Origin of the sequence: Lacinutrix sp. Hel_I_90, from assembly GCF_000934685.1 — a bacterium.
GTDB lineage: Bacteria > Bacteroidota > Bacteroidia > Flavobacteriales > Flavobacteriaceae > Lacinutrix.
Genome location: NZ_JYNQ01000001.1, coordinates 1,042,501 through 1,157,843, shown reverse-complemented (window position 1 = coordinate 1,157,843; position 115,343 = coordinate 1,042,501). Strand labels below are relative to the sequence as shown.

117 protein-coding genes, 4 tRNA genes and 2 rRNA genes (2 of these 123 only partly in view) are annotated in these 115,343 nt (G+C 33.8%); 78 read left to right on the top strand and 45 right to left on the bottom strand.

Translation table 11 applies throughout. The annotated features are described in order from the left end of the window. The 4 genes from lptB to GQ46_RS05165 all read right to left on the bottom strand — a co-directional run. Positions 1-227, bottom strand: partial view of an LPS export ABC transporter ATP-binding protein gene (gene lptB / locus GQ46_RS05180; protein ID WP_044398966.1) — the 5' end (the start) only. It extends 514 nt beyond the left edge of the window; 227 of the gene's 741 nt are visible here — the first part of the coding sequence; its start codon is at positions 225-227; its stop codon lies off the left edge, out of view. Between the two features lie 74 nt (positions 228-301). Then, a complete protein-coding gene (locus GQ46_RS05175; RefSeq protein ID WP_044398964.1) occupies positions 302-649 on the bottom strand; it encodes a carboxymuconolactone decarboxylase family protein in 348 nt (115 codons plus the stop codon). After that, on the bottom strand, positions 633-1,466 hold the full coding sequence (gene tatC / locus GQ46_RS05170) for a twin-arginine translocase subunit TatC (protein WP_044398962.1): 834 nt from the start codon (positions 1,464-1,466) through the stop codon (positions 633-635). Before tatC ends, GQ46_RS05175 begins: the two co-directional genes overlap by 17 nt. Then, positions 1,466-2,431 (bottom strand): SIS domain-containing protein, encoded by a 966-nt coding sequence (locus GQ46_RS05165; RefSeq protein ID WP_044398960.1) that lies wholly within the window; start codon positions 2,429-2,431, stop codon positions 1,466-1,468. The genes tatC and GQ46_RS05165 overlap by 1 nt, the downstream gene beginning before the upstream one ends. A gap of 207 nt (positions 2,432-2,638) precedes the next feature. Here GQ46_RS05165 and GQ46_RS05160 point away from each other — a divergent pair, with 207 nt between their 5' ends. Beyond that, complete coding sequence (locus tag GQ46_RS05160) at positions 2,639-4,828, top strand: ATP-dependent DNA helicase RecQ (RefSeq protein ID WP_044398958.1); 2,190 nt, start codon at positions 2,639-2,641, stop codon at positions 4,826-4,828. A gap of 3 nt (positions 4,829-4,831) precedes the next feature. Here GQ46_RS05160 and GQ46_RS05155 read toward each other — a convergent pair whose 3' ends face one another. After that, positions 4,832-5,266, bottom strand: coding sequence for a hypothetical protein (locus GQ46_RS05155; RefSeq protein ID WP_044398956.1), 435 nt, complete (start codon positions 5,264-5,266; stop codon positions 4,832-4,834). A gap of 141 nt (positions 5,267-5,407) precedes the next feature. Here GQ46_RS05155 and GQ46_RS05150 point away from each other — a divergent pair, with 141 nt between their 5' ends. The 5 genes from GQ46_RS05150 to GQ46_RS05120 all read left to right on the top strand — a co-directional run bounded on the left by GQ46_RS05150 (position 5,408) and on the right by GQ46_RS05120 (position 10,322). Beyond that, positions 5,408-6,340 (top strand): peptidylprolyl isomerase, encoded by a 933-nt coding sequence (locus tag GQ46_RS05150; protein WP_044398954.1) that lies wholly within the window; start codon positions 5,408-5,410, stop codon positions 6,338-6,340. A 915-nt stretch (positions 6,341-7,255) separates the two neighbouring features. Further along, positions 7,256-7,948, top strand: a complete 693-nt coding sequence (locus tag GQ46_RS05135; protein WP_044398948.1) for a lipopolysaccharide assembly protein LapB — start codon at positions 7,256-7,258, stop codon at positions 7,946-7,948. Between the two features lie 249 nt (positions 7,949-8,197). Continuing rightward, complete coding sequence (locus GQ46_RS17075) at positions 8,198-9,154, top strand: hypothetical protein (RefSeq protein WP_156133105.1); 957 nt, start codon at positions 8,198-8,200, stop codon at positions 9,152-9,154. Positions 9,155-9,308: 154 nt separating this feature from the next. After that, entirely contained in the window at positions 9,309-9,851 is a 543-nt protein-coding gene (locus GQ46_RS05125) for a YfiT family bacillithiol transferase (protein WP_044398946.1), read from the top strand. Positions 9,852-9,986: 135 nt separating this feature from the next. Next, positions 9,987-10,322 carry a tRNA-binding protein gene (locus GQ46_RS05120; RefSeq protein WP_044398945.1) on the top strand — a complete coding sequence of 112 codons (336 nt, stop codon included), beginning with the start codon at positions 9,987-9,989 and terminating at the stop codon, positions 10,320-10,322. A gap of 109 nt (positions 10,323-10,431) precedes the next feature. Here the strand turns inward: GQ46_RS05120 and GQ46_RS05115 are convergent, their stop codons facing one another. Then, positions 10,432-10,836: a PUR family DNA/RNA-binding protein gene (locus tag GQ46_RS05115; protein WP_044398944.1), complete on the bottom strand. Its 405-nt coding sequence runs from the start codon at positions 10,834-10,836 to the stop codon at positions 10,432-10,434. Between the two features lie 89 nt (positions 10,837-10,925). Then, positions 10,926-12,686, bottom strand: a complete 1,761-nt coding sequence (locus GQ46_RS05110; RefSeq protein WP_044398942.1) for an ABC transporter ATP-binding protein — start codon at positions 12,684-12,686, stop codon at positions 10,926-10,928. Between the two features lie 144 nt (positions 12,687-12,830). Here GQ46_RS05110 and GQ46_RS05105 point away from each other — a divergent pair, with 144 nt between their 5' ends. The 5 genes from GQ46_RS05105 to GQ46_RS05085 all read left to right on the top strand — a co-directional run bounded on the left by GQ46_RS05105 (position 12,831) and on the right by GQ46_RS05085 (position 17,308). Continuing rightward, positions 12,831-13,937, top strand: coding sequence for a Glu/Leu/Phe/Val dehydrogenase (locus GQ46_RS05105; protein WP_044398940.1), 1,107 nt, complete (start codon positions 12,831-12,833; stop codon positions 13,935-13,937). Between the two features lie 83 nt (positions 13,938-14,020). Next, positions 14,021-14,965 carry a transcription antitermination factor NusB gene (gene nusB, locus GQ46_RS05100; RefSeq protein ID WP_044398938.1) on the top strand — a complete coding sequence of 315 codons (945 nt, stop codon included), beginning with the start codon at positions 14,021-14,023 and terminating at the stop codon, positions 14,963-14,965. 53 nt (positions 14,966-15,018) lie between these two features. Further along, entirely contained in the window at positions 15,019-15,510 is a 492-nt protein-coding gene (locus GQ46_RS05095; RefSeq protein WP_044398936.1) for a DUF1573 domain-containing protein, read from the top strand. Continuing rightward, positions 15,510-15,797 carry a preprotein translocase subunit YajC gene (yajC, locus tag GQ46_RS05090; protein WP_044398934.1) on the top strand — a complete coding sequence of 96 codons (288 nt, stop codon included), beginning with the start codon at positions 15,510-15,512 and terminating at the stop codon, positions 15,795-15,797. Before GQ46_RS05095 ends, yajC begins: the two co-directional genes overlap by 1 nt. A gap of 503 nt (positions 15,798-16,300) precedes the next feature. After that, entirely contained in the window at positions 16,301-17,308 is a 1,008-nt protein-coding gene (locus GQ46_RS05085) for a LacI family DNA-binding transcriptional regulator (protein ID WP_044398933.1), read from the top strand. 8 nt (positions 17,309-17,316) lie between these two features. On the opposite strand, the gene GQ46_RS05080 is transcribed toward GQ46_RS05085, so the two are convergent. The 5 genes from GQ46_RS05080 to pepT all read right to left on the bottom strand — a co-directional run bounded on the left by GQ46_RS05080 (position 17,317) and on the right by pepT (position 23,752). Continuing rightward, a complete protein-coding gene (locus GQ46_RS05080; protein ID WP_044398930.1) occupies positions 17,317-17,913 on the bottom strand; it encodes a YdeI family protein in 597 nt (198 codons plus the stop codon). A gap of 258 nt (positions 17,914-18,171) precedes the next feature. Continuing rightward, positions 18,172-20,016, bottom strand: a complete 1,845-nt coding sequence (locus GQ46_RS05075; protein ID WP_044398928.1) for a PLP-dependent transferase — start codon at positions 20,014-20,016, stop codon at positions 18,172-18,174. A gap of 555 nt (positions 20,017-20,571) precedes the next feature. Then, positions 20,572-21,438: a phytanoyl-CoA dioxygenase family protein gene (locus GQ46_RS05070; RefSeq protein WP_044398926.1), complete on the bottom strand. Its 867-nt coding sequence runs from the start codon at positions 21,436-21,438 to the stop codon at positions 20,572-20,574. A gap of 256 nt (positions 21,439-21,694) precedes the next feature. Beyond that, positions 21,695-22,384 (bottom strand): hypothetical protein, encoded by a 690-nt coding sequence (locus GQ46_RS05065; protein WP_044398924.1) that lies wholly within the window; start codon positions 22,382-22,384, stop codon positions 21,695-21,697. 123 nt (positions 22,385-22,507) lie between these two features. After that, positions 22,508-23,752 (bottom strand): peptidase T, encoded by a 1,245-nt coding sequence (gene pepT, locus GQ46_RS05060; protein ID WP_044398922.1) that lies wholly within the window; start codon positions 23,750-23,752, stop codon positions 22,508-22,510. Positions 23,753-23,889: 137 nt separating this feature from the next. Between pepT and GQ46_RS05055 the strand changes: the two genes are divergently transcribed. From GQ46_RS05055 to guaB, 9 genes are all read left to right on the top strand, one after another. After that, on the top strand, positions 23,890-24,924 hold the full coding sequence (locus GQ46_RS05055; protein WP_044398920.1) for a quinone-dependent dihydroorotate dehydrogenase: 1,035 nt from the start codon (positions 23,890-23,892) through the stop codon (positions 24,922-24,924). Continuing rightward, on the top strand, positions 24,924-25,550 hold the full coding sequence (locus GQ46_RS05050) for a LysE family translocator (RefSeq protein ID WP_044398918.1): 627 nt from the start codon (positions 24,924-24,926) through the stop codon (positions 25,548-25,550). Before GQ46_RS05055 ends, GQ46_RS05050 begins: the two co-directional genes overlap by 1 nt. A 261-nt stretch (positions 25,551-25,811) precedes the next feature. Next, positions 25,812-26,678 (top strand): hydroxymethylglutaryl-CoA lyase, encoded by an 867-nt coding sequence (locus GQ46_RS05045; RefSeq protein ID WP_044398916.1) that lies wholly within the window; start codon positions 25,812-25,814, stop codon positions 26,676-26,678. A gap of 464 nt (positions 26,679-27,142) precedes the next feature. Next, positions 27,143-28,354, top strand: a complete 1,212-nt coding sequence (locus GQ46_RS05040) for a DUF4856 domain-containing protein (protein WP_044398914.1) — start codon at positions 27,143-27,145, stop codon at positions 28,352-28,354. A 93-nt stretch (positions 28,355-28,447) separates the two neighbouring features. Next, positions 28,448-29,551: an imelysin family protein gene (locus GQ46_RS05035; RefSeq protein ID WP_044398912.1), complete on the top strand. Its 1,104-nt coding sequence runs from the start codon at positions 28,448-28,450 to the stop codon at positions 29,549-29,551. A gap of 61 nt (positions 29,552-29,612) precedes the next feature. After that, entirely contained in the window at positions 29,613-30,974 is a 1,362-nt protein-coding gene (locus GQ46_RS05030; protein WP_044398910.1) for an HTTM domain-containing protein, read from the top strand. Further along, a complete protein-coding gene (locus GQ46_RS05025; protein ID WP_044398908.1) occupies positions 30,955-33,402 on the top strand; it encodes a TonB-dependent receptor domain-containing protein in 2,448 nt (815 codons plus the stop codon). Before GQ46_RS05030 ends, GQ46_RS05025 begins: the two co-directional genes overlap by 20 nt. Positions 33,403-33,413: 11 nt before the next feature. Then, a complete protein-coding gene (locus GQ46_RS05020) occupies positions 33,414-33,872 on the top strand; it encodes a heme-binding domain-containing protein (protein ID WP_044398907.1) in 459 nt (152 codons plus the stop codon). 131 nt (positions 33,873-34,003) lie between these two features. Beyond that, entirely contained in the window at positions 34,004-35,473 is a 1,470-nt protein-coding gene (guaB, locus tag GQ46_RS05015; protein ID WP_044398904.1) for an IMP dehydrogenase, read from the top strand. Here guaB and GQ46_RS05010 read toward each other — a convergent pair. Continuing rightward, complete coding sequence (locus GQ46_RS05010) at positions 35,457-36,536, bottom strand: endonuclease/exonuclease/phosphatase family protein (protein ID WP_044398902.1); 1,080 nt, start codon at positions 36,534-36,536, stop codon at positions 35,457-35,459. The two genes, guaB and GQ46_RS05010, sit on opposite strands and share 17 nt — an antisense overlap. Positions 36,537-36,636: 100 nt before the next feature. Between GQ46_RS05010 and GQ46_RS05005 the strand changes: the two genes are divergently transcribed. Then, positions 36,637-38,163, top strand: coding sequence for a GH3 auxin-responsive promoter family protein (locus GQ46_RS05005; protein WP_044398900.1), 1,527 nt, complete (start codon positions 36,637-36,639; stop codon positions 38,161-38,163). Here GQ46_RS05005 and GQ46_RS05000 read toward each other — a convergent pair. Next, positions 38,147-38,758 (bottom strand): hypothetical protein, encoded by a 612-nt coding sequence (locus tag GQ46_RS05000; RefSeq protein ID WP_044398898.1) that lies wholly within the window; start codon positions 38,756-38,758, stop codon positions 38,147-38,149. The genes GQ46_RS05005 and GQ46_RS05000 overlap by 17 nt on opposite strands. Positions 38,759-39,514: 756 nt before the next feature. Between GQ46_RS05000 and GQ46_RS04995 the strand changes: the two genes are divergently transcribed. Then, positions 39,515-41,734 carry an ATP-binding protein gene (locus tag GQ46_RS04995; RefSeq protein ID WP_082041708.1) on the top strand — a complete coding sequence of 740 codons (2,220 nt, stop codon included), beginning with the start codon at positions 39,515-39,517 and terminating at the stop codon, positions 41,732-41,734. Between the two features lie 221 nt (positions 41,735-41,955). Here GQ46_RS04995 and GQ46_RS17565 read toward each other — a convergent pair whose 3' ends face one another. From GQ46_RS17565 to GQ46_RS04980, 4 genes are all read right to left on the bottom strand, one after another. Then, positions 41,956-42,093, bottom strand: coding sequence for a hypothetical protein (locus tag GQ46_RS17565; RefSeq protein ID WP_156133104.1), 138 nt, complete (start codon positions 42,091-42,093; stop codon positions 41,956-41,958). Between the two features lie 417 nt (positions 42,094-42,510). Next, entirely contained in the window at positions 42,511-43,002 is a 492-nt protein-coding gene (locus GQ46_RS04990) for a hypothetical protein (protein WP_044398895.1), read from the bottom strand. Positions 43,003-43,155: 153 nt separating this feature from the next. After that, positions 43,156-43,395: a hypothetical protein gene (locus tag GQ46_RS04985; RefSeq protein WP_044398894.1), complete on the bottom strand. Its 240-nt coding sequence runs from the start codon at positions 43,393-43,395 to the stop codon at positions 43,156-43,158. Continuing rightward, a complete protein-coding gene (locus GQ46_RS04980) occupies positions 43,388-43,843 on the bottom strand; it encodes an SRPBCC family protein (protein ID WP_044398892.1) in 456 nt (151 codons plus the stop codon). Before GQ46_RS04980 ends, GQ46_RS04985 begins: the two co-directional genes overlap by 8 nt. 414 nt (positions 43,844-44,257) lie before the next feature. On the opposite strand from GQ46_RS04980, the gene GQ46_RS04975 reads away from it, so the two are divergent. The 6 genes from GQ46_RS04975 to GQ46_RS04950 all read left to right on the top strand — a co-directional run bounded on the left by GQ46_RS04975 (position 44,258) and on the right by GQ46_RS04950 (position 52,988). Then, positions 44,258-46,201, top strand: coding sequence for a peptidylprolyl isomerase (locus GQ46_RS04975; protein ID WP_044398890.1), 1,944 nt, complete (start codon positions 44,258-44,260; stop codon positions 46,199-46,201). Next, positions 46,201-47,055, top strand: a complete 855-nt coding sequence (locus GQ46_RS04970; protein ID WP_044398888.1) for a hypothetical protein — start codon at positions 46,201-46,203, stop codon at positions 47,053-47,055. The genes GQ46_RS04975 and GQ46_RS04970 overlap by 1 nt, the downstream gene beginning before the upstream one ends. After that, on the top strand, positions 47,018-48,463 hold the full coding sequence (locus tag GQ46_RS04965) for a peptidylprolyl isomerase (protein ID WP_044398886.1): 1,446 nt from the start codon (positions 47,018-47,020) through the stop codon (positions 48,461-48,463). Before GQ46_RS04970 ends, GQ46_RS04965 begins: the two co-directional genes overlap by 38 nt. A gap of 14 nt (positions 48,464-48,477) precedes the next feature. Further along, the gene (locus tag GQ46_RS04960) at positions 48,478-49,431 is read left to right on the top strand and encodes a MoxR family ATPase (RefSeq protein ID WP_044398884.1); all 954 of its coding nucleotides are present in this window, start codon (positions 48,478-48,480) and stop codon (positions 49,429-49,431) included. Positions 49,432-49,918: 487 nt separating this feature from the next. Next, positions 49,919-52,186 carry an aconitate hydratase gene (locus GQ46_RS04955; protein WP_044398882.1) on the top strand — a complete coding sequence of 756 codons (2,268 nt, stop codon included), beginning with the start codon at positions 49,919-49,921 and terminating at the stop codon, positions 52,184-52,186. A gap of 244 nt (positions 52,187-52,430) precedes the next feature. Next, the gene (locus GQ46_RS04950; RefSeq protein WP_052503524.1) at positions 52,431-52,988 is read left to right on the top strand and encodes a TlpA disulfide reductase family protein; all 558 of its coding nucleotides are present in this window, start codon (positions 52,431-52,433) and stop codon (positions 52,986-52,988) included. On the opposite strand, the gene GQ46_RS04945 is transcribed toward GQ46_RS04950, so the two are convergent. The 6 genes from GQ46_RS04945 to GQ46_RS04920 form a co-directional block, all read right to left on the bottom strand. Beyond that, positions 52,983-54,128 carry a lycopene cyclase family protein gene (locus GQ46_RS04945; protein WP_044404572.1) on the bottom strand — a complete coding sequence of 382 codons (1,146 nt, stop codon included), beginning with the start codon at positions 54,126-54,128 and terminating at the stop codon, positions 52,983-52,985. The two genes, GQ46_RS04950 and GQ46_RS04945, sit on opposite strands and share 6 nt — an antisense overlap. Positions 54,129-54,144: 16 nt before the next feature. Beyond that, positions 54,145-54,597, bottom strand: a complete 453-nt coding sequence (locus tag GQ46_RS04940; RefSeq protein ID WP_044398878.1) for a sterol desaturase family protein — start codon at positions 54,595-54,597, stop codon at positions 54,145-54,147. After that, positions 54,597-55,436: a phytoene/squalene synthase family protein gene (locus GQ46_RS04935; RefSeq protein WP_044398877.1), complete on the bottom strand. Its 840-nt coding sequence runs from the start codon at positions 55,434-55,436 to the stop codon at positions 54,597-54,599. The genes GQ46_RS04940 and GQ46_RS04935 overlap by 1 nt, the downstream gene beginning before the upstream one ends. Next, positions 55,436-56,905 (bottom strand): NAD(P)/FAD-dependent oxidoreductase, encoded by a 1,470-nt coding sequence (locus tag GQ46_RS04930; protein WP_044398876.1) that lies wholly within the window; start codon positions 56,903-56,905, stop codon positions 55,436-55,438. Before GQ46_RS04930 ends, GQ46_RS04935 begins: the two co-directional genes overlap by 1 nt. A 2-nt stretch (positions 56,906-56,907) precedes the next feature. After that, entirely contained in the window at positions 56,908-57,834 is a 927-nt protein-coding gene (locus tag GQ46_RS04925; protein ID WP_044398875.1) for a MerR family transcriptional regulator, read from the bottom strand. Between the two features lie 86 nt (positions 57,835-57,920). Beyond that, a tRNA-Leu gene (locus tag GQ46_RS04920) sits at positions 57,921-58,006 on the bottom strand. 872 nt (positions 58,007-58,878) lie between these two features. Between GQ46_RS04920 and GQ46_RS17560 the strand changes: the two genes are divergently transcribed. The 3 genes from GQ46_RS17560 to GQ46_RS04910 are packed head-to-tail and all read left to right on the top strand — an operon-like array spanning position 58,879 to position 59,919. Beyond that, positions 58,879-59,052, top strand: a complete 174-nt coding sequence (locus tag GQ46_RS17560) for a hypothetical protein (RefSeq protein ID WP_156133103.1) — start codon at positions 58,879-58,881, stop codon at positions 59,050-59,052. Positions 59,053-59,074: 22 nt separating this feature from the next. Beyond that, positions 59,075-59,719 (top strand): hypothetical protein, encoded by a 645-nt coding sequence (locus tag GQ46_RS04915; RefSeq protein WP_044398874.1) that lies wholly within the window; start codon positions 59,075-59,077, stop codon positions 59,717-59,719. 2 nt (positions 59,720-59,721) lie between these two features. Then, positions 59,722-59,919 (top strand): hypothetical protein, encoded by a 198-nt coding sequence (locus GQ46_RS04910; RefSeq protein WP_044398872.1) that lies wholly within the window; start codon positions 59,722-59,724, stop codon positions 59,917-59,919. Here the strand turns inward: GQ46_RS04910 and GQ46_RS17070 are convergent. Beyond that, positions 59,902-60,312 (bottom strand): hypothetical protein, encoded by a 411-nt coding sequence (locus GQ46_RS17070; RefSeq protein ID WP_052503407.1) that lies wholly within the window; start codon positions 60,310-60,312, stop codon positions 59,902-59,904. The genes GQ46_RS04910 and GQ46_RS17070 overlap by 18 nt on opposite strands. 84 nt (positions 60,313-60,396) lie before the next feature. Here GQ46_RS17070 and GQ46_RS04900 point away from each other — a divergent pair, with 84 nt between their 5' ends. The 11 genes from GQ46_RS04900 to GQ46_RS04850 all read left to right on the top strand — a co-directional run bounded on the left by GQ46_RS04900 (position 60,397) and on the right by GQ46_RS04850 (position 68,381). Continuing rightward, on the top strand, positions 60,397-60,657 hold the full coding sequence (locus GQ46_RS04900; protein WP_044398870.1) for a hypothetical protein: 261 nt from the start codon (positions 60,397-60,399) through the stop codon (positions 60,655-60,657). Between the two features lie 115 nt (positions 60,658-60,772). Then, positions 60,773-61,357 carry a hypothetical protein gene (locus GQ46_RS04895; RefSeq protein ID WP_044398868.1) on the top strand — a complete coding sequence of 195 codons (585 nt, stop codon included), beginning with the start codon at positions 60,773-60,775 and terminating at the stop codon, positions 61,355-61,357. An 11-nt stretch (positions 61,358-61,368) separates the two neighbouring features. Next, the gene (locus GQ46_RS04890; protein WP_044398866.1) at positions 61,369-64,221 is read left to right on the top strand and encodes a DUF5906 domain-containing protein; all 2,853 of its coding nucleotides are present in this window, start codon (positions 61,369-61,371) and stop codon (positions 64,219-64,221) included. Between the two features lie 2 nt (positions 64,222-64,223). After that, a complete protein-coding gene (locus GQ46_RS04885; protein ID WP_044398864.1) occupies positions 64,224-64,502 on the top strand; it encodes a hypothetical protein in 279 nt (92 codons plus the stop codon). An 11-nt stretch (positions 64,503-64,513) separates the two neighbouring features. After that, positions 64,514-64,702, top strand: a complete 189-nt coding sequence (locus tag GQ46_RS04880) for a hypothetical protein (protein WP_044398861.1) — start codon at positions 64,514-64,516, stop codon at positions 64,700-64,702. Between the two features lie 47 nt (positions 64,703-64,749). Beyond that, on the top strand, positions 64,750-64,974 hold the full coding sequence (locus tag GQ46_RS04875) for a hypothetical protein (RefSeq protein WP_044398859.1): 225 nt from the start codon (positions 64,750-64,752) through the stop codon (positions 64,972-64,974). 67 nt (positions 64,975-65,041) lie between these two features. After that, a complete protein-coding gene (locus GQ46_RS04870; RefSeq protein ID WP_044398857.1) occupies positions 65,042-65,515 on the top strand; it encodes a hypothetical protein in 474 nt (157 codons plus the stop codon). Between the two features lie 324 nt (positions 65,516-65,839). After that, a complete protein-coding gene (locus tag GQ46_RS04865; protein WP_044398855.1) occupies positions 65,840-66,910 on the top strand; it encodes a DNA cytosine methyltransferase in 1,071 nt (356 codons plus the stop codon). A gap of 11 nt (positions 66,911-66,921) precedes the next feature. Continuing rightward, positions 66,922-67,242, top strand: coding sequence for a hypothetical protein (locus tag GQ46_RS04860; protein ID WP_044398853.1), 321 nt, complete (start codon positions 66,922-66,924; stop codon positions 67,240-67,242). A gap of 174 nt (positions 67,243-67,416) precedes the next feature. Continuing rightward, entirely contained in the window at positions 67,417-67,926 is a 510-nt protein-coding gene (locus tag GQ46_RS04855) for a hypothetical protein (RefSeq protein ID WP_044398851.1), read from the top strand. Next, positions 67,926-68,381, top strand: a complete 456-nt coding sequence (locus GQ46_RS04850) for a hypothetical protein (protein ID WP_044398849.1) — start codon at positions 67,926-67,928, stop codon at positions 68,379-68,381. Before GQ46_RS04855 ends, GQ46_RS04850 begins: the two co-directional genes overlap by 1 nt. A 236-nt stretch (positions 68,382-68,617) precedes the next feature. On the opposite strand, the gene GQ46_RS04845 is transcribed toward GQ46_RS04850, so the two are convergent. Next, positions 68,618-69,571, bottom strand: a complete 954-nt coding sequence (locus GQ46_RS04845; RefSeq protein WP_156133101.1) for a hypothetical protein — start codon at positions 69,569-69,571, stop codon at positions 68,618-68,620. 174 nt (positions 69,572-69,745) lie between these two features. Continuing rightward, complete coding sequence (locus GQ46_RS18110) at positions 69,746-70,768, bottom strand: hypothetical protein (RefSeq protein ID WP_044398845.1); 1,023 nt, start codon at positions 70,766-70,768, stop codon at positions 69,746-69,748. Positions 70,769-71,194: 426 nt separating this feature from the next. On the opposite strand from GQ46_RS18110, the gene GQ46_RS04835 reads away from it, so the two are divergent. Then, positions 71,195-72,157 carry an IS110 family transposase gene (locus GQ46_RS04835; RefSeq protein ID WP_044398354.1) on the top strand — a complete coding sequence of 321 codons (963 nt, stop codon included), beginning with the start codon at positions 71,195-71,197 and terminating at the stop codon, positions 72,155-72,157. Between the two features lie 134 nt (positions 72,158-72,291). Here GQ46_RS04835 and GQ46_RS04830 read toward each other — a convergent pair whose 3' ends face one another. The 6 genes from GQ46_RS04830 to GQ46_RS04805 all read right to left on the bottom strand — a co-directional run bounded on the left by GQ46_RS04830 (position 72,292) and on the right by GQ46_RS04805 (position 76,283). After that, the gene (locus tag GQ46_RS04830) at positions 72,292-72,711 is read right to left on the bottom strand and encodes a hypothetical protein (protein ID WP_044398843.1); all 420 of its coding nucleotides are present in this window, start codon (positions 72,709-72,711) and stop codon (positions 72,292-72,294) included. Beyond that, complete coding sequence (locus GQ46_RS04825; protein WP_044398841.1) at positions 72,708-72,980, bottom strand: hypothetical protein; 273 nt, start codon at positions 72,978-72,980, stop codon at positions 72,708-72,710. Before GQ46_RS04825 ends, GQ46_RS04830 begins: the two co-directional genes overlap by 4 nt. A 334-nt stretch (positions 72,981-73,314) precedes the next feature. Continuing rightward, positions 73,315-73,899 (bottom strand): hypothetical protein, encoded by a 585-nt coding sequence (locus GQ46_RS04820; RefSeq protein ID WP_044398838.1) that lies wholly within the window; start codon positions 73,897-73,899, stop codon positions 73,315-73,317. 155 nt (positions 73,900-74,054) lie between these two features. Further along, complete coding sequence (locus tag GQ46_RS17065; protein ID WP_052503405.1) at positions 74,055-75,110, bottom strand: nucleotide-binding protein; 1,056 nt, start codon at positions 75,108-75,110, stop codon at positions 74,055-74,057. A gap of 182 nt (positions 75,111-75,292) precedes the next feature. Then, the gene (locus GQ46_RS04810; protein ID WP_044398836.1) at positions 75,293-75,994 is read right to left on the bottom strand and encodes a hypothetical protein; all 702 of its coding nucleotides are present in this window, start codon (positions 75,992-75,994) and stop codon (positions 75,293-75,295) included. 109 nt (positions 75,995-76,103) lie between these two features. After that, positions 76,104-76,283 (bottom strand): hypothetical protein, encoded by a 180-nt coding sequence (locus GQ46_RS04805; RefSeq protein ID WP_156133100.1) that lies wholly within the window; start codon positions 76,281-76,283, stop codon positions 76,104-76,106. Positions 76,284-76,448: 165 nt separating this feature from the next. On the opposite strand from GQ46_RS04805, the gene GQ46_RS04800 reads away from it, so the two are divergent. The 21 genes from GQ46_RS04800 to GQ46_RS17060 are packed head-to-tail and all read left to right on the top strand — an operon-like array spanning position 76,449 to position 90,952. After that, positions 76,449-78,125: a hypothetical protein gene (locus GQ46_RS04800; protein WP_044398832.1), complete on the top strand. Its 1,677-nt coding sequence runs from the start codon at positions 76,449-76,451 to the stop codon at positions 78,123-78,125. Continuing rightward, a complete protein-coding gene (locus GQ46_RS04795) occupies positions 78,125-78,982 on the top strand; it encodes a DUF456 domain-containing protein (protein ID WP_044398830.1) in 858 nt (285 codons plus the stop codon). Before GQ46_RS04800 ends, GQ46_RS04795 begins: the two co-directional genes overlap by 1 nt. 26 nt (positions 78,983-79,008) lie before the next feature. Continuing rightward, on the top strand, positions 79,009-79,491 hold the full coding sequence (locus tag GQ46_RS04790) for a hypothetical protein (RefSeq protein ID WP_044398828.1): 483 nt from the start codon (positions 79,009-79,011) through the stop codon (positions 79,489-79,491). Between the two features lie 25 nt (positions 79,492-79,516). Further along, positions 79,517-80,143: a hypothetical protein gene (locus GQ46_RS04785; RefSeq protein ID WP_044398826.1), complete on the top strand. Its 627-nt coding sequence runs from the start codon at positions 79,517-79,519 to the stop codon at positions 80,141-80,143. A 45-nt stretch (positions 80,144-80,188) separates the two neighbouring features. Then, positions 80,189-80,614, top strand: a complete 426-nt coding sequence (locus GQ46_RS04780; RefSeq protein WP_197077335.1) for a hypothetical protein — start codon at positions 80,189-80,191, stop codon at positions 80,612-80,614. Between the two features lie 11 nt (positions 80,615-80,625). Then, positions 80,626-80,901, top strand: a complete 276-nt coding sequence (locus GQ46_RS04775; RefSeq protein WP_156133099.1) for a hypothetical protein — start codon at positions 80,626-80,628, stop codon at positions 80,899-80,901. A 15-nt stretch (positions 80,902-80,916) separates the two neighbouring features. After that, positions 80,917-81,849 (top strand): hypothetical protein, encoded by a 933-nt coding sequence (locus GQ46_RS04770; RefSeq protein ID WP_044398819.1) that lies wholly within the window; start codon positions 80,917-80,919, stop codon positions 81,847-81,849. Between the two features lie 12 nt (positions 81,850-81,861). Next, the gene (locus GQ46_RS04765; RefSeq protein ID WP_044398817.1) at positions 81,862-82,059 is read left to right on the top strand and encodes a hypothetical protein; all 198 of its coding nucleotides are present in this window, start codon (positions 81,862-81,864) and stop codon (positions 82,057-82,059) included. A 3-nt stretch (positions 82,060-82,062) separates the two neighbouring features. After that, positions 82,063-82,812: a hypothetical protein gene (locus GQ46_RS04760; protein ID WP_044398815.1), complete on the top strand. Its 750-nt coding sequence runs from the start codon at positions 82,063-82,065 to the stop codon at positions 82,810-82,812. Positions 82,813-82,817: 5 nt separating this feature from the next. Next, a complete protein-coding gene (locus GQ46_RS04755; RefSeq protein WP_044398813.1) occupies positions 82,818-83,168 on the top strand; it encodes a hypothetical protein in 351 nt (116 codons plus the stop codon). Continuing rightward, positions 83,168-83,989, top strand: coding sequence for a hypothetical protein (locus GQ46_RS04750; protein ID WP_044398811.1), 822 nt, complete (start codon positions 83,168-83,170; stop codon positions 83,987-83,989). The genes GQ46_RS04755 and GQ46_RS04750 overlap by 1 nt, the downstream gene beginning before the upstream one ends. A 1-nt stretch (position 83,990) precedes the next feature. Continuing rightward, positions 83,991-84,983, top strand: coding sequence for a hypothetical protein (locus GQ46_RS04745; protein WP_044398809.1), 993 nt, complete (start codon positions 83,991-83,993; stop codon positions 84,981-84,983). An 11-nt stretch (positions 84,984-84,994) separates the two neighbouring features. Continuing rightward, positions 84,995-85,378, top strand: a complete 384-nt coding sequence (locus GQ46_RS04740) for a hypothetical protein (protein ID WP_044398806.1) — start codon at positions 84,995-84,997, stop codon at positions 85,376-85,378. A 5-nt stretch (positions 85,379-85,383) separates the two neighbouring features. Beyond that, positions 85,384-85,812 carry a hypothetical protein gene (locus GQ46_RS04735; protein ID WP_044398805.1) on the top strand — a complete coding sequence of 143 codons (429 nt, stop codon included), beginning with the start codon at positions 85,384-85,386 and terminating at the stop codon, positions 85,810-85,812. A gap of 49 nt (positions 85,813-85,861) precedes the next feature. Next, positions 85,862-86,314, top strand: a complete 453-nt coding sequence (locus GQ46_RS04730; protein ID WP_044398803.1) for a TIGR02594 family protein — start codon at positions 85,862-85,864, stop codon at positions 86,312-86,314. 2 nt (positions 86,315-86,316) lie between these two features. Beyond that, the gene (locus GQ46_RS17550) at positions 86,317-86,493 is read left to right on the top strand and encodes a hypothetical protein (RefSeq protein ID WP_156133098.1); all 177 of its coding nucleotides are present in this window, start codon (positions 86,317-86,319) and stop codon (positions 86,491-86,493) included. Positions 86,494-86,512: 19 nt separating this feature from the next. Continuing rightward, positions 86,513-87,124, top strand: coding sequence for a hypothetical protein (locus GQ46_RS04725; RefSeq protein WP_044398801.1), 612 nt, complete (start codon positions 86,513-86,515; stop codon positions 87,122-87,124). Between the two features lies 1 nt (position 87,125). Then, entirely contained in the window at positions 87,126-87,521 is a 396-nt protein-coding gene (locus GQ46_RS04720) for a hypothetical protein (protein WP_044398799.1), read from the top strand. Continuing rightward, positions 87,521-88,165 (top strand): glycoside hydrolase family 19 protein, encoded by a 645-nt coding sequence (locus GQ46_RS04715; RefSeq protein ID WP_052503404.1) that lies wholly within the window; start codon positions 87,521-87,523, stop codon positions 88,163-88,165. The genes GQ46_RS04720 and GQ46_RS04715 overlap by 1 nt, the downstream gene beginning before the upstream one ends. Before the next feature lie 3 nt (positions 88,166-88,168). Continuing rightward, positions 88,169-88,633, top strand: coding sequence for a hypothetical protein (locus GQ46_RS04710; protein WP_044398797.1), 465 nt, complete (start codon positions 88,169-88,171; stop codon positions 88,631-88,633). Positions 88,634-88,636: 3 nt separating this feature from the next. After that, positions 88,637-90,952, top strand: a complete 2,316-nt coding sequence (locus GQ46_RS17060) for a zincin-like metallopeptidase domain-containing protein (protein WP_052503403.1) — start codon at positions 88,637-88,639, stop codon at positions 90,950-90,952. Positions 90,953-91,360: 408 nt separating this feature from the next. Here GQ46_RS17060 and GQ46_RS04700 read toward each other — a convergent pair whose 3' ends face one another. Both GQ46_RS04700 and GQ46_RS04695 read right to left on the bottom strand, forming a co-directional pair. Further along, the gene (locus GQ46_RS04700; RefSeq protein ID WP_044398795.1) at positions 91,361-92,578 is read right to left on the bottom strand and encodes a site-specific integrase; all 1,218 of its coding nucleotides are present in this window, start codon (positions 92,576-92,578) and stop codon (positions 91,361-91,363) included. A gap of 99 nt (positions 92,579-92,677) precedes the next feature. Further along, positions 92,678-92,750: transfer RNA gene (locus tag GQ46_RS04695), tRNA-Lys, on the bottom strand. A 121-nt stretch (positions 92,751-92,871) separates the two neighbouring features. On the opposite strand from GQ46_RS04695, the gene GQ46_RS04690 reads away from it, so the two are divergent. Further along, positions 92,872-93,393: a shikimate kinase gene (locus GQ46_RS04690; protein ID WP_044398793.1), complete on the top strand. Its 522-nt coding sequence runs from the start codon at positions 92,872-92,874 to the stop codon at positions 93,391-93,393. On the opposite strand, the gene GQ46_RS04685 is transcribed toward GQ46_RS04690, so the two are convergent. Continuing rightward, positions 93,385-93,888: a phosphoribosyltransferase family protein gene (locus GQ46_RS04685; RefSeq protein WP_044398791.1), complete on the bottom strand. Its 504-nt coding sequence runs from the start codon at positions 93,886-93,888 to the stop codon at positions 93,385-93,387. The two genes, GQ46_RS04690 and GQ46_RS04685, sit on opposite strands and share 9 nt — an antisense overlap. A 3-nt stretch (positions 93,889-93,891) precedes the next feature. Next, complete coding sequence (locus GQ46_RS04680) at positions 93,892-94,266, bottom strand: RNA-binding S4 domain-containing protein (RefSeq protein ID WP_044398789.1); 375 nt, start codon at positions 94,264-94,266, stop codon at positions 93,892-93,894. 76 nt (positions 94,267-94,342) lie between these two features. Between GQ46_RS04680 and GQ46_RS04675 the strand changes: the two genes are divergently transcribed. Next, on the top strand, positions 94,343-95,428 hold the full coding sequence (locus tag GQ46_RS04675) for an FKBP-type peptidyl-prolyl cis-trans isomerase (protein ID WP_052503402.1): 1,086 nt from the start codon (positions 94,343-94,345) through the stop codon (positions 95,426-95,428). Positions 95,429-95,491: 63 nt separating this feature from the next. On the opposite strand, the gene GQ46_RS04670 is transcribed toward GQ46_RS04675, so the two are convergent. The 3 genes from GQ46_RS04670 to GQ46_RS04660 all read right to left on the bottom strand — a co-directional run bounded on the left by GQ46_RS04670 (position 95,492) and on the right by GQ46_RS04660 (position 98,137). Continuing rightward, complete coding sequence (locus tag GQ46_RS04670; RefSeq protein ID WP_369793426.1) at positions 95,492-96,136, bottom strand: outer membrane beta-barrel protein; 645 nt, start codon at positions 96,134-96,136, stop codon at positions 95,492-95,494. A 145-nt stretch (positions 96,137-96,281) separates the two neighbouring features. Next, a complete protein-coding gene (locus tag GQ46_RS04665) occupies positions 96,282-97,235 on the bottom strand; it encodes a transketolase family protein (RefSeq protein ID WP_044398787.1) in 954 nt (317 codons plus the stop codon). A 56-nt stretch (positions 97,236-97,291) separates the two neighbouring features. Continuing rightward, complete coding sequence (locus GQ46_RS04660) at positions 97,292-98,137, bottom strand: transketolase (protein ID WP_044398785.1); 846 nt, start codon at positions 98,135-98,137, stop codon at positions 97,292-97,294. 191 nt (positions 98,138-98,328) lie between these two features. Between GQ46_RS04660 and tgt the strand changes: the two genes are divergently transcribed. The 8 genes from tgt to GQ46_RS04620 all read left to right on the top strand — a co-directional run bounded on the left by tgt (position 98,329) and on the right by GQ46_RS04620 (position 107,973). Continuing rightward, positions 98,329-99,459, top strand: a complete 1,131-nt coding sequence (tgt, locus tag GQ46_RS04655) for a tRNA guanosine(34) transglycosylase Tgt (RefSeq protein WP_044398783.1) — start codon at positions 98,329-98,331, stop codon at positions 99,457-99,459. Positions 99,460-99,462: 3 nt separating this feature from the next. Further along, the gene (locus tag GQ46_RS04650; RefSeq protein ID WP_082041706.1) at positions 99,463-100,536 is read left to right on the top strand and encodes an LptF/LptG family permease; all 1,074 of its coding nucleotides are present in this window, start codon (positions 99,463-99,465) and stop codon (positions 100,534-100,536) included. Continuing rightward, on the top strand, positions 100,523-101,434 hold the full coding sequence (locus tag GQ46_RS04645; RefSeq protein ID WP_044398779.1) for a DMT family transporter: 912 nt from the start codon (positions 100,523-100,525) through the stop codon (positions 101,432-101,434). The genes GQ46_RS04650 and GQ46_RS04645 overlap by 14 nt, the downstream gene beginning before the upstream one ends. A gap of 88 nt (positions 101,435-101,522) precedes the next feature. After that, a complete protein-coding gene (locus tag GQ46_RS04640) occupies positions 101,523-102,476 on the top strand; it encodes an acetyl-CoA carboxylase carboxyltransferase subunit alpha (protein ID WP_044398777.1) in 954 nt (317 codons plus the stop codon). A gap of 167 nt (positions 102,477-102,643) precedes the next feature. Further along, positions 102,644-104,176: a replicative DNA helicase gene (gene dnaB / locus GQ46_RS04635; protein WP_044398775.1), complete on the top strand. Its 1,533-nt coding sequence runs from the start codon at positions 102,644-102,646 to the stop codon at positions 104,174-104,176. A 69-nt stretch (positions 104,177-104,245) separates the two neighbouring features. Then, a complete protein-coding gene (locus GQ46_RS04630) occupies positions 104,246-105,274 on the top strand; it encodes an AI-2E family transporter (protein ID WP_044398773.1) in 1,029 nt (342 codons plus the stop codon). A 147-nt stretch (positions 105,275-105,421) separates the two neighbouring features. Beyond that, positions 105,422-106,606 (top strand): hypothetical protein, encoded by a 1,185-nt coding sequence (locus GQ46_RS04625; protein WP_044398771.1) that lies wholly within the window; start codon positions 105,422-105,424, stop codon positions 106,604-106,606. Between the two features lie 299 nt (positions 106,607-106,905). Then, positions 106,906-107,973 (top strand): adenylate/guanylate cyclase domain-containing protein, encoded by a 1,068-nt coding sequence (locus GQ46_RS04620; RefSeq protein ID WP_044398768.1) that lies wholly within the window; start codon positions 106,906-106,908, stop codon positions 107,971-107,973. Between the two features lie 3 nt (positions 107,974-107,976). Here GQ46_RS04620 and GQ46_RS04615 read toward each other — a convergent pair whose 3' ends face one another. From GQ46_RS04615 to thrS, 5 genes are all read right to left on the bottom strand, one after another. Then, positions 107,977-108,777, bottom strand: coding sequence for an HAD family hydrolase (locus GQ46_RS04615; RefSeq protein WP_231567324.1), 801 nt, complete (start codon positions 108,775-108,777; stop codon positions 107,977-107,979). A 190-nt stretch (positions 108,778-108,967) separates the two neighbouring features. Continuing rightward, the gene (gene rplT, locus GQ46_RS04610) at positions 108,968-109,312 is read right to left on the bottom strand and encodes a 50S ribosomal protein L20 (RefSeq protein ID WP_044398766.1); all 345 of its coding nucleotides are present in this window, start codon (positions 109,310-109,312) and stop codon (positions 108,968-108,970) included. A gap of 106 nt (positions 109,313-109,418) precedes the next feature. Beyond that, positions 109,419-109,616, bottom strand: a complete 198-nt coding sequence (gene rpmI, locus GQ46_RS04605; RefSeq protein ID WP_044398764.1) for a 50S ribosomal protein L35 — start codon at positions 109,614-109,616, stop codon at positions 109,419-109,421. Positions 109,617-109,678: 62 nt separating this feature from the next. Continuing rightward, on the bottom strand, positions 109,679-110,188 hold the full coding sequence (gene infC, locus GQ46_RS04600) for a translation initiation factor IF-3 (protein ID WP_255350649.1): 510 nt from the start codon (positions 110,186-110,188) through the stop codon (positions 109,679-109,681). A 71-nt stretch (positions 110,189-110,259) separates the two neighbouring features. Further along, complete coding sequence (gene thrS / locus GQ46_RS04595) at positions 110,260-112,194, bottom strand: threonine--tRNA ligase (RefSeq protein WP_044398761.1); 1,935 nt, start codon at positions 112,192-112,194, stop codon at positions 110,260-110,262. Positions 112,195-113,040: 846 nt separating this feature from the next. On the opposite strand from thrS, the gene GQ46_RS04585 reads away from it, so the two are divergent. The 4 genes from GQ46_RS04585 to GQ46_RS04570 all read left to right on the top strand — a co-directional run. Continuing rightward, a 16S ribosomal RNA gene (locus tag GQ46_RS04585) occupies positions 113,041-114,558 on the top strand. An 84-nt stretch (positions 114,559-114,642) separates the two neighbouring features. Continuing rightward, positions 114,643-114,716 (top strand) — tRNA-Ile (locus GQ46_RS04580). Positions 114,717-114,837: 121 nt separating this feature from the next. Next, positions 114,838-114,914: transfer RNA gene (locus GQ46_RS04575), tRNA-Ala, on the top strand. 299 nt (positions 114,915-115,213) lie between these two features. Next, positions 115,214-115,343: ribosomal RNA gene (locus GQ46_RS04570) — 23S ribosomal RNA — on the top strand; it runs 2,693 nt beyond the window's last position. Together the 16S and 23S rRNA genes with 2 tRNA genes alongside form the textbook arrangement of a ribosomal RNA operon.

The window sequence follows — 115,343 nt, the reverse complement described above, 5'->3', positions numbered from 1 at the left end:
TGAGCCCGCTTATACATGGGGTATTTGGTAATATTAGTACCTTCTAAATGAATAGAACCCCCATTCGGTTTTATTAAGCCTACAATCATGTAAAACGAGGTGGTTTTACCCGCGCCATTTGGCCCAAGTAACCCAACAATTTCTCCGGTGTTTACTTCTAGAGAAACGTCTTTTACAACTTTTCGTCCGCTGTAGGACTTCATTAAATGTTCGGCTTTGAGTTTCATTGGCTTATTATAGAGCGACTAAAATAGTAAAATTGTAAGTACTTCTCGATTTAGGTCATTAATTTATATAAAGTTTAACTTTGAGCCTCTAAAGCATCCCAGTATTCATAAGCGCGTCTTAAGTGCGGGATCACAATGGTACCACCAATTAGAGTCGCTATGCCAAGCGTTTCAACAACTTGTTCCTTTGGAACTCCAGCTTTATAAGACGCTTCTAAATGGTATTTTACACAGTCATCACATCTTAAAACGGTAGAGGCTACTAAACCAAGTAATTCCTTTGTTTTTACATCCAGAGCACCTTCCGCGAAAGCGTTAGTATCTAAATTAAATATACGTTTGATGATTTTATTATTATCAGCTAATATTTTATCGTTCATTTTTGAACGGTAGTCATTAAATTCTTTAACGAGTTCTGACATCTTTTTTTATTTTACGTTCTTGATTTCTAATTACAATTTTTGAAATATAAATACTTATTTCATATAAGATGAGCACCGGAATAGCTACAATAATCTGACTTGCAACATCTGGAGGGGTAATAATGGCTGAAAGAATAAGCACAATAACTAAAGCGTATTTCCTGTACTTTCTAAGGAATAGCGGTGTAACCAGACCTATTTTGGTTAGAAAGTATATCACAATTGGTAGTTCAAAAATAAAACCTGAAGCTAAGGCTGTAGAGCGAACCAAGCCAATGTATGAACCAATATCAATTTGATTGTCGACAACTTCTGAGATGTTGTAGTTTGCTAAAAAGTTAATGGATAACGGACAAACAACATAATAACCAAAAAGAACGCCAATAAAGAATAGGAGTGACGAGGCGATAATGAATCCACGAGAATGTTTCCGTTCATCGTCATGTAAACCAGGACTAATAAATTTCCAGAATTGATAGATTACATAAGGAAAAGCGATAACAAAACCTGCTGTTATAGACGTCCAGATATCTGCAGAAAATTGCCCTGCCATCGTTCTACTTTGAATAATCATAGGTAACTCTTCTCCACAAAAGGTGCTTTCAATATTAAAAAACTGGGCGGTTTTGCACAACAAGCGGTACGTAGGAAAACTCATCTCTAGTGGGGCAAAAATAATGAGCCTAAATAGTGCTCTACTAAATATAAAAGCAACTGTGCCCACGATAACAATAGCGAGGGTTGAACGGATTAAATGCCATCTTAAATCTTCAAGATGATCTAAAAAAGACATCTCATTTATATTTTTTTTCGTCATTAAATAATACCTTCTTTAATTAAATCGTGTAAGTGTACAACGCCGGCGTAGTCCCCTTCTTTTTCAACCAATAGTTGAGAGATGCCAAATTTTTCCATAACTTCCATGGCATCAACAGCCATGGCCTCTTCAGCGATACTTTTAGGGTTGCTACTCATAATATCTTTCGCTTTTAATCCAGAAAAGTTATCCACTTTAGATAACATACGTCGTAAATCACCATCGGTAATAATACCTACAATTTTATTGTTTTCTACTACAGCTGTTACCCCTAGCATGCTTTCAGTAATTTCCATAATCACCTGTTTTACATCAGTTTCTAAGTGTACTTTTGGCTTTTTATTTACGGAAGACATATCCTGTACTCGTAAATATAATTTTTTACCCAAAGCGCCACCAGGATGGTATTTAGCAAAATCTTTACTCGAAAAACCACGTAAATCTAACAAACAAACCGCTAAAGCATCACCAATAACTAATTGCGCAGTAGTACTTGTTGTAGGCGCCAAATTATTTGGGCAGGCCTCTTTAGCAACATAGGTATTTAATATATAATCTGCTTGGGTTCCTAAAAAGGAGTCTTTGCTACCAGTAATGGCAATCATTTTATTTTTTGCGCTTTTAATTAAAGGGACAAGTACTTTAATTTCAGGCGTATTCCCGCTTTTAGAAATACAGATCACAATGTCATCTTGTAAAATTAAACCTAAATCACCATGAATGGCATCTGCGGCATGCATAAATACCGCTGGAGTTCCCGTAGAATTTAAAGTGGCAACGATTTTAGTTGCAATAATGGCGCTCTTACCAATACCCGTAATGATGACTCTCCCTTTAGAATGGTAGATGAGCTCCACGGCATCAGCAAAATCGGCATCAAGCAATGTCGCCAAATTCCCAATGGAAGCACTCTCTAGCGCTATGGTTTCTCTTGCAATATTTAAAATAGAATCTTTAGTATTCAAAATATATCATTTTTTAATTAGGATGCAATTAAAAGAATTTGTTATCTTTAAATATTGCACAACAATCCTTCTGTGTTATTATTGTTTGCATTGTTGCAAATTTAACTAAAAAATAAAACGGAAATAAGGATTACACATTTAAATATTGTTGATGATTTTAAACGTGCATTTAAAAGAAGATGTAAATAACTAATCCTTTATTGTAAAGTGAAAAGTAATATAAGTGCTGCCCTAAAAAAACATTTTGGATTTAGCGAATTCAAAGGCCTACAAGAACCTGTAATTGAAAGTATTTTAGCGAAACAAAACACCTTTGTTATTATGCCTACAGGTGGTGGGAAATCCATGTGCTACCAACTCCCTGCTTTAATGCAGGAAGGAACTGCTATTGTCGTTTCTCCCTTAATTGCATTGATGAAAAATCAAGTAGATGCCATTCGTGGGGTCTCTAATGAAAACGGCATTGCCCACGTGCTTAATTCTTCATTAAATAAAACAGAGATAAAACAGGTTAAAGAAGATATCACTAATGGTATTACTAAACTGTTGTATGTCGCACCAGAATCATTAACCAAAGAAGAAAATGTTGAGTTTTTAAGAACGGTAACTATTTCTTTTATGGCTGTAGATGAAGCGCATTGTATTAGCGAATGGGGGCACGATTTTAGACCAGAATATAGAAACTTAAGAACCATTATTAAGCGTATAGGTGACGATATCCCTATTATTGGTCTAACAGCAACTGCCACTCCAAAAGTACAGGAAGATATTCTTAAGAATCTTGGAATTACTGATGCAACAACATTTAAAGCCTCTTTTAATAGACCGAATTTGTACTATGAAATTCGTCCGAAAACGAAAGATGTCGATTCAGACATTATTCGTTTTATCAAACAAAATGAAGGTAAAACAGGTATTGTTTATTGTTTAAGCCGCAAGCGGGTACAAGAGCTCTCACAGGTTTTGCAGGTAAATGGTATAAAAGCAGTACCCTATCATGCAGGATTAGACTCGAAGACCAGAGCAAAACATCAGGACATGTTTTTGATGGAAGATATTGATGTTGTGGTTGCAACTATCGCTTTTGGAATGGGAATAGATAAACCAGATGTTCGTTTTGTCATTCACCATGATATTCCAAAAAGTATTGAGAGTTATTATCAGGAAACAGGACGTGCCGGCCGAGATGGCGGTGAAGGACATTGTTTGGCTTACTACGCCTATAAAGATATAGAAAAACTAGAAAAATTCATGTCTGGAAAGCCTGTGGCAGAGCAGGAAATCGGACAAGCTTTATTGCAAGAAGTGGTTGCTTTTTGTGAAACCTCAATGTCTCGTCGGAAATTTATTTTACATTACTTTGGTGAAGAGTTTGATAATGAAACGGGCGATGGCGGTGATATGGATGATAATATGCGTCATCCTAAAAAACAACACGAAGCTAAAGACGATGCGCATTTACTAATAGATATTGTTAATCTAACGCATGAAAAATATAAGTCTAAAGATTTAGTAAGTGTTATTACCGGGAATGTAAATGCAATGATTGGCTCGCACAAAACAGATGAGCAGCCTTTTTTTGGAAAAGGAAAAGCAAAAGATAAACGCTATTGGATGGCATTATTGCGCCAAATATTAGTTGCAGGTTATTTAAAGAAGGATATTGAAACCTATGGCGTCGTTAAGTTAACGGCAGAAGGAGAAGCTTACCTTAAAAAACCAACATCATTTATGATGACCGAAGATCATGCGTTCGACGGTGAACAAGATAATAGCATCGTTACGGCCTCCAAAGGAGGTGCTGTTGTGGATGAAACCTTAATGAAACTATTGAAAGACTTGCGCAAGGCTAATGCAAAGAAATTAGGGATACCACCATTTGTTATTTTTCAAGACCCATCATTAGAAGATATGGCCTTAAAATATCCGGTTTCTATTGAAGAACTTTCTAACGTTCATGGTGTGGGAGAAGGTAAAGCTAAAAAGTACGGAAAAGATTTTACGGCTTTAATTTCTAAGTATGTTGAGGAAAATGATATCATCAGGCCAGATGACTATATCGTTAAATCTACAGGAACTAATTCTGGTTTAAAATTATATATTATTCAGAATGTAGATAGAAAGCTACCACTGTCTGATATCGCTTCTTCTAAAGGCATGGAAATGCCACAGCTTATAAAAGAGATGGAAGCTATTGTTTTTTCTGGCACGAAACTTAATATCAACTATTCTGTAGATGAACTTTTAGATGAAGATCAGCAAGAAGAGCTGCATGACTACTTTATGGAAAGTCAAACAGATAAAATAGATGTGGCAATTGATGAGTTTGACGGTGATTACGATGACGAAGAGTTGCGTTTGTACCGTATCAAGTTTATTAGCGAAGTAGCTAATTAGTAATTAAGAATTATAAACAGAAAACACAATTTTCTTTTTCTTAGTCGTTAATGTGAGTTGTTTAAGTGTGGATTTTTTTATTTTTTCAACAGTTGCTTTTTCAATTTCAAAATCGATTTTCGTAACATGTCCTTTAAAAGTAGTAGCATCCTCGGATGCAAACTCTGGCATATCACAATTTAAATCAAAAGTATAATTATCACCTTCTATAAGCAGTTTAGCACCCTCTTTAGTTTTAATCTTAAATTCACCTACAATAAAGGTTTGTAGAAAGTAATAGCCGCCAAGTTCATTATAACCGGCATAGATGATATTGCGCTCTGAAACGCCAAGAGGTTCATCTTCACTTTCATTAATAATAGTTTCAATATAATCAGCATCAAGAGTCTCATCCGCTTTATCATGAGATGCACCAAAAAGTTTATCAAATAGTCCCATCGTTTATTTCAAGATTTTATCAAATCTAAGGAAATTATGTTGAATACATTTAGGTAAAACCACACTAAAAAACTTCTGGCTCCAAACTTCAAACTTTTTAATAGAGTTCACTATCTTTGCATTTCATTAAAAAATAAGACAATGCAAGACGGTTTATACGCAAAATTCAATACCAATAAAGGTACCATTTTGGTTAATTTAGAATTCGAAAAAACACCAGGAACAGTAGGTAATTTTGTTGCTTTAGCTGAAGGTAACATGGAGAATTCAGTAAAACCACAAGGAACGCCATATTATGATGGATTAAAATTCCACAGAGTTATTCCAGATTTTATGATTCAGGGTGGTTGTCCTCAAGGTACGGGAACGGGAGATCCTGGTTACAAATTTGATGACGAATTTCATCCAGATTTAAAGCATAGTGGACCAGGCGTTTTATCTATGGCGAATTCTGGACCGGGAACTAATGGAAGTCAGTTTTTTATCACGCATATTGCTACAGATTGGTTAGATGGTAATCACACTGTTTTTGGTAAGGTGGTAGAAGGACAAGAGGTGGTAGATGCTATAGCACAAGGGGATGTAATTGAAACTTTAGAAATAGTAAGAGTAGGAGCAGCAGCAGAAAAATTTAATGGTATTGAAGCCTTTAGAACTTTTGAAGGCGCTCGCGAAAAGAGAATAGAAGAAGAAAAAGCAGTAAAAGCAGCAGAGCTTGAAAAATATGCCGCAGGATTTGAGCAAACAGCAAGTGGTTTACGTTACCAAATTATTCAAAAAGGAGATGGTGTAAAAGCTGAAAAAGGAAAAACAGTATCTGTACACTACAAAGGGGCATTGACTGACGGAACCGTTTTCGATTCTTCATACAAGCGTAATGCACCCATTGATTTTGCTTTGGGTATGGGACAAGTTATTGCAGGATGGGATGAAGGAGTCGCGTTATTAAAAGTAGGTGACAAAGCAAGATTTGTAATTCCAAGTGAGTTAGGTTATGGTTCTAGAGGAGCAGGAGGTGTAATTCCAGCGGATGCTACATTAATATTTGATGTTGAGCTTGTGAATGTAAAGTAAGCAGAGAACCATTTTTTTTATTAAAAAAATGCGTGAATCGCTTATGCCCACGTAGGTGGGTATCTCAATAAAGGAGATAATAAGAACCATTTTTTTTATTAAAAAAATGTGTGAATCGCTTATGCCCACGTAGGTGGGTATCTCAATAAAGGAGATAATAAGAACCATTTTTTTTATTAAAAAAATGCGTGAATCGCTTATGCCCACGTAGGTGGGTATCTCAATAAAGGAGATAATAAGCACCATTTTTTTTATTAAAAAAATGTGTGAATCGCTTATGCCCACGTAGGTGGGTATCTCAATAAAGGAGATAATAAGCACCATTTTTTTTATTAAAAAAATGTGTGAATCGCTTATACCCACGCAGGTGGGTATCTCATTAAAAAGAGAATGTAGGAACCATTTTTTTTATTAAAAAAATGTGTCAATCGCTTATGCCCACGTAGGTGGGTATCTCAATAAAGGAGATAATAAGAACCATTTTTTTTATTAAAAAAATGCGTGAATCGCTTATGCCCACGTAGGTGGGTATCTCAATAAAGGAGATAATAAGAACCATTTTTTTTATTAAAAAAATGCGTGAATCGCTTATGCCCACGTAGGTGGGTATCTCAATAAAGGAGATAATAAGCACCATTTTTTTTATTAAAAAAATGTGTGAATCGCTTATACCCACGCACGTGGGTATCTCATTAAAGGAGATAATAAGCACCATTTTTTTTATTAAAAAAATGTGTGAATCGCTTATACCCACCTGGGGGTCATAAATAAAAAGGAACACTATTTTAAAAAGTTGCGGATTACTCTTGATCAAAATCTTAAGAATCTGTAACAAAAATAAGTTTGAAACGTCTCATTTATATGAGGCGTTTTTTTATGGCCTCTTAGTATGTTTAATCATCAACCAAAATCATTATGAAAACCAAATTTTTAATTCTTTTTACATTAACAGGTATCTGTTTTAGTTGCTCTAAAAATGTAGAATACACTCCAGAGTTTATTAAAGAGAATACGGGGCGCTATTTATTTACACCAGATGAAGTTATAGCCGTTTATTTTAAAGACCAGAAACTGTTTTTAAAATGGAGAGGTAAAGACAACATAGAACCAATACACTTAGGAAAGCATGTGTTCTTTGTAAAAGAACTTAATAAGAAAATGCAGTTTGTTACCCATCCTGAAACCAAGGCGCATTATCTTTCTGTTATTTCAGAGGATGAGGAGGCCATCACTTACGATTACATCAAGTTAGCAGACTCCATGGATGTACCGAGTGTGTATTTGAATAATAAGCAATATGATAAAGCACTGGCGGGTTATTTGAAAATTAAAAAAGAAGACTCAACCAGTACCTTTTTAAATGAGCATGCTTTTAACAGATTTGGTTATCAGCAACTGCGTGAGGAAAACTATAAGGATGCTATAGCTATTTTTAAAATAAATGCAACCTTGCATCCAACTAGTGATAATGTGTATGACAGTTTAGCAGATGCCTATGCAAGAAGCGGCGACAGTTTGCAAGCTTATGAAAATTATAAAAAGGCTCTAAAATATAATACTGGAAATAGTAGAGCAAAACGTTTTGTTGAAGTTTATGAGAAAAAATAATGGCTGTTATTTTTAGTTATTAGCTAAACGCGTGAGCGCGTAAAGTGTTATGCTTTAAAAACTTTCGTTTCCTTCCTTATTCAGACTTGTCAGTAACTTTGTTGTTTTTATACACACTGGAAGTTACGAATTAGTGCAACTGCTTAACTTGATAAGTATTTATGTTTCTCAAATAATTAAGTTAGACAAAAAGTGGATAAAGGCATTTTAATAAATGCGCAAACTACTTTAAAATTGAAAAAAAACATAATGAAATCTCTACATATTAAGCCATCGTGGCTTTTCTTTTTAATCCCTATTGGTGTTTTAATTTTTGTAATCGTTCCTGAGATACAAGGAAAATATACAGTGTATAACACTAAAAAGATAGGACTTCAACAGGATGTTGTCACCTTAGATTCTTTACAACAGTTAACAGAACCAACAAGGAAAGATTTACAGACAATCAAAAAATTGGAAATTACAGTGCCTATCCATACAGCGGCATATCAGCGCGAGGTTTTTGTTTATTATAAAACAGGAGGGATGTTGTTTGTTTTAGCATTTATGGGAGTCGGTATGGTTGTCTCTGGCTATATCTCTACCAAAAAGAAAACAGCACCTAAGAATGAAAAGGTAGATTTCACGTTTGAAGATCCTGATAGTGATGCTATCGGGCAACGAATAGCATGGGTAGGTGTTGAGCGCTCAGGTAGCAATTTTGCGAGTGAAGTATTAAAAAAAACACACAACGGGTACAAGATAATTTCGAGCTCTTTAACAAAAGTAGTTGCTTGGAGCTTTTTTCTAATAGGACTCAATTATGTGGTACTTTCTTTTGTTGAATATTACCAAATTTACGACGTCTCTCTTACACTTATGAAAGCCGGTAAGCTATTTTTTACCTCAGGCGGCCCCTTTTTACTAATAGGATTCATGCTGCTTCTTATTTTCACTCCAAAAGCATACGTGAATACTAGTAAAAGAAAAGTTAGTATTGATGGAAAAACGCTTCCTTTTCAACACATACACGCATTGCAATTACTGGAAAAGTTTACAGAAAGCCATTCATCAGGAAGTTATTTTAGTTACGAATTAAATGTTATTACTCTAAATGGAGAACGACATAATTTACTAAATCATGGGGATAAAGATTATATTTTAAGTGATATGATAAAACTTAGCCGGTTGTTTAAGGTTCCTGTTTGGAATAAAGGTGTGGTATAAATGGTCTTTTAGGTATAGGCTTTAATAATTGAGTTGGCGTGATGACAAATAAACTTTAAATATAGATAATACCTGTTGTTTTTTAACTCTGAAGTAGCGTCAGATTCTTAAATTTGAATACTTGAGGTTTAGCCAAATTCATTACATTTATAGCATGACAGATCAAGAATTAGAGCAACTTAAATACCCAATTGGTAAAACTGTTTGTCCAAAACACATCACTGAAAATCAGGTTAAAGAGTGGATTGAAGTTCTGGAGTACTTTCCGAAACGATTAGAACAGCTGGTTAAAGATCTCACCGAAGAACAATTAGACACTCCTTATCGACCAGGTGGATGGACCGTGAGACAAGTAATACATCATGTTAGCGATAGTCACCTTCACAGTTATTGTCGCTTTAAATGGGCGATGACAGAGACCAATCCTACTATTAAAGCCTATGATGAACTGGCTTGGTCAGAATTGCACGATTACAGCGCCCCAATAGAAACCTCGTTATTACATCTAAAGGTGGTACATTCAAAATTAGTCTATTTTATAAAAGGTTTAAGTGAACAGGATTTAGAACGCACGTTTATTCATCCAGATGGGAATAAAACGATTGCTTTAAAAGAAAATTTAGGAATGTATGCCTGGCACAGCCTGCATCATTATGCACATATTGAGCGTTTGATGGCGCGTGAAGGGTGGTATTAAAATGTATCTGCACATTATTACTTATTGTGTGTTGCAGCAAAACAAGTTATATTTTGATATTTTTTCATTACTATAGAATCAATTACAATTTTTTTAATTTTTTAACTATAACCTGGACTTTCATATATTTAACTCATGAGCAATACCATTCAATTTGAAGACTTTACAAAGGCAGATATTCGTGTAGGTACAATTATAGAGGTCAGCGATTTTCCCAAAGCAAGAAAGCCTGCGTACCAATTAACGATTGACTTTGGTTTATTGGGCGTAAAAAAGACCTCTGCTCAAATCACCACCCGTTATAAGAAAGAAGCCTTATTAAATCGGCAAATTTTAGCGGTGGTTAACTTCCCAAAAAAGCAAATAGCTAATTTTATGAGTGATTGTTTAGTTGTTGGTGCTGTAGACGGTAAAGATGTGATTTTGCTAAAACCTGAGCATAAAGTACCTAATGGGAGTGTGGTGAGTTAGTTTTGCGGTCTTCAGTCTTTAGCCTTCAAAAAAATAAAATAAAAAAGCCAATTCCTAAATAAGAATTGGCTTTTTTTAATTGTAAATCTAAAACTAGAGCTGTAATTTTTTAGATGTCATCGAAGTCGATATCTGTAAAACGACTTTCAGCGGTTGTACTTTCATCTGTTGAAGGCGTTTCCGTTTCTAAAGTAGTTTCAGAACTATCGTATTCCTTTTTAAAGTCTTTTTGATGGCGATCACTAATCACTTCATTTCCCTTTTCATTAATCACATAATCAGTCATCTCTTTTAAAATACTATTGAATTCAGAAAAATCCTCTTTGTACAAATAGATTTTGTGTTTTTTATAATGAAATGAACCATCATCGTTTGTGAATTTTTTACTTTCCGTAATCGTTAAGTAGTAATCTTCTGCTTTTGTAGCGCGAACATCAAAAAAATAAGTACGTCTTCCAGCTCTTAAAACTTTAGAGTAAATTTCCTCTTTCTCCATCATCTCGTTATTATGCATAATGCTTTATGTTGTTATTAGTCTTTCAAAAATATAAAAAAATTGATACCATCCAACATTTTAGTGTTTTCTTTTATAACAGGTATTAATTACTCAAGTGAAGGGTCTTTGCTTAATTGCTTAGTGTAAAGGGTGTTATAGTATCCTTGGGTTTCAATAAGTTGGTTGTGTGTGCCTTGTTGTACAATCTTACCATTATCTAGTACAATAATCTGATCTGCGTTTTTAGCTGAAGAAATTCTGTGACTCACAATAATGGTTGTTTTTCCTGAAGACACTTTGCTGAGGTTTTTAAGTATTTTTTCTTCGGTTTCTGTGTCTACAGCAGACAAACAATCATCAAATAATAAAATTTTAGGCGCTTTTATAATCGCTCTGGCGATAGAAACACGCTGTTTTTGTCCGCCAGAAAGCGTAATACCACGCTCACCTAAAATAGTGTTGTAGCCATTTGTGAATTCGCTGATGTTTTTATGTACTTGCGCATTTTTTGCTGCTTGAATGACTTCTTCATCTGTAGCCTGCTCTTTCCCAAACTTAATATTATTATTTATGGTGTCACTAAACAAAAAGGCTTCTTGTGGCACATAACCAATAGCATCACGTAAGCTGGTTAAGTTGAGTTTGTTTATGGGTTGCCCATCAATAAGTAGTGCGCCTTTATCAATATCATATAATCGACCAATGAGGTCTAGAATGGTCGTTTTTCCCGAGCCTGTTTTTCCTATAATAGCCAAGGTTTCACCTGAGTTTACTTTAAAACTAACACCTTGTAATGCTTTAATATTGGTGTCGTCGTAAGTAAAATGAACATCCTTAAACTCAATATTTCCGTTGATTTTTGAAGGTGCTTCTATCGTGTTTTGAATTTCTGGTTCCACATTTAGAAATTCATTAATTCGTTTTTGTGAGGCTTCAGCTTGTTGTACAATCGATGTGACCCAACCTACAGTGGCTACTGGCCAAGTTAACATATTTACATAAATAATAAACTCTAGTATGTTTCCTAAGGAAATTTCACCATTTATATATTGGTTACCTCCAACATAGATAACAATCACATTACTGATGCCTATTAATAAGATCATCATTGGGAAAAAGAAAGCGTGAATTCTTTCTAAATGCACGTGTTTCGCTTTGCTTTGTTCTGCTAAATGATTAAAGTTTTTTTGAGTTTGAGGCTCTATTCCGTAAGCTTTAATCACAGAAATACCACTAAAAGCTTCCTGTGTAAATTCTGATAATTTTGATAAATTTAGTTGTACAGCTGTACTGCGTTTATGAATTTCCTTGCTTATTTTGTAAATAATAAGCGATAGAATAGGTAGTGGAATAATCGTGTAAAACGTTAAAAGTGGAGCTTGCCTAAACATAAAGATTAAAGCAACCACAAATAGGGTTATGGTATTAAAACTGTACATAATAGCAGGTCCAGCATACATACGTACTTTACCAACGTCTTCACTAATGCGGTTCATTAAATCTCCGGTCCTGTTTTTCTTATAAAAGTTTAAAGACAGTTTTTGGTACTGTTGGTAAATTTCATTTTTGAGATCATACTCGACATACCGCGAGACATTAATAATGGTTTGTCGCATAAAAAAAGTAAGAATCCCAGCGGCGACGGCTGTACCAATAACATAAAGAATTATTTCCAGTAACTCAGCTTTAAATACGGAGAGACTCCTTTCTGGATTTTCAATTTGGGTATTTACAATATCGATAGTTTTACCAATTAAGTTTGGAACTAATACACTAAACAGATTGGAAACTATGGTAATAATAATACCAATAATAACTTGCGTTTTATACTTTAAGAAATACTTGTTGAGATGCTGTAATTCTTTCATTTACCAAATAGGTTGTTTTTAATTTTTTAGCAATTTCGTATTTTAACGGTTATATTTTTGAAATAATACTAATATTAGATTATTTTTGCACCTTGTTTTTACAAAATATGTATTTTCAATTTAACAAATTAAACTAAAAAGGTAATGGTTCAACAAGTTATAAGCGCAAACGAATTACACAAAATTGACCCCGTTTTTGGTCAATTATCTTTCGATGATCATGAGCAAATTGTTTTTTGCAACGACAAAGATACAGGTTTAAAAGCAATAATTGGTATTCATAATACGGTATTGGGTCCTGCTTTAGGGGGCACAAGAATGTGGAATTATGCCAATGAGTGGGAAGCCTTAAATGATGCCTTACGATTATCTCGAGGCATGACTTATAAATCTGCAATTACGGGTTTAAATCTTGGTGGCGGTAAAGCCGTTATTATTGGAGATGCCAAAACCCAAAAATCGCCAGAACTGATGTTACGTTTTGGGGAGTTTGTACATTCTTTAAGTGGAAAATATATCACAGCAGAAGATGTAGGTATGGAAACCAGCGATATGGATTTAGTACGTACAGTTACACCTTATGTTACGGGAATTTCTGAAAGTATTGGAGGAGCAGGAAATCCGTCGCCAATTACAGCTTACGGTGTTTTTATGGGAATGAAAGCAGCAGCGAAATTTAAATTTGGAACAGATGTTCTAGAAGGTAAATCGGTTATCGTTCAAGGTATTGGTCATGTTGGAGAAAGCTTAGTAGAGCATTTAACAAATGAAGGTGCTAATGTTATTATTAGTGATATAAATGAAGCGCGTCTTGAAGAAGTAAGTAAGAAATACAATGCAACTATTTATAGAGGAAAAGACTTATATAGCGAAGCAGTAGATATTTATGCCCCATGTGCTTTGGGAGCAACGATTAATAATAACACGATTATTAATATTCAAGCTAAAGTGATTGCTGGTGCAGCAAATAACCAATTGGCAAATGAAAAGGTTCACGGACAAATGCTTCAGGATAAGGGTATTGTTTATGCACCAGATTTTTTAATTAACGCCGGCGGAATTATTAATGTGTACGCGGAGTTGGAAAATTATGGTAAAGCTGAAATCATGCGTAAAACTGAAAACATCTACAATACAACGTTAGAAATTTTAAGCAACGCAGAAGCAAATAGCATCACAACGCACCAGGCAGCTTTAAATCTTGCACAAAGTAGAATTGATGCCAGAAAAAAAGAAAATTTGAATAGCTAGTTATACGTAAATTATACTATTTTTGCAGGCGAAAATGATAAACTATCATTTTCGCCTTTTTTAACACCAAGTTCTTTGTAAAGATGCTAAGTAGAAGACATATTAGAATAAAAGTAATGCAAGTCCTTTATGCCTTTAAAGGTACAGAGAGTGATGATTTTTCGAAAGATCAGCGGTTTTTACTTAACAGTATAGATAATATGTATAATTTATACTTGTTACTCTTGTCCTTGTTGATTGAAGTTCAAAAACGCGCGGAGAATCACCTGGAGAAATCCAGTCAAAAGCACTTACCAACCGACGAAGAAAAAAACCCAAATCGTAAGTTTGTTAATAATCAAGTTCTGGCTTTGCTTAAAAATAACGAGCAGCTTCACGCAAAGTTTGACGACGCTCATATTAATAACTGGGAATTAGATAGCGAATATGTTGAAATTATTTTTAAAGCTATTTTAGCGAGTGATTTGTATGCAGACTATCTTAAAACTAAAACTTCAGATTTTAAAGAAGATAGAGATTTTATAGTAGATGTCTTTAAAGAGATAATAGCTCCCAATGACAAACTTTACGATTATATCGAAGATAAGCATTTAACATGGTTAGACGATTTGCCAACGGTAAACACTTCTATCGCTAAGTTATTACGTAAAGTTAAAAAAGATTCTAACGCGTTTCATTTTATACCAAAATTATACAAAGACTTAGAGGATAAGCAATTTGCAATCGATTTGTTTAGGAAAACCTTATTAAATCAAAATGCCTTAACGCAGGAGATTTCAAAAAAGACCACCAATTGGGATTCAGATCGTATTGCTACTATTGATTATTTACTGCTAAAAATGGGCGTTTGTGAGATTCAGAAATTCCCGTCTATACCAACAAAAGTAACCATCAATGAGTACTTAGAAATCTCTAAGGAGTATTCAACACCAAAGAGTAGTGTGTTCATTAACGGTATTTTAGATAAGATCATTAAAGAATATCAAGACAATGGAAATTTAAATAAAATGGGTAGAGGATTGATGTAAACAAAAAATATTCTTATTTTTACCCACCAAATAATAGCAAAATTAAAATAATTATGAAAAAAGTAGTATTAGCATTAAGCGCATTATGCTTGATTGCATTTACATCTTGTAAAGAAGATGCAGCACAAAAAATTGATGATAACAAGGTAGCAGCAGCAGCAGATAGAGATGCGGCTTCTTCTGTATATCCCGTTTTAACATTTGAAAAAACAGAGCATGACTTTGGTGAAATTATCGCTAAAACGCCAGTAGAGACTGTATTTAAATACAAAAATACGGGTGAAGCACCTTTAGTGATTACAGATATTAAAAGTACTTGTGGATGTACTGTGCCAGAAGATTGGTCAAGAGCGCCTTTAGCTCCTGGAGAAGAAGGACAGTTTACGGTAAAGTTTAATGGTTCTGGTACTAATAAAGTATCTAAAGCGATTACAGTAACAGCAAATACAGAAAAAGGTAGAGAAGTAGTTAAGATCACAGCTTTTGTAAAGCCAGATCCAAACGCACCAGTTGTAGCAACACCATTATCTCCAGTAATCAAGTAATGGGAGATATGTCAAGTTGGTTGCCAATAGTGGCCATGTTCGCCGTTGTGTATTTCTTTATGATTGCACCACAAATGAAACGTGCTAAAAACGAAAAAAAATTCGCTGCCGAGTTAAAACGTGGCGATAAAGTAATTACTAAAAGTGGTCTGCATGGTAAAATTGTAGAACTTAATGATAAAGACAGAAGTTGTGTTATAGAAACAATGTCTGGGAAATTAAAGTTTGACCGTTCTGCAATTTCTATGGAAATGAGCAAGTCATTAAACGAACCACCAAAAAAGTAATTTAAAAATAACTTTTTATATAAACCTCAAGTCTTACTTGAGGTTTTTTTATGTGTCATATGTAAGGTTTTTTTTAGTGGTTAATAACAAGTTATTCTAGTTAAAAAGAACCAAACTTAAAAGTACTGTTTTTTTTTTTTTCACTGTTTCTAGTGCTATATTTAAAAAGTCGAGGCTTTTTAAAGCTGTGAAGGAATTAAAATAGAATTATCATTTTTGGACGGAGTGGTCATTTAAAACCAGCCCGCTTCGAGAGGTCTTTTGTGGCGCTTTTAATTGATAACAGTCCGGCAGGAGGGGTGTAAATCACCAGCTGACCTTTAAATTATTAACTTCGTAACCTAAGTATTTACAAGTTTCAGGCTATCGTACACCTTTTAAATTCTACAAACTGCTATTAGCTACTGAATTTTACTTTAGTCGTTTTTTGTACTCCTAGTATTATTTCTATTATATTTTAATGAAAGTTTTATACCTTGTTATAAAATATAGACTGCGTTTTTATGATCACATTAAAAGAATTAGCCGAAACATTAGGTGTATCAATTTCAACAGTTTCAAAAGCATTAAATGGGAGTAGTGAGATTGGTGAGAAAACAATTGCGAGGGTAAAAGAAGCCGCAAAAGAATTCAATTATAAGCCTAACCGTGTGGCTTTAAGTTTAAAGAATAGTAAAACGAAAACCATTGGTGTTATCATACCAAATATTCTCAACCATTTCTTTGCGAAAGTACTCTATGGTATTGAGCGGGAATCTGCTAAGCAAGGCTATAGTATTATCACCTGTTTGAGTAATGAAAATTATGAAAAGGAATTGCAAAGTTTGGAGTTATTAGCAAATGGAAGTGTAGATGGTTTTATTATGTCTATTTCTGAAGAAACCCAAAAGAATAACAGAACCAACCATTTTCAGGATATTTTAGATCAGGATATTCCTATTTTAATGTTTGACCGTGTGGCTGAAAGCATCACTTGTGATAAGGTGATAATAGATGATTTTCAGGCGGCTTATAATGCGACAAACCATTTAATAAAGGAAGGAAGACAAAAGATTGTTTTAATTAATAATATTGAAGATCTAAGCGTGGGTAAGTTACGGGCTAAAGGCTGTAAACAAGCAATCGCAGATGCGGGGCATTATAAAAATGATATAATAGAAATTAAAATAGATCAAATTAAAAACTTGGAAACCGATATCGATAGTTTGTTTAAAACGCACAAAGCTATTGATGGAATCATTGCAATAGACAATCTATCGGGTGTTATTGCTCTGAACACTGCGCAAAAGTATGGTTATACCATTCCAAAAGACCTCTCAATTATTGGGTTTTCAGATGATAATGTGCTACCGTTCACTAATCCAAAATTATCTACAGTTACCCAGAGTTCAGATAGTATAGGCGAAGCTTCAGTACAGCTATTAGTCAAACGCATAGAAACTAAAGAAGCTCTTGACGTAATGACAAAAACAATCGATTTTAGCTTAAATCTGCGCGGAACCACTTTGTAGTAGGGGGACTATTTGTATTGATCATTCAAACCAATACCAGCCACAATCATCGGTGCAATTTTTTCTAAACGGGAGTGTTTGGTGGCTTTTCGTTTCGCCTCTTTTATGTATTCGCAATATTCACGTTGCCTCCCTGGTGTTAGTTTCTCAAAAGGCAAGCGTAAGGTAGAAGTACTAGCCATTAGATTTTTAAGTTCTTTTGGAATAACAAGCGCTTTCTTAGTGTTTCGAACAGGCTTAATTTCCTTCCCTTGTTTTTCATTTTCAATGGCTTCTTTTAGGTAAGATAGTACGACATCTTTATTAACGTCCTCGATAGATTCAAAGCGCATTTGTCGTAATGCTTTAGTTTTTCCCTCCTGAGCATTAACCAGAAGTTGGTGTTTATCTTTTAAAAAGACACCGTTAAAAAACCAAATGCTAAAGTGGTTTTTAAATGCACCAAGGCCAATAACATTTTTACCATTTAAAGTATATACTGGAGCAGACCACTTGATGGCTTCGTGAAGCGTTGTCGTATTTATTATAGCTCTTAGTAAAGTTAATGCCGCTTCAAAATGAAAATTGGTTTCTATATATTCTTCGACCGAATGGACTTTTTTCATGGTAGTTATTAAAGGAGTTAAGATAATAAACTATTTTGTCATAGTTGAATTTAAAGCATAAGTTGTTAACTAGTTCTTTGTAACTGGCAAGTTAGATTATCGTTTTTCAGACTTCTTTAATTTCTGATGAAATTTTTGAGATTTGTGTTTATTATAATCGTCTAGGATAAGGGTTTTATTGAATTGCAGTATTTCGAAGCAATTCTAAAAAAAAACGCGATGATATGATGGCGTGGGAGGCATTCAGCATCCTTTTGATTACATTTTTTCAACAAATTTAAAAAAGACTTCTTTATGGTGCTTAAGATCCATATTCGGAGAAAGTGATGCGCGAACAATATAATCCTTGTCACCTTCTTTAGTCGTCCCTTGAGTAGAGGTCGCAGGTATGGTCCAATAACAACCATTTAACTGCCCATAGCTCACACAGTATTTGCTTTCATTGGGGATTTCTGTAATCATTAAATTGATTAATTTCAGATTTAAAACTCTTTTATAAGCTTCTTTCTCTTCAGTAGTACTGCCTTTAGTGGGAAGATCTAATGAAAATACAGAGGGTGTAAACCCTTGCTCTGCTAAGTCTTCTGAAACAAAATTGATTTTCGCAGCTGGTAAAGTATTTTCAATAAAGCTTACAAATTCACGTGTATTTTGATAGGCATCACTAATTCTTTGATTCATTGAAGGTAACTGTTTTGCTAATATTTCAATTTGATGCGCTGTAGCCTCGTTATCGCATAGTCTTAAATGGTTTTCTATTTTCTCCATCATAGCGTTTCCTTTTTCATTTGCCACACAGTAACCGGCAGTACATTGCCCGCCACTTGGAAATTTCGAGCCACTCACGTATGAAATGGTTCTTACCGTTGAGAGTATTCCATCGTCACCGCAGAATTGTACATTAGGACAAAAGGTTTGATCCAAAATAAAAACGGGAGTGATAGCCATTTCACCAATTGCCGTTTTACGTGTTTTACTTAAAACAGCCTTTAATTTGAGAAGATCAGGAACTTCAACTCTAGGATTTGTTGGAATTTCAGCGATGATGTAAGGTATGGCATCTTCTTGAGCAACTTGTTCTAAAACAATATTAATACTTTGCACCATATCATTATCACCATCAACAGGTAAATCCAAAATTTCAACATGTTCAACACAGGCCGCAACACGTCTTGCCTGATCGTTTGTTCCACCATAACAATTTGGAGGAACAATAATTTTGATGGCCTTGCCTTTATGCTTTTCTAGAGCGTCGTCAATGAGTCCCATCATTATTGCATATTGAACAGATAGGCCGCAGGAACCAATAAGCGCTTTTGACTTTGTAGCAGTAATCTCGTGAATAGAATCTACGACGCGAGCTTTGTTTGTCTCAATATTAGTTTTCTTATTTTCAAAAGTAGACCGTGTGATTAGTAACCTTAAGGCTGAAAGAGAATTGGCTGGAGTCATAGCTATGGTTTCTCTCCGTCTTACATGTTGAATCTCTGAGATGTAAGGTTCATTGTGTTCCCCATGGATAACTAAAACACTTCCAAGATGTCCATGTAGATTAATAAAGAAGTCAATATTTGGGTTGTTTTCAATGCTGCCTATTTCATCTTGTTGCGACATGTAAATGGTACTCCCCTTAAAATCAGGAATGTTTGTTGCTTTGTCAATCTTCTTCACATCAAATTTATAGCCATAAACACGTTTTACGACATCAACATCAAAAAAATCAGGCAATTCACCGGTATAAACAATTTGGGTGTTTTTATTATCTAATAAATTCTTTCTTAGAATTGCTAAAATAGGAATCGTTTTTGATGAAAAACTAATAACATTTTCTGGTTTTAGATGATGCAGTTTAGCAATACCCCATTCTAGTATACAAGATAATGGATGACCTAATCGAATATAGTCATAAGCTGTGGGTAATTCATTGAGTGCTGAGGATTCAGAATTATCGGCTTTAAATAAGGCTTCAAACTGCTCTAAGAATTCAGTTTTAGCCAATGCTTCATTATAAATATCTAGGCGATGGGTTGTTAGATTTAACCAGCCAGTTGGTCTGTTTTCTAATACATCTTCAATATAATTTAGTATTTTATTGCCTTCCATAATTTTTAGCTTTTGATAGGCCGGTAAGATACATTAATTAGAATTTTTTTAAAAGCGTTACAGGACGTTTTGTTGGATGTATTGCCCTGGAATATAACTACAACAGATTAGAATTGATTTTACTCTGATAAGGTGCTCGTCTTCAGGTTGTAAAGGTTGCTCTTTTTAGGGTCTTTAAAATTTAAAGACAAATTAAATGTTATCTCATTTTATTGATTAATTGTATTTTTTATGGCTCAATTCACGTGGATCATATTAGAAAACGTTTGGTCGCGATAAAATGCGTCTTTAATAATTCGTGAACTCTTTCTCCGATAGCGTTTTGTTCATGATTTCGTATTTGTTTTTATAGGAATTCACGAATCTTCGCTTTGCTACGATTTCATAGAAATGATTTTCTTCTGCCATACTAATTGTTTAAAATTAGGTAGCTTTATTTATGACGAATCCTTATTGCAGACAAGTTTAATAAATGCCTATTGTAATGGCGTTTTTTGGGTGTTAGGCACTACCATATCAATGTTATCTCGGTTGGTATGGTTTGAACTTAATATTTTAAATACTATAGTTGGCGGGTATTGGTGGTTCTCGAAGACGGAGAATCTCCTCGATCTCTTCAGAATCGCTTTTCAAGTCTTTTGTAAGTGCTGTGTACGAGTCTTCAGGCCATTTAACGCTTGATCTGCGTACTACGATTCCCATCCACCGTTTTCTCAATTCCATCCACTCTCTGCTTTGAACTCCGTGATCTGACACTGCAGTGGCGGGCCTCATTTCGACATAAATTGTTCTACGAACGCCCGGGTCTCGCTTCATTTGAGATCCATGAATTACCATCATGTCCTGGATTAATATAGCTCCAGCTTTTACTGGGACTTTTACCATATCGGGTATATTCCAGCCATATTGACTAACCAGTTTGCCAATGTTTTGCTTTTTATGCTGACTCTTTGGGATGTAATGTACGCAACCGTCTCCTAAGGGAGCATCATCAAGATAAATCCCCACATTTAGGTAAGGGAACTTGCGAGGGTGTAGCGCGTCTTGATGCCATGAAATTTTAGATTCTGGATGATTGTGCTTAAATAATGCATCGCATTGCAAAGGAACGGCATCAGGACCACAAATATCTCGTGCAATTGCTATCATTATTGGGGACGCCAATAAATCCAATACCGCATCAGGATAAAAAGCCAAAAGATCGTTAACTCTACTTAATAAAGGTTTATCGGGACCTACAATGAAACTTGCATTTGGTGATTGTGATGATTTGCTGTACGATTTTAGCGCATTCTCATTTAATGCTGTTAGCAAGTCTTGCCATTTGGACAACAAACTAATGGGAATGGCATTGGGTATTAGTAAAAAGCCCTTATCTTTTAATTCTCTGCTTTGCTCAGGAGTGATTTCGTGATGCTTCATTTACGTTTTTTCATGATGTATGTTTATTATGAGTGCTCTCATTTACACCAGTTAAAGATTTGACTTTACATTAAAATAAGTTCCTAAGCTTTTTGATTTTTGTTATTTCTTTAGTGACTTCCATCTAAAAACAGGCCTTTGCTATTGCTAAATCGGGAGTAATATATGATGCGGAATATAAAAGTGCTCTAGTTAAAAATTAATGAATTTTCACTTGTTTTTCACCACAGTACTTTGTTAGCACATGTGTTTTTTGTCATTGATTATTCGTAAATTCTCTTACTAACTGACAATCAAACAATAGATGGCTCATTAAATCATTTAAAAATTCATCTACACTTTGCTCAAATGGCATTTCGTATATTTTCATTGTTTTTTCAGCGTATTCGGCAGATGTGCCAGAGACTATCTGATTAATACTTTCCATAGTTAATCTATCAGCTCCCAATTCAGCGAGTTTTTTACACGATTCTTTAGAAACTGACTCAATTAGGTTACATTTTTTCTTTTGCTGTTTCTTTTCCTTTTTTGATAACGATTTAAGTAAATCAATATTTATTTCTGCGATTACACTTTGAATTAAATAATCCTTTTGTTCAGATGATAATTCATTTTGTCGAAGATAGAGTCTTCCTGCATCACAATTCCGCAAGGCAATTATTTTGGTCAGATTATTTTCCACTCCAATTCGACCGATGATTTGGGCAATTTCATTTTGAGTTATTTCATCGCCAATTTCTTTAACTACAATAATTCCTTCGCTGAATTCAAAGCTTTCTGCTCCGTATATTTTTTGAGAGTAAATTAGTTTATAATCAACTTCAGGCTTGGATTCAATTTCAGATTGAACTTTTTTAAATCCAGTTTCACAATCCAAATCTACGAAGTTTTGCGCAAAGTTAATTGTGGTAAAAAGATAAATTAAAATGAGTAGTGATTTTTTCAAAATGTTTGGGTTATATGTGTACTAACAATAGTATATAGAACCTATGTTCTATATATATCTTTTATAGGATGCCTAAAAAAAGCGAAGCATAATCTCTTTAAGTAACAGCAATAGTGATAACGCTTACCCTATTTTTTTCTCCGCCGTCAACTCAGCAATTTTACAAATCACTTCAGTGGCTTTTATCATACTCTCAACGGGAACATACTCATAGCGCCCGTGAAAATTATGTCCGCCAGCAAAAATATTAGGACACGGTAAACCCTTGTAACTTAATTGAGAACCGTCGGTGCCTCCACGAATGGCTTTAATAAGTGGTTTGATGTCCAACTGTTTCATGGCTTCTTCAGCAATATCTACAATATGCATTACCGGTTCTACCTTTTCTTTCATATTATAATACTGGTCTTTAATTTCAATCTCAATCACTTCACGACCATATTGCGCATTAATCTCATTGGTGATTTTTTGCATCACTTCTTTGCGTGCTTCAAAATGCCCATGATCATGATCACGAATAATATATTCCATTTTGGTTTCTTCTACCTCACCAGAAATAGAATAGAGGTGAAAGAAACCTTCATAACCTTCCGTATGTTCAGGTGTTTCCATACGGGATAATGAATTTATAAACTCTGTAGCGATATACATAGAATTCACCATTTTTCCTTTAGCATATCCGGGGTGTACTATTTTTCCTTTAACACGCACTTTAGCTCCAGCAGCATTAAAATTTTCATATTCTAATTCACCAATCTGGCTGCCATCCATTGTATACGCCCAATCTGCTCCAAACTTCTCTACGTCAAACTTGTGAGCACCGCGACCAATTTCTTCATCTGGTGTAAAGCCCACTCTAATAGTGCCGTGTTTTATTTGCGGATTGGCAACAAGGTATTCCATTGCCGAAACAATTTCTGTAATACCAGCCTTATCATCTGCACCCAAAAGTGTGGTCCCATCTGTAGTAATTAACGTTTGCCCTTTATATAATAATAAATCATCAAAGTAATCTGGTGATAATATGATGCCTTCTGCGGCATTAAGTACAATGTCCTTTCCATCGTAATTTTCAATAATTTGAGGTTTTACATTGGCACCAGTAAAATCTGGAGTGGTATCAAAATGAGAAATAAAACCAATCACAGGAACCTCATGCGCAACATTGCTGGGTAAGGTAGCCATGATGTATGCGTTTTCATCAATAGTCACATCATGCAATCCAATAGCTTTTAATTCATCAACTAGCACATTGGCTAAATCCCATTGTTTAGCTGTGCTTGGGGTCGTGTCACTTTCTGGATCAGATTCGGTATCAACAGTAACGTAGCTTATAAAGCGTTTAATTATATCTTCTTTTGAAATCATAATACTCCCCACATAAGTAGGTATTTTTTAATGGTTAGTCTCTTTTTTTAAAAGTTTAAAGTTACGATTATTAAGTTTTTTGACTTTTGAATTGTTCATCTTTTTTTTTAGAAGTACTTTTGTGCAAACAGTGATAGATGTACAAATTACTCCTTAGGCCCTTATTTTTTCTTTTCGATCCAGAAAAAATTCATCATTTTACTTTTTCTCTTATTCAATTCACCTCCAAGATTCCTGGAGTTCCCGGAGTCTTTAGAAGTTTTTACGCTATAGAAAATCCTAAATTAGAGCGCAACCTCTTCGGTCTAACATTTAAAAATCCTGTTGGATTAGCAGCAGGTTTCGATAAAAACGCCGTGTTATATAATGAACTGGCAAACTTTGGTTTTGGTTTTATAGAAATAGGAACCGTGACCCCATTAGCACAAGAAGGCAATCCCAAAAAACGTTTATTTAGATTAAAAGACGATAAAGGCATCATCAATCGTATGGGCTTTAATAATGAAGGTTTAGAAGCGGCCATCGCTCAGCTTAAAAAGAATAAAGGCAAATTGATTATTGGGGGTAATCTAGGAAAGAACACCCAAACCAAACCAGAAGAGTATACTAAAGATTACTTAACTTGTTTTAATGCTCTGCATCCCTATGTAAACTATTTTGTGCTGAATGTGAGTTGCCCAAACGTAGGGAGTCATGCCAAATTAAATGATAAAGACTATTTGTTAGAATTAATTGGAGCCGTACAAAAAGCCAATAAAACCTTTGAAAAGCAAAAGCCAATCCTGCTCAAAATTGCACCAGATTTAAATGATAATCAGTTGGATGAAATTATCGAACTCATAGCTGAAACAAATCTAGACGGTGTGATTGCTAGTAATACATCAACCGATAGAACTGGTTTAAAAGCAAGCGAAGCAAGACTTGCCCAAATTGGTAATGGTGGATTAAGCGGACAACCCATAAAAGACAAAGCTACACGTGTGATTAAGTATCTGGCAAATAAGAGTAATAAAGCGTTTCCTATCATTGGCGTAGGAGGTATTCATTCTGCTCAGGATGCTTTGGGAAAATTGGAGGCAGGCGCAGATTTGATACAAATCTACACGGGCTTTATTTACGAAGGCCCTGCGCTTATTAAGCAAATAAATAAAGCAATCTTAAATAAAAGCTAATGCAATATGAAACGCTTTTATTGTTTGTAATTGCGACTTCAGCCTTAGCAATCTCACCAGGACCTGATAATATTTACGTGTTAATGCAAAGCATTACTAACGGAAGAAAATATGGATTAGCTACCGTTTGCGGACTCATCTCTGGATGTTTAGTGCATACCACCTTAGTGGCATTTGGGGTCTCTGTACTCATTAAAGAAAATGACACCTTGTTTTTTAGTATCAAGTTATTTGGGGCCTTGTATTTAATGTATTTGGCTTATAAAGTGTATAAAAGTAATGCAGAGGTAACCTTAAGTTATGAACATGTGCCCAAAAAAAGTATGTGGCAGTTGTTTAAGCAAGGGGTGATTATGAATGTGCTTAATCCCAAGGTCTCCCTTTTTTTTCTGGCTTTTTTCCCAGCGTATTTGTTTAGTAAAACATTAAGTACGGTCATTCAGTTTTATGTGTTAGGACTGCTGTTTATGCTTACCTCATTTATCATTTTCTCTACCATAGCCATTTTGGCTGGCTTTATTTCAGACTATTTAAAATCGCATAAAAATTTAGGCATTATTTTAAAATGGCTTCAAATTGTCGTGTTTGTTGGTATTGCCGTTTTTATCTTGTTTTCAGAAAAATAGATTATTTTAGTAGCCTGCTGGTATATAAAACAACATGCGCTTTAATTGTCATTCTCAGTTTTATAAGCTTTACTAATTTAGACAGTTCCTCTCATGAGTGTGGTTAGCTTAGCTTGTGCTTTAGATTTTCTACTAATATATTGGTTTAATGGGAAACGTTTGGTGCTATTTTATACAGTTTACCATTTTAGGAACTTTTGTAGTGCCATAATTTCAAAAAACGTTTTCGAAACTGTAAATCTTTTCTATCTTTGATTTTAAATGAAAAACCAACCTGTTAAAGTCATAGAATGTCCACGAGATGCCATGCAAGGCATTAAGCAATTTATTCCTACAGCGCAAAAAGTACAGTACATTCAGTCGCTATTAAGAGTAGGTTTTGATACTATTGACTTTGGAAGCTTTGTGTCTCCAAAAGCCATTCCGCAAATGGTTGATACCGCAGCGGTATTAGCGCAATTAGATTTGTCTAAAACAGAAAGTAAGTTGTTAGCGATTATTGCCAATACACGTGGCGCTATAGCGGCCTGTGAGCATAAAGCCATTGATTATTTAGGGTATCCGTTTTCAATTTCTGAAAATTTTCAAATGCGTAACACGCATAAAACAATTGCACAGTCTGTTGTGACGCTTCAAGAGATTCTTAACAAAGCAGACCAAGTGAATAAAGAAGTGGTGGTTTATATTTCTATGGGTTTTGGTAATCCTTATGGCGATCCTTGGGATGTTGATATTGTGGGCGAATGGACAGAGCGTTTAAGTAAAATGGGCGTAAAAATCCTGTCGTTAAGCGATACCGTAGGGACGTCGAATCCTGAAAATATTGATTATTTATTCTCACATTTGATTCCGCAATATTCTAATATTGAATTTGGAGCACATTTACATACAACACCAAGCACCTGGTTTGAAAAAGTAGATGCCGCATATAGTGCGGGCTGTCGGCGCTATGATGGGGCAATTCAAGGATTTGGTGGCTGCCCAATGGCAAAAGATGAGCTCACAGGTAACATGCCAACAGAAAAAGTACTCTCTTATTTAACGACCAAAAAAGCATCCAACTTAAATGCTATGGCGTTTGAGAGCGCTTATAATGAAGCAACTAAGATTTTTACTAAGTATCATTAAATAGAAATCATTTCACTGCCTTTTTATAGAGATACAAAGAAAGGCTCACCGCTATTCAATGGTTTATAGAACGACATCCTATCATCAAAAATAAACGCGGTGATAGCGATTTCCTTCGGCTAAAGGACGAGGCAGTTTGCGTTTAATGACTTTCAGAAGGTTTGCCGAAAAGCGTGAAGTAACTTTTAACATATTTTTTTTTATAAAATTCTTAATATCAAATAATTAAATATTTTTTAAACAACAGTAGTAAATGTGTAGTTTATATTTCATTTAAATTGAAAGAATTTTAACACTACTTAATAGGTTGTAATTCAGCTTTTTAATCTTATATTTTATTCTTTATTTAAATTTATTCTAAATAAACTTGTGTAAACTAAGTTTCAGTTTTATTTTTGCAATCAAATTACATCACTATTTGTAATTAGTCTAAATAACAATAATAAAACGAAATCAATACAAAAATGAAAAAAACAGTTTTTGCATTAATAGCAATAGCAACCTTAGCTTTCACATCATGTTCTAGCGATGATGACAACACAACAGTAATATTACCTCCAAATGGCGTAACGGCTCCAGATACCTATTCATTTGAAAGAGATGGAAATACAACCGTTAGTTTTGATGGTCAAACAACGCGTATTCAAATGGCACAGGAACTTGTTTCTGCTCTTAAAAATCCATTAAAAACGGAAGTGGAATTAGATGCCATGTTTGCACATCAAGAAAATGCTAATGATTTTACTGATGCGGGTTTAAATGCATCAAATAAAAATTTAAGAAGTAAAACAGCGGCGTCTGTAGATTATTATTCAGCAAATACAACCGAAGCAAATGTTATTAAAGCAGATTTTGATGCCTACATTTCAGATCAGGTTAATACTGTTTTTCCAAATTGGGCAGACAATGCAACCGCTGGAGTGGCAGGACAAATTCAAGAAGCTGGTGGTGGCTCTACGCGTTATGTAAATGGAAAAGGCTTAGAAAACAATCAAGCCTTTGCTAAAGGATTACTTGGTGCGTTAATGGTAGACCAAATGCTTAATAATTATTTAAGTACAGCTGTTTTAGATGCTGGAAATAATATAGAAAACAATGATTCAGCTGTTTTAGATGGTGCTAACAACTATACCGCTATGGAGCACAAGTGGGATGAGGCTTATGGCTATCTCTATGGGAATGAAGCGAATCCTGCAGTGCCAACTTTAGGACAGGATAGCTTTTTAAATGAATACCTATTACGAGTAGAAGACGATGTTGATTTTTCTGGTATCTCAATGGATATTTACAATGCCTTCAAATTAGGACGCGCTGCTATCGTAGCTAAAAACTACGAGGTACGTGATTTACAAGCACAAATAATTAGAGAGAAAATTTCACAGGTTGTTGCCGTGAGAGCAGTGTACTATCTGCAACAGGGAAAGGCAAGTTTAGGTACTGATATGGCTGCAGCTTTTCACGATTTATCTGAAGCTTATGGTTTTATCTATAGCTTACAGTTTACAAGAATACCAGGTACCAACCAACCATACTTTACAAAAACAGAAGTAGATGCATTTATTGCAACATTAATGTCTGGAAACGGTTTTTGGGAGGTAACACCAGCAACGTTGGATACTATATCTAATACAATTTCTGCTGAATTTAGCTTTACAACAGCACAAGCTGGAAGTTAATAAGTATTAAAAAAAGGGAATAGTAGTTATTTAATAAAACGACTACTATTCCTTATTTTTGCACACTGAAAAAGAAAATTAAAATAGAATATCATGATCAAGAGAATTTTTGGAGTAGTAATAGTTGTTTTAGTGGTATTGGCCTGCACAGAATCAGACGATACAGGCTCTGGAAATACTACAAACGATACCTTTGATAGAGTTGCGATGCTTACCAATATTGCAGATAATATTATTATTCCAGCATATCAGGATTTAGATGCAGATTTAAATACATTGGTCGCTTCTAAAAATGCTTTTATTACAGAGGTAAATCAAGCAAATTTAGAGACCTTAAGAACCGATTGGTTTACTGCTTATAAAACCTTTCAAGCGGTGCAAATGTTTCAAATTGGTAAAGCAGAAGAGCTCTTTTATAAAGATAGGATGAATGTTTATCCTACAAATACTACTCTTATTGAAAATAATATTTCAACTGGAAATTACGTTTTATCAAATGCAAGTAATAATGCTGCTGTGGGTTTTCCAGCGGTAGATTATATGTTATATGGTGTAGCAAATGATGATGTGGCTATTTTAAATGTGTATACAAATGCAAATTACATAAACTATCTTTCAGATGTAATTGACGAAATGCAATCACTTACTAATAGTGTATTGACTGATTGGACCACTAATTACAGAAACAGTTTTGTTGTTAATACCGCTAATGTTGCTTCTGGGTCTGTAAATAAATTATTAAATGCTTATGTTTTTTATTACGAAAAAGAATTGAGAGCACAAAAAATAGGAATTCCCGCTGGCGTTTTTTCTACAACACCGCAACCATTATTGGTAGAAGCGGTTTACAAAGAAGATAACTCTAAAGAATTAGTATTAGAGGCTTTAAATACTGTACAAGACGTATTTAATGGTAAAGCTTACAATAGTAGTAACGAAGGCGAAAGTTATAAAACCTATTTAGTAGCCTTAAATAGAAATGATTTAGTTGAAGTTATAAACGCACGATTAGATGTAGCCAGACAAAAAGTACAAGCTTTAAATTCAAATTTAAAAAGTCAGGTTGAAACAGACAATACAAAAATGACGGAAGCTTACGATGCGCTGCAAATGGTAGTCGTGTCTTTAAAATCTGATATGCTTTCGGCATTGAATGTAAGTTACGTAGTAGATCCAAACGATAACGATGGCGATTAATGTCCCAATAAAACAATTATAAAGGTTGTCTAAATAAAAAGGACAACCTTTTTTTTGCAACATGAAAAGCAAAGTCAAAACATATTTAACCCAAACTACAAGCGCTGCACCATTAGCAGTATTCCGTATAGGCTTTGGCTTAATGATGCTCTACGGTATTGTGCGCTACTGGCTTAAGGGGTGGATAGATACTGTTTATATTCAGCCTAAATTTCATTTTAAATATTATGGTTTTGAGTGGGTTAAAACATTAGGCGATTATACTTATTTATTGTTTTTAATTTGCGGCTTATCTGCTTTCCTTGTTGCTATTGGTTATAAATATAGATTGGCTATTATTACCTTTTTTTTAAGTTTTACCTACATAGAACTTATGGAAAAAACAACCTATTTAAACCATTACTACTTTATAAGTATTCTTAGTTTTCTAATGATTTTTCTACCTGCTGAAAAATACTTTTCCGTAGATGGATACCGCAATAAAATACAGTACAAAAACATTCCAAAGTGGACCACAGACAGTATTAAATTATTAATTGGGATTGTTTATTTCTATGCAGGTTTAGCTAAGTTAAATAGTGATTGGTTATTTAAAGCGCAACCATTAAAAACCTGGTTGCCTTCTAAATACGATATACCGTTTATAGGTGAAAGCCTGATGCATCAAAATTGGTTTCATTACGCCATGAGTTGGTCTGGTATGTTTTACGATTTACTGATACCCTTTTTCTTGTTATACCGAAAAACTAGAGTAGTGGCATTTTTCTTTGTTGTATTCTTTCATGTATTTACACGCGTTTTATTTCCAATTGGGATGTTTCCGTTTGTTATGATTGTAAGTGCGCTCATCTTTTTTGACGCTGACCTTCATAATAAAATCATAGACAGCATTAGAAAGCTCCTTGGCGGTTTTTCCGCGAAAGCGATAGAAACTAAAGCGGTCTATCGACCTAAAAACAGAAAATTAGTTCTGTCTATTTTAGCTTTATTTTTCACATTACAACTTTTAATTCCGTTTCGTTATCTATTGTATCCTAACGAATTGTTTTGGACGGAAGAAGGCTATCGTTTTTCTTGGCGCGTTATGCTCATGGAGAAAATGGGGTATGCCAATTTTAAGATTGTCAATGGTGAAACTGGGCAGTTTTTTTATGTTGACAATCAAGACTTTTTAACACCTTTACAGGAAAAGCAAATGAGTTTTCAGCCTGATTTTATCTTAGAGTATGCCCATTACTTAGGCGATCATTTTAAGAGCCAAGGCCATAAAAATGTTGAAGTATACGTAGAAAGTTATGCGGCATTAAACGGAAGACTAAGCATCCCGTTTATAGACAAAACAGTAAATTTGTACGCCGAAAAAGAATCATTTAAACCCAAACACTGGATTTTACCATTTAACGATGACATTAAAGGACTTTAAACTATTTACAGGACTGTTTTTATTAACGAGTATTGCTTTTGCGCAAACTAAAATATCTGGAACAGTGACTTCTGAAATCTCCTCTGAGCCATTAAAAGGCGTAGAGGTCTATAATAAAGAAACAGGCCTATTAGCAAAAACAAATGCTTTAGGGTATTACGAATTCGAAACCGAAAAAGAAGACTTAACTTTAGTCTATTTTTCTTATGAATTTGAAGCTTTTGAACGGAAAATTACAACGGTAGAGAACACAGTCATAAATATAGAATTAAAGCCTTTAGCACAAACACTTTCTGAAGTTGAACTAACAGCAAGAAAAGCGAAAGTCTTTAGTTTAAGTCGTTTAAAAGATGTTGAAGAAACGGCCATTTATGCAGGGAAAAAAACGGAAGTGGTTTTGGTTGAACAATCTATGGCAAACTTGGCGTCTAATAATGCACGCCAATTATATAGTCAAGTGTCTGGATTAAACATCTATCAAAATGATGATGCAGGTTTACAATTAAACATTGGAGGTCGTGGTTTAGATCCTAACCGCACAGCGAGTTTTAATACTAGGCAGAATGGGTATGATATAAGTGCCGATGTTTTAGGGTATCCTGAAAGTTACTATACACCAGCGGCAGAAGGTTTAAAAGAAGTACAGATTATTCGTGGTGCTGCTTCTTTGCAGTATGGAACTCAGTTTGGAGGTCTGGTGAATTTTAAAATGAAAGAACCAAATCCTAATAAATCTTTTAAGTTTATAACCAGGAATACTACAGGAAGTAATGGTTTATATACCAATTTTACCAGTATTGGAGGAACTAAAAATAAGTTAAGTTATTACGGGTTTTTCAACTATAAAAAAGGGGATGGTTTTAGACCAAATTCTAATTTTGAATCTAAAAACGGGTATGCCCACATGGGGTATCAATTTAACGACGACACAAAACTAACGGGAGAAGTAACCTACTTACGGTATTTAGCAAAACAAGCAGGAGGTCTAAACGATAGACAGTTTCAAGAAAATCCATACCAAAGTAATCGCCCGCGGAACTGGTTTCAGGTAGATTGGTTATTATATAATTTGAAATTATCTCATAAATTTTCTGAAAACACCAACTTTACATTTAATGCGTTTGGTTTAGATGCTAACAGGAAAGCCTTAGGTTATAGAAATCGTCGTGTAGACATTCCAGATCCTGGAGGGGCCAGAGATTTAATCGATAGCGATTTTAATAATTACGGGTTTGAAACACGACTACTAACAAAGTATAAAGTATGCAATAAAAAAGCAACGTTTTTAATAGGAGGTAAGTTTTACAAAGCAGAAAACAGCTACTCCCAAGGTCCTGGAAGTGCGGGGTCGGATCCTGATTTTTCTCCTGCTACAGAAGACTATCCTTTTTATCCTACACAATCGGAATATGACAACCCAAATTTAAACTTAGCAGCGTTTAGTGAGAATATATTTTATATAAACGACAAATTATCGATTACACCCGGTGTTAGATTCGAATATATAAAAACAGCGAGTATAGGTGTTCGGCAAACCTTTAATTTTGATGGTGCTGGCAATCCTATTGATGCGGGATCAGAATCTCAGGATATTGAAAATGAACGCTCTTTTGTGCTTTTAGGAGTAGGAACTAGTTATAAAGCATCAAACGCTTTAGAGTTTTATGGTAATATCTCGCAAAATTACCGTTCTGTAACCTTTGGTGATTTAAACATTGTAAATCCGTCAAACGCAGTAGATCCAGATTTAAAAGACGAATCGGGTTTTACTGCAGACCTCGGTGTTAGAGGGGATATTAATCAATATGTGTCTTACGATGCGAATGTGTTTGCATTGTTATATAAGGATAGAATTGGCTTAATTGATGCTACAATTCCGCCTATCAATAGTATAGGGAAACTAAGAGTGAATGTTGGTAATGCTAAAATTTTTGGAATAGAATCCTTAATTGATTTTAATCTTAAAAAAATCTTGAATATGAATAATAAATTTCGAACCAATGTTTTTATCAACTCATCTTTTGTAACTTCAGAATATACGTCTACCAGATTTGATAATACCAGTAGTGATGTTAGAGTTGGTAATAAAGTTGAATTTATTCCAGATGTTAATATAAAAACGGGTTTGCAATTTGGTTACAATAATTTTCTATCTAATATACAATATACCTATTTAACCTCACAATTTACAGATGCAGGTAATGATCCTGGAGGTGATAATTTAAATAGTATTGTTGGTATTATTCCAGGTTATGATGTGTTGGATTTTTCTATGTCTTATAAATACAAACGTTTCAAATTAGAAACGGGTGTAAACAACCTTTTAGATAAGGCCTATTTTACAAGACGTGCTGCAGGATATCCTGGTCCGGGGATAATTCCGTCTGCAAACCGAAATTTTTATACCACATTACAAGTTGAGTTTTAAAATAGGAGGAAATGAAAATAGTAAAAAAGATATTAGTTGCATTATTAATTGTTTTAGTATTGATGCAGTTGTATAGACCAGCTAAAAATAATGCAGAATATAGAGATGTGGCTGCTTTTGAATTAGAAACGAATGTTACAAGTGGTATTAAAACGATTATGGAAAACAACTGCTATAATTGCCACAGTAACAAAACCGTTTATCCTTGGTATGCCGAAGTTGCACCAGTATCCTTTTGGATTAATGACCAAATTGAAGAAGGTAATGAACATTTTAATGTGTCGCAATGGCTTGCGTATAGTAATAAGAAAAAAGACCATAAACTTGATGAATTAGTAGAAGAAGTTGAAGAAGGAGAAATGCCTTTAGATGCTTATACTTGGTTACATGGTTCTATTACTGAAGCAGAAAAAGAAGCTGTTATTGTTTGGGCTAATAAAGCACGTGAAAATTATAAAATAGTAGAGTAAAAAGACCTTATTCCTTAAAATTTCAGAATAAATAAGTCAACCAGACCATAAGATTTTATTCTTTATCAATTTAAAAAATAAGAATTAAGAATTAATATGTATATTTGCACGCAATTAATTCTAATTGCAACATGACAGCACACGAGAACAAAATAGTTGGAGAAGGTTTAACCTATGACGACGTTTTATTAGTCCCAGCTTTTTCTGAAGTACTTCCACGCGAAGTCAATATCCAATCAAAATTTACACGAAATATCACTATTAATGTACCTATCGTTTCTGCAGCGATGGATACGGTGACCGAAAGTCAAATGGCAATTGCTATGGCACGAGAAGGCGGTATTGGCGTGTTGCATAAAAATATGAGCATTGAGCAGCAGGCACAAAAAGTGCGTAAGGTAAAGCGTGCCGAAAGTGGTATGATCATAGATCCCGTAACGCTACCAATGACGGCCATCGTAGCAGATGCTAAAAGTGCCATGCGTGAGCATAGTATTGGTGGTATTCCAATTGTAGATGAAGCTGGAAAGCTAAAAGGTATTGTTACCAATCGTGATTTGCGTTTCGAACATGAAAATAGCAGACCCATTGTCGAGGTTATGACTAGTGAAAACTTAGTAACTGCCCCAGTTGGAACTTCTTTAAAGGATGCTGAAAAAATTCTTCAAAAAAATAAAATCGAAAAACTTTTAATTGTTAAAGGCGATATCTTGGTTGGGTTAATAACCTTTAGAGATATCACCAAAGTAACACAAAAACCTATAGCTAATAAAGACACTTATGGTAGGTTAAGAGTTGCTGCTGCTATAGGCGTAACAGCTGATGCTGTTGCTAGAACTGAAGCTTTGGTAAATGCAGGTGTTGATGCTATTGTTATTGATACGGCCCACGGGCATACTAAAGGCGTGGTAACCGTTTTAAAAGAGATCAAAAAGAAATTCCCAGACTTAGACGTCGTTGTTGGTAATATCGCAACCGCTGAAGCTGCTAAATATTTGGTTGAAGCAGGAGCCGATGCAGTAAAGGTTGGTATAGGCCCTGGTTCTATATGTACAACACGTGTTGTTGCCGGCGTTGGGTTTCCTCAGTTTTCAGCCGTTTTAGAAGTTGCAAATGCTATTAAAGGTTCAGGCGTTCCTGTAATTGCCGATGGCGGTATTCGTTATACTGGCGATATTCCTAAAGCGATTGCCGCTGGTGCAGATACCGTGATGTTAGGGTCATTATTGGCAGGAACAAAAGAGAGTCCTGGAGAAACGATAATTTATGAAGGCCGAAAATTTAAGTCTTACAGAGGAATGGGCTCTGTAGAAGCTATGAAAGAAGGCAGTAAAGACCGTTATTTTCAAGATGTTGAAGACGATATTAAAAAATTAGTACCAGAAGGTATTGTTGGCCGGGTGCCCTATAAAGGTGAGTTGTATGAAAGTATACATCAGTTTATTGGTGGTTTAAGAGCAGGCATGGGCTATTGTGGTGCAAAAGATGTGGAAACCTTAAAAGAAACTGGACGCTTTGTGAAAATCACTGCTTCTGGGATTAATGAAAGTCATCCACATGATGTCACCATCACCAAAGAATCCCCTAATTATTCGAGGTAGTTTTACTTTCGTGAAAATTTTCCATTTGCTGATTGGCATTTTCCATCTCCTCTTTTGTTGGTGGGTTTTTCTCTTGGGCTTTAGCTAGGTCAGGTTCGTAGCTTAGGGACATAAATAATGGAAAATGATCAGAGTCTATAGCTTCACAAAGCCTCATGTCTTTATATCTGAATAGCTCAGAAACAAAGATGTGGTCTAACGGCCAGCGCAATAAATATTTCTCGGCGTTATAGGTATTAAAAAAGCCTCTCCCAACTCGAGCATCTAAAAGGCCACTGACACTCTTGAAGAGATTAGATGTTTCAGACCAAGCCACATCATTTAAATCACCTAATACAATCACGGGGTATTCCGACTCTTTAGCTAATTTAGCAACCAGCATTAATTCCGCATCACGATCTGTAGACATCGGGTTTTCCTGAGGCATAGGTGGTGTTGGGTGTATGGCGTAAAACTGAACGATATCTTGATTTGGAAGCACCAACTTTGTATGTATCGAAGGAATACTGTCGTCTACTAAATACCGCACCTGAGCATCTTTGAGCTTATGTTTAGAATAAAATAACATACCATAGGTATTGGGTAATGCAATTTCAACTTTATACGGGTACTTAGTCAGGGTGATGCTTTCAAGATCATTTTTCCAGCGCGCATTCGCTTCAGTAAAAACCATGACATCTGCATCAATTGTTTTTATGACTTCCTTAATTTTATTTACATTGTTATTTTTCTGCAATAAATTTGCAGTAAATAAGGTTAGAGAATCTTTACTTGCTTTAGAATAATCAAATAACTCTTTTTTTGCTATGGGCGTGTAAGGGTATATTTTATAAACTTGAAACAGAAAACAACAAAGTAGAGTGATCAAAAAAAGAGAATCACGATAGTCATTAACTTCAAATTTGATATAAAATAAAAGGGCAGAGAATAGGGTTAAAACGGTTAATTGAAGATGCGGAAAGTCTAACATTCTTATAAACCAGTAATCTAGGTCAATGATTGGTAATAACGTTAATACTACTGTTATCAAACCAAAAATTTGTAATATTAATTTTAATTTCATTGGTTGATAATTTTATTGGTATATTATAAGTCTCTTCAAAGATAATCTTTATAACAGAGAAATGAAAAAGGACTATTTGTTGAGTAAAAACAAGAATTAAATGGAAATATTAGGAAATATAATTAAAGGCGCCATTAATCTGAAAGGCACGTTAACGCCTGAATTAGACCCAGTTGTCGCCCAAGAAAAGCAGTTAGTGCTGTTGTTGGAAACAGCTAAAAACACACAATTTGGTGAGACGTATGACTTTTCTGCACTATTAGAATCAGAGCATCCTTCTGAGGCATTTGCAAAGCGTATTCCTTATTTTGATTATCACGAAATAAATGAAAAATGGTGGCGTAAACTTCATCAAGGAGAAACTGATGTTACTTGGCCAGGGAGTCCATCTTACTTTGCACTAAGTTCTGGGACTACAGGAAAGACGAGTAAGCGTATTCCCGTTACAGATGCTATGATTGCTGCTATTAGGCAAGCCGGTATTAGTCAGGTTACAGCGCTTAGCAATTTTGATCTTCCAGCAGATTTTTTTACTAAGGAAGCCATGATGTTGGGGAGTTCAACAGACTTAATTGAGAAAGAAAATCATTTAGAAGGTGAAATTAGTGGTATTACTGCGAGCAATATTCCATTTTGGTTTAAAGGCTTTTATAAGCCCGGTGAAGATATTGCTAAAATTGACGACTGGGATGAGCGTGTGTCAAGCATTGCAAAGAGAGCAAAACAATGGGATATTGGTGCTCTAAGCGGCATACCCTCATGGATGGAATTGATGCTCAAAGAAGTGATAAATTATCATAACGTAAAACATATTCATGAGGTATGGCCAAACTTACGGGTATTTACCTCTGGAGGAGTGGCATTTGGTCCGTATGAAAAAAGTTTCAAAGCGCTTTTAGGAAAGCCAGTTACCATTATAGATACGTATTTAGCCTCTGAAGGCTTTATAGCTTTTCAAAGCAGACCAGAAACGGATGCTATGCAACTCGTTACAGATGGCGGAATCTATTTTGAATTTGTGCCATTTAAGCCAGAGTATATTAACCAAGATGGGTCCTTAACTCCTAATGCCCCTAGTATTACTCTTAAGGACGTTCAATTAAATCAAGATTATGTACTTATTATTAGCACCGTGAGTGGTGCCTGGCGTTATTTAATTGGCGATACTATTGAATTTACAAATGTTGAACGCGCAGAAATTAAAATCACTGGGCGAACAAAATTCTTTTTAAATACCGTAGGTTCACAACTGTCGGTTAACAAATTGGACAAAGCAATTAGTCATCTGGAAGAAAAATTTGAAACGACGATACCAGAATACACACTTTGCGCGAAACGTTTTGACGATGGGTTTTACCATGTTTGGTATTTAGGGTCAGAGGGTTTAAAAGCAGATAATGAGAAAATAGTCACGGCGCTGGACAACTTTCTAAAAACCACAAACAAAAACTACAAAGTAGCTAGAGGAAAAGCCTTAGAAGGCGTGAAAGTGAAAGTGATAAGTCCAGATATCTTTTACGAATGGAATGGCGCCAACAAGAAAAAAGGCGGTCAGGTTAAAATGGAACGCGTTATGGGAGAAGATCAATTTAAAAATTGGGAAGCTTTTGTTACTCCAAAACTTTAGCTAATTTTAAATCCCGTTGTTTAATTATTTCCATTATTTCCTCTGGTGACAAATAGAATTTTTTAATTCTAGCAATGTATTTTTCGTCAATGTCAGACTGATTTAATATGAAGTTTTTCGTTTTTAAAATATAATCCTCCATTCCAGATTTAATAGCGTAGGTGTCTGCAGCACGCTCGGCTTCAATGATGTGATTTTTTGAAAATAAGTACTTGATTCCAAACCAAACAAGATTCATATTACTACGGTTTCTATAATCCATGATGTGACCTAATTCGTGTCCTATCCAACCTATTAGCACCTCTTTGGGCATTTTTTTAGTGTAATACGTTTCGCCAGATATTTTCACCGTTTCACTTATAAAGATGTAATAACTACGGTCGCCTTTTCGTTTAAAAAAACTACTAAAGGCCGGTTGTGCTTGCATCGTTGACTTTTTAATATCTTTCTTAAATTTAAAATGTATGCTTGTGTTTTCTAACTGAGGATAGTAGGAAAGTGCAAACTTAACTTCATCTTCGATAGATTTAGGCATGTGGTGTTGGGTATAGGCTATAGTCGTCATTAAAAGATATAATATTAGCGTTAGTTTCATTTATTATAATTTAATAAAACAGAATGGATTAGGAAACTATTTAACTTTTAAACAAAATAATTTAACATTGTAAATACAAAGTCAGAAAATCATAATACTTATCGTTTTAACATGCTAGTAAAATAGCAGCGCGTTTAATTAGCTCCAATCTTCATGTAGATGTCTAATTATAAGGCTAGGGGGTGCTTTTTAAGAGCATATTTGTTATAGATGCCGAAGTAGGAAGTAGTTCGTTGAAATTAGATACCATCAAGCCCATGTTATTGTGTACTTACAATTTATAAGTGGCGAAATGATAAACCCAAGCCTAGGCCATCTAAAGTTGAACCTATACATTAAGTTGAGCTAGACGTTACTTCTATGTCTTGCCATCAATTGAAAATCATTTAAAAACTATTTTGCAGATCAAAAATGGACTGTTTATGATTTAAAATATTGCTATAACTTATAATCTTACAAAATTAGTACACTAAATTTCTCTGAAACTATAACACATATACAGCGCCAAGTTTATTTTGCTGTTATTGGCTTGAGTTTCAGTAAAACTGTTAAGACTCTCTCAAAAGTACGGATATGGTCTCTTGAAAAAGTGGGAGATCGAATATAGGAGGCTAAATGTCAAGGATATATAAAAAAGGATTAGAAATAGTTAAGTAAAAAACAGCAAAACTCGTTATTTAGACGGTTAATTTTTAGTTAGTTACAAAATATATAATTATTATTGTATACGCTAACCTACTTATAAACCAAACCACCTTGGATAAAAAGACTTTACTGACAATAACGCTAATTTTTCAGTTTGCTATTTATTTCGCTCAGTCGGATTACGAATATTCAAAAACAAAACGATTTTCTGATTTACAAGAAGAAGTCACGCCGGCATCAATTGATTCGCTTATTAAACATGTGTTACGAAAAAGTTATTATGCAAAAGATTATGCGAAAACCATTGATGAAGGTCATGCGCTTATAAAAAAAGCGGAGCAAATAGAATATTATCAAGGGATATCAAGTATATCTAGTATTTTAGGAAATACTTTTCTTCAAATTAACGATACAGTAGCTGCTAAAAAACTATTCACCAAGCAATTAGTTCAAGCACAAACCAGAAAAGATTCACTTAGTTATTTAGGAGCTAGTATTGATTTAGCTAATGTGTATATCAATCAGGAAGAGTATGATAAAGCTATTGATTCTTATAAAGAGGTATTACCTTATGCTGAAAAAATAAAAGATACCATTAGATTATTTATTTTAAATTATAACATCTCAGAGTTGTATTTAGATAAAGCTGAAGTTAGTAAGGCAGAAGAGCATATAGACGAAATTGGTAAATACGTTGTTGCTTTAAAAGCTGAGCCCTTTAAGGCGGGTTATGAACAAATTTTTGGACGCTTTTTATATCTAAAAAACAAATCAGAAGAAGCGATTCCGCACCTCAAAAAAGCTATTGAGATTTCTAAAGCGATTAATTATACAGATGGACTAATTGATGCTTACACCTATTATGCATTGTCAGAATCTAAGCTGGGCAATTATGAAAAAGCTTTTGAGCTTCAACAAGATGTAGATAAATATAAGAAAGAGAAATATAACACAGATAAAATTGAAGCAGTTGAAATGGTTACTGCAAAATTTAATGTTGAACAGTATAAACAAGAATTAAAGGCTAAAGAGCTCCAAACGCAATTAATAGAACAAGAAGTTGTAAAAAACGAAAAAGTATTAATGTGGGTCTTAATTGGGTCTAGTGCGTTAGGACTGCTTTTAATTTCATTATTAGTGTCTTATGTTAAAAGAAAAAAACTGCTTAATGATTTAAAAGAAAAAAACATAAAATATTTATTAGCAAAAGAGAAAAGTGAAGAGTTAGCGAATGCAAAGAGTTTATTCTTTTCTAATATTAGTCATGAGTTGCGCACGCCACTCTATGGTATCATTGGATTGTCTTCCATATTAATGGACGATGTAACTCTAGAGGAGCAAAAAGAGGATGTGAAATCTCTAAAATTCTCAGCCGACTATCTTTTGTCTTTAATTAATGATGTCTTGCAAATAAGTAAATTAGATGCAAAAAAAGAAAAGACTTTAGGCAAGGTGACCTTTAACCTGCGGGAACTTGTTTCCGGAATAATGAAATCTTTTGAGTTTTTAAAGGTTCAAAACACCAATACTTTTAATGTAAATATCTCTAAAAACACACCAAATATATTAATAGGAGACGATGTTAAACTCTCTCAAATTCTTATTAATTTAGTGGGAAATGCCTGCAAGTTTACAGAAAACGGAATAATTTCTTTAGAAATAGAATCCAATAGTGCTGGTAGTGAGGCTGCTAATATTACCTTTAAAATTAAAGATACAGGAATTGGAATTCCCTTAAGTAAGCAGCACGAAATATTCGATGAGTTCACTCAGGTTTCAAATGACGGGGAATATCAAGGTACTGGTTTAGGCTTGCCAATTGTTAAAAAACTTTTAGAATTACATGAGTCTGAAATAACTTTGGAGAGTGAGGAAGGGAAAGGAACACAAGTGAGTTTTACAATTACCTACGCTATTTCTGAAGACAACTATAAAGCATCAAAAGAAATCATATTATTACCTAAAATTTCTATTAATAATAAAACCATTTTGGTGGTTGATGATAATAGAATAAATAGAATAGTAACCCAAAAGATGCTCGAGAAGTATAAAGCTAAACCTTTAGTAGCAGAAAGTGGGGAAAGGGCTATTGAAATAGTTAAAGAAGAAGAAATCGACCTTATTTTAATGGATATTAATATGCCAGGAATGAACGGTTTAGAGACTACTGAGGCTATAAGAGCTTTTAATTCCGATGTTCCGGTTATAGCCTTAACTGCAGTTGAAATTGAAGAAATGCGTGATACCATAGAGAATTCCACAATTTGCGATATTATTATTAAACCTTATGATGAATTGGTTTTTGTAGAAACTATTTTAAAACATATGTAATAAATAAAAATTGTAGTCGCTGACTTTTGTTTTATTGAAATTCATCTCTAGTTGTTTTCTGTAACGGTGGTTTTCTATATATTATGACAGTTTATAATATAATTTATAAAGTTGAAATTTGATATTGAAAGACTGAAATACAGTAAGTTTAACAGGAATCAAATCATTAAACTACTATTTCCCCTTAGTAGCAAGTTATATCTTATACATACTATTTTGCATTATAAAACCTTGATTTTTGGCGTTTTAATAGCTTTTTGTAATGTTGTTTCATGCATCACATAAGCAATTAGACCAGTCTTCATTAAAGGGGATTTATAATCAAGTATGTTACTTTTGTTTTCGGGTCTTAACCCCATTTAGTTAATCTTTTTCTAGTAGATCTTTTAATTAAAATCAAAAAACGGCCGGTTGAACAGTGTTCTAAAGCGTTATCCGCGTAAATAAAGCCTACGGATTATTTGTTGTTTACACCTCGTACACGCTAATCGCTTTGCGCCGTTTATTAATCTAACATGTGCTTTGTTTTTAATAGGTATAAATGGGTAGTATCTAAATAGGGCTGCTAAATAATTTCGTTTATAAAAAACCGACATCATCCATCGTAGTTTCGGGAAATTTGGTTGTAAAAAGCGTCTTAGATTCTTCCAAATAATGAGACTTAACTTTATTAAATAAAGCAGTGATTTAAATTTAAGGGGAAGGTGCTTGGGTCGTTATAAAAAAAAAATCAAGTCCTAAGACTTGATTTTTTAATAAGATATATTTTATTGTTTTTAGAAATCGTCATTAGTTATAATCCACTTGTTTGCAGCGACACTGTAAGTAAGCTCAAAGGCTTTACCTTGCTGTATAATCATGTTTGAATTTTGTTCTATTCTGTTTCCAGAAGAAGAATTTGAATTATTGGCTAATAATATAATATTATTATGATTAGCGAATATTATTAATTGTTGACCATCATCTGCAGCTTTTATTCCTGTCACAATCATGTCTTCCCGCATTTCTAATGCACTTATTCTAGTCCTTGGTATAAACGCTCTACCTTGATTTCTATCCCCTGGGAATATCCCTACGTCAGCATTGTGAATAATAACAGGGTTAGTAAAATCTTCTATACCCGCTTTAGTTATAGCAGAATTATTATTTATAGTAGTATCATTAAAAGAAGGGCTTGTGGCAGCTTCTAGTTGATTTGTTGTTTCTCCTTGAAAGACGAAATTTAAACTGCAAAAGACAGCTAATGGAATGGTAAGTAAATGGTTCATAAGATTTAGTTTTTTAACAGCTCGATAAAAATACACTATTTAAGGTTGAAATGACAAGCATTAACGCTTTTTTTTATAAGTTTTCTACGAAATACACATTAATCTGTTAAAGTGTGTGTTTAAGGGGGTGAATAGCGTTATTTGAACAGTTACTCAGGAGTCAAGATAAACGGCGCCTCGATGAGGTTTTAAAATATCTCTAACGGGTTTCATATCAGGTTCTTCCACTACGAGATAAGCTATGGCGTGCAGTTCGCTTAATAGATCGACCCCTGTAATTTTTAATGAAAACTGTTGCTGTGCTAAATATTGTTTCAAATGAATTTCATGATGTTCGGCAATCTTTAGTGCATCTGGACCACGAAAATCCCAAATCAGTTTTATTTTACGCATCTTGTACAGAAATGCCTTTCTCGGCAAAGTTTTTAAAGTCAGTTAAATATTTTTGAGACTGCTTTTTAAAGGCACTCGGCATTATTAAGGTCATCATACGCATGGCAAAGCTTGTAGGGATAAATTCGTTTTCATTAATCCATTGCGTATGGCCTTCAGGTATGCTTTTAAAATAATTTCGCTGTACGTTGTGCATGCCTTTAGTATCATAATTAACGTGAAACGCATTAGGTAATTTTGATTTAGTAATAGTTTCAGTCAGCGCTATTTGACGATTGCCAAATTTGTAATTCAAAATCATTTTAGCGCCTACTTTACCAGGATCCCCATGTAAGTGTTCAAAACTTTCTAACCCATGTTGCCAATATTTCATATTGGCATGATTATCAAATTTTGTAATAAATTCTTCTAATGGAATTTCAACTATTATTTCTAATGTGTATTTCATTAAATAATCACTTTTTGGCAAGATATAAAAAAAGAGTAACACCATAATTTATTATGCTTTTTATTCCGTCAACCATGTCAAGAAAGGTGTGTTTATAAATTAACTTTAAACCACCATATTCTAATAGCATCAAGGAATATTTAATTATTTAGGATGTAAAAAGCACTAGTCACTACGACATCAGGGCAGCCTTTTCTTCTCAATAAAGGATACAGACTTTTTCTCCTGGTGTTTAACAGTAATAAAATGTATTGTTTATCGTTTACTATAACACTTGTATTATAGTCTAATATTGTTATTTTTGCAAGATTGAAAAACAATTCACTATAATAAAGATGCTTAATAGCTTATCATTTAAAATAAATGATAAATAAAGTAAAGTATATTACCTAAAAACAGAGAGATACATAACCTATGAAGATACAATTAAAAGGATTCTTTTTTGCCTTCTTTTTCGGAATGCTTTTTATGACACAAGCTCAAGAAGATAAAGTGTTGTTTACTGTTGAGAATGAGCCTGTGTATACCCAAGAGTTTATTCGTGTTTATAACAAAAATTTAGATTTAGTAAAAGATGAATCGCAAAAAGACATTGATGCTTATCTAAAACTTTTCATAAATTATAAGCTAAAACTTAGAGAAGCACGACAAATGAAGTTAGACGAGAAACAGTCTTATAAAACAGAATTGCAAAGTTATAAAAATCAATTGTCTAAAAATTATTTGAGTGATAGCAAAGTGACAGATACTTTGGTTATGGAAGCTTACGAAAGGCTAAAGCAAGAAGTCAACGCAAACCATATTTTAGTGAGACTTGATGAAAACGCAAGTGTAGAAGATACTTTAGCGGCTTATAATGAAGCCTTAAAGCTTAGAAACCGTGTGCTAGATGAAGGTTATGCAGCAGTACAGAAAGATGTGCATAACGGAAGAACCATTTTTGCAGAAAATCTAGGGTATTTTTCAGCCTTTAAAATGGTGTACCCTTTTGAAAACGCCGCGTATAATACGAAAACAGGTGAGATTTCAATGCCTTTTAGAACTCGATTTGGATATCATATTGTTGAAGTTTTAGATAAAAGAGCATCTAGAGGTGAAGTGTCTGTAGCGCATATTATGCTCAATGAAAACCAAGATAGCACTGAAGATAGTGAAGTAAAAATAAATGAAATTTACCAACGCTTAAAACAAGGGGAAGCGTTTGAAGCTTTGGCTAAACAGTTTTCCCAAGATAAAAGCTCATCTGCTAAAGGCGGATTACTAAAACCATTCTCAGGAGGAGAGTTGAGTTCTTTAGAGTTTGAAGAAATGGCCTTTGGATTAAATAAAGTAGGGGAAATTTCAAAACCCTTTAAAACAAATTTTGGATGGCATATTATTAAATTAATAGACAAAAAACCAATGTCTACTTATAGCGATATGAAATCAGAATTAGAAAGCAAAATTAAAAGAGACACGCGATCAAAAATTATAAATGATTCTCGGGTTAATGATTTAAAAGCAAGGTATACCATTGTTGAAAATAGTGACGGATTAAATTATTTTAAGACGATAGTAAATGAAGAGTATCAAAATAAACGTTGGAATCTGCCTTCCGATTTTGAGGCAGAAAAAACCTTAGTAAAAATTCAAGACAAAGAATTAACCTATGGCGATTTTGGTATTTATTTAGTAAAAAGCCAGCGCAACAGCAATGCAGCAAATTCAATTGATGCCATAGTTGAGAATCGTTATAAAGATTTTTTAGATAACCAATTATTAAAATATGAAGAAGATAATTTAATAAACGAAAATAAAGAGTTTGCTCAAATTGTTGACGAATACAGAGATGGTTTACTATTATTCGACTTAATGGAAAGTGAAATTTGGAGTGCGGGGAAAAACGATACAATAGCCATTCAAAAGTATTTTGAAGCCTATAAGTCCAATTACTTTTTTAAAGAACGTGTTGTAGCAGTTGTAGCCTCTTCAGCAACAAAAGCTGAGCTTAAAAAAGTCGCTAAGCTTTTTGAGAAAAATAAAAGTGTCGAAGAGATAAAAAAGGTAATAAATACAGATAGTGCTATAAACGTGAGCTTTACAATGGGTGAGATGGATGCGTCTCATCAGGCACTTCCTGATAATTTTATCTTTAAAAAGGGTATTTCTAAAATATACAAACATAATGACGCCTATGTTGTGGTTAAGGTTGACGATGTGCTTCCTAAATCACAAAAAACAATTGAAGAAGCTAAAGGGAGAGTTATTAGTGATTACCAAGAGTTTAAAGAAAATAATTGGCTAAAAGAATTGGCTTTTAAATATACTGTTAAAGTAAATCAAGACGCTTTAGAATCTGTAAAAGCAAAGCTCAACTAATGGTGAAACACTTCAGCTTATATCTCATTTTAGTAATTAGTTTTGCTTCTTGCGATTATTTTCGGCCTACAGAAACCGAAGCGGCTATTGCAAGAGTAAATGAAACGTATTTGTATAAAGCGGATATTTTAAAAATTTTACCAGAAAATTATACAAAATCAGATAGTACTATTTTAGTAAACGATTTTATAAACCGATGGGCAACTAGACAATTATTGGTTCAAGGTGCAGAGTTAAATTTAGAAGAATCTACGCAGGAAGAATTTGACAGATTAGTTGAGCAATATAAAAGCGATTTATACAGTAAAACGTATTTAGAAGCTTTAGTCTATAAAAGTCTAGATACAGTGGTCTCACAGGAAGAGGCATCGGCTTATTATGAAGATAATAAGGACGCTTTTAAATTAAATGAAGAGTTAATAAAATTCAGATATATTAATGTCGATGAAAAACGCTTAGATTTAGAGGATATCAAAGAAAAATTTAAACGTTATACTGCTGAAGATAAATATGTTTTAGATTCTATAGCAATTCAGTTCAAATCCTACTCACTTAAAGATTCGGTATGGATAAGGTTAGATCAAGTCGTTAATGTAATCCCTGTAATTACTGCAGAGAACAAAAATGAACTGTTAAAAAAATCTAATTTTATACAACGTAAAGATTCATTAGGGCTATATTTGATGCAAATTAACGAGGTACTCTTAAGAAATGAAACAGCACCTTTAGAATATGTAAAGCCCACAATTGATCAAATAGTAATCAACAAAAGAAAATTGGAGCTTATTAGGCAGTTAGAAAAAGACATCACAACAGATGCAATTAAAAATAAACAATTTGAAACGTATAATTAATTTGAAACACATTATAGCAGTATGCTTAATTCTTTTTGTGTCTACCGGAATGTTAGCACAAGAAATAATAGACGAAACGCCAAAAGCAGCAGAAAAAGACTCTGTTATGCCATTGGTAAATGTAAAGGTTGATGGCGTATCCGCAGTTATTGGAGAGTACATAATTTTAGAATCTGATATTGAAAAAACCATGAGATTATTAAAATCTCAGGGTATAGATCCTGCGACGTATACAAGATGCCAATTGTTTGGAAGGCTTTTAGAAGATAAATTGTATGCCCATCATGCCATACAAGATAGTATAGTAATTAATGATGCCGAAATCCGCTCGTATGTTAATCAACAGGTAGAACAATTTAAGCAGGAATTTAATGGTTCGTTAAAGGAAGTGCTGGCGTTTTATAAAAAAGATGATGAAAAAAGTCTGAAAGATGAAATGTTCGAAATCAATAAAGCGAACAAATTAGCTTCAGAAATGCAAAAGAAAATAGTAGCAGACATTGAGGTTACTCCTGAAGAAGTACGTCAGTTCTTTAACAAAATAGCTAAGGAGCAACGCCCTACTTTTGGTACAGAATTAAAAGTAGCTCAAATTATTATTGAGCCGGAAGTTACAGAGGAAGACACGCAGAAAGTAATTGATCAGCTTAAAGAATTTAAGAGAGACGTTCAGGAGAATAATGCTAACTTTCGTTCTAAAGTAGTATTGTATACAGATGATATTGCCTCAAAAAAGAATGGTGGACTATACACGCTAAACAGAACGAAACCACAGATGGTTAAAGAGTTTAGAGAAGTTGCTTTTTCTATGCAGGTAGGCGAAATTTCTGAACCTTTTAAAACAGAGTTTGGGTATCATATTATTTTTTTAGAAAAAATTAGAGGACAAGAATATGATGTAAGACACATTCTATTAATTCCAGAAGTCTCTCAAGAATCTGTAAAGGAAGCTAAAGAACGCATGGAAACGGTTAGGAAGAATATAATGGAAGGTAATATTACTTTCGCCGAAGCCGCAAAAGAATCAAGTGATGAGCGTGAAACAAAGTTTCAAGGAGGACAGTTAATTAACCCAGCGACTCAAGATTATAGTTTTGAATTAACCAAGATGGATCCGGAATTATACGGACAAATTCAAAATTTAGAGAATAATGAGATTTCTGAAATCATTGTTGATCGTGATAGAACAGGGAATGTGAAATTCAAAATCATGACTGTTACCGATAGAATTGATGAGCACGAAGCAGATTATGCAAGAGATTACTTAAAAATCAAAGAATTGGCCTTAAGCGAAAAGCGCTTAGATGTTATTGCAAAGTGGCAAAAAGAAAAAATAATGGACACCTATATTAAAATTAGTGATGTCTATAAAGATTGCGACTTCAGTAGTAATTGGTTAAAAAAATAATATAGTTTTAAAACATGTCAGACGTAAACGCGATCAACCAACTGGTAACGAAGTATAAAGCATTAAGGCAAGAAATAGCCAAGGTTATTGTTGGTCAGGATGAAGTGGTTAATCAAATATTGATTTCTATATTTTCTGGTGGTCATGCATTGTTAATTGGAGTTCCAGGTTTGGCAAAAACCTTAATGGTAAATACCATAGCGCAAACCTTGGGATTGGATTTTAAACGCATTCAGTTTACACCAGATTTAATGCCCAGTGATATTTTGGGTAGTGAAATTCTTGACGAAACCAGAAACTTTAAATTTATAAAAGGACCAATTTTTGCTAATATTATTTTAGCAGATGAGATTAATCGTACGCCTCCAAAAACACAAGCCGCATTATTAGAAGCCATGCAGGAAAGAGCGGTTACCGTTGCTGGACAGCATTATAAATTAGACTTGCCGTACTTTGTTTTAGCAACTCAGAATCCCATTGAGCAAGAAGGTACTTACCCTTTACCAGAAGCACAATTAGACCGTTTTATGTTTGCTATTAATCTAAATTACCCAACCTTTGATGAAGAGGTGCAGGTGGTTAAAGCAACAACTACAGATGTCACAGCTTCTGTGAATGTTTTATTTTCCGCTCAGGAAATTATAGATTTTCAACACTTAATTCGAAGAATCCCAGTAGCAGACAATGTTATTGAGTATGCTGTTAAAATAGTTTCTAAAACAAGACCAAATACAGATACAGCCTCAGATTTAGTCGCTAAATATGTAGATTGGGGCGCTGGACCAAGAGCGTCACAAAACTTGATTTTGGCTGCTAAAACGCATGCAGCTATCAATGGGAAATTCTCTCCAGATATCGAAAATGTTCAAGCTGTAGCGACAAGTATTCTAAGACACCGTATTATTAAAAACTATAAAGCTGAAGCAGAAGGCGTAACAGAAGAGCAGATTATCGCATCACTGTTTTAAATTAAAACTCGAGAATAAGTCGATCCGCTCATTTTTTTCTAATTGGTGGTGCAGCCACTAGAGCAGAAGCACTTTTAAAAAATCAACAGAGGTCTTTTGGGAGGCTATTTTAATTTTCGAAATAGTTTTCAATGCGTAACGATTGTGCTGTTTATTGTCTTCTTTTGTAGCGTGATAAGCAAAAAAATCAAAAGTTAAGATACTAGTGCATTTCTACGCAAACGCTATCGTTTTTAATGAAAATTCTATTTTGTTTCTTCAGTTTTCATCGATTCCGGAGTACAGCCACTTGTTAATTTACTATTTTTTCAATATTTAAATTATCATTTTAATAAATTGAAAATGAATTAGTGTTGTTTCATTGAATATAATTCAAAGATTATAGACATTCTCTATATATTTTTAAAGTACTTCGGAATTTTGTAAATTTGCAGACCGAAACTTCGGTAAGAACTTAAATTAAACACACAACCTTAAACTATTATTTATGGCATTCGATATTGATATGATCAAAAAGGTTTATGCTCAAATGGCAGAACGCGTTGATACAGCCCGTGAAGTCGTTGGTAAACCATTAACACTTTCAGAAAAAATTCTTTATAATCACCTTTGGGATGGAAAAGCAACCAAAGCGTTTATTAGAGGTAAAGATTATGTTGATTTTGCACCAGATCGTATCGCTTGTCAGGATGCTACGGCACAAATGGCTTTATTGCAATTTATGCAAGCAGGAAAAAGTAAAGTAGCAGTGCCAACCACGGTTCACTGTGATCACTTAATCCAAGCAAAAGAAGGTGCTGCAAAAGATTTATTGCATGCCAATGATGTAAGTAAAGAAGTGTTTGATTTTTTAGCATCAGTATCTAATAAATATGGTATTGGATTCTGGAAACCAGGAGCAGGTATTATTCACCAAGTGGTTTTAGAAAATTACGCTTTTCCAGGCGGAATGATGATAGGTACAGATTCTCATACTGTAAATGCTGGTGGATTAGGAATGGTGGCTATAGGAGTAGGAGGAGCAGATGCTGTAGATGTTATGGCCGGTATGGCTTGGGAATTAAAATTTCCTAAATTAATTGGTGTCAAATTAACAGGTAAGTTATCGGGTTGGACAGCACCTAAAGATGTGATTTTAAAAGTAGCAGACATTCTAACCGTAAAAGGAGGAACAGGTGCTATTGTAGAATATTTTGGACCTGGTGCAACAGCAATGTCATGTACAGGAAAAGGAACGATCTGCAACATGGGAGCAGAAATTGGCGCGACAACTTCAACTTTTGGTTACGATGAATCTATGGAACGTTACTTACGTGCTACAGATAGAGCAGATGTTGCCGATGCAGCAAATAAAGTAAAAGAGTATTTAACAGGCGATGCAGAAGTGTATGCAAATCCAGAACAGTATTTCGATCAAGTAATAGAAATCAACTTGTCTGAATTAGGACCCTTATTAAACGGGCCATTCACGCCAGATTTATCAACACCAGTTGGTAAAAATATGACTGAAAAAGCGAAAGCTAATGACTGGCCAATTCAAGTAGAATGGGGGTTAATAGGGTCTTGTACAAACTCTTCTTATGAAGATTTATCACGGGCCTCATCGATTGCACAACAAGCGATTGATAAAGGTTTAAAAATGAAATCTGAGTTAGGAATCAACCCTGGTTCTGAGCAAGTACGTTACACGGCAGAACGTGACGGTCTATTGCAAATCTTTGAAAACTTAAATGCGAAATTATTCACCAATGCATGTGGACCATGTATTGGGCAATGGGCAAGATATAGTGATCCTAAAAATGCACCAAAAAATAGTATCGTGCATTCATTTAATAGAAACTTCGCTAAGCGAGCAGATGGAAACCCAAATACGCATGCTTTTGTAGCGTCTCCAGAAATTACTGCAGCGATTGCTATTGCAGGGCGTTTAGATTTTAATCCAATGACGGACAAGTTAATTAACGAAAATGGAGAAGAGGTCATGTTCGATGAGCCAACAGGATGGGAATTACCGCCTAAAGGTTTCGAAGTTGAAGACGCTGGGTATGTGGAACCTATTGAAGATGGTACAGGAGTAAGTGTCGTGGTAGATGAAGATTCTGAACGTATCCAATTATTAACACCTTTCGAACCAATTGGTAGCGAAATTAATGGTGCTAAACTATTAATAAAGGCCTTTGGGAAATGTACAACAGATCATATTTCTATGGCTGGACCTTGGTTGCGTTTCCGTGGCCATTTAGATAATATCTCTAATAACTGTCTAATAGGGGCTGTTAATGCCTTTGGAAAGAAAACAAACTTTGTTAAAAATCAATTAACAGGAGAGTTTGGAGGGGTGCCAGATACTGCAAGAGCTTATAAAGCGGCTGGTGTTAAATCAATAGTTGTTGGTGATCATAACTATGGTGAAGGGTCGTCTAGGGAACACGCAGCAATGGAACCAAGACACTTAGGTGTGGCTGCAGTGATTGTAAAATCATTTGCGCGTATACACGAAACAAACTTGAAGAAACAAGGGATGTTAGGGTTGACTTTTGCTAATGAAAGTGATTATGACTTAATTCAAGAAGATGATTCATTTAATTTCTTAGATTTAAATGAATTTGCTCCAGATAAACCGTTAACACTGGAAATAGTGCATACAGATGGTAGTAAAGAGGTTATTAAATTAAATCATACTTATAACCAGGCACAAATTGATTGGTATAATGAAGGATCTGCTTTAAACCTGATTAAAAAAGAAAATGCATAAGTAATACCATATGTCTTAACAAAAAAACTCCTGATAAACATCAGGAGTTTTTTTATGCGTCTTTGTAAATAGCAAACAATTCTGGTCAAGGGCTAGAGTTTGAACTACATAAAAAAGGGATATTAGACTTTTTTGTAAATGATATTCCTAATAAATAGGAAGTATAATCCAGAGTAGTATCCTTAGTTTTTATTAAATTTGAAGTGTCCATGGGAGTATTGACGTTCCATTAATGTTAAAGATTATGAAAAGACTATCTGTTAAAAACATCATTCTTTTAATTGTCATCATATTACTGATGATTCCACAAAGCAGGCAACAAATTCAAATTGTGCTACATAAAGGTTTCGCCATGTTTAGCCCAAGTGTAGAACCTGAAGATAGTTTGGAGCAAATAAGCACCTATAATTGGATGCTTAAAGATTTAGAGGGAAATGCCTTCGATTTAAATAATAGTAAAGGTAAAGTAACCTTAATCAATCTTTGGGCGACATGGTGTCCGCCTTGTATTGCCGAGATGCCTTCCATTCAGGCATTAAGTACTGATTATAAAGACAAAATAGACATTATTTTAGTCTCAAATGAAGACCAGGAGGTGGTAAAGCGCTTTTTAAAGAAGAAAAACTACGATTTACAAATCTATACACCAACAACGGAGGCTCCCGAAACATTTGATGTGAAAAGCATTCCAAGAACGTTCTTATTAGATAGAAAAGGAAATATTATTATTGATGAATCTGGTGCGGCAAATTGGAATAGTGAAAAGGTAAGAAAAACCATAGATGAATTACTAAGGCTATAAGGTTTTAAAAAAGGCTTTGATAAAAGCGGTTGAAAAAAGTGAGCCCATGATGTTTAGTTCTTCTTTAAGGGATGACTCTTCATCTAAAAATTTAAACATGGTTTCTACAGTGTTTTTAGTATAAAATTGCTCAAAAATCCACTCACCCTTATGATTTTCATCGTGAAGCACTTTTAGAAAAACTTTATCATAAAAAGCATATTTGTTTTTGAATAAATTTTTTGAGGGTTTTTTATCTTGTTTTAAATTTAAAATAATCTTGGCAACCTTTTTTTCAGTGTGCTTAAACGAGTAGCCAGTACTTCCTTTTACCCAACCTCCAGCGGTTCCAATTTTTGTAATATTTTTAGAAGAGTAGTGATTAAAAGGAAAATCAGTCATGGGGATGCTTCCTTTTTCTGTTTCAGAAATACTGTACTGCTCTATTTTTAATACTTCTGTTATGTACCTCTCAATATAACTATCATAAACGGCCTCTTCAACGGTCTCTGGTGAAAAATAGGTGAATTCTATTAATGCCTTGGTTTCAGAAAAGGGTAGTACATAAGTAAACGTTGTTTTATCGCCATCTTTTAATCTGTAATCCATCATGGTGAAGTGTTCCACCTTAAAAGTAGGTCTGTCAGTTTCAATAGTCCAGCCTTTGAAGTGTTGAATAACTCTTGTGTAATTGTCGATTTCTGAATAGAATTCAGGAGAAATTCTGCTGTCAAAAACATGATTAGCACTGAGCGTTTGGGTTTCTGTTTTTACTAAAGGTTTATCATGGTCTTCAACAGAAAGGACGGCTTCCAAAATGAAATGAATAGTAGTATGTTTTCTTAAGCGTGTTTTGGCTTCATTATAAAAATCAATCGCTTGAATCGATTTATAAGTGTAAGGCTTTAAGTCTAGTTCAAGTTTTTTATTTGAAGAATAGAATAGCGCTTTATCCCAAACTTGTTTAACGATGTTGTCCCATCTACCCGTGCCTTTTTCCCAAAAACTCCAGGTTTTATCGTTATTGTTTTTAGCGTCTTTGTCAATAAGCGCTATTTGTTTATTATTGAAATAGGGGTCTTCAGCAAGCGCTAAGGCCAATTGTAATCCAGCCAATCCATTTCCAATAATAATGTAATCGAAATGCGAGTGTATGGTCATTTCTTTTAAAGAAAGTTTATGAACGTTTGAAGTATTTAAAAGGAACAAATAACATTCCAAAACATTCGCCATGTCCTTTTCCTAAATGCTTGTGGTGTATCTTGTGCGCACGTCTCACCCCTTTAGCATACCAATTATTGGCATTGCGAAAAATTTTAAAACGTTGGTGTATAAAAATGTCGTGAACAATAAAATAAGCAGCACCGTAAGCCATAATGCCAAGACCAATGGGCAAGCAATACCAAAGACCTTCATAACTCCATAAATAAAAACAAGTCATGCTTACTACAGCGTAAAAAATAAAAAAGGCATCATTGCGTTCAAACCAGCTATCATGATCTTTTTGATGGTGATCTTTATGTAGGGACCATAAAAAACCATGCATGACATATTTATGTGTGAACCACGCCATAAATTCCATTATCGAAAAAGTGCCTAAAAACACTAAGATCCAGTATACAATATTCATTATAATAAATTGAGTTGATATTTTACATAGCTTCTAGTGAGAAGCTCTATTTTTTTATAATTTGGGACTCTAATTCTAGTCGATTTAATATCTAAAGCGGGCGTCTTTTTTAGTTTTTTAAGAAGCTGACTATAATATCTATAGGCCATAAAGACACCAAATTTGGCTTCTATAGGTAATTGTTTAATGCCTTTTAAGCCTTCAGAAAAGTCATGCTCAATATCTGTTATTATTAGTTGCTTGGCTTCCTCATTTAGATTGTTTAAATCTGTATTTGGAAAATAAGTACGTTCTAATTCATCAAAATCTGCTTTTAAATCTCTTAAAAAATTTACTTTTTGAAACGCAGAGCCCAATGACATGGCAGAATCTTTCAATGAATCGTACTCAACTTGATCGCCTTTAACGAATACTTTTAGGCACATCAAGCCAACAACATCTGCAGAGCCATAGATGTAATCTTTATATTCACTCTCGGTTAAATAAGTCGTTTTATGAAGGTCTAATCGCATGCTGCTCATAAAAGCAGTAACCATGTGTTTTTCTATATTATACTTGTGATAGGTATGTTGAAAAGAGTTTAAAATGGGGTTTAAACTTATTTTTTCTGTTAATGCAAATTCTAAATCTTTTTCGAAAGCCTCAAATAATTCTTTTTTATTATAGTCATGAAAAGTGTCAACAATTTCATCTGCAAAACGAACAAACCCATAGATATTATAAATATCCTGTCTAATGGTATCTGATAGCATTTTAGTCGCCATTGAAAAAGAGGTGCTATAAGACTGTGTTACAATCTTACTACAATTATAAGAAACCGAATCAAATAATGTCTTCATTAGTTACTATGGTGTTTTTTTATTAATCCTGCTACTAATTTTCCTGATATTAATGCTGGGGGAACACCAGGTCCAGGAACGGTTAACTGTCCTGTAAAATACAAATTTTTTACTTTTTTACTTTTTAATTTTGGTCTTAAAAAGGCAGTTTGAAGTAAAGTATTTGCCATACCATAGGCATTTCCTTTATAAGAATTGTAATCCTTAATAAAATCATTTACACAAAAGGACTCTCTAAAGATAATAGATTCTTTAACATTTTGTGATGTTAAATTTTCAAATCTTGTAATAATTTTCTCAAAATAAGACGCTCTAATCGCTTCGGAATCTTCTATTCCTGGCGCTAAGGGTATTAAAAAGATACCTGCTTCTTTTCCTGAAGGCGCTACACTGTCGTCTGTTATACTTGGAAAACTAGCATAAAACAATGGATTTTCTGGCCATTTAGGGGCATCATAAATGTCCTTTGCATGGGCCTCAAAATCAACATCAAAAAAGAGCGTATGATGATTTATATTTGTTAACTTTTTATCGAATCCCACATAAAACAACAAAGAAGAAGGGGCAAACGTTTTTTTGCTCCAGTAATTTTCAGAGTATTGTCTGTGTTTCGTATCTAAAAGTGTCTCACTGTGGTGGTAATCTGCGCCACTTAAAACGATGTCGCAATTTACAGAAGCGCCATTAATTAATAATTCATGAGCTTTGCCTTGAGCATCAACGTTTATTTTATTAACTGCAGCATTCGTTTTTATTTCCACACCTAATGATGTCGCTAGTTTTTCTAAAGCCAGTATAACCTGATACATGCCTTTTTTTGGATGAAAGGTTCCAATACCAAAATCTGCATAATTCATAAAACTATAAAAAGAAGGCGTTTTACTAGGCTTAGCGCCTAAAAATAAGACGGGAAACTCTAAAATCTGAGCCAATCGCTCATTTTTAAATTCTTTCCTTACATCTCGTTTTATAGTACTTAAAAACTGATTGATCTTTTTAATGGTTACCGGAGTGATTAATTCTATGGGTGAAACACCTGGTCTATACACTAAATCTTTTATCGCAACATCGTAATTGTTTTTTGCGTTATCTATAAACTTCTTAAGACTTTTTGAGCTCCCAGGTTCTTCGACTTCAAAAGCAGCATAAATTTTATCAATAGTATCTTCAATGGTGATGTAATCATCTTTTCCAAAGTAAACTGAGTAGGCAGGATTTAATTTTTCAAGGGCATAGTAATCTGAAGGGCTTTTACCAAAATCTGCAAAAAAGCGTTCGAAAACGTCAGGCATCCAATACCATGTTGGCCCGATATCAAAGGTAAACCCTTGCTTTTTTAATTGTCTTGCTCTTCCGCCTATGGTGCTATTCTTTTCATAAATAGTAACATGATTTCCGTCTTTTGCTAAGTAACAAGATGCAGCCAATGCTGAAAATCCAGAACCTATAATAGCGATTTCTTTACTCATTTTTAACCTGCTTGTTGATTAGTACTATCTAGACTGTCCAGAATATCTTTTATAGTGTCCAGAATGGTTATTTTATCGTCGAGTTGTTCTTTTTCTATATGAATGGCTTGTCTACCAGAAATAAATAAAGAATGGTTAGAATTTTGAAGAATTTTTTCTGAAAACTCAATTAAATAGTCATTAATAATCTCCTTTTCGGGCTTTATGGTAAAGGATGATACATAAATAATTTTACCATAATAATCTGTGAGATATTTTAAACTATCTATTGGTACACTTTGTCCCAAATAGATACTATGAAATCCTCTTTGTGTTAACTCGTAATTTATAAAAAGCAAGCCTAACTCATGAATTTCATTGTCAGGGAGAAATAAAACATAAATCTCGCCATCATTTTTTATCTGTGAAACCTTAGAAATTTTATCAGTATGCACTAATATTTTCTGTTTTATAAGTTCAAAAATAAAATGCTCGTGAGCAGGTGTTATGGTGTCTGTCTGCCATAAAAGGCCGATATTCTCTAACAAAGGAACAAAAACTTCATAAAATATAGCACTAAGACTTTTATGGTTGACTAAATTATTAAAAGTGCTTAAGAATAGCGCTTTATCAAAATTTAGCATAGCCATTTTGAACAAATTAACGGCATGATTACTTGAATCTTTACTTAAAGCGATTTCTTTGACTAAAAGGGGGATTTCTTCACTTTCAAGATTAGCTATTTTTGATACTTTGTATCCGTTTTTGTTTAAAAATGAAATATTTAAGAGTTTTTGAAGGCTTGATAGACTATAGTATCTAATATTAGTATCCGTTCTGTTAGGTTTAAAGAGATTGTATCGTTTTTCCCATATTCTTATGGTATGCGCTTTTATACCCGAAAGGTTTTCAAGATCTCTTATGCTAAATTTTGTTTTTATATTGTTCATTATTCAGCTAAAATAGTTAAACAAAAATTAATAACTTAAATTTTAACAAACAATTATTTTTGAAGAAGTCTTGATTTTTAAAAAAGTGCGCACGAGAAGACTCGAACTTCCACGACCTAAAGCGGTCACTGGCCCCTCAAGCCAGCGCGTCTACCAATTTCGCCACGTGCGCATTTTAAAGTAAAGATAAAAAAAAAGTTAAGCATATAGCTTAACTTTTTTTAGTGACCGGGCTGGTATTATCCCCACTATTGTTAAGTATTTATATGTTAGTATTTTATCTTTTTTTTCGGTGCGTTTTCGGGTAGTTATTCCGTTGTTGGACGGTAATTTTCTGTTTTCAATCAGCCAAATTATCGACTAGAAAATCACGTTTTAAACCTTTCCCTTTCCCCTTTCCCCAATCATTAATAAAAACTTTTAGTAACTGCGTTACAGAAAGTAATTAAAAGTGTTTTTTTGAGAAACCTTGAGCAACCTAATGACCAAAGATAGCAACCTCTTTTTTTATATATATTATTTATTTAATATTTTTTTTATTCTATATTCTTTAAAAAAACTGTAACACAGTAACAGTAATTATAAATAACTATAAATCAATAAGTTATAGCGTTACAGTTTTGTTACAGATGTGTTACAGTTTTGTTACAGTTTTGAATTTCTGTAACACAATGTTTTCATGAATATCGCTTTTAATTTTTTCGATGAAATACATATATTTTTCGTTAAAAACATGATTCGTTTTAAATCAAATCATAAAATATTGTAATTCAATAGATTAAAACAATAACGAACTTATTTATCAATTATAATAATACACCTTGTTTACGGTTATACCCGTATTTTAACTATATTTAACGCTCAACGCGCTTTGTGTATTTGATTTTAGACTTAAACATCATTATATTGTGACGTTCTTATTATTTCTCCTACGATAAGAAAAGTTTTAACCAAGACTAATGCAATAAATAATTCTTTTTAGAATTCCGTCTGAACTTGAATACTATTAAAGTGTTTTTAACTAATCCTTAATATATTCAAAACATGAAAAAATTATTTTTTGCTTTATCTGTAGTATTTTTAACAATAAACTTAAATTCTTGTTCTACACCAGAACTTACAGAAAATGAAGAAAACACAGAACTCGCAACCGGGCATGGAGACAGCACCAATTCAGGATCGACTGACGAACCAGCGCCAGACAACGGAGAAGATTAAAAAAAACATTATTTATTTTATATTGGCAGTTGCTTGTGCGACTGCCTTTTTTTGTCATGAAACGTTAGCCTCTAAATCTAATGAGTTAATTGAAAAAACCGAAATTTGGGAAGCTGCAAAAGCTAAAAGAACGCAAGCTTTAAATGTTTTAAAAGATAATGCTTCAGGTACCCAGGACCACAATATTTACTTAGTAGAGAAAATTAAAACAGACCAAGCCTTTGAAGACCTTGAAGCCGTTATTGAAAAAGAACGCTTTCTGCAATTTAAAAATCTACAGCAATTTTTAGGTGAATTTGGTTGGGCCTCTGGTTTATTTCTTTACTCACTTTTTAATTTAATTATTACACTAATTCGTAAAACTAAAACCTACTACGGTGAACTTGGTTTACACACTACACTATTATATATCTCATTTTTCTATTTAAGATGGGCCTTTTTAAAAGAAGATTATTCAAACTGGCAATATATTCTAACCAACCTGGTTTGTATCACAACTTTAATAATTGCGACTTACTATTTTGTAGAGCGAAAACTTCAAGATGTAGAAAACTTACTTTACAATATTAGATTATTAACCAGGCATATTGTAAAAAGCAAACCAGAAAATAACCCAACTCCCTATGTTAAAAGCTATATTAATCTATTTAAAAAGTTGCGATCTTAATCATGGGAAATCTAAACGAAATAGAAAAATTTTTAAATAAAGATTTTTTCGATAAAGAGACGCGAGAACAAATTAGAAAAGACTTTGCAGACCATTTAGAAAGTGAATGTAATACAAAAGACGCGGAAATAGCAGCTAACGAAACTAAGTTGCTTAATATAAATAAGCGTGACTTAAAAAGCTTATTGGTTGGTTTTTGATAATAAATTATTTTGGTAATCTATAATAGCATCCTTTTTATGGTTGCTCAAATAACTTTTAAAGACTGGGTTACTCTCAAACTTCTCTTTGTGGCCCATAATTAAATCTACAATTTTTTGTACTTCTATTTTATTGGTGCCGTTATCAATAAAACCATTATCCTCCTCAATAATCATGTTTCCTTCTCCAGTAATCAACCAAATTTTGTTTAAATCTTCGTAGTTTTCGAAAATTATCGTCAAAAAAGTTTCTGAAAAGCTGCTTTTTAACTTATTTGTGTCTAAAAACCCCCTTTTTATACCAGTAGTCTCGTAAAATTCTTTTTTTCCAATCCCTTTAAAATCAAGGTATTGCACTAATCTTTCCTTAGAAGTTGCGATTATTGTCGTCATTTATTTGTTTTTAACGAAGATTATCGTTTATATTTGTAAAGCGTAAACAATATACGTAAAACGGTAAACAGAAAAAAATATAATATGGCTATTTCAGAAGAATTTAGAGAAAAAATTAAAAACCAATTTGGTGATGGCTTTCGTTACACAACAGAGGTAAAAAAAATCCTTAAATCTCAAAAGAAAACGAATACAAATGGCGAAGCTTATTCAAGCGATCATATTCGTGCAATCTACAATGGTAAGCGTGACAACCAAGATATAGAATTGGCAATACTTCAGTTCTTTAAAAAAATCAAGGATAAGGCTAAAAAAATAAAAACGCTTGAAAAATCATTTGATTGATTGTTGATAAGAGTAGGGTAAACCAATAGTGTAGTTAAATATACATTGATTTTTAGCAGCTCTACTCTTTTTTTTCTACACAAAGTAAGCGGGATTAACTATAAACTTAATTAAAATGCAAAAACACATTATTTTACACGGTACCCAGGATGAGATTGATAATTCAAAATCATTATCTCATATTTTAAAAAAATGTAACGCTTTTTCAATATTAAATTGTATTTCTCCAACAGCGGCCATAAGCACACAAATGAACCTTAGATATATAGGCGAAAACGTTGATCTTGTTCTGGTTTACACTAATAACAACCAGTTAGATTTTTGCGAGGTTTTACAATACATTAAGTCTAATGTTTACGCAGTAAAAAAGGCACTAACATTTGTTTTTTTAACCAGAACAAAACCATTTGTAGTTAACTCTTATATCTCTAAACACTTCAATGTAATTGATGTTTCTAAAGAAGATGAAAAACTAGAGTTTTTAGATAATACTGTGAGCCTTTCGCGCATAGATTCAAAAATACAATTTGTTCAGGAAATGATTGATGCGGTTGATGTTTCTAACAACTATTCAAAATCAGAAAAAGACCTTTTTAACAACTACTTTAAAAAAACTATTCACGAGTTAAATGTAGAGCGCTACAAGTATTCCAACAATTTAACAAAAGAGGTTTTAGCTTCTATTAATGTAAATCATTAGAAATAAGATTAATGAGCCAACAATTAAGCGATAAAATTTACCAAGCCTCAAATAAAGGTTTAGATATTATTACCAGTGTGCATCCAGATGCATTAAACATAGGTAGTAATAGCAAAAAAACCTTTCGCGCTAAAAACGATACAACCAAGCATGGCAGTAGTACCATTAAATTAATTAAAGGTATATACTGGATGGCTGATTGGGTAGAAAGCAATAAGGCAAAAACAGGTATTCAGGTTTATATGGATGATCGCCAATGCGATTACATAACGGCCTTAAAAGAACTCGCTGTAAAATTTGGAGTTACCACAAACCCAAAAGATTTACCTAGTGCAATACTAGAATTTAAAGAGGCTAAACCTACAGAAAAAGTGGGTTGTACATTCGATTATAATAACAAAATTAATGACTTTGAATTAAAAACACTTGGTCCAGAGGTAACAGAAAAACTTTGTGATGAGTTTAATATTAAAAGCTGTAAATCATTTACTCGTATTACCGAAAGTGGAAAAAAGGTAATTTCAACTGCAACTGCAGACTATCCTATTTTTGTTTTCGACTTTGGTTCATGGCAAAAAATATACCAACCGCTTAACCAGGACAAAAGGTATCGTTTTAGTTATAATGGTATTAAACCAGCTAATTTTATTTTTGGTTTTGAACTTCTACCAGATAAACAGGTACAACACGCTTTTAATGTTGAAGCGGAATGGGATTACGAAAAAAAGACAAAAGGACCTAAAAAGCAAGATTTAAAACTAGACAATATTATAATCGCTTCTGGTGATCGTGACGCCTTAAATATTGCTTCTTTTGGTTATAACGTGATTTGGTTAAATTCTGAATCCGATAGGTTAACTAGATCAGACTATATCGAGTTAAAAAAACTAGCTAGTAATATTTACATTTTACCGGATATTGATGGACCTGGTATTGAAGCTGCTTTAAAATTTGGTATTGAGTATGACGATATAAAAATTATTTGGTTGCCTAAATGGTTGAGAAATCAAAAAGACTTTAGAGGCAATGGTTTAAAAGACTTTAGAGACTATGTACTAAAAACCTACTATTCTGGTAGCGAGTATATTTTTAAAAAGAATTTAGAAAAATTAGTTGAAAACGCAATGCCTTTGCGTTTCTGGAATGAAACCTGGATTCCTAAAAAAGAAGCTTTAAAATACGATTATAACAACACTTATGCCATGCATTTTATCGAGCATCAAGGGTATTTTGTATATGAGAGCGACCAGAGCAAAGAGGACTACGAATTTGTAAAAGTTACTGGTAACATTGTACAAAAGGTAAAAGGTCACCATATTAAAAAGCATCTTTTCAACCATTTAGAAACCACTAACAAACCAGTGAATTTACGTAATATGTTGCTAAGAACTAATCAACTTAGCGATAAAAGCTTATCTCAATTAAATAGAATAGAACCTTCTTTCGAAAAGGCTAATTTTTCAACTCAATATTTGTTTTTTAATCACCAAACATGGGAGGTTACAACAAAAGGAATAAAAGCTAAAAAGCTAGGTAGCGTAAAAAATTACGTTTGGAAAAGTGATATAATACAACACGAACCAAAAATACAAGAGCAACCATTTACTATTACAAAATTAGACGATGGTAGTTATGATATTGAAATACACACTACTACAAATAAATACCTTAATTACTTAATAAACACCAGTAGAGTGTATTGGCGTGAAGATTTAGAAGTGCCATATATAACCGAAACAGGTTTTAATAAGGTTGAAAAAGAGAAATACTTTAAAGAAAATCAATTTAACATCGCTGGTAAAAACCTAAGTCCATCACAGATACATGAGCAAAAGCAGCATTTAGTAAATAAAATCTTTACGGTAGGTTACTTGTTACATTCTTATAAGAGCAAAAGTAAAGGCTGGGCAGTATGGAACATGGATTACAAAGTGGTTGACGATCTTGAAAGTAATGGCGGTACTGGTAAATCTCTTTTTTTTAATTTACTCTTTCCTATACTCAAAAACGTTAAGCAAATAGAAGGACGGCAAAAAGGCCTTGCAGATAAAGACTTTTTATTTGATGGTGTGACAGATAAAACCGATTTGGTTTTTATAGATGATGCAGACGCTTATTTTCGTTTCAATAGATTATTTACAGCTATTACCGGAGACCTACAAGTAAACCCAAAAGGTACCAGTGCTTATGAAATTAAGTTTGATAAATCACCAAAAATTGCAATTTCATCAAACTTTGGTTTGCAAGATGTAGACGGCTCAACCAGACGTAGATTATTGTTTGTATTAACTGGAGATTATTACCACGACAAAAGCGACGATTACAACGAAGGTAGACAGGTAAGCGACGATTTTGGTGGTAAGCAGCTACTTTCAGACTTCACACCTACAGACTGGGAAGATTACTACAACGCTACAGCGTATTGCACAAGCTTTTATTTAGGTTGTGAAGGCAAACTAAATCCCCCAATGGATAATGTAGAAAAGAGAAACTTAGTGCGCGAAATGAAGTCGCCATTTAAAAACTGGGCAGATCTATATTTTACCATTGAAGATAAAACCTTAAATGCTGAACTGGAAAGAAAGCAACTGTATTCGCTTTTTAAGGATAGCGCAAACCAACCAAATTACAGCCCAAATAGATTTAAAAAGAGTTTAGAGAGCTGGTGTAAGTTTTATGGATATAAACTTAATCCCGAAAATTACGCTCGTGTAAAAGACGGCCGAATAATAGATCGATTTAATGGTAAACCAACCGAGTTTTTTATTATTCAAACCGAACCAGAGGCAGACTTAATTAAAGTTGAAAAACCACAATTAACCATTATTCCAGAAGCCGAAAAAGAGGAAGATATACCATTTTAATTATGAAAATTTCTGAAAAAATAAAACTGCTGTTAGATAATGGAATTAAAGTTTATCCTTCAGCTTCCGAAAAATTAAAAAAAATGGCGGTTACCATTTGCGACGAGTACAATGTTATTTATAAAGTAAGTGCAACCAATAGAGAAGGAGAAATAACAGGAGACTATAAGCACACACAATCAACCATTAATAAAGCTTTAGAGGATGCTATAGATTACGTGTATAATAAAATTAGAAAAGGTCAAACAGAAAGCCTTAATAAAGTTTCTGAACAACTATAAAATGGAAAGCAATGAGTAAAAAAACAAAAACAACAGGAAAAACATTAGGGAGCACTTATAAGCGAACTAAAAAAAAGTACAAAACCGAAGCTGAAGCAAAGGCAGATGTGCTTAGTAAAAATGTAGATGAAAGAAGTAAAAACCTAATTTCTAGTGAAACTGAAAAGCACTATGTTTTTCAGGGTAAAACAAAAGTATAATAACACAGGCTTGTTGTTTCGGCTTCAAGCCTAAAATAAAAACACCTATGAACACACAAAGTGATTTAAAACCGTTACCAGAAATGCCAACCAAAGCAAAAATCCATGAGATTTATAAGCATTGTAAAAAAAACTGGTTGATTAAAAGAATTAACGAGATAATAGCAGCTTCTGGTGGTAATATAAGAGACCGTATTTTAACCAAAAATCAGTTTAAAGAACTTATAGATGACATAGGAATGCCAGAAGGTTACAAGCCTTTTGAGAATTAAAAAAAAACCGCGTTGCTCTAACAACGCGGGAAAACTATAATGTTTAATTAAAATGCAATACAATATTATGAAAAATTTACTAATAATTGTTGCCGCTTTACTATTTAGTAGCAACCTAAATGCACAAGACAAAAGATTTACGATCGCTATGTATTCAGATCCTGTGGCCACAACAAAAAATGGTTTTAATATCGGGGCCTCTTTAGATTACCAAATGACGACCATGTATTTTAAAGCTCAAGTTTTTGCATTCCCAAATCTAAACGGAACCAATTACACAGAATTCACCGGTACACCACTAGGTTATAATTACCACTCAAAATTTGATGACTTAAGAATATACACAGGGCTAAAACTAGGGGTGATTTATAGAGATGGTCCAAATCCTACTTATGGAGGTGAAGCTGGAATAGAATATTATTTCAAAGACTTTTTTATAGGTATAATGATAAGTAGGGATAGGAGAACTGATTCTAAAATATGGAAAACAGAACCCTACTGGCGTAACTCTGGATTCATAAAAATAGGGGTAGAGCTGTAAAACGCTTTCAAAATTCAATTAAATCAAACAACCTTATTATGAAAGATTTTTATATGAAAAATGAAATATCAAAATACGAAAAGAGAGTGTGTTTTTCTGCTGGTACAATAACCGGTATGTGTATAGTAGCGGTGCCTACTATTTTATTTCTAATATTTAGGTAAACTAATAACAAATAAAAGCACTCTGGAAAACAGATAACGTAAAAATCCCCTAGATAGGAATCAAATTCCTTGCGGAAGGATTCGGTAAGAGCCGATAGCGACAGACGTTGCAAGTTAAAGATAACAGATGAGTGTTTTTTTAATAATAACTGTAGAATAAATGCAATTAGCACAGGGATCAATTTTTTCGGGAATAGGTGGACCAGATTTAGCAGCTCATTGGATGGGTTGGAAAAACGTGTTTCATTGCGAGTGGAATAAATTTGGACAAAGATTATTAAAATATTACTGGCCAAACTCAAAAAGCTATGAAGATATTACAAAAACAGACTTCTCTATTCACAGAGGAACAATTGACGTTCTCACAGGTGGATTCCCTTGCCAGCCATTCTCCGTTGCTGGTCAGCAAAAAGGTATTGACGACGACCGCTATCTCTGGCCAGAGATGTTGCGTGCCGCTGTTGAAACAGAATCGCCTTGGGTTATTTGCGAAAATGTTACTGGAATCTTCAGTATGGAAGGTAAACAAGAATTACCAGGAGAAGTATTTTTTAGAGTGGACAGCCGAAAACTTACCAGATTTGACACGAGTGACCACTATGAGGCAATATACACACGACAATCAAAAATGCTCGTCGGAAATATTATTAAAGACCTTGAAGAAAACAGTTACACCGTCCAAACATTTGTTGTTCCGGCTGCGGCTGCGCAAGCTCCCCACAGGAGAGACAGAGTGTGGATTGTTGCTCACTCCGACAACTATAGAAAGAGCAGAGCATCCCGACAAAATGAGAGCCAGAGCCAAAAAGAACGGTTACAAAAATGGGACGAAGTTCAACAGTCTATCCAGTCAGATAATTTACGGGAACTTTCTTCCGACACCAAAAGCAAGAGAGGCCCCAGATTGCAAAGCGGAAAGGAAAAGGAACACTCCGAGTTTGGAAAGTCAAGCATTGATGGGAATGTTACCAACACCACAAGCACAAGAGGGCGGAAAGATAACAGGAAAGGAGAACCAGGACAGTATAACCAAAAGAGTTCGTCAAGAAACTGGGAAAATTTCCCAACTCAATCCCCGATTTATAATGGAGATGATGGGATTTCCTCCAAACTGGACGGAATTACCTTTTCTAAGTGGAGAAAAGAAACAATAAAAGGCGGAGGTAACGCAATTGTGCCACAAGTTATTTATGAATTTTTTAAATCAATTGAAAGTATAGAGCTTTCATAAAACCTGTAGTCATGCCAACATTACACCTGAACCTAAAAAAGAAGTGGTTTGATATGATTGCTTCTGGAGAAAAAAAAGAAGAGTATAGAGAAATTAAAACTTACTGGAGTAGAATTTTTGGACCAGGAATAAAAGTTAAAGGGAAAGTGTATTATCCTTCAGATGTAATTATTTGTTTTTCTAATGGATATGCTGCAAATAGAAGTCAAATGTTAGTTGAGTGTAAATATTTATCAACCAAAACAGGTAACCCAAAATGGGGAGCAATAGAAAATCAATGTTATTACGTGCTTACATTAGGTAAAGTAGAAATGATAACACCAAAACAGTAGTTTTTTTTATACGTTGTTAGGCATAGTTTTTTGTTTTTTAGTTACTATTTCGTTAAATTTATCGAATAATTATAGTGTATTATTTATAAGTTACTATATTTGTCTCGTTATATTAAACAATTAATTTTCTTTAAGGATTATATCAAAGTGTTTTTTATTAACTATCTTTAAGTGGTGAATACAACAAAACAAAATACAGAAATTGCTGATAATAGCGTAATTGCTTTTTTAGTCGAGCAGTACGGTGAAAAAGTAAGTGAGCTACTTGACAAAATTCAAAGTAGTGTTGTTAAACTTGATTTTAAAGGTGAAAAGGATGAAATAGCTCAAAATATTGAACAAATTCATAGTCATCCTATAGAATCAAATTATAAAATGGCAACTATTTCTAAAATGTATTTAGGTAAACTTATACATGGAAAAATGATTGAAGAAATTTTCTCCAAAAGAAAGAAAGAAATTGAACTTTTATTTATTCCACGAAGCAATCCGAATTTCTTCTTATTAAAACTTTTAGATAATACATTTGAAAATAGAGATTCTTTTAGAAATGAAATTCAGGAAAAATTTTATAGCAAACCTTATAGTGATATTCTAAATGTTGATATTGATTTTCTTCCAAAAGATATTTCAAAGGAAGATGTTATCTCTGATGATGTTATTGAAATTATCGATTATATTTAATGTCAGAATCAGTACAGTCCAAAACTGCGTGTAATTTCTGCAAGCAAGCAGTTTCAAATGAAAATTTTTTAGGAATAGTTGAAACTAACAGTCCTTCAGAATTTTATGATTGGAAAATTACTATAATTTTTTATTGTGGCTTGCATTATATGAAGTCATATGCATTGACTAAAGGAACTGATTTAGAAAGTCATAGGGATTTTAATGAAAAGACAATTTCTCAAAGCACTGGTGTTCGACCAGAATTGATTATCGATGGAAAAATTAGAAGTGATTATATTAATTTAAGAGGTTTATCTTATCATGCTAGATATGACGGTTTCTTTTCATCAAAGATTGATAAAATTTTGATAAAAGGAAGACTTAAAGATTCTAAACAATATTTATCTAATGTACAGAATTGGATAATTCCTAAATTAGAAAGAGAAAATATTCAAACAACTTACACTTTTTAAAAATTCGTTTTCAACGTATAGATTAGCTCAAATTATACCGCCAATTTAAGACATATTAAACATATGTTCAATATATCTGTAGTTATTTGAAAGAGTCGCCTTCTATCTTACCGAAAACGTAAATACAAGCAATCCAAATTAAAAGACTAACAAAAATATCCATACACAAATATCACAAACCTTCGTTTAAGCACTTACTAGCTATGTTTTATAAACCGTGTTAGCTATATTGTTATTTATCTAACTTTTTTCGAATTATTTAAATAGAAATTGAAAATATTTATTATTGCAAATGAAAGAAATATTGTTGCAAAAAATCCAGAAATTATCTTAATGACTGTGATTTTTTCTTTTATTGGAACAATTGTATTTGTTAAATATGTATTACTATCCTCTATTGGAATTTTTTTAATAACATTATTGTCAACGTCAATTAAGTTTAATGTTTTTTCATCAATAATTTCAATTTTAATAGTTTCATTATGTAATAATTCTGTTGATTTAATATATAACTCGTAATCAGGATATATTATTTTTGAAAATGAAAAGCTTGAAAAAAACAAAAAAGCACTAAGTGAAAAAAGCACTAAAACTCCACAGCCAATAACAGGTGTTGGATGTGTTAATTCTTCAAAATCAACTTTATCAAGATTAGAAATTCTAAAATTATGTTTAATTTCATTATCTAGAGCTGATGAAATTTCATAATAATTTTTTGATGAATCATCAGGTATTTTTAATAGAACCTCAAATTTAAAAAATTCATTTGTTTTAAAAAGATCCCAATTAATCTGTACGATTTTATTTTTGATAGAGATGACATCAATGTTTAAGCCTTTTGACTTATCTGTTATTTTAAATTCAATGCACTTGAAGCCATCTGGAAATTCAATTTCAAAAAAGTTAGAGATTGGATTTTTATCTAAGTCAAAATCGCCATTGTTGTAAATTTTTCCACTATAATAAAATAAATCATCTGTAATTTTTTCGTTGTTATAATTAATTTGAATTTTTTGGAAATTTTTTACAATATCACTGAATAAAGAAACTTTACTTACTTTTTGATGCACAAGTCTTTTCTTTTTCTCTCTTTTAGAAACGATAAGACCAATAATGCTAAATATTATAGTTAATAATATTCCAGAGATTGCTAAAACTCTATCTGTTGTTAGTAATTCTTCAATATTCATATTAGATTTTAAAGTATTAGTTTGGGAAACATTATAGCTAGCGTTTGGTGTATGGTTAGTTGCGTGCTTAAGCATCTAATTTAGCAAATAAATCTCAGATAGAATATTCCGCAGGAATGTTCGTAAGTCGGCAGTGACCTAGCTATTAATTATACATGTTGTTGTGTAACGTTTTTATTGGTGAGAAATATACTTTAACCAAGACTCTCCATTTTCCATAACAAATTGCATTACCTCTTTTGCAGACTCTGACGCCGCAGATTCCAAAAATTTTCTAATTAAACTTCCTGACTTTTTTTTATCCTTTTCAGAATTAGAAACCTCTTTAATTATTTCAATAGCTTTAATAAGCTCTTCTTGCTCATTTTTACTAATTGTTGAATCTTTAATTAAATCAAAAATCTTTTCATCGATATTTGAAATATTGAAATTTCCTTGATTAAATGTACTACCAATGAATTGGCTTTGATTCGAATAATTGTTTTGTTCTTTTACTTCATTATTAGAAGTAGTAATGAACATTTGTGGACTTTTTGAACTCAATAACGTTATTACATCTTTAAAGTAATCTGAATTATCCTTTAGATAATTGTTCTCTAATTTCAAAATATCCAATTGTCTCTGATAATGGTTTATTTGACCTTTCAGTTTTAATATTAGTATGTCAGATTGTTCTATTGAAACACCTTTAACAGTATTTATTAAAATTTCAGTTTTGTCTTTATACAGGTGCTTTAAATAATCGTCGAACCAACTTTGAATAGTTGCTTTATCCAAGCCTTCAGGCACATCAAATGATATGTAAAGTCCATCTTCACTATCCTTAGTATGCATTTTTATTTCAACTTTTTTACTCTCTTCAACGTAGATTGAAAAAAATGATAAATATTGACTAATTGCCGTTTTTAGATGTTTATCAATTTTTATAAAAGTATATTTCTTTAATTGCTTGTTTGCTTCTCTTGCTTCTAATTCCGCCCTTTCCTTAGAAATTATCAACTCATTATTTTTTTTATGAAGTATGTTATTAGTTTTGAGCCTAATATTATTATTTTTATACAAGCTTAAGGTTAATAGTGATAAGATGGTTATTAATGCAATTGTCAAAATTAATGTGAGTTCATCTGAATTAAGATTATTTAGCCAAGACTTAAAATCACTTTGTAAAATGGCATTAATTATATATATAAATTTCATTTGGTTAAATTAGTTTGTTCAAATGTTACACAACGGTCGTGTATATGGCTCGTAGCGTGCAAATTAGAAAATTATTTTCGGATTAAGCACAAGCCAGATTTTTAAATTTTATTATTTATCTTTTTTGTTGGAAATCGTCAAATTTAAAAATTTGGCGACTTTCCAAAGACGCCTTAACTTCGATTAATCAACTACCTAGCTATGAGCTATATACTTCTTAAGTTTACAATTCAATAAATTAGTTACAAAATCAGAAAGAACAAAAGAGAGAATTAAGGTTAATATATACGGTGAAGCTTTTGACTTCGACAACACTGATAATCCTCTCTCTTTTCTACTTTTATCACGTTCAGTTCTGTGAGACACTAGATCTCGTTTTCAAGTTGTTGTGAGTATAGTAGGCTGTTCTTTCATAAATCAGTTCTTATGAATAAATATAAAGAAACTTTTGGAATTGACATTAGTAAAGATGTCTTTGATTGTTATGGTAGTAAAGTTGGTCACTTACAGTTTAAAAACAATGCGGCAGGATTTAAGAAATTTCTTAAGGTATTACCTAAGGATAGTTTAGTGGTGATGGAAGCCACAGGTTACTACCATTACCTGCTTGCTCAGTTTCTTTACAAAAAAGGAGTTACGGTGTCTGTAGTAAATCCGTTATCGGTAAAACGATTTATACAGATGAGACTCGCCAAAGTGAAAACCGATAGAAGTGATGCTAAAGCGATTTGTGAGTATGGTCAAATCAATGAAGTGCCCCTTTACAATGCCTTAACAGATGTTCAAAGTGAATGTTTGCAACTCTTTAGACTACTGGATAGTTATATAAAGAAGCGTACAGCGACAAAGAACAAGCTCCATGGCGAAGAAGTTCTTGGTATGCCATCAAAGCATGTCTATAGTTCATTAAAAAGAAATCTTAAGCATTTGGAAAAAGAGATTGCAGGAATCGATCAGAAACTGCTAAGCCTTGTAAAGGCAGACCAGCAAAGTCAATTAACTTTATTAACTAGTATTCCAGGAATTGGTCTAAAGACAGCCCTTTTTCTAATAGTAATTACGGATGGTTTTCAGAAGTTTGAGAATGCTTCTCAATTATGCAGTTATGCTGGGATTACACCAACCATAAGAGAGTCCGGCAGTAGCGTGAGAGGTCGCAGTAGGATTAGTAAAGTTGGAAATAGGAAGCTTCGGAATTTATTATTTTTATGTGCATTTAATGCCTGTAAGTGTAACAAAGCTTGCAGAGCGCTTTACGAGCGTATAGTGAACAAAGGGAAAAGCAAAAAACTGGCATTGATTGCTGTAGCCAACAAGTTGCTAAAACAAGCGTTTGCAATAGCTAAATCTGGCAGACCATACGATGAAACTTATGTTTCAGTAATATAGTTTTTGAATTAAAAACCGAGTGAAAAATAAGCGTAGTGGATCAATTAAATGAATCTCTAAGCCTAAACTAATAATGTCTAAAATTAATGAAGAAAAGTGTTGTTTTTTACCTCAGTTCTTTGTTGTGCCACGTTTTATTTTGGGCTTATATCTTCTTGAACGGTCGTATTTTCAGGTATATTACTTGCTTGTTCCTGCTCAATAAATTCTGGTGGGATTCGATTTTTAATTATACTCACAATTTTCTTTATTGATTTTCTACCTCTCCACCATAAAATTAAAAGAAATAGACCTCCAATAAAACCTATAATTGTGACAAATAGAAAGCAATATTGAATTAATTCTGAAACGAAATTTGCTGTTGAAATAGCCAAAACACAAGAAACCGCAGACGATAATAAAAATATCGCAAAATTCAGATAAATACTATTGGTATCTCCATTTTCTAAAATTTCTAATTCGTGTTCCTTAACCTCAAACAAATCTACCGAATCCACGCGTCCTCTGCGAACACGCAATGGCTTATCGCCAATATTGTTGTTTTGCGTGCTCATAAATGTTTCTTTAGCCAATCGTTATTCTTTGTTCCATAAGAATTTTTCCAAGCCGCTTCAGTTCCAGAACGGATTATAAATATTCTATCTTCTGCTGTAGTCATTTGAATGATTTCATCTCTAATTTCAGACGCTTTTTTCTCACTCCTAATCGCAGTAGCGTTAGAATGTATAGGACAGATTCCATTACTGTCTTCACGAAGGAACTTTTTTATTTTGTTCAGTCTTATTGAGTCTTTTATCTCAAAAGTGACTATATATGTATTCATATAATTATTTTCATTTTCTTAACGAATTTCGGTTGTTTCTCAAATGTGGTACAACAACGGTATAATGAACATTATGTTCATTATACCGCCAATTTAAGATATATTAAACATATGTTCAATATATCTGTAGTATTTTTGATTACGGTCTTATATATCAAACATAGCGTGTAAAAAGGCACTAACTTTTCTGGCAACCACAGAGCCAGATTTTTATATATTGTTTTAACTTATCAAACGTAAAAGCCAAATTATAAATTTGGTGATCTTACTAAATAAGCAATAACCTTTCGGGAAGCTTAATTTAGCTATGTTTTATACACGGTATTAGCTGCTTTTAATTTATTAATTTCAATATTTTCTGTTTTAATTTGTTTAGCTCGTCAATTCTTATGTCAATAATCCCGTTAATTAAATTTCGGTGATCTATACAGGTTGGGCAAGTTTTTTCGTGTTCTGTATCACCAATTTTGTTCTTTTCGATTAGGTGACTGTTTATATAGTCATAATACCTTTGGTCTGTTTTCAGGGGTAGATTTTCGCTAATAAATTCTGTAGTCGTGATTATCTCGTTCAAAGTTGTATAGTTTTCTCCAAATATTTCATAATATTCCGTTGGTGAAATTCCGTTAAAAACCTTTGAATTGAAACTTTCAAAGACAGGTATTTTTAAATGTATAAGAGAAAAATTATTAATTCTTTCTCTAATGCTTTTATAGGCTTTCTCTAATTCAGGTATTTCAGGGAGTATGGTTTTTGTAAGATATATTTCAACAAATTTCTTTTTCCGTTTTCTCTTTATTATGTTTCTGATAAAGTCAATTATAAAAGAAGAAAGCAAACCCAATAAAAAAGGTACTGTCCAGTTAATTATATTCATAAGATTTTCGGGATCATTTATTACTTTACATAATAGATTCATTGTTGTAATGTTTTAAAACGGTCTCGGCTATGAGTAGTTGCGTGATTTAGCACTTAACTTTGCAAGTACACACCAAACTAAAATCTGCGATGATTTTTTTCTGAGGTAGGCGAGAACAAGCAATTACTTATTGCCATTGTTAGCGGTAGTTATTATTATCTTAATCCTTCTATTATTTCCATAATTCGTTCACTGTTCGGTGGAGGCGGAAAAGTTAATTCTAATTTAATATCTCCTCCTTTAGCTAGATTTTCAGGCGAAAATGTTTGATCAAGTTTTTTAGGAAATTGATTTATTGTATCAATTATAACTTTCGACCAACCTTTCATCAATTCCGCAGCTTCTTTAAGTTCCTCGGGTGGAATTAACCCTTGAAGTTCATATTCCCAAGCAAGAAGTTCTTTGCAAACTGAATCTATTTTATCAACTGCTGATTTAATCTCAAAAACATTACCTGCAACTCCCGGTTCGCCATATGCCTTTATTAATTCTACTTCAAAAGCCTTTTTAAAAATTGAAATTAATCTAATAAAGTCTTGTGTTGAATTACTAAACCATTCGCAAAATCCATCAATATCATAAGATTTTGATTTTTGAAAAACCAAACCCTTTTCCAACTCTTCATAATTTCTATTAACATCTTTTAGTCGAGATTTTAGCAATTCAGAGGAAAGGAAAAACTCCCAATAATCAGCTTTTTCTAAAGCAATTTTTTTTACTTTCTCATTCTCATTTTCTAAATCCAATAAGTTTTCGAGAACAAAACCTTTCAGTTTTTTTCGAACTTGATTACAAAATGGACCTAAAGATGCTTTTAAATTACCATCTTCTCTTGAATCATTATATTTTCCTGGTGTAACTCCGATTAAGTCTGTTGGTAAGTGAAATTCTTTAGTCGAGTTTGGAACAACAAAAAACACTCTTTTTTTTCCAAGTTTGCCAATAAAAAGTCCTAGTTCAAAAATTACATTGTCACGAACAGTATTCAACTTTTTATTTCGCATTTCGGTAATGTCATCTGGCTTAAAAACGAAAATTCCAAAATCGAAATTATCGAGAGCTGTAATTAAGTCATCTAGTGAATTGCTTGAAAGTTCAAATATTCCTTGTGTCCAAACTGTAGGATTTGAGTCATATTCCAAGTTTTCTTGAATAGTATATGCTATGTCTAAAGCCTCCGTCGAAGACCCAATAAATATTCTTGGTTTCATTTTTTTTTCTAATTACCGCTAACGTTTGGTGAATGATTAGTTACCTGTTTAGCAATTAATTTAGTAAACAAATACTTGCCAGATAAAATTCCGAAGAAAAATCAGAAGCTAGCAAACAAAGCAACGACCAAACTATTTAACTAAAATAAGCAATGTTTTTTACACGGTGTTGGCAACTGGGTTTATTTCTTTTTCTCAATTTGAACCTCAATTACACTTAATTCTAAAAGTTTTTTTAATAAATTAAGAATTAATCGATAAATTTCAGCAATTTCACTAATTCCAAAGACACCTGTTCGCTTGATTAATCCTTTTTCTATCAAATCATCGACTGAATGATTATAGTTATATTTTATTTCTAAAGCTCGAATTTCTAAACATAATTGGCTTACATCAGAAATTATTTCTTCGTCAATATCTAAAGAGTGATAATTTATAATTGACTCTAATTTCGAACGGAATCTGTCTAATTTTTTCTTTTCCATTTTCACAAGTTCAAATCTATCTTCTGGATTTAATTTAGTTAAACTTTCTAAAATGAGTATTTTAACTTTTATATGTGTTATTTCTTTGAAAATATTTAAACCAATTATACCAATAAATCTATAATTTTTTAAATCTTCCTTGTTTGTAAAAACAGACAATTGTTCAGTGGTGATTTCAGAGTCTTTAAAGGGCGATTTTTCTATGAATTCACAGAATTCTTGGATGATATATGCAATTTTGGTGACAATATATTTTTTCCTTTTTTTCTTTAATAATTTTACTGTAAAATGAGGAATAAGTTTTATTGATATTACAATACTAAGTAGTAAAAAAATAGAACTAACAATAGAATTCATCCAAAATGATTTCCAATCAAAATCTAAAAAAAAATGTTCCATTATAGTTCTCTTTTTACCTTGTTGCCAACAATGATTTAATGAACATTATGTTCATTATATCGCCAATTTAAGACATATTAAACATATGTTCAAAATATCTGTAGTTATTTCACTCCTTAACCCATGCAAAAACATAATCCGAACCCTGAAGCACATATTCAGTAAGAGCAAACTCCGCACCACCCCATGAGGCTCTTGTAATTAACACATCTTGGTTTTCACGTTGTACTTTCACCTTATAAAAACCTATTTCGGTTGGGTAGTCGTCCTCTAAATCAGTAAAATTCATATTCATAATTTAGATTAAGTTTTAAGTAAATATAAAAATTAAAACCACTCAAAACCACATATAAACATACAAATAACCATAAATCAACCTAAACTAAAAACCTAAAATACAAATCACTTTACTTTACAGTGTTAGTATTAAAAGTTCATTTATAATTTGGTTAAAATGAAGATTAATGAGTTAGGTCAAATAGCAAAAAGGGAAGTTATTGCATCTTCTCCTTTTGCTAAACTCATGCAAAGTGGAAATTGTCAGGTGGACAGTAAAAGCGAAGGAGATACTTTACATGGTGTAAAAGCTATGAAAGAAACTGCTTTAAAATTCAAAGAGCAAACCAGTAAGGTTGCAAAAGCACTTATAGGCAATTCAATTGAAGAAACGGTACAAAATAATTACAATTTCGTTTACACCCATTTTCAGTACGAGGCAGATGGTTACTTACAGCAATTAAGATCTCCGAATTGCAGCTTTGCACAAAGGTTTTCTGGTATAGATTGTAAAAGTTACAGTGTTTTTGTTTCTACACTTCTATTAAATCAAAATATAGCACACATTATAAGACGCGTAAAACAACGTGATTATAAACCAAGTCATTGGTCACACGTTTACATAATAGTGCCAGTAGATCAGCAAAAAACAAGCCTTAGCAAAGGCTATTATGTAATCGATGGCACTTTGCACATTAACAAAGAAACCCCTTATATAAAAAAACATGATACAATAATGAGTAAATTACCTTATGTTGTTTTAAACGGTGCTGCACAAAATGCGGTTTCAACAAATTTTAAAGCATCTAAAACTGTAATAGATGGTTTTCAGGAGTTTTTAAAGTTATTAATAGCTGTTGGTGTTTCTTCTTCCAAAATTCAATATATAATTAATACAGTAAATCAATATCTAAATCAAGGTATTGATCCTGCATTAAATATTACCAATAAAGGTGTTACCATTCAAAGCCAATTTATTCCTTTTGCAGAAACTAATCTACAATCAAGAGGATCTCAACGTGGTTTTGGTAGTGCTGTAAATTATGCTAATCAAATTAGTGAAAATCCTGTAAATGTTGGTCTTAATGGTGAGGGTGATGATAGTATTGATATAGAAGAGATAGAGGGGCTTACAGAGGTTATAGGCAGTGCATTAGATAGTAATTTCTTTAATAATACATTTGGGGCCGTATTTGCTAATGGCATGAATTTGTCTTGCTGGAATAGCACTTTCACACCACAACAGACTAGCCAACAAGTAAATGTAGTACACATACCAGCGATGCGTAATTTATTTAATGCAGTTGTAAATGCAAAGTCAGAAAGCGCGTTGCAGACAGCGTTAAATGTGCTTGATAAATATACAGCAAATGCAAATAAATTCTTTTGGCATGAGCGCATAGATACAGACTGGCAAAAATGTAGTCGTCAAGCTTTAGATATTTATACAGAATATTATAGAGAGCAATATCCTAAAATTGCGAAAGTAGTTGAGGCGTTAAAAGTTAATTTCAATATTACCTCTACTACTTTACAAGATAAAACAACTATTCCACCTGTTTATGATCACAATACGGGTCCAGTTGGCATTACTTATAATTATCAGTCTTACAATGTGAAAATCAAAGAAGGTGTAATACCTATAGATATAACTATTGATAATCCTTTTGATGATGGGCAAACACCAAATGAAGGTGGAACTGGTGGCGGAATAATTACACCTGGTGGAAATGGCATACCACATTCTAAAGCTGGATTTAATCCAGTGTTAGGTTTGTTTTTGGTTGGTGGAGCTATAGGCACATATTTATACACACAATCCAACAAAGAAAAATCTTCTAAAATTAAGAAATAATGATTTATAACAGATTACAAGAGCAAGATGGGAGCAGTAGTAGCGGTGGTTTTTTTGGTAAGTTATGGAGAGGCATTAAAGATAATATAGGCAGCATTGTTGGTCTTCTTATTGGTGGTCCAGTAGGTTTGTTATTGGGTGCTTTTTTAGACGCTGTAATAAATGCTGGTGGAACTGTTACCACTAGAGGTGGTGAAATTTATATAGATGAAGATGGAGAACCTGATCAATACCCACTTAATGAAATTGAAGAGGGGCTAATCAATGAATTTGTTGAAAATGAATTAAAGCCTACATTAATTGCCTTGGCAAATAAAGTGGATTTGACAGTTAACTTTAATCGTGGTTTTTCTCAAAAAGGATCTAATATTATTGAAACTGTTAATAGTGTTCTTAAAGATATTTCTGTAATAAAATCATTTGCAGTTACTCTTCAAAATTTTGCGCGTTCCCGATCTTCTAATTTTTATAAAAACAAAGTGGCTTTAATAGAATTGTATTTCAATGCTTTAGAAAAAGCGGTTATAAAGACTATTGAAGACGACCAAACACTACAATATAAATTGGTTTTAGAACCTCAATTAGTATCTAATATTTCTAATGTTGAAAGCATTGTAACAAGGTGGCAAAAACAAACAGTTACGGCAAACATTAAAAAGTATAAAGCTAAAGACGCCATTGTAACTAATCAAGAAACAGAGGTCGTAATCGGTAATACAGATGTATTAGATACAACGCCTGTTTTACAGGATCAATATGATGAAGTTGCAAACGCTATTGACGCAAACCCAAAATCTAATTTTTTAAGAAACCTAGGCTTTGCAACAATAGCAGCATTGATTATAAAGAAAATTTAAACAGTTAAACACAAATATTAATAATTATGAACAAACAACTCAAAGACAGTATCATCGATAATACTGTAACCGTTTTAAGCGCAGTAGGTGGTGGAAAGCTATCTAATGGCGTTGTTGGTCTCATTCCTGTAGAGGATAAAATGGGAAAAGTCGCTGTAAAAGGCGTGATTGCTTTGTCTAGTATTGCTGGTGCAGCATACATTAAAGGAAAAAGCGTCACTAAATCAGCAGCAAGAGGCGCACTGTTAGGTATGGCGTGGAAGCAAATTGATACGCTCACAGATGACTTAGTAAAGGACAATAATATTATTGATCCAATAACAGAAGGTTCAAGTACGGCAGAAAAATTTATTGCAAATGTTTTTGGTATGGGATGTCCGGCACAAACACAATCACCTCGATATGTGCAAATGCCTTCTTTAAATATGCCTTTTATGACTGCTCCAGATAGGGCTAAAAATTTAGGAGTAACTCAATTGCAAACTGTTAGTGCAGAATCTTTTAACTAAAATAATAATCTTAAAAAATAATACAATGGAAAATAGAGTAGAATTAATGCAACAAAAGGTAAGTGGAGCTTTTGCCAAGGCAGCAACAACAAGTAAAGCAGTGGCTGATTGTGCAGGAAGTGGACGACCAGGAACATCAGACTATAAAAATGCCGAACGCGTTTTATATGTAACAGGTGAAATTACCTCTTCAGGTCAAAATGAATATTTTCAAGCTATTCTTAAAAAGGAAACTGGTGTAACAAATTTTGATCGTAATCGATTAAATCCAGGACGAAATGGAGTTGCAACCTCGGCTAAGTTTGAATATGCTACAATCGTAACAGCTGGAAACGAAGCTGTAGATTGGAAAGCAGCGGTAAAAGTTGCAGATTTTAGTGAAGAGTGCCCTGGTACATTAAAAAACTCAGAAACAATGTTCGAAGATAGTGTAAAGCCTCTTATTGTTTTACCTGTATCAGAACTTCATAACCCAAACGTAACGAGATCAAACGATGAGTTATATCGTAGCTTAGGGGATTTACGTGTATTAGAGGCAGATACCGATTTTAAACTTACAATTAAGTTTCCAGAAGGTGCAGCACCTTTAGACGCGGCAAAAAGACACTTCTTTAGATATACTATTCGTGTAGGCGAAACAGTATCAAGATAATTAAACTAAATATTAATCTATTAAAAGCCAAACCAAAATTTTGGTTTGGCTTTTTTATTAATACCTAATGAAATGTGTTACGAAAGCGATAATAAAATATATGAAAAGTTCACTGTAGACTTTTCAATACCTAATGGCACTAAGTCTATTACGGTAGAAACTGAAAAGTTTATAGATGGCAAAATTATTCGTGCTGCTTTATATCCTGAAGGCAATTTGCCCGATCAGATAATTAACCTAACAATGGTTGATACATCTGGTAAAAAGGTGCAATATGGCTCTACATTAAAAGATTGGTTACAAAGACAAGGCGGAAGTTATATAGGTTCTATGATGCCTATTAACGCAGACGGAGGTAAAAGCTATCGTTTGGAATTTTCGTCATTAACTGCACTAGGAGCCGAATTAAAAGGACAGGTGGTTTTTGTAATAGATCAAACAACAGAGAACGGCGGTCAAAGCTGCATGTAAAAAAAAAACAAATGGCTAATAAAATTTCAAACTCCGACGATAGAATATACAAAAGTAAGAGGCTGAGAATTAAGAACTTGCTCAACTTAACTATTCAAAACGACGGAACTAAAGATATAACTGTAAATAAAGGCCTTATTAAGCCAGGTGGTAATATTCACTTTGCAAATAATGGTAACTACGTTTATAGAGATGATTTTGAAGCCAATATAATTTGTACAGGCGTTGATGCTATTGAAAACAACGTTTACATTTTGCAAAACGTGTTAATTAACGACTGTAATTAAACCCCTTTAATAGTTATGAATTTTGAATATGAAGCGGTAAATAATCATCTTGATAAAGCAGATACAAGCTTTATCGATGTTTATGATTATGAGGCTAAAAAGTACGTAAATAAAAAGCTAGGCATCGACCAGATAAAAGAGCAATTTGGTTCTTTAGATGGGTATTTGGAGAGTTTAATAAACAAAGGTATAAGTGTTCTACAATTTTATTTAAGACGCAAAAACGGATCTGGTTCTCAATTAGCTGGGCCAAACTCTGTTTTAATAATGCGTCTAGGTAAAAAAGATGAAATTAAAGAAGAATCGAAAGAAGCTATTCAAGAAAAATTAAATTTTCCTTCAATTTCTCAAAACCAGCCAGACATGCAAAATTTAGCACAATCACAAAGTCATCCTTTAAACAATGCGTACCAGCAACAGCCAGCTAACCAAGATTATTATTTGAGGCAACAATTATTAGATCAAAAAGAGAAGTTTACAGACAAAATTGATGATCTAAAAGAAAAAGTTGTGGACTTAAAAGAGGATCGCGATAACTACAAACGAAAGTATAATAAAACCCGGGAAGAAAAAGACGAGTTAAAAAGTCAGGTTCTATTAGCAGCTAGAGATAAAGAACTAGCATTACGCGAAGCCAAACAAGCCACACAGGGGTTTTTAGATAGTGAAGGTGGTCAGGCACTTTTAACAGAAGGATTGGGCGTTGTACAACAGGCTTTAAATAGAACAAAGGATGCAACTCAAACAAACTATTTAGCTTCTCCATCACAAAACCCAAAATTAAGTGATACAAAACGCGCTTTAATAATGGCCTTAGAGCAGCAAGGCATAAGCGACGATATATGCGAGGCATTATATTTTACACTCGTAGGATTAACGTCAAACGAAGACTTTATTAAAGAGCATACAATTTTGCTCGATTTACATAATTTAAAGAAACAATCATAAAACCTCTATAATATGCAAGGTAATTTTCCAGCAGGCGAAGTTAAAATTTTTGGTAGAGACATTACGGATGCCGTAAAGCGAAAAAACATAATAGATAAATTACAGTCTAAGGTACCAACTGAAGCGTTAGAAAAATTAGATCTAATGATTTCAGAAAAAGGACTAAAAGCCTTAGATAAAAAATGGAATTTAATTTCAAAATTCATTTAAAAAATGAGTACAGGTTTAGGTAATCCAGCATTAATAGCTGTAGCAAGTAGTAAAGAAGGCCAAAACGCAATAGGTCAAGGTATAAATGCCTTGAAATATGTGTTAATTATTGGCGGAACAATATTTGCCTCTAAAATTGCCTATGACCAGTATAAAAAGTGGCGTGCTGAAAAATACGCTCGTGATAATGCAGGCGATCCAAACTTAGTGGCTGCAGCAGTAATATTTAATTCCTTTTCAAGATTTGAGTTTCCTGGTGTTTTAGGCTTTTTACTACCATCATTTGAAATTTCAGCTAATGAAAGAGCTCTTTATGATATTGCTAGTCAAGTTGAAAGCGTCAAAGCGGTTAGTAAAGCTTATAAAATACTTTTCGATAGAACCTTATTTTTTGATGTTTCTAAAGGTTTAGATACTCAAGAAATGCAAAACTTCTGGAACATTATTAAAGCAGAAAGCACAAACACAGATACTACAACACAATACCCAATAGGTTCAACGCTATACGTAGCCGATAAAAGCGGAATTTTGGTAAACGAAGCTATTCAAGACCAAAACGGAAACTGGAGTGGTACAAACAATCTGTACGGAAAATACAGCTATAAGCAAGTGGTCGGTAAAGTAATTGCTATAGGTGTTTTCGAAAACGAGAATTATTACATAGTTCAGCAAATAAGATTTAGCCAGTGCTTAACTAATTGTCAAATAGGAGTGGTGCTTCAAAGTCAAGTGGATAACGTACAACCAAAATAAAGATTATGAATGTAGCTGGAATTGTAACAGACGATCAAGGTAATATTTTAGAAGGTGTAACGGTCTATAACAAAGATTTCCCAAATAAAATAGCGATAACGAACGAGCATGGCGAATTTATTTTGTACGGCCAAGGTATGGGAGATACTATCATTTTCTCTCACCAAACACAAGAAATCGAGCTAAAGGTAACTGAAATTGGGGCTTATGTAGTTATTCCAGTCAATAGTTTAGAAGGTATTGAATTAAATTCAAAAAGCAAATCTAACTATACGCCTTTATTGGTTGGTTTAGGTTTGTTTGGTTTAATACTTTTTGCATCATCTAATAAAGAACCTGAAACAGTAGTTTTATAATGAGTGGATTTTTAGGCATACAGAACCCAACAGGTAACGCAAATTCGTTACCACCAGACAACAAATTCAAAACAATTGATTTTGGGTATTCTGCTCTCGACCTAAACATAGGTGCGCTTAATATATCTAAAACAATTAATGAGTTACCAGAAGTAAACAACAGCGATTACAAGACAATTGCTGAAGATGAAATTGTCCGTTTTATAGGTATCGTTGTTCCTTATGACAGATCACCAGTTAGATATTTCGACACTTACCATTTAGAAGGTAAAGGAAAAGGGGTATATGGTATAAATGGTGATGTTAATGTAATTGAAAGCGATTTGCTATTATACAATAGAAAAGACATAAGCGAGATTACAATACCAGATTTAGAAATTTTAATCACCGGACCAAATGCAGTCTTAATTAATTTAGGCGAAATAGCAAATGCAGATTTATTAGACACATTAAACGCAGCCAATCCAACGTATAATATTACAGCTGGTGAAAACTGGTATTTTGAACTAACAAGAAACGATAAGCGTTTTGTTTATAGTTTTATTGGTAATGCTGGAGAATATGGTTTAAACCAAAATCAATTCATAAATAGTGACTTATTACTACTCTTTGCTGAAGACACAGATTTGTCTGCACCAGAAAAGTTTATCGCTACACAAGGCCAAACAGTTTTTAATCTACTTACTACGCCTTTAAATGTTGATGTAACAGTCGACAGGTTGCCACAAATAGAAACAACAGATTATACACTAATAGATAATACAATAACGCTTTTAGAGGCTTTAGATGCTGGAAGTATTGTTGTAATAAGAAAATTTTAAGATGAAAAAATTTATTTACATAATTGCTTTATTTATAGGTTTTAGCGCACTTGCCCAAAACCCGACTAAATTTAAAAACGGTATAATATTACCTAACGCTACAGAAGTTGTAAATCCAACGCGCATTCCTATTATAGATACAAATGGAACTATTAAGGACTTTATAACTATTCTAAATTTAAGCCCTTTAGTATCTACAGCTGGTGGAGGAGCATTAGAAGTTATAGACGAAGGTAATGGAGATGCTATTGTAATTGCAGGTAGAAATCCTCTTTTTTATGGAAATGCAGGATTTAATGTAGTTGACCTTAGTAGATCGATATCAAATAGTTCAACAAAAGGAGCTACCGGATCTAGAGCATTTGCAGCAGGAGTAGATGCAACAGCTTCGGGTAATCAATCTGTGGCAATTGGCAGGGGGGCTATAGCTACTAATAGTGAAGGTTTAGCACTGGGTTATAATGCAAGCGCAACTGGAAGCAACGCCACAGCTATAGGGAGGAACAATACGGCCTCAAATACTGGAGCTTTATCAATTGGTGGTCAATTTAACACCTCTTCTGGCTTTTTTTCTATTGCAGCGGGTAGTTCATGTGCTTCAAGTGGTAATGTTAGTGTAGCAATAGGAACTAATGCAATAGCAAAAAGTAGTTCCGAAGTAGCATTGGGGGCGCATAATACTGATTATACTCCAAACTCTATTTCTGTTTATGATGCATCAGATAGGGCATTCGTAATTGGGAATGGCGTAAATGTTGCCAATAAATCCGATGCCTTTACTATTTTAAAAAGTGCTCAAGTTGGTGTTGATATTGACAATTTTGAAGCAAACACAACGGGAGAAAAACTACAAGTAAATGGTAAAATTAAAGCCACTAATCTAAAATTAACAGGACTACCTATACATGCAGACGAAGCTTCGGCAGTTACTGCAGGATTAACCACAGGGGATGTTTATAGAACATCGACTGGAGAACTAAGAATTAAATTGTAAAGCTTTAAATAATGAAACAAGCATTCACACACCTTAAACCAGAAATAATAATAGCGTTCCTTTTAGGTATCGCAATTTTATTTTTATTCAGCTGGCGACAAAGAAGTAATAATGTATCTGGTTACTCATTAAAAAAATATTTAAAACCATCATTGCCAAACATCTTATTTCATTTGGTATCTAGTTTTGCTTTGCTTTTTGTATTACATGAAATTAGTGAAGACATTATAAAACGACTTGGTTTTAATGAAAACAAATACCATTTAACATTAGCGTGCTTAACAGGAATGTTTGGCGGTTTATTTGTTGCATGGGTGTTTGAGAAAGCGGCTAAAATTCGTAATAAAAACGACGATAATATTAAACATATTCATGGTCCGGACTGTAAGCATTAAAATTAATGAGCCTAACAAAAGAAGAAATTATAGAAGCAGTAAAAGCTTCACAGCAAACTAAACCAGTTGATTCGCATAAAGTAACAGAGTGGTTATTTCGTGGTCTAGTTGCATTATTACTGTTTTTAGGTAATAATATTCGTGTTCTGCAAATAGATCAAGGTATTGCACAACAAGCAATACTAAATGATATAAATATATTGAAGCGAGACAAAGAATATGAAAAAGAACAATACGAGGAATTTAAACAAATTTTATCAAAGCCAAGATTTACAAAAGATGATTTCGATCAAAGTATTACACCACTAAGAACACAACTAAATCAAAATACAGGTGAGTTAAACAGGCGTAGTACTATCACGGGAGAAGCAGAAAAGAGAATTTCAAGGCTTGAATATCTAATGGAGGAATTTGTCGCTTTAAAAAAAAAATAGAAAATAACGATTACGGTTTTTACCGTAAATCACAGTAAAAAAAAGGCACATGAGCATTACAACCTGTAATAAAGAACACATAATACTAGCCTTGTCTCAATTTGGCGTTACAGAAATTGTAGGCATACATGATAATCCTGTTATTATCAATTATCTCGATGAGTTGGGTTACAATGGCAAACAGTTAAAAGATGAAACGGCATGGTGCAGCACGTTCGTTAACTGGGTGGCCATGAAAAGCGGTTTGCCTAGAAGCAAAAATTTAGCTGCTAGGAGCTGGTTAAAAGTAGGTCGCGAGGTACCAGAAGGAAAACAGGAAATTGGAGATGTAGTGATATTCTGGAGAGGTAGCAAAACAGATTGGCGCGGCCATGTGGGTTTTTACATAGGTGAAAACGAAAATAGCATCTATACCCTTGGTGGCAATCAAAGTAACCAGGTTAAAATTTCAGAATATTCAAAATCTCGTTTGTTAGGTTACAGGCGTTTAAATAGTTATTAGTTATGAAAAAAAGAATTGAAAAAAACTACTATGATGTTGTTTATAGAACAAAATCAGGTAGCGCAATGGTAGCAAAAAGAATAGAAGCATCTAATGCTGAAAAAGCGAAAGCAAAAGTAAAAAAAGAAATGAAATCATCATCTACTTTTAAAGTTGTGGTTTCTGCTTTTAAATTATAAATCCTTTGCAATTACAAAAATGGATCTCAAAAAAAAATACAGTTTCGGCATCAAAGATTTAACAATAGTACTATTGCTGCTTTTTGGCGCTTATTATTTTATTTTAAAACCAGAACGTATTGAAACCGTTGTTAAGGAAACTAAGACAGTAGATATAAAAAAGGAAATTAAAGAAGCTATTAACAACCATCTGCAACTACAAAAACCAGAGGTACAACGCACAATTATATATCAGGATCGCGTATTACCAATTACAAAAGAAACTATAGTTGAACCAGAGGACCATGACAAGATAAAAAACCTTAATAAGTATAAAGACACTACCCAACTTGAAAACGGCAAAATATACAGCGAGATTTTAAGCGACGGCACCGTTTACAGTAATAAAATAATTGCGGAAATGGATGTTAAGACCATAACCAAAACAAAGGAAACTAAAATTACAAAATACGGTAGTGGTTTATTTTTTTCCCCATCTATACAAGTAAATCCTGTTTCTGGAATACAAAGTTTTGGAGCGTCTATAAATTACATTTATAAAGGAGATTTTGGTATTGGTGCAGGTGCTTTTTTAAACACACAAGCACAATCATTAAACTATAGTATAACCTTACACAAAAAAATATTTTAGTATGAAAAAAATTATAATAACAGGCGGAATAGTAGGAACCGGTATATACTTATATCTAAAAAAAAGAATAGGTGTAAAGATTATTAGCGCTAACGATCAAGAGAAAAAAATTAATTATGAGGTAATCGTAGGTCTTACCAAAATAAAAGGCACCTATGATGCTCTAAATGTAAAAGGAGCAATAAAACAACAAATTGGAAACAAAACGCTTGTTGTAGAGTCGTCCAAAGCATATATAGTAAAGTTTCAGGTACTAAATAACGAAGGAAAAGTTATTTACCAATACATACACACCTTTCCAAATATTGGTATCGTTCCGCCCGATTATACACCAGTAACTTACAATTCAATAATAAGTCAGGAAACATCGGCTAAATCAGGAGAAATGTTTAATTAATGAGTAAAGCACTAAAAATTACAGGCGCGTTAGTCGCATCGGTTTTGTTTTTTGGTTTTCGTAGATCGAAAGGCAACGCGCCTATTAGTGCAACTCTTTTTAATACTGTAAAAAAAGCAACGATTAACGCTTTTGGAAACTTAAACAGTGATCAAATCGACGCATTATCTGCAATAACTAACGCATTTATAACCTATGGCGATGGTGATAATAGTAAACTAGCTTACATTATAGCTACAGCTTGGCACGAAAGTAGGTTTAAACCTGTGCGTGAATGTTTTGCTAATACAGATGCTCAAGCTAGACAGTGTGTAAAAACAAAACCTTATGGGCTGCCAGTAAATGGTAAAGTGTATTATGGACGAGGATATGTACAATTAACCTGGTCTTACAACTATGAGAAAATGGCGAATTGGCTAGGTTTAGATTTGGTTAATAATCCGGATATAGCATTGCGAAGAGATGTGGCTGCTAAAATTATAGTTTATGGCATGTACAACGGCACATTTACAACAAAAAAACTTAGTGATTATATAGGTGGTAATTATAACGATTTTTATAATGCCAGACGTATTGTAAACGGTTTAGACAAGGCACAATTAATAAACGACTACGCTATTAGTTTAGTGAGTTATAATGCTTAAATTATGAATTTAGTAGGGAAGATTTTAACAGGTGTTGCAGTAGCTTCTATTACAAGCTTGATATTTGCACGCAAAAAGGTACAAGATGTAAAGGCTATTGCTGAAAAACTAACCTTTGGTATTGATCGTATTAATAAAGTTGATTTTAAAAACGGTGGCGTTGTAATTAACGTAGATATTTTATTAAAAAACAATAGCAATATCAACTTTGAGTTATCTACAGGAACGCTTTTAAGCCTTAAAAAAGTTCAAGTATTTACAGTTAGTGGGTATCAAATAGCGGAAGCCCAAAAGGAGTTAAACAACATCAGTTTGTTAGCTAATAATGCAACACTAATACCAAATGTTGAAATTTTTATAGACACATCTAATATTGGTGGTTTATTTATTAATCTTTTCACCATAAAAAAAGAAGATTTAATTACCAGGGCCCACTTAGAAATTTTCGGAAAACCATTTGTAGTATAAAATATGAAATCAGTCGAAAAATTCAATGCGTTAAACGGTATAATTCAGAGAAATGAATTGCAAAATATAATTGATTTGGCAAAATCAGAGGAGCAAAATCATATTGTAAATAAATTACAAAATGCGCTTTGTTTATTTCCTTCTGCATCAGAATTAAATGTTTTAATTCAACAGAAAGAATTTCCAATAAATAAGTTTTCCGAACTAAATTATATAGAATATGAAAATAATTTAGAAGATTACGAAATTGAAGGGTTGGGTAAACCAGTATCTCCAGAAGATATTTACAACATGATTACAAATAAAATAATTGAACTTTTAGAAAAAGAGATCAATTATGAAAAGATGTGGCAACCTAATAAAAGCGGTTATTTGTATGCCTACAATTTCGACACAAAAAAGCCTTACAGATCAATAAACGCCTTAAATCTAAGCTCTTTATACATTTACGATCCTTCACAACCATTGCTAGACAACCCTTATTATCTTACTTTTAATCAAATAACCAAATATAAAGGGAAAATCAAGAAAGGAGCTGAAGGCTTTAAGGTAGTGTATTACACAAAATTATATAGGTACCAGCAAGCAGAACCAAAATTAGAGTTTTCTACTTACGATCCTAAAAAGATGATTCGTTGGTTGAAATCTAAATCAATTCAAATAAGTTTGTTAAAGCAGTTTTCTGCAGAAGAAATAACCCAACAATCAATTATACCTATTCTAAAGTATTACAATGTTTTTAATGGAAGAGATATTGAGGGTATCGATTTTGATTTAGATAATTTTAAACTATCTGGTAAAATTGAAGGAAAGGAATGGCCGGCCAGTGAAGAAATTGAAAATGCTGAAGCTATTATTGATAACTATCCAGAAAAAGCACCTACTTTGATTATTAGAGGCAACGACGCGTATTTTAGAGAGTCTGAAGATATTGTTTCCATGCCAAACCGAAATAATTTTAAAAACGCCCAGGCGTATTACACGACATTATTTCACGAATACATTCACTCTACAGGAAGTTATAAAAGACTTAAAAGAGAATTTGGTAAAAAATTTGGTGATAAAAAGTATGCTTTTGAAGAGTTGGTGGCAGAAATTGGAGCGTCATTTTTAAGCGCAGAAGCTGGAATTTTACACTATACTTTGAGAAACAACGCCGCTTACATTAAAAGTTGGAGAAAATCGCTTTTAAAACGCTTAAAAAAAGATAATCGATTCATTTTTAAAGCTTCTACAAAAGCACAAGCTGCGGCAGATTATATACTTCAACGAGACAAGGAAGGAAAAGCCAAATACTTAAAAAAGGTAATCAAAGTAAAAGAAACAAAGCCAAAAGAAGGAACGCAATTAGCACTTTTAGGAGCTAAACAAAAGGGATTAAACTTTGCTGTATCACAATACACACCAGAGCCTTATACGCCATCAACAATAATTGAAAAGCAAGCGCAGGCGCACAATGATTTTGAAAAAGGGGTTTTTCAAGGTGCGCCGGTAGCTGCTTTACCTTTACCAATATCTCAACCAACTATAGAGCAACCCAAACCAAAACTAGTTAGCGCCATTGATCCAGTAGTTTCAAAAATGGTTAAAAAAGCTATCGACAGTAAATTACCAAAAGGCTTTACCTTGGCCAGCGAAAAACCAGATGAAAGTGATTTACCAGGCCTATTCTATTTACCAGGAGAAATAGGGAAGTGGCTAGGTAAACAGCAACGTTATAAGCTAATGTTTCTGGTTCATGGTGAAAGCGGTGCAGGAAAAAGTGAACTTGTTAAACAATTAACCAACGCATTTATAAATGCAGGTTTTAGAGGTGGTTTTTTTGATATTGAGCAAGGCGGTTTGCGTAGCAAAGACACACAAGAAAGTTTAGACCGCAACATACCACCAGAAAATTTAGATAAAATTGCATTTACCAGCGAAGCCGAAAACGGTTTACAAAGCGTTAAAGATGTTGCAAATGCATTCGATTTTGTTGTTATAGACAGTTGGCAAAAGCTAAAAACGCCAATGAGCCAGTTAGACGATTTAAGAGCAGAATACCCAGAGACAATCTGGATAGTGATTGCCCAAGAAACAACAGACGGTAAGGCAAAAGGAGGTAGTCAAGCTTCGTTTGATCCACCAGTAAGATTAAAAGCATACAAGGCAGATAATACCTTTGTAAACAACTATACAGAGATTATGAAAAATAGAGGAAACCAACAAACGGTAGGTACAAAGTACAATATGTATAGCAAAACACTTGTCAATGAATCTTTACCAGATTTGGTAACCGAACCACCTCAAAATAGATCATTCACTATAGAAAGCTATTAAACGAAAAAGCCACTCAATTCAGAGTGGCTTTTTATTTAGTTGTACTTTTTCTCGTATTGTTCTATTATTGTTGAAGTAAAACCAGTAATCGCGTAATCTGCTCCAGCCATCACAGTAATTCCTAGCTTGTTTTTTTGTGTAAAAAACATCGATAAAAAACACTAAAATTTTATGGCATAATTCCCTCTTTTACAAAAAACAACCAAAAAAGGCTTAAAATGTAAGCTTTAAAAAAACTGTAACACTATTTTAAAAAACTGTAACAGAACTGTAACAAAAACTGTAACACTATTAAGTATCTGTAATACAGTATTTTAAACTACTTGTAATCATTATTGTTACAGCGTTACAGAAAATTAGGAAACCTAAAGCGTAGAAAATAAAAAAAATAAAAATCTCGTTAAAAAATCACAAAACCGAATGTCTATTCAAAATTGAATCCATGTTAGAAATTTGATCGTTCATAATTTCATCTACAATGTGAACGTAAACCATTGTCGTTTCAATTTTACTATGTCCTAAAATCTTCTGAAGTATTTCTATTTTTCCACCAGCAATTAAAAATTGGGTTGCAAAAGTATGCCTGGCAACATGAAATGATACTTTTTTTGTAATTCCGCAAATTTTACAAATTTCCTTCAGGTAATCATTAATCGTTTGATCTGTAAAATCGTCATCAAACGTTTTGCCGTTTTGGTTAACAAATCGCTTTGCGGTTTCATTCAATTTTATACGCTGGAGCTTATTAGTTTTTTCACTCGAAAAAATAACGTGGTTTTCTAAAAAATTGTTTTCGCTTATTTTTTGTACATCACTAATTCGTAACCCGGTGAAACAAGAAAAGAGGAATTTCTTTAGTACAAATTTATAGGCGTCACACAAAAAGTCACTGTTATAAAAGTCAAACAGTTTGTTTAACTCTTTGCTGGTTAAAAAAGTCCTGTTTCCTTTAATAGTTTTTACTTTTATATCTTCAAAACTTATTGGTGTGACTATTCGCTTTTTATTGGCTATATGCAGGTATTTTTTTACGTTTTTTAAAGCGGTGTATACAGTATTGGGTTGGTTTTTTAGTTTTGTTCTTAAATGCGCTTTAAATTGGTTTATTAAATCTTCTGTCACTTCACAAAATAGAATACTCGATCTAAAACCTTTTAACTTTTGCAACGTGGCGTTTTGTTGTCTCCAGGTTGTGTGTTTTATAATATTTTGATCTAATTGGTTTTTTAGTTCAGATTCATAGAACTTTATAAAATCTATTTTACTGGATGGGTTGTAAAAATCCTCAATAAAGTTATTCATAGTTAAAGCGCGGCCGCTTAATCTGTAACTTATTTTTATTTCATTTATTGCCGCTAAATTTTGCCCTATAATTAAATTGTAATCTTTCGCATTTGTTGCGCTCCCTTTAACAGCTTGGTTTTTGTAATCAAATTCGCAAGGCTTCACATATATCTTTAACGGTAACTGTTTTCGTTCACTATTTATAAAAACCTGAATATAAAGTGCGGCGGTACCATCTTTTTTAATAGACGTTTTCTTTTGTATCAATTTGTGAGTAAACGTACCAGTCATATTTTTTGGGTAGTTTATTGGGTAGTGGAGGAGTGTATTCTCTATTCGCATAAAAAAACCAGTTAAAAAGTAAATAGGCCTAAAAACCACAAAAGCAGCAACCTTGCATGATTTGCAAGCTTACTGCTTAATGTAATTTTAATAGTCTAGTGACCGGGCTGGGGCTCGAACCCAGGACCCTCTCCTTAAAAGGGAGATGCTCTACCAACTGAGCTACCAGGTCATGCCTTATTGCGGGTGCAAATATAATTCCTTTTATTAATAATACAAGCATGTTTTTGAAAAAATTTTTGTTTTTTTGTCTTGCTTTCACGTAGGCGTTTAATAATCAAAGATTAACAGGTATGAAAAATTTAATTTTATTAGGATACATGGCTTCCGGGAAGTCTTTTATTGGAAAAAAATTAGCAAAAAAAATAGATTTTGACTTTGTTGACTTGGATGAGTTCATTGAAAGTAAAGAAAAAAAAACGGTAAAAGCGCTATTTGAAGAAAAGGGAGAACTCTACTTTAGAAAAGTAGAAAAAAAATATTTATCAGCACTTTTAAGTCGCGATGAAAAGTTAGTGATCGCTTTAGGAGGAGGAACACCATGTTACTATGACACCATGGATGCTTTAGTTAATGATGCTTCTATAGAGACGTTATATTTAAAAGTATCCATTCAGGAAATAATAAAAAGAGTGACTAACGAAACGGCAAAGCGGCCTTTAATAGCGCATTTAAAAACAGAAGAAGCGCTTATTGAATTTATAAGCAAACATCTTTTTGAACGTTCTTATTTTTATAATAAAGCCAACCACGTGATAGATGCTAATCAATCTGCAGATACCATTGTAGAAAACATTATAGCCAAGTTATTTTAAAAAAGCTTCAAATTTTTTTCCTTCTAATACAACATCCACATGTTCGTGTAAAGAGGTCGATAATGAAATGCCCTTAAAGTCTGCTTTTACAGGATATTTCTTATGGTTTCTATTCACCAAAACGGCGGTTTTAAATTGTTTCAATGGCACATCTAAAAAATGTTTTACACCATAAACCAAGGTTGTTCCTGAATTTAAAACATCATCAATTAAAACAATGGACTTGTTAGTATATTCTTCAACCGTTAAAGAGGTTTTTATAGGTGCTCTCGGATTTTTCTTATTTATAGAAACTTTACAAAGCACAGGGTTTATAGGTGAGATTTTAGAGAGAATCGTTTTTAGCTTTTTAGCTAATAGGTAACCATTACTATCAATGCCAGCCAAAACCACTTCAGTTTCATCGCTATTGCTTTCATATATTTGATAAGCAATACGCTTAATTTTATGATTTATCTCGTCGTGAGTAAGAATACTATTTTTTAGTGTTGTCATATTTTATAATTCATTTTCTAAATAGACATCATCGATATCGCGTCTGTCTTTTTTTGTGGGGCGGCCGGTGCCTTTTTTACGATAATAATCTTTGGAATATTTTAACAATTCTTGCGCTTCAAATGCAGATTTTGGCGTGGTATCCACACGATAAATATCCACTAGCTTTGCACCAACCCTGTTTGGAGGGACATCTAAAATAGTTAAGCTGTAATTCACTTGGTCTTTACGCACACTAATTTTATCGGTGGCATAAACCTCCCGACTCGGTTTTACGACTTGGTCGTTTACTTTAATGTGCCCTTTTTTACAAGCGGTAGTCGCTATATTTCTTGTTTTGAAATACCGTGTACACCATAAGTACTTGTCTATTCGCATATAATTGTAAAATCTACGTTAATGATATTGTACAAGATTAGATTAAAAGTTATCTTGCACTCAAAAATAAGCAAAAATGAATTTAAGAAAGTTAATCCTTCCAGTTTTATCACTAATTCTTGTGGTTTTATCTTGTAAAAAAGATGATGAGGACGTATTTCAGGCCATTCCAGACCGTGACAGGCAGGAAGTGTATGATGAAAACCTTATAGAAATAGAAGAATATTTAGCAACACATTTCTTTAATTATGAAGATTTTGATGAGGCGAATCCATATTCTGAAGCTAATGATGCTTTTACTATAGTTTTTGATACGATTGCAGGAGTCAATAGCGATAAAACACCTTTAATTGACCAAGTGACTTTTAAACCAGTGACTCAAGATGGTATTGATTATAAATTATACTATTTAGTGGTTAGAGAAGGCCTAGGTAAGCCTGTTCACTCTTTAGATAAAGCAGCAGTTTTATACAGGGGTACTGTACTTGATGGGACATTTTTTGATGGCGCCGTTAATATAGATGAAAATCAACCATTCAATCTAACGGGAGTTGGGAGTATAGGCGGTGTTGTAGCAGGGTTTAGAGAAGGGATTGTTGAATTTAATACAGCGACTAGTATCACTCAAAATCCTGACGGTACAACGACTTTTGACGATCATGGTATTGGTGCAGTATTTATGCCTTCAGGATTGGGGTATTTTGCACGCCCTACAAGCAGTGCTATTCCTGCGTATTCTCCTTTAATCTTTACTCTAAAGGTGATTTCTAGAACGAATACCGATTGGGATGTTGATGGTATTCCATCGCATATTGAGCATCCAGATGGTGATATTACAGGAGTAGAAGATAATACAGATGGTGACTTATTGGTGAACTTTATTGATAATGATGATGATGGAGATGGCGTTTTAACTAGAGATGAAGTACAACAAAAGGAGTATGAAGATGATGGTGTTAGCCCGTTTATGACCAAAGCAGAAGCCGTAGCGTATTACGATAATACTATTGCGACTAATGGTGAAAACGAACTATTTGTTAAAACGGAATTAAAGTTGGATAACACGTTTACTTTACATACGGTTGTAGTACCGCAGACGGATGTTAACGGAGAAATGCTTCCAAACTACTTAAACCCCAATATTACTGAGGTTTTAGAATAATCTATTAAAATATAATAAAAAGCCCAACTTAAATGTTTAAGTTGGGCTTTTTAATTTAGTGCGCTATAACTTTAGAGAAAGACTTAATATCAGCTGTTCTGGGCGCGTGTCTATTCTGCCAACAGGCATACTCGTATTATTGGTAATAATAGTGACTTCGTTAGCGTTAAAACCACGCTCGTATCTTAAATCGATTCCTAGTTTGCTTAAATTAAGCCCAATTCCAAAATTTAATCCCACCGTAAAATCGTTTTCTATCGACCCAAGGGTCGCGCCTTCTAATTCTGAATCTAAAATATACTGAAACGCTGGGCCAGCAAATACACTAACAGGTCCTAAAACTTGAAGTCCCACCAAAATAGGAGCATCTATACGTTGTAAGTTTAAATCGCCAGGATCATATTCGCTTTTGGTATTTGTGTATAGTAATTCTGGCTTTAAATATAACTTTGTTCCAATTTTTCCAAAAAGACCAATGTGGTATCCCACCGCTCGCGTAGGGTCTTCGCTAGTGTTAGAAATGGAATTAAAATAATCGCCATTGCCATTATAGTTTATACCACCTTTAATACCAAAGCCGCTACCTTCTTGTGCAAGAGCCGAGGAGGCTACCGAGATTACAAACACTACTGATAAAAACATGTTTTTACACACAAGATTTCTGTTCCTATTATCTAAGGCTTCGTGAAATTTTTTTAAAATTTTCATACTGATTCGTTTTAATGATTTCATTAAGTTAAACGAAAATTGTGCCACAATATTTTTTCAGCTATTGATTGTAACTGTTTTCTAATCAAAAAAGGATGAAAAGCATTTAGCTTTTCATCCTTTTAATAAGACTTGAAAGCGGTTTCTACTTTCGCTTTATAACCTTTTCACAGGCTTTAACTATAGACGCACTATTTAAACCATATTTCTCCATTAATTGCGCTGGAGTACCAGATTCGCCAAAGGTATCGTTAGTCGCAACAAATTCTTGAGGGGTTGGCCTGTGTTGCGATAAAACACGTGCAACACTTTCACCAAGACCACCTAAATGATTATGTTCTTCTGCAGTAACAATACATTTTGTTTTACTTACCGAATCTATAATCGCTTTAGCATCTAATGGCTTTATCGTATGAATGTTTATGACTTCAGCGCTAATTCCTTTTTCATACAAGGCTTTTGAGGCTTCTAAAGCTTCCCACACTAAGTGTCCAGTCGCAACGATAGTGACGTCACTTCCTTCTGTAAAATGAATGGCTTTACCGATTTCAAATTTTTGATTCTCAGGAGTGAAAACAGGAACTGAAGGTCTTCCAAAACGTAAATATACAGGACCCTGATGCTCTGCAATGGCAATTGTAGCGGCCTTAGTTTGGTTGTAGTCACAGGGGTTGATAACGGTCATGCCTGGTAACATTTTCATTAATCCAATATCTTCAAGTATTTGGTGAGTCGCACCATCTTCTCCTAATGTTAAACCAGCATGTGACGCACAAATTTTTACATTTTTATCAGAATAGGCAATGCTTTGTCTTATTTGATCGTAAACACGACCCGTAGAGAAGTTTGCAAAAGTACCAGTAAAAGGGATTTTCCCTCCAATGGTTAAGCCAGCAGCTATTCCCATCATGTTAGCTTCAGCAATTCCAATTTGAAAAAAGCGTTCTGGGTTTTCTTTTATAAATTGATCCATTTTTAAAGATCCAATTAAATCAGCACAAAGTGCTACAACATTTGGGTTTGTTCTTCCTAGTTCTGTAAGTCCATCTCCAAATCCTGAACGGGTGTCTTTCTTTTCTGTGTATGTATATGTTTTCATTTTTTATGCCCACCAAAGTAGGTAACTTTTAAATTAAACGTAATTATTAAACCGTATTAATAGTCTCCTAAAGTTTCAGGATTTTGCGCCAAACCGATGGCTAATTGGTCATCGTTAGGAGCTTTACCATGCCAAGCATGCGTATGCATCATAAAATCGACGCCATTACCCATAACTGTATTTAATAATACACAAACGGGTTTTCCTTTACCGGTTTCAGCTTTGGCCTTAGCCATACCTTTTAATATAGCGTCTATAGTGTTGCCTTCTTCAATATCAATTACGGTCCAGCCAAAAGCTTCAAATTTTAGTTTAATATCTCCCATTGGTAAAACAGTATCTGTAGCTCCATCAATTTGCTGTCCGTTTAAATCTATAGTCGAGATGATATTATCAACTTTTTTTCCAGCGGCATACATGATAGCTTCCCAATTTTGACCTTCTTGTAATTCACCATCACCATGTAAACTGTAAATTAAATGCTTACAACCATTTAGTTTTTTAGCTTGAGCTGCACCAAGAGCAACACTCATGCCTTGACCTAAAGAGCCAGAGGCTATACGAATACCAGGTAACCCTTCGTGCGTCGTTGGATGGCCTTGTAATCTTGAATTTATTAAACGAAACGTATTTAATTCTTCTACAGGGAAATAACCCACTCTAGCCAAAACACTATAGTAAACAGGGGAGATATGACCGTTTGAAAGAAAAAAGAGATCTTCTCCAATACCATCCATATCAAAGCCCTCTTTTCTATCCATAATTTCATTGTAAAGGGTTACAAAGAATTCTGCACAGCCTAAAGAACCACCAGGATGACCTGAATTTACTTTGTGTACCATTCGTAAAATATCTCTACGAACTTGTGTTGTAATATTTTCTAGTTGTTGTGTGTTTGCCATTGTATTTAGCTTGATTTATATCGCATCAAAAGTAACTTTTTGACGCCCATCTGCAAAGCGCATAGGACTTCACTTATTAACGAATTACCATGATTTACTAACAATATTTAGAATCCGTTCAATTTTATTAAATGTTTAAGAAGCATTGTGATTTTGTTATTTATCTTTACGCACTGAATTTATAAGTAAGAATGACATTCGACATAAAAGCTAAAGACACCCAAAGTAACGCTAGAGCAGGAGTATTAACCACAGATCATGGTGTTATTGAAACACCTATTTTCATGCCTGTTGGAACTGTTGGAACCGTAAAAGGGGTACACCAACGTGAGTTAAAAGAAGAAATAAATCCAGATGTTATATTAGGAAACACCTACCATTTATATTTAAGACCTCAAATAGATGTTTTGGAAAAGGCAGGTGGATTGCACAAATTCATGAATTGGGATCGTAATATTTTAACCGATTCTGGAGGCTACCAAGTATATTCTTTATCTTCAAGACGAAAAATTAAAGAAGAAGGTGTGAAATTTAAGTCGCATATTGATGGGAGTTATCATGTATTTACACCAGAAAATGTCATGGAAATTCAGCGCAGTATTGGTGCAGATATTATTATGGCGTTCGATGAATGTACACCATACCCATGCGATTATAACTATGCGAAACGTTCTATGCATATGACGCATCGTTGGTTAGAGCGTTGTTTAACGCATTTAGACAAAACACCCTTTATGTACGACTATGAACAAACGTTTTTTCCTATTGTTCAAGGGAGTACTTATAAAGATTTGCGTAAACAATCTGCGGAATATATTGCCAATGCAGGAGCACAAGGAAATGCCATTGGCGGACTTTCGGTTGGAGAACCAGCTGATGAAATGTATGCGATGACAGAAGTCGTTACCGATATATTACCAGAAGATAAGCCCCGCTATTTAATGGGGGTTGGAACACCTATAAATATTTTAGAAAACATCGCTTTAGGTGTTGATATGTTTGATTGTGTCATGCCTACACGTAATGCACGAAATGGCATGTTATTTACCGCATATGGTAGCATAAATATTAAAAATCTAAAATGGCGTGAAGATTTTTCGCCAATAGATGAGATGGCTATGACTTGGGTAGATACAGAATATTCGAAAGCGTATTTGCGTCATTTGTTTTCTGTTAATGAATTACTTGGAAAGCAAATTGCAACGATTCATAATTTAGGATTTTATTTATGGTTGGTTCGTGAAGCTAGAAAACATATTTTAGCAGGAGATTTTAGAACGTGGAAAGATAAAATGGTAAAGCAAATGAATAATAGATTATAGCCAGTGAAAATTCTCGATTGGTACATATTAAAACGTTATCTCCTCACTTTTTTGATGATGATTTTGCTGTTTATTCCTATTGGAATTACAGTACATCTCGCCGAAAAAATTGGTAAGATTTTAGAAAAAGAAGTCCCTCTTGGTGAAGTGATGCTCTATCTTTTAGACTTTACTATTTATTTTGCACACTTATTATTTCCACTGTTTTTATTCTTATCAGTCATCTGGTTTACCTCTAAATTAGCTAATAATACAGAGATTGTTGCTTTTTTAAGCTCGGGGGTTTCCTTTTCAAGATTTCTAAGACCTTATATAATAGGAGCCGTTATTGTTGGAATAATCTCCATTGTTTTAGGTTTATACTTAGCACCAAAGGCGAGTGAAGGTTTCAATGACTTTCAATACAAATATTTAAAAGGAAGGAAAGATACGGGGAATCAAAAGCTATTAAAACAAATTAATGATAACGATATTATCTATGTGAGTAGTTTTGATGGCAAGAGAAGTCAAGGTTTAAATTTTACCTTAGAGCACTTTGAAGGAGATAAAATGACCTACAAAATTAGTGCTGCAAGTATACGTTATATTGAGGAAGACACGATATATAGCCTACGTAATTATGAAAAAAGAATCATTACAGATAATGAGGACGTTATCATTAACGAAAGAAAGAAAGATACACTGTTCGCATTCGACCTGGAAGATTTAGTGCCAGACGAATATATCGCAGAGACCTTGCCTTATTTTGAATTAAGAAATTTTATTAAGAAAGAAGAAAAAAGAGGATCCTCAAACATTGGACGCTACAAATTAGAACTGTATCGTAAATGGAGTTTACCAGTTTCAGTATTTATTTTAACCATTATAGCAGTTGCTGTTTCTTCTATTAAAAGACGTGGTGGCATGGGAGTGAACCTTGCATTTGGCATCTGTACCGCCATGATTTTTGTGTTTTTCGATAAGATTTTTGGCACTTTAGCCTCACAGTCTGATTTTTCGCCACTGATTGCTGTTTGGTTTCCTAATTTTATATTCGGTATTTTAGCTATCATTCTCTTGTACCATGCTAAACGATAAACTTAAAAACTACCTGCACTTACATGTTTTAGTTTTTATTGCTGGTTTCACGGCCATATTAGGCAAGCTCATTAGTATCGAGGCGGTATCTTTGGTTTGGTACCGTATGATAATAGCTTCAGTTTTAATGTTTGTTTATATTAAAATAGCGAAAGTCAATATTTCAGTAGACCGAAGATCCCTTTTTAGATTTGCTTTTGCGGGAGTTATTATTGCTTTACATTGGATTACCTTCTTTGGTGCTATAGACGTGTCTAACGTATCCATTGCTTTGGCGATGTTCTCAACAGGTGCGTTTTTTGCTTCTTTTATAGAGCCCATTATTTATAAGCGGAAGATTATTTGGTACGAAATTATTTTCGGAATTATAGTTATTGCTGGCATATACATTATTCTTCAAAGCGAAATGAAATACATTTACGGCATCCTTTTGGGTATTTCATCTGCTTTTTTTTCTTCATTATTTGCTGTACTTAACGGAAAATTCTTGGAGAAACATTCTGCAACGAAGATTTCGTTTTACGAATTTTTAAGTGGTGTTATTTTTATTTCAATCTTTATTGCGTTTTTTGGTAACGGTTTTTCTGTAGCCTATTTTAATTTAAGCGCAAGTGATTTTGGTTACCTTTTTATTTTGGCTTCTGTTTGTACAACCTATGCATTTATTGCTTCAATATATGTTATGAGGTATATTAGTCCGTATACAGTCGTACTAACATACAATCTAGAGCCTATTTACGGCATTATATTGGCGCTTTTAATCTTTCCGGAAACCGAAAAGATGGCGCCAAATTTTTATTATGGCGCTTTTATAATTTTAGGAACCGTACTTTTAAATGGGGTTCTAAAAAACCGAAAAGCCTTCAAACTAAAACGATTAAAAAGAAGTACACTATAGAATTTTGGATTTAGTGTTAAATGCCAAAATCAAAACCAAAAAAAAGTGTAGTTTTGTAGGCTAACTAAATATTATAAAATCATTCCCTATGGAATATTTAGAATTTGAATTACCTATCAAAGAACTAGAAGATCAACTAGACAAGTGTCAGGTTATTGGAGAAGAAAGTGATGTCGATGTAACAGAGACTTGTAAACAAATCGAGAAAAAGTTAGTAGCCACTAAGAAGGAAATTTATAAAAACCTAACCCCATGGCAACGCGTACAACTATCGCGTCACCCTAACAGACCGTATACTTTAGATTATATCAAAGCCATATGTGGAGACTCCTTTTTAGAGTTGCATGGTGATCGAAATTTTAAAGATGACAAAGCCATGATTGGCGGTTTGGGGAAAATTGGAGATCAGAGTTTTATGATTATTGGTCAGCAAAAAGGATACAATACAAAAACCAGACAATACAGAAATTTTGGGATGGCTAATCCTGAAGGGTATCGAAAGGCTCTACGGTTAATGAAGTCTGCAGAGAAATTTGGACTTCCTGTGATTACCTTATTAGATACGCCAGGAGCTTACCCAGGTTTAGAAGCTGAAGAACGCGGACAAGGGGAAGCTATCGCTAGAAACATTTTAGAGATGACCCGCTTGAAAGTGCCTATTATAACTGTAGTCATTGGAGAAGGTGCCTCTGGAGGTGCATTGGGTATTGGAGTTGGTGATAAAGTATTAATGCTTGAGAATACATGGTATTCTGTTATTTCACCAGAATCATGCTCGTCTATCTTATGGCGCAGCTGGGAGTTTAAAGAGCAAGCAGCAGAAGCTTTAAAATTAACAGCTAGCGACATGAAAAAAATGAAGTTAGTAGATGAAATAGTAAAAGAGCCGTTAGGTGGCGCCCATACAGATCGTGAAAAAACATTTGCAATAGTTCAAGAAGCGATTTTAAAATCTTATGATGAGTTTAAAAACTTATCACCAAAAGAATTAGTCGAAATGCGAATGGATAAATATTCTCAAATGGGAGTCTTTAAAGGTTAGCAGCGATTATGAAGCATATCCTTAAAACTGAAAGTGTAACTTTCAGTTTTTTTTATGCTTATTAACAATAAAATTAAGTTATTAACAGTTAAATTGTTGATGAAGTGTTAAGATTGAGTATCTTAATTCAGCACTTTCTTTCTACAAATTTTTTACTTTCGTCACAGATGAAACAACCCAACCAAATACAAGGCTATAAAGTCGATAAAAGTACAATAATAAACCTCGAAAGAGGTAAAATCCCTCCGCAAGCTATTGATTTAGAGGAGGTTGTGCTTGGCGCGATGATGATCGACAAAAAAGGAGTTGATGAAGTAATCGATATTTTAAGCCCTGATGCTTTCTATAAAGAATCACATCAACACATCTTTGAAGCCATTTTCATGTTGTTTCAAGAGAGTCAGCCTATTGACTTATTAACTGTTTCTACACAGTTAAAGACAAACGCCAAGCTCGATTTAGCAGGAGGTGATTTTTATCTTATTTCTTTAACGCAAAAAGTATCCTCTTCAGCACATATTGAGTTTCATGCTCGTATTATTCTACAAAAATTTATTCAACGTAGTTTAATCAAAATCTCAAGTGAAATTATTGAAGATTCTTATGACGAAACTCAGGATGTTTTCGATCTATTAGATAGAGCAGAATCTAAACTATACGAAGTTACACAGGGGAATATTAAAAAATCCAGTGAAACAGCTCAGGATTTAGTAATCCAGGCAAAAAAGAAAATTGAAGAAATTTCTAAGAAAGAAGGAATGAGTGGTATTCCTTCTGGCTTTGATAAACTAGATAAATTAACCTCTGGCTGGCAGGAAAGTGATTTAATTATCGTTGCTGCACGTCCAGGTATGGGTAAAACAGCCTTGACCTTATCTATGGCTAGAAATATCGCAGTGAATCATAACATTCCTGTGGCGTTTTTCTCTTTAGAGATGGCATCTGTTCAATTAATTACACGTCTTATTTCTAGTGAAACAGGATTGTCTTCAGAAAAATTAAGAACAGGGAAATTAGAAAAACACGAATGGGAACAGCTTAACGTAAAAGTGAAAGCATTAGAGAAAGCACCATTATTTATTGATGATACACCATCACTTTCTATTTTCGACTTACGGGCAAAGGCTAGACGATTGGCTTCACAACACGGCATTAAAATGATTATTATTGATTATTTGCAGTTAATGACAGCTGCTGGATCTGGTGGAAATCGTGAACAGGAAATTTCTACTATTTCTCGTAACTTAAAAGCATTAGCCAAGGAGTTATCTGTGCCAGTAATTGCTCTTTCTCAACTATCGCGTGCTGTTGAAACACGTGGCGGGAGTAAAAGACCTTTACTTTCAGATTTACGTGAATCTGGAGCTATTGAGCAAGATGCAGATATTGTATCCTTTATCTACCGTCCAGAATATTATAAAATAGACGAGTGGGATGATGATGAGCATTCACCTACAGCTGGCCAGGCAGAATTTATTGTGGCAAAACACAGAAATGGAGGATTAGAAAATATCCGCTTAAAATTTATTGGAAACTTAGGTAAATTTGACAATTTAGATGACTTCGATACACCGTTTGGTCAGGAATTTCATTCTAAAATGAATGCTGCTGCAAACGATGACACCTTAAAATCAGGGGGCTTTACTGCGTCTCCTCAAGATGCCTTTGATGCGCCAGAGGATGATGATGTGCCCTTTTAATTAATCTCTTGTTAAACTTTTCATAGATAGTCAACGATAGTTTACTTTTGTTCAATAAAAAATGCTCCAATGGATAAAATACGTACAACGAATTATTTACTTCTAATTATTGTAATTCCTATTGTATTTTATTTACTTAAAATACTATCGTTTATATTCATTCCATTGGTGTTTTCAATGTTTATTGCCTTATTGTTCCTCCCGTTAATGCGATTTCTAAAACGACGAGGCGTACATAAAATAATTAGTATTTTTATTATTATTTTAATCATTTTTTTAGGCATTAAACTAGGTGTCGAGTTAGTAAAGCTCTCAAGTAAACAAATCGCAGAAAATGATTCTGAATTCTTTTTACAAGCAGAATCAAAGATTAATGATCTAGTTTATGAAGTAGAATCTATTTTTGGCATTAAAAATGCCAACCCAGAAAACACAAAATTATCGCGCTTTTTAAATAAAGAAGCCGTTTTTAAAAACTTTGGAAGCACTTTAAGTTTTATAAGTAAAACCTTAACGGCTGTTTTAATGACTGTTTTTTTTGTAGTGCTTTGGTTAGCTGAATCTATTAATATTGAGAACGTACTTAATAAAACGATATTAAAGAAAAGACACCAGTCTATTCGAACATTTATTAAAATTGAAAATGACTTAATAACGTTTATTAAAGTAAAGTTTTTAGTGAGTTTTCTAACCGGGGTGTTTACAGGATTAGCCTGTTACTTATTTGATGTAAGCTTCCCTATTTTTTGGGGATTATTTGCCTTCTTAATTAACTTCGTTCAAATGGTGGGGTCTTTTGTAACCGTTATTTTGTTATCCATTTTTGCTTTTGTTGAATTAGAGCCTTCTAGTACTTTACTGTTTTTTATCATTGCTATATCAGGAACTCAAGTGCTATATGGTAGTATTCTGGAGCCTATTTTTATGGGTAAATCCTTTTCTATTAATGTGATAACAGTTTTAGTCATGCTTATGTTTTGGGGTTTTATTTGGGGCGTGGCAGGTTTAATAATGGCCATTCCTATTACCGTATTTCTGAAAATTATTTTCGAACAATTTAACAGTACTCGGGGACTCGCAAAGATTATTTCAGCCTAATATTAACTTTTGAGCAGTAAAAAGGGAACAATTTTTGATTATCTTTCAATCTAGTACTTAAAATACATCCTTTTGAAAAAGATTCTTATATCATTTATATTATTTCTATTTGTAGCTCAGGCTTTTGCATCGTATATCATTATACCCATGGATGCAGAAACACAAAAAAATCATTTGAAGGCTTACGGCATTACGTATTGGGTTCTGGAGAAGGGAACTAAAGTTAAGTGGTTGCTTAATTATAAAGGCGGCTCATTCTTATTGCCAGATACCGAAAGGATACAGCGTGAATGTCAAATTAGAGGGGTTAGTTTCGAAGTGTTGAGCGACTCTAAAGCAGAAAGTATATTACAAGAAATTAGCAGTCCAAGTAAAAATATGGAAGCTATTATTTTGGAAAAAGCACCAAAAATTGCGGTATATACTCCAAAAGGGAAACTCCCATGGGATGATGCTGTAACCATGGTGTTAACCTATGCTGAAATTCCATACGAGACCATTTACGATGAAAATGTTTTAAAAGATGAACTCGTATTATACGACTGGTTACACCTACATCACGAAGATTTTACAGGGCAATATGGTAAGTTTTATGCACGTTATCGTACTGCCGCATGGTATATAGAAGAGAAAAAAGAAGCAGAAGCATTAGCTACAAAACTTGGTTTTTCTAAGGTTTCTGAAGAAAAAGGAGCCGTAGCGCGTAAAATTAGAGATTATGTTGTTGGTGGTGGTTTTATGTTTGCGATGTGTAGTGCAACAGATAGTTTTGACATCGCGCTATCAGCTGAAAATGTAGATATTTGTGAACCAATGTTTGATGGAGATGGAAGTGATGCTAATTATCAAGCAAAAATTGACTATCAAAAAACGTTTGCATTTAAAGATTATACTTTGGAACGAAGTCCTTTAGAGTATGAGTTTTCAAGTATAGATATGACGCCAGTAAGGCAAATACCAAAACAAACAGATTACTTTTCTCTTATGGATTTCTCGGCAAAATGGGACCCAATTCCTACTATGTTGTGTCAAAATCATACTGCTTTAGTCAAAGGGTTTATGGGGCAAACCACGTCATTTAATCGGGAGCAAATAAAAAGTAATGTGCTCGTTATGGGTGAAAATAGAACCAATGGCGAAGCTAAATACATTCATGGTATCAAAGGAAAAGGATTTTTTACCTTCTATGGCGGTCATGATCCGGAAGATTACACGCATAAAGTTGGTGATCCCAAGACAGAACTTGATCTACATCCAACATCTCCAGGCTATCGACTTATTTTAAATAATGTGTTGTTTCCCGCGGCTAAGAAGAAGAAACAGAAAACTTAAGCATCATTTCTTAATGTCACTATTACATAATGAGAAGCGGTTTTGTGAAAAATTATAAGCTATGATAGTACCAGATTTACCATTTGGTCCTATAGCTCTAAAAGTCATTTCTTTTTTCTTAACTTAGTCCATAGCCATTTTAATTAGATGATAACAAAAGAAACCATTCTCCAAAAATTGAAATTTAAATAGGCCGTATAACCTTTTAATTTTTTTGATAAGAAGATCGTGTAGCTTGGCAGGAGAGGAGTTTAAAATAGCTTTAATAGAGATCTCAAAATAACTAAATAACCTTATAATTGAAAACAACCACATTCCAATTTCTTCGTCTTTTAATTACTACATGTATCTTTTGGACACTCGCGTTTTGTGTCTTTATTTTTATAAGATATTATGCAATAGGAGCAGAAGAGGGGGTAACTGTTACAGATTATTCTATTTCTAAAATTTTATATTATGGTGTCTTATTAGGCTTGTTCATTGGAACTTTATTTGCAATTATTGAATTTCTCTTTGATAAATTACTGTCAAGGAATTTATCATTAGGTGTCGTGTTGCTGCAAAAATTTGTCATTTACTTCATAGGTATTATTTTATCTGTAAACTATATTTTTAAATTAGCCGAAGACACATTAGATTTAAATCTTACCATAGAAGAAGGCTGGTGGAAGAACAGTAAGATTTTTTGGCTCCTTGTTTGCTATTTTATTATTTGCTCTTTAATCTATTCTTTTATTAGAATTGCTAATGAAAAATTTGGCAGAGGTGTTTTTTTTAATTTTTTAATTGGAAAATATCGTAAACCTAGAGAAGAAAAACGAATTTTCATGTTCGTAGATCTACAGGCGTCTACAACAATAGCTGAAGATTTGGGACATTATCAATACAGTAGATTAATACAGGAGTGTTTTAATGATTTAAATGGTATTGTAAGAAGATATGATGCCAATATTTATCAATATGTAGGGGATGAAGCAGTCCTGAGTTGGTCTTTTAAAAAAGGGTTACGCAATGATAATTGTGTCAATTTATATTATCATTTTCAAAATCGAATTAATCGAAAATCTAAAATTTACAAGAAGAAGTATGGTTTGGTGCCTAAATTTAAAGCCGGTGTTCACGGTGGTAAGCTTATAGTTACAGAAGTAGGAACAGTAAAAAAAGAGATCGCCTATCATGGCGATGTGATTAATACCACAGCCAGAATTCAAGGCGAGTGTAATAAATATAATGAGTGGTTCTTAATTTCCGATGAATTATTGAATCAATTAAGCTTGTCTACTAATTACAAAACCAAAGCCATAGGCGATGTAAATCTAAAAGGGAGAGAAGAAACGCTCAATATTTCTGCTATAAGTAGAGTGTAATGGTTAAGATTTAGCCGCAATAAGCTGTTTTAAAATAGACTCTACGCCAAAGTCATCATTGCTTTTTGTTGAAAATTTCGATAAAGCCTTAACGTTAGGATGTGCATTAGCCATCGCATAACTAAAAGCAGCCAGTTTTAGCATTTCGAGATCATTATTAAAGTCACCAAAAGCCATCGTATGTTCAGGTTTTATATTCCATTTGTTCTGAAGGAAATCTAAGGCATACCCTTTATTTGCATTAGGCACAGATAAATCTACCCAATGTTCACCAGATACCTTTACGTTTATCTCATGCTCTAAATGTTGCAGTTTAGGGTAAATGTGTTTTTCAGAATTATCAGGATGATAAATAGCGATTTTCATAAAGTCGTCGGCCTCAATTTTGCTAAGATCTTCAACTTTTTTATAAGTCCTATAATATTCAGTAAAAACAGAATTAAAATGCGCATCATTAGAGTCTATGTAAGCAGCATCTTTTCCGCATAAAATAATGTGAGTATTAGGAATACTTCTAATCACTGGAATCAGTTTTTTAATGGATTCAATGGGGAATTTTGTGAAAAGCAATTCGGTTTCAGCTTCCCGAATGAGTGCGCCATTTTCTGAAACAATGGTGATGTCATTTTTTATAGCATCCAACTTGCTTATTATACTGCTATGCTGTCTTCCACTGGCAGCTACAAATTTAATGTTGTGTTGTTTTAAAGCGTTATATAATTCAAAAAAGACAGCGCTTACTTCATCTTTAGAATTCAATAAGGTGCCATCCATATCTGTAATTACTAACTTAATATCTTTCAAAATCGTAAAAGGTTTAGAATTTAAAAATAAGGCATTATATGAAAAAAGGACTAACAGTAGCGTTAAGCTTAACTTAAAAATTGTGATCAGTTTTTTAAAATCAAATGAGCCAAAACAAAAAAATCCGATTCTTTCGAATCGGATTTTAATTATATAAGTGAAATGATATTATTCAATTGGCAAAATGCCCTTATTTTACTTTATTCACAATAGCTTCAAAAGCTACTGGGCTATTCATTGCTAAATCAGCTAAAACCTTACGGTTTAATTCGATGTTATTAGCTTTTAATTTACCCATAAATTGTGAGTAAGTCATACCATGTAAACGGGCTCCTGCGTTGATACGCGTGATCCATAATGCACGGAATGTTCTCTTTTTTACCCTACGATCTCTATACGAATATTGCATCGCTTTGTCAACCGCATTTTTTGCTACTGTCCAAACGTTTTTACGACGTCCGAAGTAACCTTTTGCTTGTTTAAGCACTTTTTTTCTTCTGGCTCTTTTGGCTACAGAATTTACTGATCTTGGCATAATTTAAATGTGTTTTGTAGTAGGCGGTCAATAATTGACACTTTTTTAAATCTTAATTTGCCTTACTCCAGGGTTTATAAATAATTTGAAACCTATTAAGATTATGTTACTTTAAACGTAACATGATTTTAATATTATTCTCATCCGCAGGATGTACTAATGTACTATGCGTTAGAGCAAGCTTACGTTTTTTAGACTTCTTTGTTAAGATGTGACTCTTAAACGCGTGCTTTCTTTTAATCTTCCCAGTACCTGTAAGCTTAAAACGCTTTTTAGCACTAGATTTTGTTTTCATTTTAGGCATCTTGTTTCCTAGTTTTTTAATGATTTCACTTATAATATCTCAATCCTTAAAAGGAGTATTATCTATTTTTTTGGAGCGATAAACATAGTCATACGCTTACCTTCTAATCTTGGCATTTGCTCCACTTTACCAAGTTCTTCAAGATCTTGCGCTAAACGCAATAATAATATTTGACCTTGTTCTTTAAACACAATCGAACGTCCCTTAAAGAATACGAAAGCTTTAAGCTTAGCACCGTCTTTTAAAAACTTCTCTGCATGTTTTCTTTTAAATTCGTAATCATGATCATCTGTTTGAGGACCAAATCGAATTTCTTTAATAATGACCTTCGTTGCTTTAGACTTTAAAGCCTTATCTCGCTTTTTCTGCTCGTAAAGAAACTTTTTATAGTCCATGACTTTACATACCGGTGGATCAGCTTTTGGTGATATTTCAACAAGATCTAACTCTTGCTCTTCAGCAAAGCCTAAAGCTTCTTTAATGGTGTAAATACCAACTTCGATGTTTTCTCCAACTAAACGCACTTTTTCTGCTCTAATTTTTGAATTAATTCTGTGTTGGTCTTCTTTAATGACTCTTAAAGGCCCTTTCGATCTTTTTCTACGTATTGCTATGACTTATGTATTTTAGTTAAACGTTAATTTTAAAATTGTTTCAATGTTTTATTTATCTCTGTTTTTACAATTTCTGAAAAGACTTCTACACTTATCGTGCCTAAATCTTCTCCACCATGTTGTCTAACAGAGATCATGTTTTCTTGCTCCTCATTCTCGCCGATGATAATCATATAGGGCGTCTTATTCATTTCGGCCTCTCTAATTTTCTTACCAATCGTTTCACTTCGGTTATCTACCAAAGCGCGAATTTCGTGATTTTCTAGCAAATTTAAAACTTTTTCACCGTATTTCTCATATTTCTCACTAAGAGTTAATACCGAAACTTGAATAGGCATTAACCACAGTGGGAAATTCCCTCCGGTATGTTCTAATAAAATGGCAATAAAACGTTCCATACTGCCAAAAGGAGCACGGTGAATCATTACAGGTCTATGCAGTTCGTTATCACTCCCTTTATAATTCAGTTCAAACCGTTCTGGTAAATTATAATCTACTTGAATAGTGCCAAGTTGCCATTGTCTTCCTAAGGCATCTTTGACCATGAAATCTAATTTCGGACCGTAAAAAGCGGCTTCACCTGTTTCTACAACGTAATTTAAACCTTTATCTATGGCAGCATTCAAAATAGCCTTTTCAGCTTTTTCCCAATTTTCATCACTTCCAATATATTTGTCAGGATTTTCAGGATCTCTTAAAGAGACTTGTGCCGTAAAATTTTCGAAGCCTAATGAACCAAAGACATAAAGGACTAAGTCTATTACATTTTTAAATTCGGTATCTAATTGATCAGGAGTACAAAATATATGGGCGTCATCCTGGGTAAAACCACGTACACGCGTCAAACCATGCAGTTCACCACTTTGTTCATATCTGTAAACCGTTCCAAATTCAGCAAAACGTTTTGGTAAATCTTTATAAGACCACTGTGTTGCATTATATATCTCACAGTGATGCGGACAATTCATGGGCTTCAATAAAAACTCTTCACCTTCTTTAGGTGTTTTTATTGACTGAAAGCTATCTTCACCATATTTCTCATAATGACCAGAAGTTACATATAATTCTTTTTGACCAATATGCGGCGTCATAACCATCTCGTAACCTGCTTTCTTTTGTGCGGCCTTTAAAAAGTTCTCTAAACGTTCACGTAACGCAGTTCCTTTTGGTAACCATAATGGTAAACCAGCACCAACCTTTTGAGAAAAGGTAAAAAGCTCTAGTTCTTTACCTAATTTTCTATGATCCCGTTTTTTTGCTTCTTCTAAAAGGGCTAAATATTCGGTCAGCTCCTTTTGTTTAGGGAAACTAATACCATAAACACGTGTAAGCTGTGGTTTATTCTCATCACCGCGCCAGTAAGCACCAGCAACAGACAGTACTTTAGTAGCTTTTATAATTCCAGTATTTGGTATGTGCCCACCGCGACACAAATCAGTAAACGTAGCGTGATCACAAAAAGTGATAGTACCATCTTCTAAATTCTCAATTAATTCGGTTTTAAAAGGATTGTCCTTGTATAATTCCAAAGCCTCTGCTTTAGTAGCACTTCGCATTACAAAGTCATGTTTACCACGAGCGATGTCAAGCATCTTATCTTCAATAGTTTTAAAATCCTTTTCTGAAATTGTAGTCTCTCCAAAGTCAACATCATAATAAAAGCCACGTTCAATAGCGGGACCAATAGTCAGTTTTGCATCAGGATAGAGTTCTTGAATAGCTTGAGCCAAAACGTGAGCACTCGAATGCCAAAAGGCCGTCTTACCTTCATCAGTATTCCAAGTATACAAAATCAAACTACCGTCTGTGGTTAATGGGGTTGTCGTTTCAACTGTTGTTCCATTAAAACGCGCCGAAATAACGTTTCTAGCTAAGCCTTCGCTAATGCTTTTTGCAACATCCATTGGTGTTGTATTAAGCTCAAAAGGCTTCACACTCCCATCAGGTAAAGTAATTTGTATCATATGTTTCAAATAATTAAAGACGCAAAGATAATACCTTACCCATTCACAGGCAATACATATATATTAATTCTCAAAATAACCATTAGGGCGTTCCCTTTCAGGTCGGGTTTTCCGCTGTATCTTTTGCAAAAAAGCAAAAGGATGCCGCTGCAACCCCTAACGCGGGCAAATAGCTAAGTGTAAAGTATTCTCTTTTTTGGTGCTGTCTCTATAGAAAGGGTGTTATTCACGCTTGGATAACAAATAGTTTCAAAGCCTTGGAAAAAAGAGCCTATATATAAAGGACAGATTGGCTCTAAAAAAACAAGATTATTTTTGTTTGTAATGTGCTTAAAACAAAGGCGGTAAGGGGGTGGTTAAAAAAAGATTAAAAAAGTTCTAAAAAAAGGGTTGCCATAACTAAAAAAGAATCTATATTTGCACCCGCTAAGCGAAACAGGTGTAGACTTGGGCAGCAAAGCAACGTTCATTAAAAGGCTTACAAAAAAAGATTATTTTTTTAAAATAAGCGTTGAGATGACAAAAAAAGGTTGTAAGTTTGCAATCCGAAAAAACAGCAATGTTTTTTCAAAAAAGTTCAAAAGAAATTTATTGAGATACGGATTAAAAAAAGATTTAGTTTTTTTTATAAAAAGTATTGTGGGATTGGAAATAAGTTTTATATTTGCACCCGCTAAGCGATAAAGGTCTTAGAGAAACAGAAAACAAGTTCATACACATATTGAATTGACAGCGTAAGAGAGTTATTGGAAACGATAATTTTCAAACAAGAGAATAAGCCATTTTGAGTACTAAAATTAATTTCTTTGGTTGTTAAGCAAATTAGTCGAAAGACTTTAAAATTTAACGATGAAGAGTTTGATCCTGGCTCAGGATGAACGCTAGCGGCAGGCCTAACACATGCAAGTCGAGGGGTAACGGGGTGCTTGCACCGCCGACGACCGGCGCACGGGTGCGTAACGCGTATAGAATCTACCTTGTACTGAGGGATAGCCTTTGGAAACGAAGATTAATACCTCATAGTATGATGACTTGGCATCAAGATATCATTAAAGGTTACGGTACAAGATGACTATGCGTTCTATTAGCTAGATGGTAAGGTAACGGCTTACCATGGCAACGATAGATAGGGGCCCTGAGAGGGGGATCCCCCACACTGGTACTGAGACACGGACCAGACTCCTACGGGAGGCAGCAGTGAGGAATATTGGACAATGGAGGCAACTCTGATCCAGCCATGCCGCGTGCAGGATGACTGCCCTATGGGTTGTAAACTGCTTTTATACAGGAAGAAACACTGCTACGTGTAGCAGCTTGACGGTACTGTAAGAATAAGGATCGGCTAACTCCGTGCCAGCAGCCGCGGTAATACGGAGGATCCAAGCGTTATCCGGAATCATTGGGTTTAAAGGGTCCGTAGGTGGATAATTAAGTCAGAGGTGAAATCCTGCAGCTCAACTGTAGAATTGCCTTTGATACTGGTTATCTTGAGTTATTATGAAGTAGTTAGAATATGTAGTGTAGCGGTGAAATGCATAGATATTACATAGAATACCAATTGCGAAGGCAGATTACTAATAATCAACTGACACTGATGGACGAAAGCGTGGGGAGCGAACAGGATTAGATACCCTGGTAGTCCACGCCGTAAACGATGGTCACTAGCTGTTCGAACTTCGGTTTGAGTGGCTAAGCGAAAGTGATAAGTGACCCACCTGGGGAGTACGTTCGCAAGAATGAAACTCAAAGGAATTGACGGGGGCCCGCACAAGCGGTGGAGCATGTGGTTTAATTCGATGATACGCGAGGAACCTTACCAGGGCTTAAATGTAGTGTGACAGGACTAGAGATAGTTTTTTCTTCGGACACATTACAAGGTGCTGCATGGTTGTCGTCAGCTCGTGCCGTGAGGTGTCAGGTTAAGTCCTATAACGAGCGCAACCCCTGTTGTTAGTTGCCAGCGAGTCATGTCGGGAACTCTAGCAAGACTGCCAGTGCAAACTGTGAGGAAGGTGGGGATGACGTCAAATCATCACGGCCCTTACGTCCTGGGCTACACACGTGCTACAATGGTAGGGACAGAGAGCAGCCACTGGGCGACCAGGAGCGAATCTATAAACCCTATCACAGTTCGGATCGGAGTCTGCAACTCGACTCCGTGAAGCTGGAATCGCTAGTAATCGCATATCAGCCATGATGCGGTGAATACGTTCCCGGGCCTTGTACACACCGCCCGTCAAGCCATGGAAGCTGGGAGTGCCTGAAGTCCGTCACCGTAAGGAGCGGCCTAGGGTAAAATCGGTAACTAGGGCTAAGTCGTAACAAGGTAGCCGTACCGGAAGGTGCGGCTGGAACACCTCCTTTCTAGAGAAAGACGACCAAGTAAATTTAAAACAAGAAAAGAAATTGTTTATTCTCCTGCTGTTAATTTAAAATCTATTATAGTAGAGTCTCATAGCTCAGCTGGTTAGAGCGCTACACTGATAATGTAGAGGTCGGCAGTTCGAGTCTGCCTGAGACTACTAGTATAATCTTAAAGTAATTTAGGGTTATTTAGTACATACTATAAGACAAAGGAAATTCTAGAAGTTGTCAATTCTAAAAAAGGTAATTCTGAATACAACATTCGGAGTTCTTAAATTTGGGGGATTAGCTCAGCTGGCTAGAGCGCCTGCCTTGCACGCAGGAGGTCATCGGTTCGACTCCGATATTCTCCACCAAAGTTCCCGTGAAAGTGGGAATCTCATTAAAGTTAGCAATAACAAAGATGAGATACCCAATTAATTTGGGTATTGCAACGTTCATTGACATATTGAAAAAAGATACATGAAAAATAACAATTAGATTTATCTAATTTTATAATAATATATTAGGATTAATTATACTCACAACGAGCGATGTATAATTAATCACAAATTTAATTTACAAGGTGTAATAATCGGTACTTGATATTTATTTATTAAGGATTGTGACTGAAAATTGTAAATTAAATAGTAACTCATTAAAAAAGCAAAAAGTACAATAAGCTAAATAAGGGCGTATGGGGAATGCCTTGGCTCTCAAAGACGATGAAGGACGTGATAAGCTGCGAAAAGCTGCGGGGATTGGCACATACAAGTTGATCCGCAGATATCCGAATGGGGCAACCC

What these genes read in the sequence shown, in the direction of transcription:
- GQ46_RS04820 (WP_044398838.1), bottom strand. Translation starts at nt 73,899, where the DNA reads ATGAATCTATTATGTAAAGTAATAAATGATCCCGAAAATCTTATGAAT.
- GQ46_RS04725 (WP_044398801.1), top strand. Translation starts at nt 86,513, where the DNA reads ATGGATCTCAAAAAAAAATACAGTTTCGGCATCAAAGATTTAACAATA.
- GQ46_RS18110 (WP_044398845.1), bottom strand. Translation starts at nt 70,768, where the DNA reads ATGAAATTTATATATATAATTAATGCCATTTTACAAAGTGATTTTAAG.
- rpmI (WP_044398764.1), bottom strand. Translation starts at nt 109,616, where the DNA reads ATGCCTAAAATGAAAACAAAATCTAGTGCTAAAAAGCGTTTTAAGCTT.
- GQ46_RS04645 (WP_044398779.1), top strand. Translation starts at nt 100,523, where the DNA reads ATGCTAAACGATAAACTTAAAAACTACCTGCACTTACATGTTTTAGTT.
- GQ46_RS04715 (WP_052503404.1), top strand. Translation starts at nt 87,521, where the DNA reads ATGAGTAAAGCACTAAAAATTACAGGCGCGTTAGTCGCATCGGTTTTG.
- GQ46_RS04810 (WP_044398836.1), bottom strand. Translation starts at nt 75,994, where the DNA reads ATGGAACATTTTTTTTTAGATTTTGATTGGAAATCATTTTGGATGAAT.
- GQ46_RS05150 (WP_044398954.1), top strand. Translation starts at nt 5,408, where the DNA reads ATGCAAGACGGTTTATACGCAAAATTCAATACCAATAAAGGTACCATT.
- pepT (WP_044398922.1), bottom strand. Translation starts at nt 23,752, where the DNA reads ATGATTTCAAAAGAAGATATAATTAAACGCTTTATAAGCTACGTTACT.
- GQ46_RS04825 (WP_044398841.1), bottom strand. Translation starts at nt 72,980, where the DNA reads ATGAATACATATATAGTCACTTTTGAGATAAAAGACTCAATAAGACTG.
- GQ46_RS04990 (WP_044398895.1), bottom strand. Translation starts at nt 43,002, where the DNA reads ATGAACCATTTACTTACCATTCCATTAGCTGTCTTTTGCAGTTTAAAT.
- GQ46_RS05020 (WP_044398907.1), top strand. Translation starts at nt 33,414, where the DNA reads ATGAAAATAGTAAAAAAGATATTAGTTGCATTATTAATTGTTTTAGTA.
- GQ46_RS17565 (WP_156133104.1), bottom strand. Translation starts at nt 42,093, where the DNA reads ATGGGGTTAAGACCCGAAAACAAAAGTAACATACTTGATTATAAATCC.
- GQ46_RS17070 (WP_052503407.1), bottom strand. Translation starts at nt 60,312, where the DNA reads ATGACGACAATAATCGCAACTTCTAAGGAAAGATTAGTGCAATACCTT.
- GQ46_RS05010 (WP_044398902.1), bottom strand. Translation starts at nt 36,536, where the DNA reads ATGAAATTAAAATTAATATTACAAATTTTTGGTTTGATAACAGTAGTA.
- GQ46_RS04955 (WP_044398882.1), top strand. Translation starts at nt 49,919, where the DNA reads ATGGCATTCGATATTGATATGATCAAAAAGGTTTATGCTCAAATGGCA.
- GQ46_RS04765 (WP_044398817.1), top strand. Translation starts at nt 81,862, where the DNA reads ATGCAAGGTAATTTTCCAGCAGGCGAAGTTAAAATTTTTGGTAGAGAC.
- GQ46_RS04885 (WP_044398864.1), top strand. Translation starts at nt 64,224, where the DNA reads ATGAAAATTTCTGAAAAAATAAAACTGCTGTTAGATAATGGAATTAAA.
- GQ46_RS04965 (WP_044398886.1), top strand. Translation starts at nt 47,018, where the DNA reads ATGCAATTAAAAATAAACAATTTGAAACGTATAATTAATTTGAAACAC.
- GQ46_RS04930 (WP_044398876.1), bottom strand. Translation starts at nt 56,905, where the DNA reads ATGAGTAAAGAAATCGCTATTATAGGTTCTGGATTTTCAGCATTGGCT.
- GQ46_RS04730 (WP_044398803.1), top strand. Translation starts at nt 85,862, where the DNA reads ATGAGCATTACAACCTGTAATAAAGAACACATAATACTAGCCTTGTCT.
- GQ46_RS05080 (WP_044398930.1), bottom strand. Translation starts at nt 17,913, where the DNA reads ATGAAAAAAGTCCATTCGGTCGAAGAATATATAGAAACCAATTTTCAT.
- GQ46_RS04830 (WP_044398843.1), bottom strand. Translation starts at nt 72,711, where the DNA reads ATGAGCACGCAAAACAACAATATTGGCGATAAGCCATTGCGTGTTCGC.
- tatC (WP_044398962.1), bottom strand. Translation starts at nt 1,466, where the DNA reads ATGACGAAAAAAAATATAAATGAGATGTCTTTTTTAGATCATCTTGAA.
- GQ46_RS04790 (WP_044398828.1), top strand. Translation starts at nt 79,009, where the DNA reads ATGAACAAACAACTCAAAGACAGTATCATCGATAATACTGTAACCGTT.
- GQ46_RS04870 (WP_044398857.1), top strand. Translation starts at nt 65,042, where the DNA reads ATGAAAAATTTACTAATAATTGTTGCCGCTTTACTATTTAGTAGCAAC.
- GQ46_RS04985 (WP_044398894.1), bottom strand. Translation starts at nt 43,395, where the DNA reads ATGCGTAAAATAAAACTGATTTGGGATTTTCGTGGTCCAGATGCACTA.
- GQ46_RS05115 (WP_044398944.1), bottom strand. Translation starts at nt 10,836, where the DNA reads ATGCATAATAACGAGATGATGGAGAAAGAGGAAATTTACTCTAAAGTT.
- GQ46_RS04720 (WP_044398799.1), top strand. Translation starts at nt 87,126, where the DNA reads ATGAAAAAAATTATAATAACAGGCGGAATAGTAGGAACCGGTATATAC.
- GQ46_RS17060 (WP_052503403.1), top strand. Translation starts at nt 88,637, where the DNA reads ATGAAATCAGTCGAAAAATTCAATGCGTTAAACGGTATAATTCAGAGA.
- GQ46_RS05175 (WP_044398964.1), bottom strand. Translation starts at nt 649, where the DNA reads ATGTCAGAACTCGTTAAAGAATTTAATGACTACCGTTCAAAAATGAAC.
- yajC (WP_044398934.1), top strand. Translation starts at nt 15,510, where the DNA reads ATGGGAGATATGTCAAGTTGGTTGCCAATAGTGGCCATGTTCGCCGTT.
- GQ46_RS05000 (WP_044398898.1), bottom strand. Translation starts at nt 38,758, where the DNA reads ATGAAACTAACGCTAATATTATATCTTTTAATGACGACTATAGCCTAT.
- GQ46_RS04860 (WP_044398853.1), top strand. Translation starts at nt 66,922, where the DNA reads ATGCCAACATTACACCTGAACCTAAAAAAGAAGTGGTTTGATATGATT.
- GQ46_RS04960 (WP_044398884.1), top strand. Translation starts at nt 48,478, where the DNA reads ATGTCAGACGTAAACGCGATCAACCAACTGGTAACGAAGTATAAAGCA.
- GQ46_RS04770 (WP_044398819.1), top strand. Translation starts at nt 80,917, where the DNA reads ATGAATTTTGAATATGAAGCGGTAAATAATCATCTTGATAAAGCAGAT.
- GQ46_RS05055 (WP_044398920.1), top strand. Translation starts at nt 23,890, where the DNA reads ATGTACAAATTACTCCTTAGGCCCTTATTTTTTCTTTTCGATCCAGAA.
- dnaB (WP_044398775.1), top strand. Translation starts at nt 102,644, where the DNA reads ATGAAACAACCCAACCAAATACAAGGCTATAAAGTCGATAAAAGTACA.
- GQ46_RS05045 (WP_044398916.1), top strand. Translation starts at nt 25,812, where the DNA reads ATGAAAAACCAACCTGTTAAAGTCATAGAATGTCCACGAGATGCCATG.
- GQ46_RS04935 (WP_044398877.1), bottom strand. Translation starts at nt 55,436, where the DNA reads ATGAAGACATTATTTGATTCGGTTTCTTATAATTGTAGTAAGATTGTA.
- GQ46_RS04845 (WP_156133101.1), bottom strand. Translation starts at nt 69,571, where the DNA reads ATGAATATTGAAGAATTACTAACAACAGATAGAGTTTTAGCAATCTCT.
- GQ46_RS05070 (WP_044398926.1), bottom strand. Translation starts at nt 21,438, where the DNA reads ATGAAGCATCACGAAATCACTCCTGAGCAAAGCAGAGAATTAAAAGAT.
- GQ46_RS05135 (WP_044398948.1), top strand. Translation starts at nt 7,256, where the DNA reads ATGAAAACCAAATTTTTAATTCTTTTTACATTAACAGGTATCTGTTTT.
- GQ46_RS04760 (WP_044398815.1), top strand. Translation starts at nt 82,063, where the DNA reads ATGAGTACAGGTTTAGGTAATCCAGCATTAATAGCTGTAGCAAGTAGT.
- GQ46_RS04750 (WP_044398811.1), top strand. Translation starts at nt 83,168, where the DNA reads ATGAGTGGATTTTTAGGCATACAGAACCCAACAGGTAACGCAAATTCG.
- GQ46_RS04775 (WP_156133099.1), top strand. Translation starts at nt 80,626, where the DNA reads ATGGCTAATAAAATTTCAAACTCCGACGATAGAATATACAAAAGTAAG.
- GQ46_RS04680 (WP_044398789.1), bottom strand. Translation starts at nt 94,266, where the DNA reads ATGCGAATAGACAAGTACTTATGGTGTACACGGTATTTCAAAACAAGA.
- GQ46_RS04675 (WP_052503402.1), top strand. Translation starts at nt 94,343, where the DNA reads ATGAATTTAAGAAAGTTAATCCTTCCAGTTTTATCACTAATTCTTGTG.
- GQ46_RS04690 (WP_044398793.1), top strand. Translation starts at nt 92,872, where the DNA reads ATGAAAAATTTAATTTTATTAGGATACATGGCTTCCGGGAAGTCTTTT.
- GQ46_RS05030 (WP_044398910.1), top strand. Translation starts at nt 29,613, where the DNA reads ATGAAAAGCAAAGTCAAAACATATTTAACCCAAACTACAAGCGCTGCA.
- GQ46_RS04940 (WP_044398878.1), bottom strand. Translation starts at nt 54,597, where the DNA reads ATGAATATTGTATACTGGATCTTAGTGTTTTTAGGCACTTTTTCGATA.
- GQ46_RS04665 (WP_044398787.1), bottom strand. Translation starts at nt 97,235, where the DNA reads ATGAAAACATATACATACACAGAAAAGAAAGACACCCGTTCAGGATTT.
- nusB (WP_044398938.1), top strand. Translation starts at nt 14,021, where the DNA reads ATGCTAAGTAGAAGACATATTAGAATAAAAGTAATGCAAGTCCTTTAT.
- GQ46_RS05095 (WP_044398936.1), top strand. Translation starts at nt 15,019, where the DNA reads ATGAAAAAAGTAGTATTAGCATTAAGCGCATTATGCTTGATTGCATTT.
- GQ46_RS04950 (WP_052503524.1), top strand. Translation starts at nt 52,431, where the DNA reads ATGAAAAGACTATCTGTTAAAAACATCATTCTTTTAATTGTCATCATA.
- GQ46_RS04805 (WP_156133100.1), bottom strand. Translation starts at nt 76,283, where the DNA reads ATGAATTTTACTGATTTAGAGGACGACTACCCAACCGAAATAGGTTTT.
- guaB (WP_044398904.1), top strand. Translation starts at nt 34,004, where the DNA reads ATGACAGCACACGAGAACAAAATAGTTGGAGAAGGTTTAACCTATGAC.
- GQ46_RS04685 (WP_044398791.1), bottom strand. Translation starts at nt 93,888, where the DNA reads ATGACAACACTAAAAAATAGTATTCTTACTCACGACGAGATAAATCAT.
- GQ46_RS04785 (WP_044398826.1), top strand. Translation starts at nt 79,517, where the DNA reads ATGGAAAATAGAGTAGAATTAATGCAACAAAAGGTAAGTGGAGCTTTT.
- tgt (WP_044398783.1), top strand. Translation starts at nt 98,329, where the DNA reads ATGACATTCGACATAAAAGCTAAAGACACCCAAAGTAACGCTAGAGCA.
- GQ46_RS04945 (WP_044404572.1), bottom strand. Translation starts at nt 54,128, where the DNA reads ATGACCATACACTCGCATTTCGATTACATTATTATTGGAAATGGATTG.
- GQ46_RS05105 (WP_044398940.1), top strand. Translation starts at nt 12,831, where the DNA reads ATGGTTCAACAAGTTATAAGCGCAAACGAATTACACAAAATTGACCCC.
- GQ46_RS04745 (WP_044398809.1), top strand. Translation starts at nt 83,991, where the DNA reads ATGAAAAAATTTATTTACATAATTGCTTTATTTATAGGTTTTAGCGCA.
- rplT (WP_044398766.1), bottom strand. Translation starts at nt 109,312, where the DNA reads ATGCCAAGATCAGTAAATTCTGTAGCCAAAAGAGCCAGAAGAAAAAAA.
- GQ46_RS04875 (WP_044398859.1), top strand. Translation starts at nt 64,750, where the DNA reads ATGAACACACAAAGTGATTTAAAACCGTTACCAGAAATGCCAACCAAA.
- GQ46_RS04970 (WP_044398888.1), top strand. Translation starts at nt 46,201, where the DNA reads ATGGTGAAACACTTCAGCTTATATCTCATTTTAGTAATTAGTTTTGCT.
- GQ46_RS04835 (WP_044398354.1), top strand. Translation starts at nt 71,195, where the DNA reads ATGAATAAATATAAAGAAACTTTTGGAATTGACATTAGTAAAGATGTC.
- GQ46_RS17065 (WP_052503405.1), bottom strand. Translation starts at nt 75,110, where the DNA reads ATGAAACCAAGAATATTTATTGGGTCTTCGACGGAGGCTTTAGACATA.
- GQ46_RS04925 (WP_044398875.1), bottom strand. Translation starts at nt 57,834, where the DNA reads ATGAACAATATAAAAACAAAATTTAGCATAAGAGATCTTGAAAACCTT.
- GQ46_RS04700 (WP_044398795.1), bottom strand. Translation starts at nt 92,578, where the DNA reads ATGCGAATAGAGAATACACTCCTCCACTACCCAATAAACTACCCAAAA.
- GQ46_RS05075 (WP_044398928.1), bottom strand. Translation starts at nt 20,016, where the DNA reads ATGGAAGGCAATAAAATACTAAATTATATTGAAGATGTATTAGAAAAC.
- GQ46_RS04895 (WP_044398868.1), top strand. Translation starts at nt 60,773, where the DNA reads ATGCAAAAACACATTATTTTACACGGTACCCAGGATGAGATTGATAAT.
- GQ46_RS05125 (WP_044398946.1), top strand. Translation starts at nt 9,309, where the DNA reads ATGACAGATCAAGAATTAGAGCAACTTAAATACCCAATTGGTAAAACT.
- GQ46_RS04625 (WP_044398771.1), top strand. Translation starts at nt 105,422, where the DNA reads ATGGATGCAGAAACACAAAAAAATCATTTGAAGGCTTACGGCATTACG.
- GQ46_RS04865 (WP_044398855.1), top strand. Translation starts at nt 65,840, where the DNA reads ATGCAATTAGCACAGGGATCAATTTTTTCGGGAATAGGTGGACCAGAT.
- GQ46_RS17550 (WP_156133098.1), top strand. Translation starts at nt 86,317, where the DNA reads ATGAAAAAAAGAATTGAAAAAAACTACTATGATGTTGTTTATAGAACA.
- GQ46_RS05110 (WP_044398942.1), bottom strand. Translation starts at nt 12,686, where the DNA reads ATGAAAGAATTACAGCATCTCAACAAGTATTTCTTAAAGTATAAAACG.
- GQ46_RS05025 (WP_044398908.1), top strand. Translation starts at nt 30,955, where the DNA reads ATGACATTAAAGGACTTTAAACTATTTACAGGACTGTTTTTATTAACG.
- GQ46_RS04850 (WP_044398849.1), top strand. Translation starts at nt 67,926, where the DNA reads ATGTCAGAATCAGTACAGTCCAAAACTGCGTGTAATTTCTGCAAGCAA.
- GQ46_RS04900 (WP_044398870.1), top strand. Translation starts at nt 60,397, where the DNA reads ATGGCTATTTCAGAAGAATTTAGAGAAAAAATTAAAAACCAATTTGGT.
- GQ46_RS04890 (WP_044398866.1), top strand. Translation starts at nt 61,369, where the DNA reads ATGAGCCAACAATTAAGCGATAAAATTTACCAAGCCTCAAATAAAGGT.
- GQ46_RS05050 (WP_044398918.1), top strand. Translation starts at nt 24,924, where the DNA reads ATGCAATATGAAACGCTTTTATTGTTTGTAATTGCGACTTCAGCCTTA.
- GQ46_RS04740 (WP_044398806.1), top strand. Translation starts at nt 84,995, where the DNA reads ATGAAACAAGCATTCACACACCTTAAACCAGAAATAATAATAGCGTTC.
- GQ46_RS04910 (WP_044398872.1), top strand. Translation starts at nt 59,722, where the DNA reads ATGGGAAATCTAAACGAAATAGAAAAATTTTTAAATAAAGATTTTTTC.
- GQ46_RS05005 (WP_044398900.1), top strand. Translation starts at nt 36,637, where the DNA reads ATGGAAATATTAGGAAATATAATTAAAGGCGCCATTAATCTGAAAGGC.
- GQ46_RS04630 (WP_044398773.1), top strand. Translation starts at nt 104,246, where the DNA reads ATGGATAAAATACGTACAACGAATTATTTACTTCTAATTATTGTAATT.
- GQ46_RS05120 (WP_044398945.1), top strand. Translation starts at nt 9,987, where the DNA reads ATGAGCAATACCATTCAATTTGAAGACTTTACAAAGGCAGATATTCGT.
- GQ46_RS04795 (WP_044398830.1), top strand. Translation starts at nt 78,125, where the DNA reads ATGATTTATAACAGATTACAAGAGCAAGATGGGAGCAGTAGTAGCGGT.
- GQ46_RS04975 (WP_044398890.1), top strand. Translation starts at nt 44,258, where the DNA reads ATGAAGATACAATTAAAAGGATTCTTTTTTGCCTTCTTTTTCGGAATG.
- GQ46_RS04670 (WP_369793426.1), bottom strand. Translation starts at nt 96,136, where the DNA reads ATGAAAATTTTAAAAAAATTTCACGAAGCCTTAGATAATAGGAACAGA.
- GQ46_RS04755 (WP_044398813.1), top strand. Translation starts at nt 82,818, where the DNA reads ATGAATGTAGCTGGAATTGTAACAGACGATCAAGGTAATATTTTAGAA.
- GQ46_RS04660 (WP_044398785.1), bottom strand. Translation starts at nt 98,137, where the DNA reads ATGGCAAACACACAACAACTAGAAAATATTACAACACAAGTTCGTAGA.
- GQ46_RS04710 (WP_044398797.1), top strand. Translation starts at nt 88,169, where the DNA reads ATGAATTTAGTAGGGAAGATTTTAACAGGTGTTGCAGTAGCTTCTATT.
- GQ46_RS04880 (WP_044398861.1), top strand. Translation starts at nt 64,514, where the DNA reads ATGAGTAAAAAAACAAAAACAACAGGAAAAACATTAGGGAGCACTTAT.
- GQ46_RS17560 (WP_156133103.1), top strand. Translation starts at nt 58,879, where the DNA reads ATGAAAAAATTATTTTTTGCTTTATCTGTAGTATTTTTAACAATAAAC.
- GQ46_RS04800 (WP_044398832.1), top strand. Translation starts at nt 76,449, where the DNA reads ATGAAGATTAATGAGTTAGGTCAAATAGCAAAAAGGGAAGTTATTGCA.
- GQ46_RS04980 (WP_044398892.1), bottom strand. Translation starts at nt 43,843, where the DNA reads ATGAAATACACATTAGAAATAATAGTTGAAATTCCATTAGAAGAATTT.
- GQ46_RS05085 (WP_044398933.1), top strand. Translation starts at nt 16,301, where the DNA reads ATGATCACATTAAAAGAATTAGCCGAAACATTAGGTGTATCAATTTCA.
- GQ46_RS05155 (WP_044398956.1), bottom strand. Translation starts at nt 5,266, where the DNA reads ATGGGACTATTTGATAAACTTTTTGGTGCATCTCATGATAAAGCGGAT.
- GQ46_RS17075 (WP_156133105.1), top strand. Translation starts at nt 8,198, where the DNA reads ATGAAATCTCTACATATTAAGCCATCGTGGCTTTTCTTTTTAATCCCT.
- GQ46_RS05035 (WP_044398912.1), top strand. Translation starts at nt 28,448, where the DNA reads ATGATCAAGAGAATTTTTGGAGTAGTAATAGTTGTTTTAGTGGTATTG.
- GQ46_RS05040 (WP_044398914.1), top strand. Translation starts at nt 27,143, where the DNA reads ATGAAAAAAACAGTTTTTGCATTAATAGCAATAGCAACCTTAGCTTTC.
- thrS (WP_044398761.1), bottom strand. Translation starts at nt 112,194, where the DNA reads ATGATACAAATTACTTTACCTGATGGGAGTGTGAAGCCTTTTGAGCTT.
- GQ46_RS04735 (WP_044398805.1), top strand. Translation starts at nt 85,384, where the DNA reads ATGAGCCTAACAAAAGAAGAAATTATAGAAGCAGTAAAAGCTTCACAG.
- GQ46_RS04640 (WP_044398777.1), top strand. Translation starts at nt 101,523, where the DNA reads ATGGAATATTTAGAATTTGAATTACCTATCAAAGAACTAGAAGATCAA.